Source organism: Streptomyces sp. NPDC040410, assembly GCF_055595715.1.
Genome location: NZ_JBVIVK010000002.1, coordinates 358394 through 473736, shown reverse-complemented (window position 1 = coordinate 473736; position 115343 = coordinate 358394). Strand labels below are relative to the sequence as shown.

Below are 115343 nucleotides of genomic sequence, written 5' to 3'. Positions count from 1 at the left end.
CCGTACGACGGTGACCGCGGCCAGGCCGCGGGCAGCTCGGGCCACCCCGAGGGCCCGCCGCCCGAGCACGGCCAGGTACCGCCGCAGCCTCCCGCGGACATGTACCTCCAGGACGCCTACGACCAGGATCCCTACCAGGCGCAGGACCTCCACGCCCAGGACCCGGTCGCCGAGGCCCTCTACGACCGTGCCGCGCACCCCCCGCCGCCCCCGGGCGCGTACCAGCCGCAGCAGCCGCTCTACGGCCGACCGCCCCAGTCGCCGTACGCCCCCGACCCGAACGTGTGGGCGCAGACCCCGGCACCCGAGCCGGAGGGCCCGACCCAGTACCTGCCGTACGGCGACGACCCCCGTACGACCCGGTTCGTGGGCGTCGACGACCTCATGACCCAGGCCGGCGAGGAACACCACGAGCCGGACGCCTTCGCGCACCTCTTCCGCGACCAGCAGCAGGGCGGCGGGCGCCCGCCGGCGGAGCACCCGTCGGTGCCCGGCCCGGCCCAGGCACCGACCGCAGGGCCGTACCCGGCGGCATCCCCGCCGGCCGCCGCCGAACCTCCCGCTCCGGTCCCCGACCCCGCGCCCTCCCCGGCTGCGAAGAAGGGCGGGCGGGCCTCGGGCCTGCTGAAGTCGAGCGCCGTGATGGCGGCGGGCACGATGGTCTCCCGTCTGACCGGCTTCATCCGCTCCGCGCTGATCGTCTCGGCGCTGGGCGTCGGCCTGCTCGGCGACACCTTCCAGGTCGCCTACCAGCTGCCGACGATGATCTACATCCTGACCGTCGGCGGCGGCCTCAACTCCGTCTTCGTGCCGCAGCTGGTGCGTGCCATGAAGGAGGACGAGGACGGCGGCGAGGCGTACGCCAACCGCCTGCTGACCCTGGTCATGGTGGCGCTGGGCGTACTCACCGCGCTCGCGGTCCTCGCGGCGCCGCTGCTGATCCGCCTGCTGTCCGACTCGGTGGCCGACGATCCCGCGGCCAACGAGGTCGGCATCACCTTCGTCCGCTACTTCCTGCCCTCGATCTTCTTCATGGGCATCCATGTCGTGATGGGACAGATCCTCAACGCGCGCGGGAAGTTCGGCGCGATGATGTGGACGCCGGTTCTGAACAACATCGTCATCATCGTGACGCTCGGCATGTTCATGTGGGTGTACGGCACTTCGGCCGACTCCGGAATGAAGGTCACGAACATTCCCCCCGAGGGCCAGCGGCTCCTCGGTATCGGTGTCCTGCTCGGCCTGGTCGTACAGGCCCTCGCGATGATCCCGTATCTGCGCGAAACCGGATTCCGGGTGCGCCTGCGCTTCGACTGGAAGGGCCACGGCCTCGGCAAGGCCGTGACGCTGGCGAAGTGGACCGTCCTGTTCGTCCTCGCCAACCAGGCCGGCGCGATCGTCGTCTCCCAGCTGTCCACCGCCGCGGGCAAGGATTCGCCCGTCGACGGCACCGGCTTCGCCGCCTACGCCAACGCCCAGCTGATCTGGGGCCTGCCGCAGGCCATCATCACCGTCTCGCTGATGGCGGCCCTGCTGCCGCGCATCTCGCGCTCGGCGGCCGAGGGCGACGGCGGCGCCGTCCGCGACGACATCTCGCAGGGCCTGCGCACCACCGCCGTCGCGATCGTGCCGATCGCCTTCGGCTTCCTCGCCCTCGGCATCCCGATGTGCACGCTGATCTTCGGCTCCTCGGGCACGAGCGAGGCGACCAACATGGGCTTCATGCTGATGGCCTTCGGCCTCGGCCTGATCCCGTACTCCGTGCAGTACGTCGTCCTGCGGGCCTTCTACGCCTACGAGGACACGCGGACCCCGTTCTACAACACGGTCATCGTGGCCGCGGTCAACGCCGGTGCCTCGGTGCTCTGCTACCTCGTCCTCCCGTCCCGCTGGGCCGTGGTCGGCATGTCCGCCGCCTACGGTCTCGCCTATGCGATCGGCGTCGGCGTCGCCTGGAACCGGCTGCGCAAACGGCTCGGCGGGGACCTGGACGGGGCCCGCGTGCTGCGGACGTACGCGCGGCTCGGCATCGCCTCGGTGCCTGCGGCGCTGCTGGCCGGCGCGGCCTGCTACGGGCTCGGCCACACCCTCGGCCAGGGCGTCGCCGGTTCCTTCGCGGCGCTGCTGGTCGGCGGGGCCGTACTGCTCGGAATCTTCTACGTCGCCGCCCGCCGCATGCGCATCGAGGAGTTGAACTCACTGGTTGGCATGGTCCGCGGGCGCCTGGGGCGGTGACGCGGGGGGTAAGCGCACAACCATCGTCCGCCATCGTGTGTCGTGCATAGCGGCGGACTGTGGGCACAATTGGATTCTGCGTCGCACGGCGCGCAACGGATGGGGAGGCAGGAACGACGGTGGCGGAACGGAGCACGGCTGCCGTCGACGTGGCAGACAACAGCGGCGACGAGCCGCTGACCGCCAAGGCGGACCAGTCCACGGCCGACGGGGAGGCCCAGAACCGGGAGCGGGACACGGACAACGTCGAGGCACAGGGGAGTGGCGGGACCGAGAGTCCCGGGAGGGTCTCACCACCCGAGCTGCACAGCGGTCACAAACTCGCCAGACGCTACCGTCTCGAGGAGTGCGTCACTCGTCTGGACGGTTTCAGCAGTTGGCGTGCCGTCGACGAGAAGCTCCGTCGTGCCGTCGGCGTCCACATCCTGCCCGCGGACCACTCACGGGCCCGTTCCGTCCTCGCGGCGGCCCGTTCCTCCGCGTTGTTGGGCGATCCCCGGTTCGTCCAGGTCCTCGACGCCGTCGAGGAGAACGACCTCGTCTACGTCGTGCACGAGTGGCTCCCCGACGCGACCGAGCTGACCACGCTCCTCGCTCCGGGTCCGCTGGAGGTGTACGACGCCTACCAGATGGTCAGTCAGGTCGCCTCGGCCATGGCCGCCGCCCACCGCGAGGGCCTCGCACATCTGCGCCTGAACCCGAACGCGGTCCTGCGCACGTCGAGCGGCCAGTGGCGCATCCGGGGCCTCGCCGTCAACGCCGCGCTGCGCGGCATCAGTTCGGACACCCCGCAGCGCACCGACACGGAAGCGATCGGCGCCCTGCTGTACGCGGCGCTCACCCAGCGCTGGCCGTACGAGAACGACGCCTACGGCCTGTCGGGCCTGCCCAAGGACGTCGGCCTCATCGCCCCCGACCAGGTGCGTGCGGGAGTTCACCGCGGGCTTTCCGAGCTCTCCATGCGGGCACTCGCCAACGACGGCGCCACCGCCTCCCGTCACGAGTCGCCGTGCACCACGCCGGAGGAACTGGTGAAGGCGATCGGCGAGATGCCCCGCATCCGCCCGCCGGAGCCGGCGTTCACCGCCCCGCCCGAGTATCAGCGCACGACGTACCAGCAGGGCACGTACGGCCGCCCGGCGCCGCACCCTGGCGCCACCCAGCCCGTGCCGGCGCCGCCCGCCCCGCTGCAGAGCCGTACCGGCAAGGCCCTGAAGTGGGCCGTATCCGCGCTGCTCATCGCCGCGCTCGGCCTCGGCAGCTGGCAGCTGGCGGACGCGCTCATGGACCAGGGCGACAAGTCCGACGACACGAACCAGACCCAGCCGACGGACGGCAACGACAAGGCCGGTAAAACCCCCAAGCCGACCAAGGCGCTCAAGGTCCAGGGAGCGCAGGAGTACGTCGCCCAGGGCGACTCCCAGCACCCCAACGACGTCGACAAGACGCTCGACGGCGACAGTTCGACGTACTGGCGGACCAGCACCTTCGTGAAGGGTCCGCCGCTCGCGCCGTACAAGCCGGGCGTGGGCATCGTCTACGACCTCGGCTCGGCCCAGACCGTCGCCACGGCGACTCTCGGGCTCCGCTACGCAGGCGATCACACGACCGTCGAGCTGTACGCGGCCGACTCGCTGTCTCCGGGATCGCTCAGCTCGATGCAGAAGATCGGCACCCTCACTACGAGCGGGAACACCGCCACGGTGAAGGTCACCAAAACGGTGAAGACGCGGTACGTGCTCGTGTGGCTCACCGCGCTGCCGCGCGCAGACGCCGACCCGGACGGGTACAGCGGAGCCGGCTACAAACAGGCCATCACCGACGTGAAGTTCACCGGCTGAGAGCTCACCGCAGACAAAGGAGGGGGGTCCGATGGCAGATGGCACCGCATATGGCGACGCGAGCGATCAGGACCTCCTGGCCCGCCATGTGGAGGGCGACCCCGACGCCTTCGGTGAGCTCGTCCGGCGGCACCGTGACCGGCTCTGGGCGGTAGCCCTGCGCACCCTGGGAGACCGCGAGGAGGCCGCTGACGCGGTGCAGGACGCCCTCGTCTCCGCCTACCGGGCCGCCCACACCTTCCGTGGCCAGTCGGCCGTCACGACGTGGCTGCACCGGATCACGGTGAACGCCTGCCTCGACCGTGCCCGCAAGGCGGCTTCCCGCAAGACGTCTCCGATCGACGACACCGAGCGTCTGGAGCAGCTGCTGGAGCCGCACGAGTCGGCCTCGGCACCGGCAGAGCGCAACGACCTGCACCGCCAGCTCCTCGACGCGCTCGGAACCCTTCCCCCCGACCAGCGGGCCGCCCTCGTCCTGGTGGACATGCAGGGTTACCCGGTAGCCGAAGCCGCCCGGATGCTGGACATTCCCACGGGCACGGTGAAGAGCCGCTGTGCCCGTGGCAGAGCCAGACTCCTGCCCCTGCTGACCCATCTGCGGCCGGAAAACCCCGGAGACAGCAAGGAACCGGCCTCGGGACGGAACCGCGCGCAGGGGACATCCGTCCCACCCGCAGCGGGACCGCACGATGCGGGACCGCACGATGCGGGACCGCCGGATACGGGTCCGCCGGATACGGGGCCAAGTGATTCAGCTGCTGTGAAGGGCGGAGGTGGGCGAGCGTGACATCCACGACGGACACGGCCGGACACCCGGACGTCGCGGAGATCTCCGACCTCACCGAAGGCCTGCTCCCGCCCTCCCGGACCTCCGATGTACGGCGGCATCTGGACGAGTGCGAACTGTGCGCGGACGTCCATGCGTCGCTGGAGGAGATCCGGGGGCTGCTCGGGACTCTGCCGGGCCCGCCCCGCATGCCGGCCGATGTCGCGGGGCGGATCGATGCCGCCCTGGCCGCGGAGGCCCTGCTCCACGCCACGGCACCGCCCGATGCAGGGGACAGCGCGGCGCCCGCCGCATCGTCCAGCTCCCTGCCGGACGTGGACGACACCGCTCGCGTTTCACGTGAAACACCGGCCACGACGGACCGTCCGACGGGCCGCGCCCGTACCTCGACCACGGGTCCCGGCCGTAAGGAGCACAAGAGGGGAGGGCGCCGCAGGATCGCCGTCCTGGGCGCTGTCTTCACCGCCGCCGCTCTGGGATTCGGCTCCTTGCTGGTGTCATCGCTCGACGGCGAGCCATCCGGCCCCGACGTAGGCGGGCAGGAGGCCGCCTCGGACACCTTCTCCGAGGGAAGGCTGGAGACGCAGGTCGCTGATCTCCTCGCCAAGAGCAAGAGCGAGGCGGGCGGCTCCCGCACTCCGCACAGCCTGGGTGTGGAGGGCAATGTCGGCACCGACTCCCCCAGGGTCCTGAAGAAGCCCACGGTTCCCGAATGCGTCCAGCAGGGCATCGGCCGCAACGACGCGGCGCTCGCCACCGAGAAGGGCATCTACGAGGGGAAGGACGCACTGCTGGTGGTGCTGCCCGACGCCTCCGGTCCGGCCCGCGTCACGGCGTACATCGTCGATGCGGCCTGCGTGGACCATCCGTCGTCCGGCACAGCCAAGGTGCTGCTGAAGCAGTCCTACACGCGCTCCTGAGCACAAACGCTTCGCCTCCGTCCGGCGTGGTAGTCCCGTACGGTGTCGCGTCTCCGTGTGCCCGGACACAGTGGGAATGCGCGCCCCTTAGGATCCGTTGGGTGGGGTGAGAGTTCTGAAAGGTACTCCCACCGGACCTACGACGCAGTCCAGAGACGAGGAACAAGCCGTGAGCGACGTCCGTAACGTGATCATCATCGGCTCCGGGCCCGCCGGCTACACGGCGGCGCTCTACACCGCGCGCGCGTCGCTGAAGCCGCTGGTGTTCGAGGGCGCCGTCACCGCGGGGGGCGCACTGATGAACACGACCGAGGTGGAGAACTTCCCGGGCTTCCAGGACGGCATCATGGGCCCCGAGCTCATGGACAACATGCGCGCCCAGGCCGAGCGCTTCGGTGCCGAGCTCCTGCCGGACGACGTCGTCAACGTCGACCTGACCGGTGAGATCAAGACCGTCACCGACACCGCGGGCACGGTCCACAAGGCGAAGGCCGTCATCGTCGCGACCGGCTCCCAGCACCGCAAGCTCGGTCTGCCGAACGAGGACGCCCTCTCCGGCCGTGGTGTCTCCTGGTGCGCCACCTGTGACGGCTTCTTCTTCAAGGACCAGGACATCGCCGTGATCGGTGGCGGTGACACCGCGATGGAGGAGGCAACCTTCCTCTCGCGCTTCGCCAGGTCCGTGACGATCGTCCACCGCCGCGACTCGCTGCGCGCCTCCAAGGCAATGCAGGACCGCGCGTTCGCCGACCCGAAGATCAAGTTCGTCTGGGACAGCGAGGTCGCCGAGATCAAGGGTGACCCGAAGCTGGAGGGGCTGTCGCTGCGCAACCTCAAGACCGGCGAGATCTCCGAGCTCCCGGTGACCGGTCTGTTCATCGCGATCGGCCACGACCCGCGCACCGAGCTCTTCAAGGGCCAGCTGGAGCTGGACGACGAGGGCTACCTGAGGGTGAACGCGCCCTCGACGCGAACGAGTCTGACCGGTGTCTTCGGCGCCGGTGACGTCGTCGACCACACCTACCGCCAGGCGATCACCGCTGCCGGCACCGGCTGTTCCGCCGCCCTCGACGCCGAGCGCTTCCTCTCCGCCCTCGCGGACGAGGAGAACGCCGAGCCCGCGAAGACCACCGTCTGACCCCGAACCCCCATCCGCCCCACCGCACGATCAAGTTAAGGAGCCCGCCGTGGCCGGCACCCTGAAGAATGTGACTGACGACTCCTTCGAGCAGGACGTCCTGAAGAGCGACAAGCCCGTACTGGTGGACTTCTGGGCCGCCTGGTGCGGTCCGTGCCGCCAGATCGCGCCGTCCCTCGAGGCGATCGCCGCCGAATACGGCGACAAGATCGAGGTCGTCAAGCTCAACATTGACGAGAACCCGGGTACGGCCGCCAAGTACGGCGTCATGTCCATCCCGACCCTGAACGTCTACCAGGGTGGCGAGGTCGCCAAGACCATCGTCGGCGCGAAGCCGAAGGCCGCGATCGTCCGCGACCTCGAGGACTTCATCGCCGAGTGACGTTTCACGTGAAACACGAATGGGCCAGCCCCGCCGGGCTGGCCCATTCGCGTTGATACGAGCGGATGCGGTGCCGGTCAGAGCGGACGCAGTGCTGGTTCCTTCTGTACGGCACCCAGGAGCCGGTCCAGCGCCATCTCCACGTCTTCCTTCCAGGAAAGCGTCGAACGCAGCTCCAGCCTCAGCCGGGGATACGTCGGATGGTGCCGGACGGTCTTGAAGCCCACCGCCAGGAGATGGTCGGCAGGAAGGACACAGGCCGGCTCCTTCCAGCGTGCGTCTCCGAACGCCTCGATCGCTTTGAAGCCCCGCCGCAGCAGATCCTTGGCGACCGTCTGGACCATCACCCGGCCCAGCCCCTGCCCCTGGTAGCCCGGCATGATGAACGCGGTCATCAACTGCACCGCGTCGGGGGAGACAGGGCTCGTGGGGAACGCCGTCGAGCGGGGGACGTACGCGGGAGGAGCGTAGAGCACGAAGCCCACCGGTACGTCGTCGACGTAGACGACCCTGCCGCAGGACCCCCAGTCCAGCAGGACGGCGGAGATCCAGGCTTCCTTCTCAAGGGCGGGTGTGCCCGCCTTTACCGCGGCCTCGCCACTGACTGGATCCAACTCCCAGAAGACACACGTGCGACAGCGCTTGGGAAGGTCCTGAAGGTTGTCCAGCGTGAGCGGTACGAGCCGACGCCCCATGAAGGCTGTTCCTCGCTTCCTTCGCCCGCCGCGTCGCGGGCGGCAGTCAGAGCGCTCCGTTCCCTGAGCAGGCTGCCGACGAACCCGCCGACCGCGCCCAACCCCAGGCCCGCGCTCACCAGTCCGGTGCGGCTCACCGTTCGCATGGCCCCTGCCCTCTCTCAGAGGTGCTACCGAGTGGATGCCCCATACCCCAAACTCATCGTATCCACGATGCGATTGCATCGATACCGCCTGAAAGCAAAGAGCGGGCCGTGTCCGGTACACACCGGACACGGCCCGCTCCGTCGGTCGGGGGGCGATACCCCTCTCTGACCCGGAGGCTCAGTCCTCCGGCTCCTCGCCCTCGCTCTCCAGAAGACTCTTCTGGAGAGCCAGCCTCTCGCCCGGAGCGAGCGTGCTGAGGATCCGCTCGAGGTCCTCCGGGGAGGCGAACTCGACGGTGATCTTGCCCTTCTTCTGGCCCAGTTCGACCTTCACCCGGGTCTCGAAGCGATCCGAGAGCCGGGTAGCCAGGTCGGTCAGCGCCGGGGAGACACGGGTGCCGGCCCGCGGGCCCTTGGACCGCCGTGCCGTCTGCGACCGCGAGCCCATCAGGGTCACGATCTCCTCGACCGCCCGCACCGAAAGCCCCTCGGCCACGACCCGGAAGGCCAGCCGCTCCTGCTCTTCCGGGTCCTCGACGGAGAGCAGCGCCCGGGCATGCCCGGCGGAGAGCACCCCGGCAGCCACCCGGTTCTGGACCTTCGGTGAGAGCTTCAGCAGACGCAGGGTGTTGGAGACCTGCGGGCGGGAACGCCCGATCCGGTCCGCCAGCTGGTCGTGCGTGCAGTTGAAGTCCTTCAGCAGCTGGTCGTAGGCGGCAGCCTCTTCCAGCGGGTTCAGCTGAGCCCGGTGCAGGTTCTCCAGCAGGGCGTCCAGAAGGAGCTTCTCGTCATCCGTGGCCCGCACGATCGCCGGGATCGCCTCGAGCCCCGCCTCACGGCAGGCCCGCCAGCGCCGCTCGCCCATGATGAGCTCGTAGCGCCCGGGACCGAGCTGCCGTACGACGACTGGCTGGAGGAGACCGACCTCCTGAATGGAGGTGACCAGTTCCTGCAGTGCGTCCTCGTCGAAGACCTCACGTGGCTGACGCGGGTTCGGCGTGATGGAGTCGAGGGGGATCTCCGCGAAGTGGGCGCCGACAGGAGCGGCCGGCATCTCCACCGCGCCGTTCATCGACGGCTCTTCGGTTTCATGTGAAACAGGCGGCAGCGTGGCCACCTTCGCCGCGGCCACCCCACGGTCGGCGGTCAGCACCGGGGCAACCGCCGGGGGCGCGGAAGCAGCGCCCCCCATCGCGGCCGGAGCCACCGTCTTCTCCGTCGGGGCAGCAGGGATCAGTGCGCCGAGACCACGGCCCAACCCCCTCCGTCGCTCGCTCACTGGATCCCCTCCACCATGCTCGGGTCGCTCTGTGCGCCGATGTGGGCGTGTGTCGCGTCGTAGCTGACGCCGACGCCCTTCAGTGCGATTTCTCGTGCCGCCTCAAGATAGGACAGGGCACCGCTCGATCCTGGATCGTAGGTCAGCACCGTCTGGCCGTAGCTCGGCGCCTCGGAAATACGGACCGAGCGGGGAATGCTCGTCCGCAGCACCTCGTCGCCGAAGTGGTTGCGCACCTCGTCCGCGACCTGGGACGCGAGCCGCGTCCGGCCGTCGTACATGGTGAGCAGAATGGTCGACACATGCAGAGTGGGGTTGAGGTGACCCCGTACCAGGTCGACGTTGCGCAGCAGCTGGCCCAGGCCTTCCAGCGCGTAGTACTCGCACTGAATCGGGATGAGGACTTCCTGCCCTGCCACCAGTGCATTGACGGTCAGCAGACCGAGCGAGGGCGGGCAGTCGATGAGGATGTAGTCCAGCGGCTGCTCATAGGCCTGAATGGCCCGCTCCAGCCTGCTCTCCCTGGCCACCAGGGACACCAGCTCGATCTCCGCACCGGCGAGATCGATCGTGGCGGGGGCACAGAACAGACCCTCGACATCCGGGACCGGCTGTACGACGTCGGCGAGCGGCTTGCTCTCGACCAGGACGTCGTAGATGGACGGGACTTCGGCGTGATGGTCGATGCCCAGCGCGGTGGACGCATTGCCCTGTGGGTCGAGGTCGATCACCAGGACACGACCGCCGTGCAGAGCCAGCGAAGCAGCAAGATTGACGGTCGTCGTCGTCTTGCCCACCCCGCCCTTCTGGTTGGCGACGACGATGACGCGGGTCTGCTCGGGCCGTGGCAGACCCTCACCGGCGCGGCCTAGAGCCTCCACCGCCAGTTGGGCAGCACGACCGATCGGAGTGTCGTCCATCGGGGGCGGTGTTTCACGTGAAACATCCTCCCCCATCGACTCGGTACGGGGACCGGGGACCGGATCGGTCATCGGTCCCGCGATGTTGGCGTCGGACCGCAAGGATTCACTCTCCTCGACTTCAGGCTCGCATTGAACAGAGCCTCCCATGCCTTCGGGGTGGTGAACCAGTGAGGCCTGGCGTTCTGTGGAGAAATCCACCTCTGTGGACAACTCCGTGCCCCCCGAGGGGGACGAAGGATCGTCGGAAGCGGGGCCCTCTCCGAGCGAACCGAGAGGCTTACGGTCGCGGGGTTCGGCCGCAGCGCGGCCCCGACTGATGATGCCGTGCAGCAGTGAGCGACGTTTCACGTGAAACACGATGCACAGCGGCCCCGGCCCAACTGCCGCGACACTCCGGCATGCATAGGTTGGCCAGCTTGTGTGGAGTACGTCTCGTCGTCAGGACGGATCAGTGCCGGCGACGCGAACGACCCTCCTGGCTATCCCCGACGCCGACGTGCACGCCCCGTACGCGCGGCCTTGGCACGCTTCGCCGCAAAGCGCACACCACCGGGACTCTCCCCGACCTCCACCCGCACCACCGTGGACAGGGGATCCACCACACCCTCACCGACATGGAGGACTGACGTCGCCACAGCGCCGAGCTTGCTCAACGCGGTGGTCGCGCTCTTCAGTTCCTCCTCGGCGGTATCCCCCTTGAGTGCCAGCATCTCGCCGTACGGGCGCAGCAAGGGAATGCCCCAGGTCGCCAGGCGGTCCAGGGGAGCCACGGCCCGTGCCGTCACCACGTGGACGGGGTTGAGCTTGCCCATGACCTCCTCGGCACGGCCGCGGACCACCGTCACATGGTCCAGGCCCAGCAGCTCCACGACCTCGGTCAGAAAGGTCGTACGCCGCAGCAGGGGCTCCAGCAGCGTGATCTTCAGATCCTCCCGGACAAGCGCCAGAGGAATCCCCGGCAGGCCGGCTCCCGACCCGACATCGCACACCGTCACACCCTCGGGAACAACCTCCGAGAGCACAGCGCAGTTCAGCAGGTGCCGCTCCCACAGTCGGGGCACTTCCCGCGGACCGATCAGACCACGCTGCACGCCCGCCTCAGCGAGCAGCTCCGCGTACCGGACCGCGTCCGCGAAGCGATCACCGAACACCTCACGCGCCTGCTCGGGCGCGGGGGGAAGCTCCGCTGCCTCCGTCACGGGGGACCGTCCTTCCGTACCGCATCGGCGCACCGGGCACCGACGCCAGAACCACCAGAACTATCAGGCTGACAAAGATCGGCCCCGCCTGCGCAACAGACGGGGCCGGAGGAACGTACGGACCGATCAGGCGGGAAGCACAACGACGAAGCGCTGCGGCTCCTCGCCCTCGGACTCGCTGCGCAGGCCCGCGGCCTTGACCGCGTCGTGCACGACCTTGCGCTCGAACGGCGTCATCGGCTTCAGCTTCACGGACTCACCGGTGCTCTTGACCTCGGCCGCGGTCTTGGCACCCAGCTCGGACAGCTCAGCACGCTTCTTGGCGCGGTAGCCCCCGATGTCCAGCATCAGCCGGCTGCGGTCCCCGGTCTCCCGGTGCACGGCCAGGCGCGTGAGCTCCTGGAGGGCCTCCAGCACCTCACCGTCGCGGCCGACCAGCTTCTGCAGGTCTCGGCTGGCCGCGTCACTGATGATCGAGACAGCGGCACGGTCGGCTTCGACGTCCATATCGATGTCGCCGTCGAGGTCGGCGATGTCCAGCAGACCCTCGAGGTAGTCCGCCGCGATCTCACCCTCCTGCTCCAGGCGGGTCAGGGTGTCTGCACCCTCGGCAGCGGCGGAGGTGGTGCCTTCCGTCACGGGATGGACTCCTTCTTACTTCTTGGACGGGGACTTGGGCCGCTGCGGGCCCTTGCGCTGTCCGGACTGGGCCTTGCTGCGGGTACTGGAGCCGGGCGCGGCCTTCTCGGCGGCGGCGGGCTTTGCGTCCTCCGGCTCGTCGGACTTGCTCAGCGACGTCTTCTGCTCGGAGTCCCCGGCCGCCTTCGGACCGCCGGACTGCCGCTGCGCCTTGCTCTGCCGCTTGGGCTGCTGACGCCTGGGCGTACCACCGGTGGTCGGCGTACCGTCCTCGGTCTGCACGGCGACGGCGCCCTCGCTCTTCACCACGCTGCCGTCGGCCTGGGCTGCCAGGCCCGCCTTGCTGAGACCGTTGATGAACTTGCGCTCGAACTCGTTGCGGTCGCGGCCCTTGGCGACAATGGCCTTCACGATGGCCTTCTCACCGCGGCCACGCGTCTTCTCGTGCTGGGTGACGTGCTTGTGGAGACGCTCCAGGTACGCGGCCTGGGCCTTGGAGCCCGGGGTCGGGTTGTTGTGGATCACATACATCTGCTGGCCCATCGTCCACACGTTGGTGGTCAGCCAGTAGACGAGGACACCGACCGGGAAGTTGATACCGAAGACCGCGAACATGACCGGGAAGACGTACATCAGCATCTTCTGCTGCTGCATGAACGGCGTCTTCACCGTGGTGTCGACGTTCTTCGTCATCAGCTGGCGCTGCGTGTAGAACTGCGACGCCGACATCAGGACGATCATGACCGCGGTGACGATGCGGACCGTGGTCAGCGAGGCGTCGAGCGCCGCGACCTCCGCGGAGCTGTCGGTGAACTTCGCCGCCAGCGGAGCACCGAAGATGTGCGCCTTCTGCGCGCTCTGCAGCAGGCTCTGGTTGATCACACCGATGGTGTCGTTGTTCGCGATGCTGTTGAGCACGTGGTACAGGGCGAAGAAGAACGGCGACTGCGCCAGGATGGGAAGGCACGAGGAGAGCGGGTTGGTGCCCGTCTCCTTGTACAGCTTCATCATCTCTTCGGACTGACGCTGTTTGTCGTTCTTGTAGCGCTCCTGGATCTTCTTCATCTCGGGCTGGAGCGTCTGCATGGCCCGGGTCGCCTTGATCTGCTTCACAAAGAGCGGGATCAGGCAGATGCGGATAAGGATCACGAGGGACACGATGGACAGGCCCCAGGCCCACCCGGTGTCAGGGCCGAAAATGGCGCCGTACACCGTGTGGAACTGGACGATGACCCATGAAACGGGTGTCGTGATGAAGCTGAAGAAGCTGGCAATCGTGTCCACTAATCATGCTCCTTGGGCATGGGACGGGGTCTCTGCGGCCGGGCTCGAAGGATTCTGCCCTTCGGTGGCCGGTTCGGCGGAGGTGGGCCCGCCCTTGCGTGCACGCCAGGCGTGACGCAGCGTTTCGTGCCACCGCGGGCGCTTGCGCGGCGGGACATGGTCCACACCGCCCAGCGACCACGGATTGCACCGCAGGATGCGCCAGGCCGTGAGTGCTGTGCCCTTGATCGCACCATGCCGGTCGATGGCCTGGTAGCCGTAGTGAGAACACGACGGGTAGTACTTGCACACCGGTCCGAGCAGCGGACTGATGGTCCACTGGTACAGCTTGATCAGCGCCAGCAGCGGGTACTTCATCGCGCGCCCCCTCCCAGCAGCCGCTCGAGGGCGGCATCCAGGTCTCGGGCCAGCTCTGCGTTCTCGGCGTCACCCGCACCGGGCAGCGCTCGTACGACTACCAGGCTACCGGGGGGCAACAGGGCGACTCGATCGCGCATCAGATGGCGAAGCCTGCGCTTCACCTTGTTCCGCACCACCGCACCGCCCACTGCCTTGCTGACGACGAAACCCGCACGCGTCGGGGGAGCGCTCTCCCCAGGCGCGTGCGGGTCCGTGGAACCGCTACGAAGATGGACGACGAGACACGGGCGTCCAGCCCGACGACCTCGTCGTACCGCGGTCGCGAAGTCCTCGCGCCGCCTCAGCCGGTTCTCGGTGGGCAGCACGACGGCATGACCTGACCGGGATCAGGCGGACAGGCGGGCGCGACCCTTGCTACGGCGGGACGCGAGAATCGCGCGGCCGGCACGGGTGCGCATACGCAGCCGGAAGCCGTGGGTCTTCGCGCGACGACGGTTGTTCGGCTGGAAGGTGCGCTTGCTCACTCGGGGGCTCCAGAAATGAATCGGTGGTTGCGGGGTGCCGTCCTGGCTGTCACCGTGCGCCCACGAGTAGCTCGCGTCACGCCCGAGTGCACCGCTGACCGATCACCCAAATGATCTGTGCCCATCGGAGGCAGGCGGCAGCAGCCATCGACAACTCGACCTGGTCACGGTACGCGGGGCTACGCCATCCGGTCAAACCAGGGTCCCCTGGGAGACACTATCCACAGCCTGGGGACAACAACTTGAACCGCACCCGCCGCCCTGACTACCGTGACTGAACTCCGAATCGTTCCTCTGTCCCCCGACTTACACCCCAACCCGTCCCCGAATCACACGTTCGAGGGACCCGTGAGAGAGCGTGCCCTGTGGCTGACGTACCTGCCGATCTTGCCGCAGTGTGGCCACGAGTACTGGAACAACTCCTCGGTGAAGGGCGCGGACAAGGCGTCGAGGTCAAGGACGAACACTGGATCCGGCGCTGCCAGCCGCTCGCGCTGGTCGCCGACACGGCGCTGCTCGCCGTACCGAACGAGTTCGCCAAGGGAGTGCTCGAAGGCCGGCTCGCCCCGATCGTCAGCGAGACCCTGAGCCGCGAGTGCGGCCGCCCGATCCGCATCGCCATCACCGTCGACGACTCGGCGGGCGACCCCCCGCCGCCACCGCCGGCCCGCCCCAGGTACGAAGAACCGGAGCTCCCCTCCACCCAGAGCCGCGACGCGTACGAGGGATACGGCCGCCACCGCGCCGACGACCACACGCCCAGCCGCGCCGAACAGCACCCCGGCCCGCCCGGCGACCAGCTCCCCACCGCCCGGCCCGCCTACCCTTCCGAGTACCAGCGCCCCGAGCCCGGCTCCTGGCCACGCCCGGCACAGGACGAGTACAGCTGGCAGCAGCAGCGCCTGGGCTTCCCGGAACGCGACCCGTACGCCTCGCCGGCCCAGGACACCTACGGATCCCCCGCCCCGGACGCGTACTCCCCGCCGTCACAGGACTACCGCCCGCAGCCGGTGGAGCGCCCGTCGTACGACGCCCAGCGCCCCGACTACGACCAGCCGCGGTCGGACTACGACCCGGCACGCGCGGACTACGACCAGCGCTCCGACTACGAACAGCGCGCCCCCCGCAGGGACCTCCCCGAGCCGCGCGCCGGCTCCGGGCACGTCCACCGCGGCGGCCCCGTCGGCTCCTCGCTGCCCGCCTCCAGCGGCGCCCCCGGCCCTCTCGCCGCGAAACCCGCCCCGGCGACCGGCCCCGGCGAACCCACCGCCCGCCTGAACCCGAAGTACCTCTTCGACACGTTCGTCATCGGCGCATCCAACCGCTTCGCACACGCGGCCGCGGTCGCCGTCGCCGAAGCACCCGCGAAGGCGTACAACCCCCTCTTCATCTATGGGGAGTCGGGCCTCGGCAAGACGCACCTGCTGCACGCCATCGGGCACTACGCGCGCAGCCTCTACCCGGGCACCCGCGTGCGCTACGTGAGCTCGGAGGAGTTCACCAACGAGTTCATCAACTCCATCCGCGACGGCAAGGGCGACAGCTTCCGCAAGCGCTACCGCGAGATGGACATCCTGCTCGTCGACGACATCCAGTTCCTCGCGGACAAGGAGTCGACGCAGGAGGAGTTCTTCCACACCTTCAACACGCTCCACAACGCCAACAAGCAGATCGTGCTGTCCTCGGACCGGCCTCCCAAGCAGCTGGTCACGCTCGAGGACCGGCTGCGGAACCGTTTCGAGTGGGGCCTGATCACCGACGTCCAGCCGCCCGAGCTGGAGACGCGCATCGCGATCCTGCGCAAGAAGGCGGTCCAGGAGCAGCTCAACGCCCCGCCGGAAGTCCTGGAGTTCATCGCCTCCCGCATCTCGCGCAACATCCGCGAGCTGGAGGGCGCGCTGATCCGGGTGACGGCGTTCGCGTCGCTCAACCGTCAGCCCGTGGACCTCGGCCTGACGGAGATCGTCCTCAAGGACCTCATCCCCGGCGGCGAGGACTCCGCCCCCGAGATCACCTCGACGGCGATCATGGGCGCGACCGCCGACTACTTCGGACTCACCGTCGAGGACCTGTGCGGCACCTCGCGCGGCCGCGCCCTGGTCACGGCCCGCCAGATCGCCATGTACCTGTGCCGCGAGCTGACGGATCTCTCCCTGCCGAAGATCGGCGCACTGTTCGGCGGCCGCGACCACACGACGGTGATGCACGCCGACCGAAAGATCCGCAATCTGATGGCCGAGCGGCGCTCCATCTACAACCAGGTCACCGAACTGACCAACCGCATCAAGAACGGCTGACGACCGCCTCGATCCGTCGCTGAGGGCGCCCCCGGGAGGAGATCCCGGGGGCGCCCTTCGTCGTCCCCCGGGCACCCGGTGTTCGAATGCGTGCCGGGTTACGGCCTCTCTCCACAGATCCGGTGACTTTTTCCCGTCCACATCCTGGGGACTGTGGAGTTGTCCAGACCGTGTCCACAGAGCCGACTGTTGAAAGACCATCAGACCAGGTCAGGTGCTTGTGGATTCGTGGACGAACGATCTCCACAGACTGTGGACGGAGAGATGATCCACAACCTGTGCATCGAGTTGTCCACCGGCAACCCACAGGATCGCGTCGGTTGTCCCCAGCTATCCCCGGCTTCTCCACACCGCTGTCCACTGTTCGGCAACCCTGCGCACCTCCTCACCGTGTCGAGTGAAAGGCGTCACACCAAGGTGCCGGGTTGGGCTGTGGGAAACGTGGGTAAAGCTGGGGACGGCGCTGGGGAGAACTCCCTCGATGCTGTGCACGGAGTGTGCAGAACTTTCCGTTCTCCACAGAGACCCGCAGTTGTCCACCGCTTCCGCCCACAGGGCCCGTGGACAAAATTTCCCTGCTGACCTGCGCAAACGCGGTTATCCACGGTTTCCACAGCCCCTACTACTACTCCCAACTAGAGAGAGCTGGGAATCCGTTTCGAAGGGGGTCCTGTGCACAACTCGCCGTCCGGCTCCCGGCTGCCCCTCGTCACGACTTGACCCCGAGGGGCACCTACTGTCAGTGCGGTGCGTCAGACTGGTCCCGGTGTCCTTCCCTTCACGGGGTCCGGCGACACCGAGACAGACGACGAAGCCAGGCAGGGCGAGAAGCGCCGGCAACAGCAGGAGGCGGCAACAGTGAAGATCCGGGTGGAACGCGACGTACTCGCGGAGGCAGTGGCCTGGGCGGCACGCAGCCTCCCGGCCCGTCCGCCGGCGCCTGTCCTCGCCGGCCTTCTGCTGAAGGCCGAGGACGGCCAGCTGAGCCTGTCCAGCTTCGACTACGAGGTCTCCGCGCGCGTGTCCGTGGAGGCGGAGGTCGAGGAGGAGGGCACCGTCCTCGTCTCCGGCCGCCTCCTCGCGGACATCTCCCGCGCCCTCCCCAACCGTCCGGTGGAGATTTCCACAGACGGTGTACGGGCGACGGTGGTCTGCGGCTCCTCGCGGTTCACACTGCACACCCTGCCTGTGGAGGAGTACCCGGCGCTTCCGCAGATGCCGAACGCCACGGGCACGGTTCCCGGCGAGGTCTTCGCCGCCGCGGCCGCCCAGGTGGCGATCGCCGCGGGCCGTGACGACACGCTGCCGGTCCTCACCGGTGTGCGCATCGAGATCGAGGGCGACACGGTCACGCTGGCCTCCACCGACCGCTACCGCTTCGCGGTCCGCGAGTTCCTGTGGAAGCCGGAGAACCCGGAGGCGTCCGCGGTCGCCCTGGTGCCCGCCAAGACGCTCCTGGACACCGCCAAGGCGCTCACCAGCGGCGACAGCGTCATCCTGGCGCTGTCCGGCTCGGGCGCCGGTGAGGGCCTGATCGGCTTCGAGGGCGCCGGCCGTCGTACGACGACCCGTCTGCTGGAGGGCGACCTCCCGAAGTACCGCACGCTGTTCCCGACGGAGTTCAACTCGGTCGCCGTGATCGAGACCGCCCCCTTCGTGGAGGCCGTCAAGCGAGTGGCGCTGGTCGCCGAGCGGAACACCCCGGTGCGGCTCAGCTTCGAGCAGGGCGTGCTGATCCTGGAGGCCGGTTCCAGCGACGACGCACAGGCTGTGGAAAGGGTTGACGCGCAGCTGGAGGGCGACGACATCTCGATCGCCTTCAACCCGACGTTCCTGCTGGACGGCCTGAGCGCCATCGACTCCCCGGTGGCCCAGCTGTCCTTCACGACGTCCACGAAGCCCGCGCTGCTGAGCGGCAAGCCGGCGGTGGACGCCGAGGCGGACGAGGCCTACAAGTACCTGATCATGCCTGTGCGTCTGAGCGGCTGACGTCTCCTTCAGAGAACCCACAGGTCGGGGCATACGTGTGAGCGCGTATGCCCACAGATGTGCGCGAGCGTCCGGGTTTAGGCTCGGACGCAGGTACGAAAGTGCCGTAACGCCACGTCGCAAAACCTAAGGAACAACTGATGGAGCTCGGTCTCGTCGGCCTCGGCAAGATGGGCGGCAACATGCGCGAGCGGATTCGCCGCGCAGGCCACACCGTCCTCGGATACGACCGCAACCCGGATCTCGCCGATGTCCACAGCCTGGAAGAGCTTGTGGGCAAGCTGAAGGGCCCGCGCGTCGTGTGGGTGATGGTTCCGGCCGGTGCCCCGACCCAGTCGACGATCGACGAGCTGGCGGAGCTGCTGGAGCCCGGCGACGTCGTCGTGGACGGCGGGAACTCGCGCTGGACGGACGACGAGAAGCACGCCGAGGAGCTGGCGGCCAAGGGCATCGGCTTCGTCGACTGCGGTGTCTCCGGCGGTGTCTGGGGCCTGGAGAACGGCTATGCGCTGATGTACGGCGGCGACGCGGAGAACGTGGCCAAGGTGCAGCCGGTCTTCGACGCCCTCAAGCCGGAGGGCGGCTTCGGCTCGGTGCACGCCGGCAAGGTGGGTGCCGGCCACTTCGCGAAGATGGTCCACAACGGCATCGAGTACGCGATGATGCAGGCCTACGCCGAGGGCTGGGAACTCCTGGAGAAGGTCGACTCGGTGACCGATGTCCGTGAGGTCTTCCGTTCCTGGCAGGAGGGCACGGTCATCCGTTCCTGGCTGCTGGACCTCGCGGTGAACGCCCTCGACGAGGACGAGCACCTGGACAGGCTCCGGGGTCATGCACAGGACTCCGGCGAGGGACGCTGGACCGTGGAGGCCGCGATCGACAACGCGGTGCCGCTGCCGGCGATCACCGCGTCGCTGTTCGCGCGGTTCGCGTCCCGCCAGGAGGACTCGCCGCAGATGAAGATGATCGCGGCGCTGCGGAACCAGTTCGGCGGCCACGCGGTCGAGAAGAAGTAGTCCACAGGGCCGCCCGGCGGTCCACAACCCTGGGGGAGGTCGGCGAACGACCATGCACGTCACGCATCTGTCGCTGGCCGACTTCCGCTCGTACGCCCGGGTCGAGGTCCCGCTCGACCCGGGCGTCACGGCCTTCGTGGGCCCGAACGGGCACGGCAAGACGAATCTCGTCGAGGCGGTCGGCTATCTCGCCACGCTCGGCAGTCACCGGGTCTCCTCGGACGCCCCGCTCGTTCGCATGGGCGCCGAGCGGGCGGTGATCCGGGCGCAGGTGAAGCAGGGCGAACGGCAGCAGCTGGTGGAGCTGGAGCTGAACCCCGGCCGGGCCAACCGTGCCCGCATCAACAGGTCCTCGCAGGTCAGACCGCGTGACGTGCTGGGCATCGTACGGACCGTCCTGTTCGCGCCCGAGGATCTTGCCCTGGTCAAGGGTGATCCGGGTGAGCGGCGCCGCTTCCTGGACGAGCTGATCACCGCCCGCTCCCCGCGTATGGCCGGTGTGCGTTCCGACTACGAGCGGGTCCTCAAGCAGCGCAACACGCTCCTGAAGACGGCCGCGCTGGCCCGTCGGCACGGCGGACGTTCCATGGATCTGTCCACGCTCGACGTCTGGGACCAGCATCTCGCGCGCGCGGGCGCCGAGTTGCTCGCCCAGCGCCTGAATCTGATCGCGGCCGTCCAGCCGCTGGCCGACAAGGCGTACGAGCAACTGGCGCCGGGCGGTGGTCCGGTGGCCTTGGAGTACAAGCCGTCGGCGCCTGGTGAGGCGCACACGCGCGAAGATCTCTACGGGCAGCTGATGGCGGCGCTCGCCGATGCCCGTAAGCAGGAGATCGAGCGGGGTGTGACGCTTGTGGGGCCGCATCGGGACGAGCTGCTGCTCAAACTCGGTCAGCTGCCCGCGAAGGGGTACGCGTCGCACGGCGAGTCGTGGTCCTGTGCGCTGGCGTTGCGGCTGGCGTCGTACGACTTGCTGCGGGCCGAGGGGAACGAGCCGGTGCTGGTGCTGGACGACGTCTTCGCCGAGTTGGACAACCGCCGCCGTGAGCGTCTGGCGGAGCTGGTCGCGCCCGGTGAGCAGGTACTGGTGACCGCCGCGGTCGACGACGACGTGCCGCAGGTTCTGGCGGGTGTCCGGTTCGCGGTGTCGGACGGGTCGGTGGAGCGCGTATGAGTACGGACGAGCCGGTTCCCGGGAAGAGCCCTGAGCCCTCCGGTGTCGATCTCGCGCGTGTGGCACTGAGGGCGGCGAAGGAGCAGGCACGCGCGCGTGGGGATGCGGCGCGGCAGAAGAAGCAGGCGCGGCGCGGGGGTCTGCGGTCGGGAGCGCGTGCCGACGGACGTGATCCGATGGCGTTGGGTGCCGCGATCAACCGCCTGATCACGGAGCGCGGCTGGGAGGCCCCGGCCGCGGTGGGCGGTGTCATGGGGCGCTGGCCGCAGATCGTCGGCGAGGACCTGGCCAAGCACTGCGTGCCGGAGACGTACGACGAGGACGAGCGGGTGCTGGTCGTGCGCTGTGACTCGACGGCGTGGGCGACGAATCTGCGGTTGCTGGCTCCGCAGCTGGTCGCGCGCCTGAACGAGGACCTGGGTCATGGCACGGTGACGCTGATCAAGGTGAATGGTCCCGGTGGTCCCGCCCGCCGCTACGGTCCCTTGCGCGCCCCTGGTAGCACGGGCCCCGGTGACACCTACGGGTGACGTACATCACGTCGGCGGCCGCCGTGGAGGGCCGACGGGGGTTCCGTCGTTCGACCGCACACGGTTGTGAATCCCGACCTGACTCCCAAGTAGCCAAGGGTTGACGCTCGGAAGCGCTGAGTGCCGCTGTGAGCCACTTTGAGCCCCGTTCCGTATATGGGGACCCGGCGGAGTCCGGTTGAGGGCGGCACATGCGGACTCAGGTACCGGCAAACCCCCATCACTGTCGGCGCTACCGGTAGACTGGAAGCCAATCCCGCCCCAAACGTGGGGACCGCCCGGGAAAAGCTGAGCAACGCTGATCAAGGCTTACCAACGCAACATGCCGCAGCCGCTCCGGCAACCCGCCGACGAGCCTGGCTCGTGCTGTGCCAGAAAGGGCGCTTCGTGGCCGATTCCGGCAACCCCAACGAGAACATCCCGTCCACAGACGCCGGCGCGAACGGCGAGGTCAACACCTCGTACGACGCCAGCGCCATCACCGTCCTCGAGGGTCTGGACGCGGTCCGCAAGCGACCCGGTATGTACATCGGCTCGACCGGTGAGCGCGGACTCCACCACCTTGTGTACGAGGTGGTGGACAACTCCGTCGACGAGGCGCTGGCCGGTCACGCGGACACCATCGACGTGACGATCCTCGCCGACGGCGGCGTGCGGGTCGTCGACAACGGCCGCGGCATTCCGGTGGGCATCGTCCCCTCCGAGGGCAAGCCGGCCGTCGAGGTCGTGCTGACCGTGCTGCACGCGGGCGGCAAGTTCGGCGGTGGCGGCTACGCGGTCTCCGGTGGTCTGCACGGCGTGGGTGTCTCCGTCGTGAACGCGCTTTCCTCGAAGGTGGCCGTCGAGGTCAGGACGGACGGCCACCGCTGGACGCAGGACTACAAGATGGGCGTGCCGACGGCTCCGCTGGCCAAGCACGAGGCCATCGAGGAGACGGGCACGTCGGTCACCTTCTGGGCCGACGGCGACATCTTCGAGACCACCGAGTACTCCTTCGAGACGCTCTCGCGGCGCTTCCAGGAGATGGCGTTCCTCAACAAGGGTTTGACGATCAAACTCACTGACGAGCGCGAGTCGGCGAAGGCGACGTCCGGGGCGGACGAGGCGGGCGCGGACGAGACGGCCGAGGTCAAGACCGTCACGTACCACTACGACGGCGGCATCGTCGACTTCGTGAAGTACCTCAACTCCCGCAAGGGAGACGCGGTGCACCCGACGGTCATCGACCTCGAGGCCGAGGACAGGGAGAAGAGCCTCTCCCTCGAAGTCGCGATGCAGTGGAACAGCGGCTACAGCGAGGGCGTGTACTCCTTCGCCAACATCATCCACACGCATGAGGGCGGTACGCACGAAGAGGGCTTCCGCGCGGCGCTCACGAACCTGATCAACAAGTACGCGCGCGACAAGAAGCTGCTGCGCGAGAAGGACGACAACCTCACGGGTGACGACATCCGCGAGGGTCTGACCGCGATCATCTCGGTGAAGCTGAGCGAGCCGCAGTTCGAGGGCCAGACGAAGACCAAGCTGGGCAACACGGAGGCGAAGACCTTCGTGCAGAAGGCCGTCTACGAGCACCTCAACGACTGGCTGGACCGCAACCCGAACGAGGCGGCGGACATCGTCCGCAAGGGGATCCAGGCGGCCACGGCGCGCGTGGCGGCCCGCAAGGCCCGTGACCTGACGCGCCGCAAGGGCCTCCTGGAGACCGCCTCGCTGCCGGGCAAGCTCTCCGACTGCCAGTCGAACGACCCCACCAAGTGCGAGATCTTCATCGTCGAGGGTGACTCCGCCGGCGGCTCGGCCAAGTCCGGCCGCAACCCGCAGTACCAGGCGATCCTCCCGATCCGCGGCAAGATCCTCAACGTCGAGAAGGCGCGGATCGACAAGATCCTGCAGAACCAGGAGATCCAGGCTCTGATCTCCGCGTTCGGCACCGGAGTCCACGAGGACTTCGACATCGAGAGGCTGCGGTACCACAAGATCATCCTGATGGCGGACGCCGACGTCGACGGCCAGCACATCAACACCCTGCTGCTCACCTTCCTGTTCCGCTTCATGCGGCCGCTGGTCGAGGCCGGGCACGTGTACCTGTCGCGTCCCCCGCTCTACAAGATCAAGTGGGGCAGGGACGACTTCGAGTACGCGTACTCCGACCGCGAGCGCGACGCGCTGATCGAGCTGGGCAAGCAGGCCGGCAAGCGCATCAGGGACGACTCGGTCCAGCGCTTCAAGGGTCTCGGCGAGATGAACGCCGAGGAGCTGCGCGTGACCACCATGGACCAGGAGCACCGTGTGCTCGGCCAGGTCACGCTCGACGACGCCGCGCAGGCCGACGACCTGTTCTCGGTCCTCATGGGCGAGGACGTCGAGGCGCGCCGCCAGTTCATCCAGCGCAACGCCAAGGACGTCCGCTTCCTCGACATCTGAGTCGGTCTCAGCTGACCGCACCAGGAAGGATCCTCACCAGCAATGGCCGACGAGAACACTCCAGTGACGCCTGAAGAGGGCGGCGAGATCACGCTCCGCGTCGAGCCCGTGGGGCTCGAGACGGAGATGCAGCGCTCCTACCTCGACTACGCGATGTCCGTCATCGTCTCGCGTGCGCTGCCGGACGTCCGGGACGGTCTCAAGCCCGTCCACCGCCGCGTGCTGTACGCCATGTACGACGGCGGCTACCGCCCCGAGCGCGGGTTCTACAAGTGCGCCCGCGTCGTCGGCGACGTCATGGGCAACTACCACCCGCACGGCGACTCCTCGATCTACGACGCGCTGGTCCGCCTCGCGCAGCCGTGGTCGATGCGGATGCCGCTGGTGGACTCCAACGGCAACTTCGGCTCTCCGGGCAACGACCCGGCGGCGGCCATGCGCTACACCGAGTGCAAGATGGCGCCGCTGTCGATGGAGATGGTCCGTGACATCGACGAGGAGACCGTCGACTTCACGGACAACTACGACGGCCGCTCCCAGGAGCCGACCGTCCTGCCGGCCCGCTTCCCGAACCTGCTGATCAACGGCTCGGCCGGTATCGCGGTCGGCATGGCGACCAACATCCCGCCGCACAACCTGCGCGAGGTCGCGGCCGGCGCCCAGTGGTACCTGGAGAACCCGGAGGCCTCGCACGAGGAGCTCCTGGACGCGCTGATCGAGCGGATCAAGGGCCCGGACTTCCCGACCGGCGCCCTGGTGGTCGGCCGCAGGGGCATCGAGGAGGCGTACCGCACGGGCCGCGGCTCGATCACCATGCGTGCGGTCGTCGAGGTCGAGGAGATCCAGAACCGCCAGTGCCTGGTGGTCACCGAGCTGCCCTACCAGGTCAACCCGGACAACCTCGCGCAGAAGATCGCCGACCTGGTGAAGGACGGCAAGATCGGCGGCATCGCCGACGTCCGCGACGAGACGTCCTCCCGTACGGGCCAGCGGCTTGTCATCGTCCTCAAGCGGGACGCGGTCGCCAAGGTCGTACTGAACAACCTCTACAAGCACACCGATCTGCAGACGAACTTCGGCGCCAACATGCTGGCGCTGGTCGACGGCGTGCCGCGCACCCTGTCCCTCGACGCGTTCATCCGCCACTGGGTGACGCACCAGATCGAGGTCGTCGTCCGCCGTACGCGCTTCCGGCTGCGCAAGGCCGAGGAGCGGGCGCACATCCTGCGCGGCCTGCTGAAGGCCCTGGACGCCATCGACGAGGTCATCGCGCTGATCCGGCGCAGCGACACCGTCGAGATCGCGCGCGGGGGCCTGATGAACCTCCTGGAGATCGACGAGATCCAGGCCAACGCCATCCTCGAGATGCAGCTGCGCCGACTCGCCGCCCTGGAACGCCAGAAGATCATCCAGGAACACGACGAACTCCAGGCGAAGATCACCGAGTACAACGAGATCCTCGCCTCCCCGGTCCGCCAGCGCGGCATCGTCAGCCAGGAACTCGCCGCGATCGTCGAGAAGTACGGCGACGACCGCAAGACCATGCTGGTGCCCTACGACGGCGACATGTCCATGGAGGACCTGATCGCCGAGGAGGACATCGTCGTGACGGTCACGCGTGGCGGGTACGTCAAGCGCACCAAGGCCGACGACTACCGCGCCCAGAAGCGCGGCGGCAAGGGCGTGCGCGGCACGAAGCTCAAGGAAGACGACATCGTCGACCACTTCTTCGTGTCGACCACCCATCACTGGCTGCTGTTCTTCACCAACAAGGGCCGGGTGTACCGGGCGAAGGCGTACGAGCTGCCGGACGCCGGCCGTGACGCGCGTGGACAGCACGTCGCGAACCTGCTGGCCTTCCAGCCGGACGAGGCGATCGCCGAGATCCTCGCGATCCGCGACTACGAGGCGGCGCCCTATCTGGTCCTGGCCACCAAGGGCGGCCTGGTCAAGAAGACGCCTCTGAAGGATTACGATTCGCCGCGCTCCGGTGGCGTCATCGCGATCAATCTCCGTGAGACGGAGGACGGTTCCGACGACGAACTGATCGGAGCCGAACTCGTATCGGCCGATGACGATCTGCTTCTGATCAGCAAGAAGGCCCAGTCGATCAGGTTCACCGCCACCGACGAAGCACTGCGTCCCATGGGCCGTGCCACCTCGGGCGTCAAGGGAATGAGCTTCCGCGAGGGCGACCAGCTGCTCTCGATGAATGTTGTTCGACCCGGTACGTTCGTGTTCACTGCCACGGACGGCGGGTACGCGAAGCGCACCGCCGTCGACGAGTACCGCGTTCAGGGTCGCGGCGGCCTCGGCATCAAGGCCGCCAAGATCGTCGAGGACCGCGGGTCGCTCGTCGGCGCGCTGGTGGTCGAGGAGACCGACGAGATCCTCGCCATCACGCTGTCCGGCGGTGTGATTCGCACGCGAGTCAACGAGGTCAGGGAGACGGGCCGTGACACCATGGGCGTCCAACTGATCAACCTGGGCAAGCGCGATGCCGTGGTCGGCATCGCTCGTAACGCCGAGGCGGGACGCGAGGCGGAGGAGGTCGACGGCGGCGTTGCCGTCGACGAGACCGCCGAAGGTGCCGCGATTGCCGGCACGGACGAGGGCGAGGCGCCCTCGACCGAGTAACACGAGGAGTGAGTCATCGTGAGCGGAGCCACGGGCGCCGGATCGACCGGTACGAACACGGACGGCGGCGGCCGTGGCTCCGCTGCGAATACGACGGACTCGCACACGACCAATCTGCAAGCGATCAAGTCACCCGCGACCGACTCCCGCTCGCCCGACACGCATGGATCCCAGGGGGGAACTGTGACGGACACCCGAGGTCCGCAGGCCCAGCGGCCCGCCGCCGGAGCGGGCCAGGCCGCGGCGCCGCAGACGACCTCCCCGCTGCCGGGGGAGCGCCAGCCGCAGCAGTCCGCAGGGCCCTACCACCCGCCGCAGGCCTATCCGGCCCAGGGTGCTCAGGCGAGCGCCGTACGCCGCCCCCGCACCGGTGCGCGCACCACGCCCCGCACCCGCAAGGCACGTCTGCGCGTGGCCAAGGCCGACCCCTGGTCGGTCATGAAGGTCAGCTTCCTGCTCTCCATCGCGCTGGGCATCTGCACGATCGTCGCGGCCGCCGTGCTGTGGATGGTCATGGACGCGATGGGCGTGTTCTCGACGGTCGGCGGCACCATCTCGGAGGCCACCGGCTCCAACGAGTCCAACGGCTTCGACCTGCAGGCCTTCCTGTCGCTCCCGCATGTCCTGATGTTCGCGACGATCATCGCGGTCATCGATGTCGTCCTCGCGACGGCGCTGGCGACCCTCGGCGCGTTCATCTACAACCTCTCGGCGGGCTTCGTCGGCGGCATCGAGCTCACGCTCGCCGAGGACGAGTGACATTAACCGCGACGGCGGTTTCAAACCTTCCCCGTGGTCCCGCGACAACCGATTTTGGGACTGCCCATGTCGTGCGCTAATCTTCAGGAGTCAGCGCGCGGGACACACACCGCAGAGCGCGGCGGGGCTATAGCTCAGTTGGTTAGAGCGCATCCCTGATAAGGATGAGGCCACAGGTTCAAATCCTGTTAGCCCCACCAGCGAAAAGACCCCCGGTCCTCCAGGATCGGGGGTCTTTGACATGTCGAGGTGCAGCATCACCTGCGCCTCACCGCAGGTTCCAATCCCGTTGACCCCACCAGAACGAAGACCCCCGGCCTGGGCCGGGGGTCTTCGTCGTTCTTTCTCGAGGGCGTTGTACGCAAGGTCGCCGTTACGTCGTGGACGTGAGAGAGAAGCCGGGTGGGGCGCCGTGAGGTGCCGCGACTGTCAGCGCTGGAGGGGAGCGGTGGGCTCGTCGGGCGACACGGCGGTGTCGCACAAGGAGTCGGCCGAGGGGGCCGCGTCCGCCGACGGACGGTGGCGGCAGCTGGGGGACTTGCCGTGGGCCTCGGCGCGGATGCGCTGTTTCATCGTGGGGGGCAGGGACCTGGCGTACAACCAGGACCAGAGGGACGTCGTCGGCGCCGTCCTGTGCGCGATGCTGATGCTCTCGCTGTTGCGCGGTGCCTCGGTCTGCGGTACGGCCGCGGCGGCGGCCGGCGTGACGAGTCCGAGCGCCGTGAACAGCGCCAGGAAGGCGGTGACGATGGTGGTCCACAGCTTCATGACCGTGTTCTGGGCCATGGCCCCTCACTTTCGGGTCGGGCGATTTGCGTACTTTCCTCATGATGTGTATGGGGATCGCGAAGTGGTGGACCAACGCCCATGGCGCGTCGATCTTCGGATGAACACCACTCGGATGGGTGCAAGAAGGGAGGAAAACGGAAGAAACGGGAGTAGTGCACTCAAACTCACCGTTCGTGAGGATGTGATCACCCTCTGATCGGAAGGGTGCCGTCCGCTTCTATTGCGGTGTCGCGGAAGGAAGTTGAGGGGCCGACGCAGGTCACCGATCGATATCGGTCGGTGTGTATAGTCGGGCGCCAGAGGTCCCCTACGTCAAGGAAAGACGAGGTCGCGCGGTGAAGAAGCTTCTCCTGGTCGCACTGGCCGCTATCGGCGGGCTCCTCGTGTACCGCCAGATCCAGGCGGATCGCGCCGAGCAGGATCTGTGGACGGAGGCGACTGACTCCGTGCCCACGGGTTCGTGAGTACCGACAACCGAATCTGAACAGACCCCGGCCGTCCTCACGGTCGGGGTTTTGTGTTGGGTGTTTCGGACGCCCGCGCCCATTGCGCGGATGCCGCACGGCTCCGCGGGGCAGGATGGGCCCCGGTCCCACGGTCCGGACAACCACGAGGGGTGGCGCATGATCGGGCGGCGTACGGCGCGGTGGCGCGCGAGGGCATCGTGCGGTCGTCCTTCCGCGCCCGCGCGCGTGGCCGCGGTCGGCGCGGTGCTGTGCGCGGCGGCGGCGCTGCCGGGCCCGGCAGCGTCGGCAGCCGGCACACCGAGCCCCTACGGCTTCGCCGAGGACGCCCGGTCCGTCCGGGGCGCGACGAGCACCACGGACGCCGAAGGCCTGAAGCCCGGCACGACCTACAAAAGCTCCCTCCCGAGCACCGGCAAGCTCTACTACAGCCTCGAACTCGACGACACGTCGACCGCGTACGTCTCCGCCACCGCCGTCCCCCCGGCGGGCACGGCAGTCTCCGCCACCGACGGCATCAGGGTGTCCGTGCAGGACGCCAACGGCAGCTCCTGCTCCTTCGAGAGCGCCACCATCGGCGCGAGCCGCAGCCCGCACCCCATCACCGCCGTGGGCGCGCGCGAGGCCAAACCCACGGGCACCCTCTGCCAGGGCGGCGGCACCTACTACGTAATCGTCGAGCGCGTCGCCAGGACGGGATCCTCGCCGGACGCCTGGGAGCTGGAGCTCACCCCCGTACTGGAGCCGCGCCTCGAGCGCACCGGTCCGACAAGCGCGCCCGAGGCCTGGAACTCGGCCTCACCCGAGCCCCTCACGGGCGGCGCCGCCCGTCGCACGGGCGGCTCGGGCTTCGCCTCGGCGAGACCCCTCGGGCAGGGGATCTGGCGTGACGACATCCGGCCCGGGCAGACCCTCTTCTACAGAGTGCCGGTCGACTGGGGCCAGCAGCTCTACGCCACGGCCGACCTGGGAAGTGCAGCCGGAGACGGTACCGGCTTCGTGCCGGGCGCCCTGGACATGTCGCTGTACAACCCGGTGCGCGACGAGGTCGAGGACGCCGGTGTCAGCTACGACGGCAGCCAGAAGTCGGCCGTCCTGCAACCGCTGCCGCCGGTCGCGTATCCCAACCGCTACGCCGCCGTCGGCCGCGTGAACACGGTGCGGTTCGCCGGCTCGTACTACCTCGTCGTGCACCTCGCGGCGCAGGTCGCCGACACATTCAGCGACGTACCGTTCGGGCTGAAGCTGCGTGTGCGGGTCGAGGGCACGACGAAGGCCGGGCCCGGCTACTCGGGGCGGTCCGCGCCGGAAGGCCTCTTCGGGATCACGGCACAGGACCGGGCGGCGGCATCGGAGGGGCGTGGCGGGGCCGAGGGCGGCGGGGACGCCACGATGAAGCTCGTCGCCGCGGGCGGGATCGGCACCGGCACCGTTCTGCTGGTGGTGCTCGGCGTGTGGACGGCGCTGGGGCGGCGGAGGGCGGGGGCCTGACAGGGCCCAGCCCGTGCCGCCTGGCGGGGCGTGGGCCGGCCGTCCCGGGCCCGGGACGGCCCTGGGACCGGACGCGCCCGGATGCGCGGGCCCGGCCGGGACGGCGACGGGAGGAAGGCCGGACGGGCGGGACGACGGCTGACGCGGGTCACATGCGGACCAGTGCCCAGAACCCGACCGCGTAGCAGAGCAGCGCGAGCAGCAGGAGCGGGACCGCGACCCGGGCCGGAGGGCCGGGACGGCGTGCGGCGCGGCGGCCCGGGCGGCCCGCCCGATGCCGTCGCCGCGGAATCTCCTGCGCCGGGGGTGGAACCCGCGGGACCTGGGCGGTGTACGAAGCGGTAGAGGCATCGGCGCGCCGGTGGGGGGCCGGACTTGGGGCCGGGGCAGGCGACAGGGCCTGGGCGGGGTGGCGCGGAGCGTGAGGTCGGGGGGAGGACAGCACATGCGTGGGGTCGTAGGGGGAGACATGGAGGGAGTGGTCCTGCCCCTGGTCGTGTTCCGGGGCCTGTGGCTGTGGCTGCACCCGCGCCGGCGAGTGCGCCTGTTCCTGTCCCCGGGCGTGAGGCGTCGGTGCGGCGGGCGTCCGAGAGGAGGACACGGTCGCCTGCGGAGGCGGCAGATGGAAGCTTCCGGTGTCCGAAGCGGTGGACGGCTGCGCGGGGACCGAAGGCTCCGGATGGAAGCCCGGCATCGCGGGAGCGTGAGCGGGCGGCGACGGCGTACCCTCCGGCACCGACTGCGGGCCGGTGCCCCACGGACCGGGCGATCCGACGCCTTCGCCCGCGCCCGGCGGCACGGAACCGGTGCCCGGCCCGGCGGCCATGTGGCCGGCGCTCCCGCCGTCAGCCGGCCCAGCGCCCCCCGGCAACGACGGCGACCCACCCGCCGACCTGGAAGCTCCCGCGCCAGGCCCCGCCTGCGCATCCACTCCCCGCCCAGGTTTGAGCGGGCCGTCCGGGCCGAACCCCGGTGGCAGTGGGCCGAGTTGGTCGAAGATCTCGATCAGCTCGTCGTCGGGGCCCGGATCCGGCAGGAGTCCGTGAACCGCGGCGAGCGCCTTGCGCGCCCCCGTGGCCGTGCGGAACCGCGCCTGAGGATCCGGCTCCAACAGCGACGCCACAACCTGCCACAGCGGCTCGGGAACGCCCTTGGGCGCACTCGGAGTTCCGTGCTCCGCGAAGTACTGGATGATCGCCTTGGCGTCCGGCTTCGCGCCCTCCAGCAGATACAACGCCACCAGTCCCACGGCGAACAGGTCCGCGGGGAAGTCCGGTTCCGCACCCATCATCTGCTCGGGCGCCAGATAACCCGGCGTCCCCACCACGAGGTTGGTCTCGGTCAGACGCGGCTCACCCAGCCGCATCGCGATGCCGAAGTCGGACAGCCGCAACCGCGGCCGATTCGTGCCCGTGGCCTCCAGCAGCACATTGGCGGGCTTGATGTCGCGGTGCACGACACCTTCCGCGTGCACCGCGGCCAGCCCCGCCAGAAGCTGGTCGAGCAGCGTGCAGACGAACGCCGGCGGAAGCGGGCCGTAGTCCCCGATCAGATGGACCAGCGAACCGCCGGCGACCAGGTCCATGGTGAACAGGACCTTGTCGTCGTCTGCGGCCCAGCTGGCGGGCGCAAGCACATGGGGGTGATCGATCCGCAGCGCCTGCTCGCGGACGAACCGCAACAGCGAGTGCGCGTCACTCTGCTGCAGGACCTTGGCCGCCACGTAACGGCGGCGGCGGTGGTCCCAGGCACGCCATACGGCGCCGACTCCTCCACGCCCGATCGGGTCGGCCAGTTCGTACCGGCCGGCGAAGACCTCACCCATGGCTGTACGCCACTCCTCCCCCTTCGGCTACCCCCTTGCTTCCCCCGGACGAGCGATACGACCCCCCGCGCCGCCTTCCCGTGCGGGACACACCCCCGCGTGTCCCGCACGGAGAGGGGACGCGCCCCCCTCGCGCCCCTCCCCGGCCGCGGGCCCGGCCGCCGAACCCCCTTCGGCGACCCGCCCGTTGGCTCAGCTCTGGTGGGACTGGTAGTGCGAGACCGCGTCCGAAGTCCGGCCCGCGCCGTACACCCGGAGGAACTCTGCCAGTTCCGGATAGGTCGGGGCGAGGGTGTCCGCCGCGTCGATGATGTCCCCCGCCGCCGCCACCGAACGCAGCAGCGACTGGATCTCGCGGACCACGCGCTTGACGGTGGGCGCCCCCGAACTGCTCGTCGTCTGCGTCGTGTTGCTGAGCACCGAGCCCCCCTGGGACTTCTTGATCTCGTCCATGCGCTCGGTCGCCTCCGCCGCGCTCACGCTGCCGTCCGCGACCTGCCCGGCGAGGTCCTGCAGCAGCTGCACCCGCTGCACCACAGCGGGATTGCCGATCTTCGCCCGCTGGCCGCTCATCAGCTGCGACAGCATCGGTGCCGACAGGCCGAGTACCCCCGCGAGACGAGCCTGGTTGAGCCCAAGATCGTCTATGAGCTTACGGAAGAGCGCCCCCAGCGGCTCCCCGTACCAGTTCCGCTGCAGTTCCCGCGCTCTCGCGGTCGCTTCCTGCTGTGCGGCGTCCATTGCGTCTCCCCATCGCTTCCCCAAGTACTGTGGTTCGCTGTAGCGAACCACGCCGAGCATCTTACGGAGAGTGGTCGTTCATCGGGACCCCCAATCTTTTTGCGAGATACCCGGGGCGACCCGGTACTCTGGTCTGCGGCGCCCGACGGTATGCGGTTCACCGGTCGGACGCTCCTCTTCCGGGGCCTTAGCTCAGTTGGTAGAGCGCTGTCTTTGCATGGCAGATGTCAGGGGTTCGACTCCCCTAGGCTCCACACCTCGGACCGGCCAGGTGCCCTCAACGGGCCCCTGGCCGGTTTTCTGCATCCACCGGACACCCCGACGTGACGTGCGTCACTCGACATGAATCACGGGCGAGGATGGGCGTTGCAGGTATTTGCGCAAATATCTACGGCAAGAGTCTGCGGCGGGGCGACGGCACGGCTGTCCGCCGAATCAGGAGGCCCCCCAACGCCAGGCGGAGACCTTGCGTGAGCTGGCCCTTACCGCGTTGGGTGACTACAAAGACACACTCTGTGACGGAATCCTGCACGGAATCCACACGCTCCATCAGTTGCAAACGTCATCGTGGATGAGTGTGTAAGGGGCCCGTCGGTTCCACGTGAAACGTCGCCGTGGGTCCGGAGACACCAAGTCTCCTGACCCACGGCGACGTTGAACAGATCGGGCGAGGCCCGATGGTGTCACGGGCGCTCGTCGCGGTCCGTGGCCTCCTCCTCGGCCTCCTTGGCCTGTACCTCGGGATCGAGAACGGACTGACCACTGCCGTCCACCGACGTCAGCCCACCCGACTCGGGCACCTCCGTCGCGGCAGGCGGCTCGACCAGCCAGTCCGGGTTGGCCTGCTTGTCCCACCACTTCCAGGCGGCGAAGGCGCCACCCGCAAGAACCCCCAGAAACGCCATCCCCCTCGCAAGACGACCGGCCCGCGCCCGCCGCTCATGCTTGCGGACCAGCTTCTGGATCTCCTTCGCGGAGACCTGGCCACGCAGCGCGGCCAACGCCGCGGCGGATCGCGCGGCGGCCTCCTCCTTCACGGGCCCGGCCGCGGCCACCGCCTGCTCGATCCTCGGCCGGGAGTAGTCGGCGGCCAGCCGGGCAGCCTTCCGGGTACGGGCGGCAGCCTCATGGGCGGCCTGATCGACCTTCGGCGGCACATGCGTACGGGCCAGCTCCAGGCGCGGCACTAGAAGCGTGTCGTACTGGACGCGGGCCTGCTCGGCGGCCAGCGACACCTTCGGCGCGAGCCGTACGCGCGCCTCGTGTGCGTAGTGCGCGGCCCTGTCCTTGGCCGTGTCGGCGTAGGGCGCCACCGCTTCCGCGGCGTGCAGCACGCTGTCCTTCGCCGAGCCGGTCGCGGCGCGCACGCTGTCGATGCGGGTCACGGGCTTCCTCCTCCTCGGTGGCGTACGGTATTTCGACTTTCCACCCTTTTGCGGATCATGCCTGCCAACGAGCCCCGGGGCATGTTAGGGCGGGCATCCGGGTCATGCAGCATGACGCCGGACCATCTCCGATCAAGAACTCCTCAAGAACCGATCAAAGTGCAATAGCGGATGAATACGGGTCAACAAGAGCTTGTCGTCGACAATGCCACGGATCGCCGCCCCGCGCCCCCGGCCCGGGACTACTCGACCGGCTTTTCTGCACCCGAACCCCCCGAACCGCCGCCCCCGCCTGGATGCCGGGCGACGCACAGCCCGAACCGTGCAAGGATCGGAGGGGCACAAGAAGACAACGGAAGGCAGATCGTGGCCGAGCAGCTTTACGCCACCCTGAAGACCAACCACGGCGACATCGAAGTCCGGCTCCTGCCGAACCACGCCCCCAAGACGGTCCGGAACTTCGTCGAACTCGCCCAGGGCGAGCGCGAATGGACCCACCCGGCCACCGGCGAGAAGTCCACCAAGAAGCTTTATGACGGCACCATCTTCCACCGCGTCATCAGCGGCTTCATGATCCAGGGCGGCGACCCCCTGGGGACCGGCATCGGCGGCCCCGGCTACGAGTTCGAGGACGAGTTCCACCCCGACCTCTCCTTCAACAAGCCCTACCTGCTCGCCATGGCCAACGCCGGCCCCGGCACCAACGGCTCGCAGTTCTTCATCACCGTCTCCCCGACGGCCTGGCTGAACCGCAAGCACAGCATCTTCGGCGAAATCACCGACCCCGCCAGCCAGAAGATCGTGGACACCATCGCCACCGTCCCCACCACCCGCCCCAACGACCGTCCGGTCAACGACGTCGTCATCGAGTCGGTGGTCATCGAGACCCGCACGAGCTGAGACACCGCCCTCCCACGGCCGATCCCTCACGGACCGCGCCCGAAGGGAACCATTCGCCCCGCTCGTCCGTAAGGATGAGCGGGGCGGGGCATGTGCGGACGACGACTTAGGGGACCTCATGGACCAGGCGCCAGGCAGCCCGCAGGGCCCGGAAGATCACAGCACCCGGCCCGCTCACAACCTGCCCGGCTGCTACCGCCACCCGGACCGCGAAACCGGCATCCGCTGCACCCGCTGCGACCGCCCGATCTGCCCGGAATGCATGGTCAGCGCCTCCGTCGGCTTCCAGTGCCCCGACTGCGTCCGCGGCACCTCCGGCACCGGACCCGCCCCCACCGCGGCCAGCCCCCGCACCATCGCCGGCGGCACCGTCACCGCCGACCCCCGCCTCCTCACCAAAATCCTCATCGGGATCAACGTCGCGGTCTTCATCGCCGTCCACGTACGCACATCGCTGCTGAACGACCTGGTCCTCCTCGGCGCATGGCCACCGGCACCGTTCACACCCACCGAGGGCGTCGCGGGCGGCGAGTGGTACCGCATGGTGACCTCGATGTTCACCCACCAGGAAATCTGGCACATCGCGTTCAACATGCTGAGCCTGTGGTGGCTCGGCGGACCCCTCGAAGCAGCCCTCGGCCGCGCCCGCTACCTCACCCTCTACCTGGTCTCGGGCCTCGCCGGCAGCGCGCTCGCCTATCTGCTCACCTCCCCCACCACCGCCACCCTCGGAGCCTCCGGCGCCGTCTTCGGCCTGTTCGGCGCCACTGCCGTCCTCATGCGCCGGCTCAACTACGACATGCGGCCGATCATCGCCCTGCTGGTGATCAACCTGATCTTCACCTTCAACCCCGGCTTCAACATCTCCTGGCAGGCCCACATCGGCGGCCTCGTCGCCGGCGTAGTGACCGGTTACGCCATGGTCCACGCCCCGCGCGAACGAAGGGCACTGATCCAGTACGGCACCTGCGCCCTGGTGCTCGCTGTGGTCGTGGGCATGACCGTGCTGAGAACCGCACAGCTCACCTGAGCAGGCGTTTTCCACAGCGTGTGGCGGATCTTGTGCATACCGTGCGGGAACAGGTGTGCCCCCTGACACCGACCCGTGTCTCCGCAGGTCAGGCAGGGGGCGAACAGGCTTTCGGTTGCCGGTCAGTCAGTCACACTGGCGTCAACGCTTGATGGGTTATCCACAGATCGTCTTTCTTTTCCCCATGTGGAAAACCGCTGTGGATAACTCAGTGGATAGCCCTGGGCAGAGGTATGTTCACCGCCCCGTGGCGCCTACTTCCACTGCGTCGAGACGCCGAATCCGGCCGCGATGAAGCCGAAGCCGACCACGATGTTCCAGTTGTCCAGCTTGTCGATCGGCAGCGAACCGTCCGTCACATAGAAGACGACGATCCAGGCCAGGCCGACCAGGAACATGGCCAGCATCACGGGCGCGACCCAGGCGCGGCTGTTCAGCTTGATCGTGGTCGCCTGCTTCGCGGGCGGCGGCGTGTAGTCGGCCTTCTTGCGGATACGTGACTTCGGCACGAGGGTCTCTCCTGTCGATGCGCTGCGTGGCCGCGCAGGGAACTGGCGTGGGCTCCGGGGCAGCGTACAAGGGGACACTGAGTGCTCCCCCGGGCGTCCGTTAGCGTAGTGCTTCCGCGGCGCCGAAGGAGATAAGGGTACGTTGAGCAATTCTGCCGACTCCCCCGGGACGGGTTCCAGTCCTGCCCCGGTGCGCCGCTTCCGCCCGGTGCGGGTGCTCACGGTGGGCGTCTTCGCTCTCGCGGGGCTCATTTTCTTCACCAGCTTCAATACTGCCAAGGGCACCAATATCCGTACGGATGCGTCGCTTCTGAAGCTGTCGGACCTCATCCAGGAGCGCAGCCGCAAGAACGGAGAGCTCGAGGAGTCCAACGGGTCATTGCGCAGTGATGTCGAGTCGCTCGCCGAGCGTGACGACGGCAGTACGAAGGCCGAGGACGACAAGCTGGCGGGCCTGGAGAAGAGTGCGGGTACGCAGAAGCTCAGCGGTGAGGCGGTCACGGTGACGCTCAATGACGCCCCGCCGGACGCCACCGCGAAGCTCCCGGGTTATCCGGAGCCGCAGCCGGACTACCTGGTGATTCACCAGCAGGACCTGCAGGCGGTGGTGAACGCTCTGTGGAAGGGCGGCGCCAAGGGCATCAAGGTCATGGACCAGCGGCTGATCTCCACGAGCGCCGTGCGTTGTGTGGGCAACACGCTGATCCTGCAGGGCCGGGTCTACTCACCGCCGTACAAGATCACGGCGGTCGGTGATCCGGGCAGGTTGCAGAAGGCGCTGGCGGAGAGTCCCGCGATTCAGAACTACATGGTGTACGTCAACGTCTATGGGCTCGGCTGGAAAGTCGAGGAGGACGGGGCGGTGACTCTTCCCGGCTACTCGGGCACTGTAAATCTGCAGTACGCCGAACCCGTCGACTAGGTCGTGTGAGCCCTTGGGGGAGTTGCCGGTGCGCGTGGTGGTCAGGACCGTCAGCGAACTGTGCATCACCGTCGGCACCCTGATCGTGTTGTTCGTGGTGTACGTGCTGTTCTGGACGGGTGTACGGGCCGATGGGGCCATGCAGCACCAGATCGACCTGCTGCAGGACCAGTGGGCGAGGAGCAGCGTGCGGCCGTCGACGTCCGCGGGGAGTGCTGCTGCCGGTCCCGAGGAGCCGGCACCCTACAAGTACGGCAGGCCTTTCGCGATCATGTACATTCCGCGGCTTGGTTTCACGTGGAACAAGCCGGTACTCGAAGGCGCGGGCACGGGGGTCCTGAAGAACGGGCTGGGGCATTACGTGCGCAGCGCGCAGCTGGGGCAGGAGGGCAACTTCGCGGTTGCCGGTCACCGCCGTACATATGGTGATCCGTTCAAGGATTTTCCGAAGCTGCGTCAAGGGGATGCGGTGGTCCTGACGGACGGGTTGACCTGGTTCACGTATCGGATCGACAAAGGGCCTTACAGAACAGTGCCGTCGGATGTCGAGGTGATCGACCCTGTGCCACGTAAGTCGGGGTATACGCGTGCGGGGCGGTATCTGACGCTGACGACGTGCGATCCGGAGTGGGGGCACAGTCACCGGTTGATCGTCTGGGCGCATCTGGACTCGACACAGCCTGTGGAGGCCGGGGAACCTGGGGCTCTGCGCCGTTAGTCTGGTGCGGTACGGCGTGCGTCTGGTGCCGTGGTGCGATGGAAAGGGACGGCATGTACGGCTGGATCTGGCGGCATCTGCCGGGGAACGCGTTGGTGAAGGCGTTCATCTCGCTCGTGTTGATCGTGGCCGTGGTCTACGGCCTGTTCCAGTACGTGTTTCCGTGGGCCGAACCGCTGCTTCCCTTCAACGATGTGACGGTGGACAACCAGTGAGTGCGCGGATTCTCGTCGTCGACAACTACGACAGCTTCGTTTTCAACCTGGTCCAGTACCTGTATCAGCTGGGTGCCGAGTGCGAGGTGCTGCGCAACGACGAGGTGTCGACGGCGCATGCGCAGGACGGTTTCGACGGTGTGCTGCTGTCGCCGGGGCCGGGTACGCCGGAGGAGGCGGGTGTCTGCATCGAGATGGTGCGGCACTGTGCGGCGACCGGGGTGCCGGTGTTCGGCGTGTGTCTGGGGATGCAGTCGATGCAGGTGGCGTACGGGGGTGTGGTGGACCGGGCACCGGAGCTGCTGCACGGCAAGACGTCCCTGGTCGAGCACGAGGGCAGGGGTGTTTTCGCGGGTCTGCCGTCGCCGTTCACGGCGACGCGCTATCACTCGCTCGCGGCGGAGCCGGCCACGGTGCCGGGCGAGCTGGAGGTCACGGCGCGTACGCACGACGGGATCATCATGGGGCTGCGCCACCGTGAACTGCGGGTCGAGGGTGTGCAGTTCCATCCTGAGTCGGTGCTGACCGAGCACGGGCACCGGATGCTGGCCAACTGGCTGGTGGAGTGCGGTGACCAGGGTGCGGTGGCGAGGTCGGCGGGGCTTGCCCCGGTGGTGGGCAGGGCCAGGGCGTGACCGCGCTGCGCCCCGAGCGCGAGGAGTCGTACGGCGGCGCGTCGTATGAGTCCTACGGCTCGGTGCCGTACGAACCGCCGGTCGACGACGAGACGGTGGCGCTGCGGATTCCCGAGCCGCCCACGCGGACGGCCGGCGGCTCCAGATCGGCCTCTGGCGCCTCATCAGTCTCATCTGCCACGGGAGTTGCCCCGGGTGGTCGTGCGGCCCGCAGAAAGGCCGCCAAGCGCCGCCACGGGCGTCATGGCGGTGCGCCTGAGGCGTCGCGTGCGGCCTCGCGGGAGGAGGGCCGGTCCGGCGCGCCGTTGTCGCGTGTGGAGGCACGGCGGCAGGCGCGGGCGCGCAAGCCGGGTGCGGCGGTGGTCGCGAGCCGGGCGATCGGTGAGGTGTTCATCACCACCGGTGTGCTGATGCTGCTGTTCGTGACCTACCAGTTGTGGTGGACGAACGTGCGGGCGCATGCGCAGGCGGACAAGGAGACGAGCAGCCTCCAGGACGACTGGGCGAGCGGCAAGGGTGCCCCGGGTGAGTTCGAGCCGGGGCAGGGCTTCGCCATACTGCACATACCGAAGCTGGACGTGGTGGTGCCGATCGCCGAGGGCGTCAGCAACAAGAAGGTGCTGGACCGCGGCATGGTGGGCCATTACGGCGAGGGTGAGCTGAAGACGGCGATGCCCGATGCGAAGACGGGGAACTTCGCGCTCGCGGGTCATCGCAACACGCACGGTGAGCCGTTCCGGTACATCAACAAGCTTCAGCAGGGTGACGCGATCGTCGTGGAGACGCAGGACGAGTACTACGTCTACAAGATGGCGTCGATGCTGCCGGTGACGGCCCCGAGCAACACGAGCGTCATCGACCCCGTCCCGAAGGGGTCCGGTTTCACCGCGCCTGGCCGCTACATCACCCTTACGACGTGTACACCGGAGTTCACCAGTAAGTACCGGTTGATCGTCTGGGGCAAGATGGTCGAGGAACGGCCGCGCAGCAAGGGAAAGCCGGATGCGCTCGTCGAGTAAGGGCAGATGAACGTGGCAGCGACCACCGACGACACTGAGCACGAAGAGCACATCGACGATCCCGAGTCCCCGCCGCCCGCGTCGCGGCGCCGCGGTATGGGCCGGATCGCGTTCGCGGTGAGCGTCTTCGGTGAGCTCCTCATCACCGCGGGCCTGGTCCTGGGTCTGTTCGTCGTCTACTCGCTGTGGTGGACGAACGTCCTCGCCGACCGCAAGGCGGACCGGGAGGGCGACAAGGTCCGCGACAACTGGGCCCAGGACACGGGACCGGGTGCGCTGGACACGGGGAACGGCATCGGCTTTCTGCACGTGCCCGCGATGAGTAACGGCGAGGTGCTGGTCGAGAAGGGTACGTCGGCGGAGATCCTCAACGACGGCGTCGCCGGCTACTACACGGACCCCGTCAAGGCCACGCTGCCGACCGCCGGCAAGAAGGGCAACTTCACGCTCGCCGCGCACCGGGACGGTCACGGTGCGAAGTTCCACAACATCGACCGGCTGCGGGTGGGCGACCCGATCGTCTTCGAGACGAAGGACAAGTGGTACGTCTACAAGGTCTACGGCGTCCTGTCCGAGACGTCGAAGTACAACGTCAACGTGCTGTCGGCGGTCCCGGAGGAGTCGGGGAAGAAGAAGGCCGGCCACTACATCACGCTGACGACGTGCACGCCGGTGTTCACGTCGGAGTACCGGTATGTGGTGTGGGGGGAGCTGGTGCGGGTGGACGACGTCGACAGCGCGCGGACCGTGCCGCGGGAGCTGCGCTGAGCTGACTGGGTCCTGCTGTTCCCGCAGGCCGGGGCGGGCGGGATTTTCCACAGGCTGTGTGCGGGCCGTGTACGCCACCGCCCTCGCCGTGGTCACCCGCATCCCGTACGGCAGAGCCCCGACCCCCTGTGACCAGGGAGCCGGGGCTCTGCCGTGATGCCGTCGGAGGGGTCAGTTCTCCGTGCGGGCTGCCGTTCCGGTGACACCGCCGAAGATGGTGCCGCCGTCGTTGCCGCCGTTGTTGCCGTTGCCTCCCTGGGCCACGGTGACCACGTCGACGGTGGTGCCCTGGTCGACCTGGGTGCCTTGGCCCGGGTTGGAGTTGAAGACGATGGAGTTGTCGTCCTGGGAGCCGGTGACGTTGCCGAGCTGGAGGCCCGCCTGCTGGAGGAGTTTCCTGGCGTCCTTGAGTGTCTGGCCCTGGAGGTTCGGGACCGCCACCTGGCTCTTGGCCTTGCCGATCTGGATGTTGACCGAGGAGTTCTTGTCGGCCTGGGTACCGGCCGGCGGCGTGGTCTGGATGACCTTGCCGACCTGGTTCTGGTCGTCGGTCTCCACCTCGGTGCAGTTGCCGACCAGCTCGTTGGCCGTCATCTGTGCCTTGGCCTCGTCACAGGTCTTGCCGAGGACGTCCGGGACGGTGGCCTTCTCCTCGGCCTTGGCGATGGTGAGGGTGATCGTCGATCCCTTCTCCACCTCCTCGCCCTTGATCGGGTCCTGGTCCAGAACGGTGTTCGGGTCGTCCGAGGAGGATTCCCGCGTCTCCGTCTTGATGTTGAACTGGTAGTCGTCGCCCTCGAGCTTCGAGGTGGCCTCGTCGAGGGACAGGCCGATCACGCTCGGCACGGTCACCTTCGGCGCCCCGGTCGAGATCGTCAGGTTGACGATCGAGTTCTTCTTGACCTTGGTATTGGGTTTCGGGTCCTGGTCGCAGATCTTGCCCTTGCTCTGGTCCTCGCAGGGCTTCGGCGTGAACTGCAGCTCCAGTTCCGCGTTGGTGGCCAGCCGTTTGGCCTCGATCCTGGTCTGGCCCTGGAAGTCCGGTACGGGGGTCATGTCGTTGGCCGCCCCGCCCCCGCCGAAGATCCACTTGCCGATGAGGATCGCGCCCACGAGCACTAGGACGCCCGCCACGACCAGCAGGATCGTCGAGGTGTTCGACTTCTTCTGGCGGCGCCGGTCGGGGCGGTCGTCGTAGCCGTAGCCGCCGTCGTCCGGGTTCATGGGGGGCAGCATCGACGTGGCGCCGGCGTCCGTGGCGCGCAGGGCCGTGGTCGGCTGGTCGTCCGGGTAGCCGCCGTAGCCGACCGAGCCCATCGCCGCCGTCGCCGCGACCGGCTGGCCGTCGAGGCAGGCCTCGATGTCGGCGCGCATCTCGTCGGCGGACTGGTAGCGGTAGTTCGGGTCCTTGGTGAGGGCCTTCAGGACGATCGCGTCCATCTCGGGCGTGATCTCGGCATCGAAGACGCTCGGCGGCTGTGGCTCCTCGCGCACGTGCTGGTACGCGACCGCGACGGGGGAGTCGCCGACGAACGGCGGGCGGACCGTCAGGAGCTCGTAGAGCAGGCAGCCGGTCGAGTACAGGTCGGAGCGGGCATCGACCTGCTCGCCCTTCGCCTGTTCCGGCGAGAGGTACTGGGCGGTGCCGATGACCGCGGCGGTCTGCGTCATCGTCATGCCGGCGTCGCCCATGGCGCGGGCGATGCCGAAGTCCATCACCTTGACCTGGCCGTTGCGCGTCAGCATGACGTTGGCGGGCTTGATGTCGCGGTGCACGATGCCGCTGCGGTGGGCGTACTCGAGGCCCTGGAGGATGCCGATGGTCATCTCCATGGCGCGCTCCGGCAGCAGCTTGCGGCCGCTGTGCAGGAGCTCACGGAGCGTGGAGCCGTCGACGTACTCCATGACGATGTACGGGATCGAGACCCCGTCGATGTAGTCCTCGCCCGTGTCGTAGACCGCGACGATCGCGGGATGGTTGAGCGAGGCGGCCGACTGGGCCTCCCGGCGGAACCGGGCCTGGAAGGACGGGTCGCGCGCGAGGTCCGCGCGCAGCGTCTTCACCGCCACGGTGCGGCCGAGGCGGGTGTCATGCGCGAGGTAGACCTCCGCCATGCCACCACGGCCGAGCACATGGCCCAGTTCGTACCGGCCGCCGAGGCGACGCGGCTCTTCCATAGCTACCTACCAGCCCTCTCCGTCGGTCCCGGCCGGCGCGTGTGTGCGCGGCCGGAGGCTGCCGTCCGGGCATACCGTACCCGGCTCGTCGTGTGTGACCTGGCCAAGCCCGTCACCCGATACAGGACCGGTATCGCAACGTGCACCGATGTGAAGGGGACGTGAGCGGGGTCACTTCTTGCTGTTGATGACCGCCTCCATCACGCTCTTCGCGATGGGGGCCGCGAGGCCACCGCCGGAGATGTCGTCGCGGACGGCCTTGTCGTCCTCGACGACCACGGCCACGGCGACCGGCGAGCTGCCGTCGCTGAGCTTGGCGTAGGAGATGAACCAGGCGTACGGCTTCTCGCTGTTGTCGACGCCGTGCTGGGCGGTACCGGTCTTGCCGCCCACGGTGACGCCGTCGATCTGCGCCTGGGTGCCGGTGCCCTCCTTGACGACCGTCTCCATCATCGACTGGAGGATCTGCGCGTTCTCCTCGGACAGCGGCCGGCTGAGCTCCTCCGGGTCGGTCTGCTCGAGGGTGTCGAGGCTGGGGGCCTGGAGCTTGTCGATCATGTACGGCTTCATCAGCTTGCCGTCGTTGGCGACGGCCGACGCGACCATGGCCATCTGCAGCGGGGTCGCGGCGGTGTTGTACTGGCCGATCGAGGACAGGGCGGTCTGCGACTTGTTCATGTCGCCGGAGAAGACCGAGGCGTTGGAGCGGACCGGCGTGAACTGCTCGGAGGTGAAGCCGAACTTCTTGGCCTCTTCCAGCATCTTGTCGTTGCCGAGGTCGGAGCCGACCTTGCCGAAGACGGTGTTGCAGGAGTAGCGCAGGGCGATCCGCAGCGAGGCGTTCTTGCAGGGGATGCTGCCCTCGTTCTTCAGCTCGGTCCTGGTGCCCGGCATGATCCAGGGCAGCGGCGAGTCCGTCTTCTCGTCGGCGGACGTGTAGAGCTTGTTCTCCAGGGCGGCGGCCGCGGTGACGACCTTGAAGGTGGAGCCGGGCGGGTAGGTCTCGCGCAGCGCCCGGTTGAGCATCGGGTCGTCGGGGTTGTTCTTCTTCTGGAGCTTGTTCCAGGCGTCCCCGTCGTTGGAGCCGGCGATGCTGGAGGGGTCGTACGACGGGTAGGAGGCCAGGGCCAGGATCGCGCCGGTGGACGGGTCGATGGCGGCGACGGCGCCCTTGCCGCGGTCCTTCAGGCCCTCGTAGGCGGCCTTCTGGGCGGCGGTGTTGAGGGTGGTGACGACGTTGCCGCCCTCCCGCTCCTTGCCCGTGAGCATGTCGAGGGTGTTGCGGAAGAAGAGCCGGTCGTCGGTGCCGGTGAGGATGCCGTCCTCGAGGTTCTCGAGCTGGTTGGTGCCGTAGGCCTGCGAGGCGTACCCGGTGACGGGCGCCCACATGGCGCCGTCCTTGTAGGTGCGTTTGTACTCGAAGTCGCCGCTGGTGGCCTTCTTGGAGCCGGTGATTTCCTTGCCGTCGACGATGATGTTGCCCCGCGGGGTGGCGTACTGCTCGATGGCGACGCGGCGGTTGTTCGTGTCGGTGCGCAGTTCGTCGGCCTTGACGTACTGGAGCCAGTTGTCGCGGATGAGCAGGGTGAGGACGAGAAGGCCGCAGAAGATCGCGATCCGGCGCAGGGGCTTGTTCATGACGGGCGGACCACCTGGGTCATTTCGGCGTCGGGGTTGGGGGCGGGGGCGGGGGCCGGACGGCGCGCGGTGTCGCTGATTCTCAGCAGGATGCCGATGAGTGCCCAGTTGGCGATGACGGAGGAGCCTCCGTAGGCCAGGAAGGGCATGGTCATACCGGTCAGCGGGATCAGGCCCATGACGCCGCCTGCGACCACGAAGACCTGGAGGGCGAAGGCGCCCGACAGGCCGACGGCGAGGAGCTTGCCGAACGGGTCGCGGGCGGCGAGTGCGGTGCGGATGCCGCGCTCCACGATCAGGCCGTAGATCAGCAGGATCGCCATGAGGCCGGCCAGGCCCAGCTCCTCGCCGAAGGTGGCGAGGATGAAGTCGGAGTTGGCGGCGAACCGGATCAGCTCGGAGTGGCCCTGGCCCCAGCCGGTGCCGAGGGTGCCGCCGGAGCCGAACGCCCACAGGGCCTGCATGGCCTGCTCGGAGTGGATGATGCCGTCCTGGGTTCCGGCGCGGCTGAGCTGGTACTCGCGCATCGGGTCGAGCCAGGCCTGCACACGCGTCTGGATGTGCGATTCGAAGCTGGCCACACCGACGGCGCCGGCCGCGGACATCAGCAGACCGAAGACGATCCAGCTGGTCCGCTCGGTGGCGACGTACAGCATGATGACGAACATTCCGAAGAACAGCAGCGACGTACCGAGGTCGGTCTCGAAGACCAGGATGAGGATCGAGATCGCCCAGACGACCAGGATCGGGCCGAGGTCGCGGCCGCGCGGCAGGTACAGGCCCATGAAGCGGCGGCTGGCGAGAGCGAGCGCGTCGCGCTTGACCATGAGGTAGCCGGCGAAGAAGACCGCGAGGACGATCTTCGCGAACTCGCCCGGCTGGATGGTGAAGCTGCCGACCTGGATCCAGATCTTGGCGCCGAAGACGTTCAGGCCGAGGCCCGGGACCAGGGGCAGGAGCAGCAGGATCAGTGCGCCGACCATGGAGATGTAGGTGTAGCGCTGCAGGACCCTGTGGTCCTTGAGGAAGACGAGCACGACGACGAAGAGCGCGATGCCCATGGCCGTGTAGATCAGCTGGTTGGTCGCCTTGCCGCCGGCCACGTTGATCGACTGGAGCAGCTTGGACTGGTCGAGCCGCCAGATGGCGACGAGTCCGAGGCCGTTCAGGAGGGTGGCCAGGGGCAGCAGCAGAGGGTCGGCGTACGGTGCGAACTTGCGGACGACGAGATGGCCGATGCCGGCCAGGAGGCCGAGGCCCAGGCCGTAGCTCAGCAGGCCGGCGGGGACCTTGTCATCGATGGCCAGGCCGACGTTGACGTACGCGAAAACCGGGATGACCACGGCGAACACCAGGAGCGCGAGCTCGGTGTTGCGTCGGCTCGGTGCGCCGATGGCGCCGATGGTGGACGTGTGGTGCGTCGGTGTGTTGGTAGTACTGCTCATCGTGTGACAGGGCCTCTCACGGCTCGGCTACTGCTTGTCGCACAGCGAGACGACCTTCTGCTCCTGGTCGGAGAGGCTGGGGCCGGGGCTGGGGCTGGTCGCGGTCGCTGATGGGGACGGGGACTTCGATCCCGAGGGCTTCGGGGTCGGCGACGCCTTGGACGTGAGGGAGGTGCTGGTGGTTCCCGTGGTGCCTCCGGCCTCGCCCTTGTCGGTCGTGGACTTGTCCTTGCTGCCGGCGGTGCTGCGGTCGGCCTGCTTCTGGCATGCGGAGGCCTGCACGGCGAGTCTGGAGATCGTCGACCGGGCGTCGGACAGTCCGCCCTCGGCGATGGTCGCCTTGACCTGCCTCTGCTGGTAGGGCGGCAGGTACTTGAGTTCGATCTCGGGGTGGTCCTTCTCCACCTTCGACAGCGACACCCAGGCGAGGTCCTGGCTGATGCCCCGGTACAGGGCGACGTGCTCGCCGTTGGCGCCGACGTAGTACTGCGTCTGCGTCCAGCGGTAGCCGCCGTACAGGCCGCCGCCGAGGACGGCGAGTGCGAGCACGGTGTAGCAGGACCTCTTCAGCCATTTGAGGCTTTTGCGGGGTTTGGCGAAGTCGTCGTCGGTGTAGTCGCCGAAGCTGCCCGCCGGGACGAAGCCGGTGGTGTCGCCGGAGCCGGGCGGGCCGAACTCGCCGCCTCCGCCGCCCTGCCCGGGCAGTCGGCGGCGGCCGAGGCCGGAGGCGCGGCCGGCGGGCGTCTGCATGATGCCGTTGTCGTGCAGCTGGTGCTGGTTCTCGGCGACCGCGCCCACCACGACCGGGGTGTCGGAGAGCTGCCCCGCGAGGGTGTCTCCGGTGTCGAGGTCGAGGACGTCGGCGACGATGACCGTGATGTTGTCGGGGCCGCCGCCGCGCAGCGCGAGCTGGATGAGCTCCTGCACGGTCTCCTGGGGGCCCTGGTAGCTGGCGAGAGTGTCCTCGAGCGTCTGGTGGGAGACGACCCCGGACAGTCCGTCGGAGCAGATCAGGTAGCGGTCGCCGGCGCGGACCTCGCGGATGGACAGGTCCGGTTCCACGTGCTCGCCGCTGCCCAGCGCGCGCATCAGCAGGGAGCGCTGCGGGTGGGTGGTGGCTTCCTCTTCGGTGATGCGGCCCTCGTCGACGAGGCGCTGCACCCAGGTGTGGTCCTGTGTGATCTGCGTGAGGACGCCGTCGCGCAGCAGGTAGGCGCGGGAGTCGCCGACGTGGACGAGGCCGAGCCGCTGGCCGGTCCACAGCAGGGCGGTGAGCGTGGTGCCCATGCCCTCCAGCTGCGGGTCCTCCTCGACCATGGAGCGCAGCTGGTCGTTGGCGCGCTGGACGGCGGTGCCGAGGGAGGTGAGGACGTCGGAGCCGGGGACGTCGTCGTCGAGGGCGACGATGGTGGAGATGGCCTCGGAGGAGGCGACCTCGCCGGCCGCGGCGCCGCCCATGCCGTCGGCGATCGCGAGCAGGCGGGGACCGGCGTATCCGGAGTCCTCGTTGCCTTCCCGGATCATGCCTTTGTGCGATCCGGCGGCGAAGCGCAGTGACAGACTCATGCGCACCTCGCCCGTCGGCTCCGGGTACATCCGCACGGTGCCCACCCTCCGGTCGGGAGCGCGCCGGAGCCCGGGGTGCCGGCCACCGTTGCGTGCTCGCTCCGCTCGCTCATTGTCGTACTACTTCCGCAGCTCGATGACGGTCTTGCCGATGCGGATCGGCGCACCCAGCGCGATCGGCGTGGGGGTCGTCAGCCGCGTTCGGTCGAGGTACGTGCCGTTGGTGGAGCCCAGGTCCTCGACGATCCACTGGCCGTCGCGGTCCGGGTAGATCCTGGCATGGCGGCTGGAGGCGTAGTCGTCGTCCAGCACGATGGTGCTGTCGTGTGCCCGGCCCAGGGTGATGGTCTGCCCCTGGAGGGCGACGGTGGTGCCGGTGAGGGTGCCCTCGGTCACGACCAGCTTGGTGGGGGCGTTGCGGCGCTGGCGGCCGCCGCCGGCCTGCTGGCGCTGCGGCGGGGGCGCGGCCTGTTGCCGGGCGGCCTGCTGCGGCCGGCCGGCTTCGCGCCTGGACCCGCGCTGGGTGACGCGCGTACCGAACAGGTCGCTGCGGATGACCTGCACGGCCACGATCACGAACAGCCACAGAACGGCCAGGAAACCCAGCCGCATGACCGTGAGGGTCAGCTCTGACATTGCCCCCGCTTCACCCTTCGGCTTGCCGGTAAATGATGGTGGTGCTGCCCACGACGATCCGCGAGCCGTCGCGGAGCGTAGCGCGGGTGGTGTGCTGCCCGTCCACCACGATGCCGTTGGTGGACCCGAGATCCTGGATCGTCGAGGGCGTTCCGGTCCGGATCTCACAGTGCCGGCGTGAGACGCCCGGGTCGTCGATCCGCACGTCGGCTTCGGTGCTGCGGCCCAGCACGAGCGTCGGGCGGGAGATCTGATGGCGGGTGCCGTTGATCTCGATCCAGTGGCGGGTGCGTCCGCCCGCCTGGGGGGCCGCCACGGGCCGCTGGCCGTAGGGGGCGGCGCCGGGGCGTCCGACGGGCGGCGGCGCGGCCGGCATGGGCGGGGCGCCCGCGGCGGCCGGCGGGTAGCCGTAGCCGCCGGGGCGGCCTGCGGCCGGGCTCGCCGGGGCCGGGCCGGGGGCCTGCTGGCTGCTGGAGGAGGCGAGCGTGCGGCTGCGCACCCGGTACAGGCCGGTGTCGAGGTCGTCCGCCTTCTCCAGGTTGACCTTGATGGGGCCCATGAAGGTGTAGCGCTGCTGCTTGGCGTAGTCGCGCACCATGCCGGCGAGTTCGTCGCCGAGCTGGCCGGAGTAGGGGCTCAGGCGCTCGAAGTCCGGCGTGCTCAGCTCCACGATGAAGTCGTTGGGTACGACGGTGCGGTCGCGGTTCCAGATGGTCGCGTTGTTGTCGCACTCCCGCTGGAGCGCTCCAGCGATCTCGACGGGCTGGACCTCGGACTTGAACACCTTGGCGAAGGTGCCGTTGACCAGACCTTCGAGACGCTGCTCGAACTTCTTCAGGACTCCCATGGGGCACCTCCTCCGTAGCCGCTGCCGTCCTGCATCCCGCTCATTGTGCTGAGCGGGTACTGCCCTGTCTGGTACTGCTCGTACCCGTCGTGCTGCTCGTGCTGGTCGTACTGCTTACTGATCGTATCCACGCGCCGGTAAATCGGCTGGTTCCCCCTGCCGGCCCCGTCGACGGGTGTCGACGCCTGACGAAGTTCCCTCCGGAGCTCCTCTTCGAACTCCTGCGGAACTCAGTCCTGCCAAGGATGGGGACTGAAGTCCTGCCAAGGATCGTAGAGGCGGCCGGATACCAGTGTCCCGCACCTGACTGTGGACCCTGCCCGGCTCTTGGGGAGACGGGCGGGACCGGTACGAGGTTGATACGTGAACAGGCACACGTTGATACGTGGCCGGAGGGTCGGCTCGGCCGGGCGGGCCGGCCGGTCTGGGGCGGGCGGAACCGAAGCCGCTGGTGGGCGGCTGCCCGCGGACAAGTGATGTGAACCCACCCCAGCCCGCGTGCTAATGTTCTGGATGTCGGAAGGCGCCAGCCCCAAGGGGGTCGGAGCCGGAAGACACACCCAATGCGCGGGTGGCGGAATAGGCAGACGCGCTGGATTCAGGTTCCAGTGCCCGCAAGGGCGTGGGGGTTCAACTCCCCCCTCGCGCACAGCGAAGAACCGACAAACGGGTCTCTGCAGATGACGGAAGTCACGGCAGGGGCCCGTTTCTCCGTTTCATGATCGTTGTGAGACATCACACAGCCTGGTCAGGCCACACAACAGGCCCCGACGCGTGAGCTATCTCACGAGTGAGGCCTGTCTTCGTTGTGCTGCTGTGCCGGGCTCGGATTGATCTATGCGCTGCCGTCGGCCCCGGCGCCGGGTCCTGCGCTGCTGCTCGCCAACACGGCTCACTTGGGTGGATGACTCCGGTCGGGGGCTGAACCGCCCGCCGGACCTGAGCGGGGATGTGCCGTGTGCCCGGTCGACACGGTCCCCTCCCGCGTGGGGCAGGCCCGGGCGACCTTGATGGATCTCCTGGATGGGCCGAGGAGCCCGCCGTGCTGGCGGCGGTCTGAGCCCGACACCCTTTCCCATGACACGGACGGTGTCTGTCGAGGTGAGCGCGGTGCTGTCACGCCGTGTGGCTGGGTCGGCGGGTGCGGTGGGCCTGTTGTCGGGTCGCCGCCGCGAACGGCACAACCCCGGTGGGCAGCGCTCGCTCCGCGTGCTCAGGACACGTCACGCCGCATGCTGGTGCCGACCGCCAGGATCGCGAAGACGAGTGTGTAGACCACCAGGACGGTTCCGCCGCCCCAGCGTGGCAGCAGGTCACGCGTCATCATGGGCTCGGCGGCGGCGCCGAGGGCCTGGCCGGCGTTGAAGGGCAGCCAGCGGGCAAGATTGCCGATCAGCTGGCCGACGATGCCTTCGACCAGGGCGACCCACGCCAGCGCGACGGCGATCGCGCCGACGAGGCTGCGGATGACAGCGCCGACTCCCACGCCGATGGCGGCGAACGCCGCGTTCCAGGCGACGCCGCCGCCGATCGTGGTCCACATCGCCGAGTCCGTCCAGGCGAAGGACGCGCCCTTGGCCGACCACCAGGCGGCCGCCGCGCCGAGCCCCACGAGACCGCTGACCACCCCGGCCAGCGCGCCGAAGACCGTGTAGAGCAGGAGCTTCGCGCCGATGACCGGCCCACGCGCGGGAGTGCTCAGATAGGTGTCCGTGATCGTCTGGTGCCGGTACTCCCCGGCGACCGCGAGGATCCCGAACACGAGGGTGAACAGCGAGGCCAGGCCCACGTGCGCGAGTGCCTGGCTCTGCGCGGCGGGGTCGAGTGCCCTGTCGCCGGAGATCACCAGACCACTGGTGCCCGCTACAACCAGCAGAGGGGGTGCGGCCAGCAGCAGCCACGGACTGCGGATGGTGCGCAGTTTCAGCAACTCGGTGCGGATCAGGGTGTGCATGTTCGTTTGCTCCTCGCGTGCTCAGCCACAGGCCGACGCCGCCCGGGCGCCGTCTGCGGGGTTGGTGTCCGGGTTCGAGGTGAGCCTGAGGAAAGCGGCTTCGAGCGTCTCCGTCTTCGCGCTGGTGAGCTCGGTGAGTGTCCCGGCGTAGCGCAGGGTGCCGCGGGCGACGATGACCACACGGTCCACGGTCTGCGCGACCTCGCTGAGCACATGGCTGGACATCAGAACCGTGCGGTTCTCGGCTGCCAGGCCGCGCAGCAGGTCACGCAGCTCCGCCACACCGGCCGGGTCCAGGCCGTTGGCGGGTTCGTCGAGGACGAGCACGCGCGGGTCGCCGAGCAGGGCGGAGGCCAGGCCGAGGCGCTGGCGCATGCCGAGCGAGTAGCCGCCCACCCGCCGGTCCGCGGCGTCGGACAGACCGACCCGCTCCAGCACCTCCTCGACACGCGCCTGCGGGATGTGCGCGGCCCGGGCGAGGATCCGCAGATGGTCGCGCCCGCGTCGGCCGGGATGGAACCCGGTCGCCTCCAGCACCGCCCCGACGGTCCGCCTCGGCTCGCTCAGCTCGGTGTAGCGGCGGCCGTCGATCAGGGCGCGGCCCGCGGTGGGCGTCACCAGGCCCAGCAGCATGCGCAGCGTGGTGGTCTTGCCGGCGCCGTTGGGGCCGAGGAACCCGGTCACCACGCCGGGTTCGACCTCGAAGGTCAGTTGGTCGACCGCGGTCATCGCGCCGTAGCGCTGGGTCAGGCCGTCCACCGTGATACGGCTGCTCATCGGGTCCTCCGGTGCGGCGCCGACCTCATATGCCGAGGTGGCGGAAACGTCGGGTGCATTGGGGGGCTCCCCTTCCAAGGTGTTGCGTGACTTGACCGGGACGTCCGGCACTGGGCGGCGTATTTCGCCCTCACATCACGCTCCCGTTCCCGCCGCCGCGTGTCGTCGGCCGGACACGGTAAGGACGGCTACCGCCATCACGGTGTCGACCCGGCCGTCTACCGCGTCCGCGGTAGCCCCGCCTGCCGCGCACGGCCGACGGCAGTCCGCGCGAGCCCGCCTATCGTGAGGACATGGACGCCATCGCCCGCCTGCGTCGCGAGGTCCGCCGACATGCGCACCTGGCGGACGCGACGATCGCCCTGGCCGTCTGCGCCGCCACCCTGCTGACCGCGTACGGAGGCCGTCCCGCCACCGGGGGCCATCAGACTGCCGCTGTCGTCGCCGCCGTGCTCGGTTGCGGTGCGCTGGTCGGGCGGCGCCGTCACCCGCTGGCGGCCCTCGGCGTGAGCGCGTCGGCCGCCGAGGTCTTCCTCGCGATGAGCGGCAGCACCAGCGGAGAGCTGATCCTGCTCGCCCCTTTGATCGCCCTTTACACCGTCGCCGACCTGGTCGAACGCCGGCCCGCCCTGTTTCTCGGCTGCGGCGCGGTGGCCGCGCTCGCCGTCGTCCACGCCGTGCACGAGCCGACGCTGCTCGGCCCGCAGAACCTGGCGTTCATCGCGCTCGGCGGCCTGGCCATCGCGGCCGGCGACTCCTCCCGCAATCGCCGCGCCTACCTCGCCGAGGTCGAGCGGCGCGCCGAACGCGCCGAATGTGAGCGTGAGAAGGACGCGCGACGCCGGATCGCCGAGGAACGGCTGCGCATCGCACGCGATCTGCATGACGCCGTGGGACACCAACTTGCGCTCATCAGCGTGCAGTCCAACGTCGCCGGGCAGGCACTCGACAGCGACGCCGCGACGGCACGCGAGGCACTCGCCCACGTGAAGTCCGCCAGCCGCAGGGCCCTGGGGGAACTGCGCGACACCGTCACCCTGCTACGGCAGCCGGGAGAGACCGTCGCTCCCACCGCGAGCCCAGCGCCCGGGCTGGACGGGCTCGAGGAACTGGTCGTCTCGTTGGGTGACTCGGGCCTGGAGATCGAGCTCCGCGTCGAAGGCGCGGCACTCCCTCTCGCCCCCGCGGCCGATCTCACCGCGTACCGGGTCGTCCAGGAAGCGCTGACGAACGTCGTCAAGCATTCCGGCGGGCGGCAGGCACGCCTGACCTTCAGCTACGACCGCGACGAACTGCGCATCACCGTCGACGACCTGGGAGGCGGAGACAGAGCCGAGAAGCGTGACCCTGCTGCGGACGCTGCCCCCGCCGGCCGGCACGGCATTGTCGGCATGCGCGAACGCGTCCAGGCCCTCGGCGGGCGCTTCACTGCCGGCCCGCGCTCGAACGGGGCGTTCCAGGTGATCGCGGCCCTGCCCTACCAGCCTCTCGACCTCGTCCCGGAGAACCGCCCGTGACCATCCGCGTAGTCATCGCCGACGACCAGCCCCTGGTGCGCACCGGATTCAAGGCCCTTCTCGAACCGGCACCGGACCTGGAGGTGGTCGGAGAGGCGGGCGACGGGCGCGAGGCGGTGCGGCTGGCCAAGGCCGCCCGGGCGGATCTGGTCCTGATGGACATCCGTATGCCGGTCCTCGACGGCCTCGCGGCGACCCGTCTGATCACCGAGGACGAGGACCTCGCTGGGGTGAAGGTGCTGATCCTCACCACCTTCGAGATCGATCAGTACGTCTTCGAGGCGCTGCGCGCCGGGGCCAGCGGCTTCCTCGGCAAGAGCGCCGACGCCGAGGAGCTGCTGCATGCGGTCCGCACGGTCAGCCGGGGCGACGCGCTGCTGTCTCCCGCGGCGACCAGAACGCTCATCGGTCGGTTCCTCTCCGCACCCGCAGCGCCACAGCCCATGGACGAGCCGGCCCGCCGGGGCCTGGAGGCGCTCACCGGCCGGGAACGGCAGGTCACCACGCTCGTGGCAACCGGCCTGTCCAACGACGAGATCGCCGCGCAGCTCGTGCTCAGCCCCGCCACCATCAAGACGCACGTGAACCGAGCCATGGTCAAGGTCGGCGCCCGCGACCGGGCCCAACTCGTCGTCTTCGCCCACCGCAGCGGCCTCGCCGAGTCGACATAGGCCCCGGACGCCAACCGCTGACGCCGCCGAGCCGACGTTCAGCGACCGGCGTGAAGCTCCTCGGCAATGCTCTCGTGGCTGTATCGCCAGCCGCCTTGTACAGGTGTGGCGTCCGCAGGGTGGGGGCGGCCGTCATGGAGGCCGGTGTGCTCGTGCTCGACAGGTCGCCGACTCCTTCGACGGCCACAGCCGCACCGCCGGCAGTCCGGCGGCCAGGGCGACGAAGCGGACTGGAGGCCCGCGGTCGCGCCGAGCCAGCCGGACAGCGGACAGCGGACAGCGGACAGCGGACAGCGGGCAGGTGAGCATATGACGCACTGGCGGCGCCGTCGGCTGCCTCACGGCCCCTCGACGCACACCGCATCCCCGCCGCCTCGGCGGGCGACGGAATCGTGCTCGATCCGGTCCAGGCTGCCGTCGAAGTCTGCGTGGGCGGGCGCGGGGGCGCGGAGCGACGGAGAGTCGGTTCTCGGTCACGGTGACGGGGCGGTGGCGTGGCGGTGGCGGTGGGCTGACGGCTTGGTGACGGCAGGGCCGGGGCCGATCCGGTGGCGCGGGGGTTGTCCACAGGCCTGGAGTTGTCCACAGGCTCTGACGTGTTTCGGCCACCGGCTGTACGGTCGGCACAAGTTGATGTTCGTGTGCGTGTGGGGGAGGCGGTCGGCGTGAGCGAGATCGGTGCAGAGATGGCTTCACAGCGGGCTTCGCAGGAGGCCGATGCGGTGGCGCGTCGGCTTCCCCGGGTGCGGGGCTTCGCCGAGTGGCCCCCCGAGGGCTCGCCGAAGGAGGAGGGCAAGGCACTGCGGGAGCGCGTCCCGCGCAGCACGCACACCGCGCTCGACCTGGACGCCTCCCGGCCGGACGCGGTGAGCGCGGTCGAGGAGTCCAACCGTGGGCGGCTGCCCGAACTCACGCCGATACGGGTCGGCCGGATGGCGGCCACGCCCTTCGCCTTCATGCGCGGTTCGGCGGGCCTGATGGCGTACGACCTGGCGCGCACCCCCCTGACCCGGATCCGCGCCCAGATCTGCGGCGACGCCCACGCCGCGAACTTCGGCCTGTACGGCGACGCGCGCGGCGGCCTGGTCATCGACCTGAACGACTTCGACGAGACGGTCCACGGCCCCTGGGAGTGGGACCTCAAGCGGCTGGCCGCCTCGCTCGTGCTCGCCGGGCGCGAGGCGGGCGCGGACGAGGACACCTGCCGCAAGGCGGCGCACGACGCTGTGGGCGCCTACCGCCGCACCATGCGGCTGCTCGCCAAGCTCCCGGTCCTCGACGCGTGGAACGCCATCGCGGACGAGGAGCTCGTCTCCCACACGGACGCCCACGACCTGCTCGGCACCCTGGAGCGGGTGTCGGAGAAGGCGCGGGCCAACACCAGCGGGCGCTTCGCGGCGAAGTCCACGGAGCCGACCGGGGACGGCGGGCGCCGCTTCGTCGACGCCCCGCCGGTTCTGCGCCGCGTTCCGGACGCGGAGGCCGCGGCCGTCGCCTCGTCCCTGGACCAGTACGTGACCACGCTCTCCGAGGACCGCCTCCCGCTGCTGGCCCGCCACGCGGTGCACGACGTCGCGTTCCGCGTCGTCGGCACGGGCAGCGTCGGCACCCGCTCGTACGTCGTGCTGCTCCTGGACCACCGCGGCGAACCGCTCGTCCTGCAGGTGAAGGAGGCCCGCCCGTCGGCCCTGGTGCCGCATCTGGTCAGCGCCGGGTTCGAGGCTCCGGAGGTCGCGCACGAGGGCAGCCGTGTCGTGATCGGGCAGAAGCGCATGCAGGTCGTCAGCGACATCCTGCTGGGCTGGACCTCGGTCGGCGAACGCCCCTTCCAGGTAAGGCAGTTCCGCAACCGCAAGGGGAGCGTGGACCCCGCGGCCCTGGCCGCCGACCAGCTGGACGACTACGGCCGCATGACCGGCGCGCTCCTGGCCCGCGCCCACTCCCACAGCGCCGACCCGCGCCGGATCGCGGGCTACTGCGGCAAGAACGAGGAACTGGACGAGGCGATCGCCGCGTTCGCCGTCGCCTACGCCGACCGCACGGAGGCGGACCACGCACAGCTGGTGTCGGCCGTGCGGTCGGGGCGGATCGCGGCGGAGACGGGGGTGTGACGGGCCTGGTCCCACCGTGAAGTACGGCGACGATGACGGTGACGGGGACGGTGACGGGGACGGGATTCTCGATCCGAGGCCGTGCCTCGCGCGGCTGCCCGAGCGGGCGAGGCATCCCCTCCCGGGCAAGGGGCTGCTGTCGCCCGCCGGCGGCCGCACCCACGAGATCGCCTGCCGCCCGGGCACCCCGGTCGTCGCCCGGCCCCTGGCCCGAATCCGGACGGGCCCGGTGACGCGGGCGGGGGTGTGCGAGACGTGGCCTACGCTGGTCGGGTGACGAGCGCGGAAGCTGAGCAGGACGGTGGCGGCGCCGGTGAGACGCCGGTGACGCCCCAGGACGGTGCGCCCCGGCCCGAGGAGCGGCTGGAGCGGGCCGTGCGGGCCGCCGAGCAGGCGCTGATCGAGTACGAGATCGCGGTGGAGACCTTCCGTATCGAGGTCGAGAACTTCTCGCGCCTGCACCACCAGAAACTCGGCCCGATGTACACCCGGCTCGATGAGCTGGACGCGCAGATCGCCGAGGCCCGGGCCGCCCGTACGGGTGACCCGGAGGACGTGCGCAAGGCGGACGAGGCGCGGGCCAGGGTCATGCCGATGCCCGGCGTCGAGGAGCTGTTCCACGGCTGGATGGACGGGGACGGGCTGTTCCCGGAGGCGGCCGCGATGCTCACGGACCAGCCGGTACGGCCCCCGCAGCGGGTGCGCCCCAGCGACGAGGCCCGCAAGCTCTACCGCGAGCTGGCCCGCAAGGCCCATCCCGATCTGGCGCAGGACGACACCGAGCGGGTGCGGCGCGAGGAGTTCATCACCCGGGTAAACGCCGCCTACGCGCGGGGTGACGAGACACTGCTGAAGGAGCTCTCCGAGGAGTGGGCGGCCGGCCCGGCGCCCGAGGAGCCGCGTCCGACCCCCGCCGACGAGCTCTACGCCCGCCTCGAATGGCTCGCCCGGCGCAAGGAGCTGCTTGCCCGGGTCGCCCGGGAACTGGAGGAGAGCGCGATCGGCGCGATGCTCCGGATGGCCCCGGACGACCCGGACCGCCTCCTGGACGAGATCGCCGAACAGCTCCTGGCCCAGGTCGCCGAACGCGAGGCGGAACTCGCGACGATGCTCGGGTAGCGTCATGGCCATGCATTTCGGAGCTGGTGTGCCCACGGTCGGGGTCACGGACCTCAAGGACGGCGACTTCCTGCTGGACGTCCGCGAGGACGACGAGTGGCAGGCGGGTCACGCCGACGGGGCGCTGCACATCCCCATCAGTGAGTTCGTGGCCAGGTACGGCGAGCTGACCGAGGCCGCGCCGCAGGACGGGCGGGTCCATGTGATCTGCCGTTCCGGCGCCCGCTCGGCCCAGGTCGCGATGTACCTCGTCCAGCAGGGCATCGACGCCGTGAACGTCGACGGCGGCATGCAGGTGTGGGCCGCTGCGGGCCGTCCCGTCGTGACCGACGAGGGACAGTCCGGGTTCGTCCTGTAGGCGGCGCCGTTCTCCGGCGGTCAGCCGAGCGGGTGGGCCGCCAGCAGGTCCCCCAGTGCCTCCTCGTGCGCCGCCGCCGGGCCGAGCGACAGCTCCAGGTGCTTGGCCCAGGCGTGGTACCGGCGCAGTGGGCACTCGACGTCGGCGCCGAAACCCCCGTGCAGATGCTGTGCCGTCTGCACGATCCGGCGTACGCCCTCCGAGGCCCAGATCTTGGCGACGGCGACGTCTCCGGACGCGGGCAGGGCGCCCGGCGCCCCCGAACCGATCCGCCAGGCGGCCTGCCACAGCGTGACCTCCATCGCGCGCACGTCGATGTAGCGGTCGGCGGCCTGCATGGCGACGGCCTGGAACGTGGCGACCGGGAAGCCGAACTGTTCCCGCTTGCCCGTGTAGTCGCCGGTCATGCGCAGCACCTGCCGGCCCAGGCCGAGCGCCAGCGCGCACGTCCCGGTGGCCAGCAGGTCGCGCAGCCACTCCCAGGCGCCCTCGGCGTCGATGACGGCACGCGCCGCGATCCGCGCCGACTCCAGACGCACCTCGCCGAGCCGCTCACCGGTCGTGGAGATCTGCTCGGCGACCGCGACTCCCTCGTGGACGGGCGGCACCAGGGCGAGCACGGTCCGGTCGGCAGCCGTGTGGGCGGGTACGACGACGAAGTCGGCGGCCTCTGCCCAGGGCACCGCGGTCTGCACCCCGTCCAGGATCCACCCGGCGCCCTCCTCGCTCTCGTCGCCCAACTGCCGTGCGGTCACGGCGAGTTCGGCCGGATCATGGCCGGTGCGGCCGCTCGCGGCGACGGTCAGCACGACCTCCCCGCGGCCCGCCCGGGCCAGCAGGCCGGACTTCAACCCCTCGCTGCCGAAGGCCGGCCGCCGCGGCCGCGCAGCTCTCCAGCAGCGGCACCCGGGCCAGCACCTTCGCCGACTCGCCCAGCACCAGGCACAGCGCGACGGCGTCCAGGCCCACGCCGCCGTACTCCGGCTCCAGCAGCAGGCTCAGCAGATCCGCGGCGGCGAGCCTCTCCCACAGGGCGCGGTCGAAGTCGTCGGCGACGGCGCCCGTGGTGAGTGCGGGACTGGGTACCGCGTCCGGCGCGACGCCGGCGAACACCCCGCGCGCCGCCTCGGCCGCCGCCTGCTGCTCCTCGCTGAAGCTGAAGTCCACGGTCCTGTCCTTCCGGCGGGTCTGATCTGACGACCCGTCAAGATAGAACAGGTTCTACAAGAAGGGAACGGGCTGCCGGCGCTCACCGGTGGAAGGCCGGCTCTGCCCCTCCGCTGGGGCCCTGAGCTCTGCCCGGGTGTGCTCAAGACCGATCGTTCGGTTGGTGCGATCGCGGGGTGTGACGGCGCCGTAAGGTGTCAAGCGCTGTGGACAACCTGCGGGCGGCCCGTGGGGCCGGCCGAGTGGCGACGAACACGGCAAGGGGTCCCGGAAGGGGCTGTGCCGGGTTGGCGGGCCTGAGTACCGTTCCCGTGCGAGCGCCTGGGAGTGACGGGTGCGGGTGCTGCGGCGCCGGGCGGCCGGAAGACGGACCGGAATCGGGAAACGGGGCGGAATGGACGCGTACGACGGTGGCTCGAACGCCCCGCACGGACCGGGAGGGCCGGGAGGGCCGGGCGCGGCGGCCGGGCCGGAGGGGCCGGTCGCGCCTGCCGGGCCGCAGCGCCCGCCGGCCTCCCCCGCCCCGTACCAGACCGCGGAGCCGACGGCCGCGCCCGCCGAAGGCCGCAGCGGTGTGGCGGCCCTGTCCGTCCGCTACCGGATCGGTGTCGCCCTGGCCCTCGCGGTCGTCGCGATCGGCGTCTGCGTGCACGTCGGCATGGTCTTCCTCCACGTCGCCCCGTCGAACACGGTCACGAAGCAGCACGGCACGGCGGTCTACGACTGGATCAACCCGGAGTTCGAGCAGAACTGGATGCTCTTCGCGCCGAACCCGCTGCAGCAGAACATCGCGGTCCAGGTCCGCGCCGAGGTCGCCGCGGCGGACGGCCGGATACGGACGACCGGCTGGTACGACCTGTCCGCCCAGGACGGCCGCGCCATCGACGGCAATCTGCTGCCGAGCCACACCCAGCAGAACGGGCTGCGCCGGGCCTGGGACTTCTTCGTCTCCACCCATGACAGCCAGAACCGTGCGACGGGCCTGCGCGGCTCCCTGGCCGAGACGTACCTGCGCCGCATCGTGGTGCTGCGCCTGGACCGGCAGGCCGCGGCCGGGCCGCGCGGAGTCGTCGAGCGCGTCCAGGTCCGCGCCCGCACCACAAACGTGCGCCCGCCGAAGTGGAGCCGCGAGCAGGTGCCGGACAACGCGGTATACCGCGAGCTGTCCTGGTGGACCGTCCCGGCCGGCGAGGCCCAGGGAGGCGTCCGGTGAACCGCTTCGCCCTGACGGTCTCGCGCGGCATCGCCCGCGTCACCGAATCCGCCCTCGGCCCGTACCAGACGGCCGTGATCCGCATCGGCTTCAGCGCGACCTGGCTGCTGTTCCTGCTGCGCGAGCTGCCACACCGCCAGGAGCTGTACGGCCCCGACGGTCCCTGGAGCTGGGGCCTGGCCCGGCAGCTGATCGCGGACAACGGCGCGTTCACGGTGCTGATGTGGTCAGACAGCCAGGTCTGGTTCGAGATCGTCTACGCGCTCGCGGTCCTGTCGAGCGTCCTGCTGATGCTGGGCTGGCGCACGCGCGCGATGTCCGTGCTCTTCATGCTCGGCGTGCTCTCGCTGCAGAATCGCAGCGTCTTCATGGGGGACGGCGGCGACAACGTCCTGCACCTGATGTGCATCTACCTCGTGTTCACGCGCTGCGGCCAGGTGTGGTCACTGGACGCGCGGCGGGCACGGCTCGCGCGGGAGGCACGCGCGCGTGGGGAAGGGGCCGGGGACCGCGTCGGCCCGGTGCTGTGGGGCGTGCTGGGGCTCGGACTGGCCGCGGCGACCGCGGCGGGGCGGCTGTTCGACGGCGACCCGTTCGTGCCGTGGCTGCTGTGGGCAGTGTGGCTCGCGCAGCCCGTGTGGTGGGTGGTCTGGCGCCGGGCGCGGACCGCCGAGCCCCGGATCATGCTCGACGTGATCGCCAACATCGTGCACAACGGCGCGCTGCTCGTGATCATGGCCGAGGCCTGTCTGATCTACGCGACGGCCGGCTGGTACAAGATCCAGGGTTCGCGCTGGCAGGACGGCACCGCCGTCTACTATCCGCTGCACCTCGACTCCTTCTCCCCGTGGCCGGCGCTCGCCGACCTGCTGTCGTCCAGCGGCACGACGGTGATGCTCGTCACGTACGGGACCGTCATCGTGCAGGTCGCCTTCCCGTTCACGCTGTTCAACCGGCGGGTCAAGAACGTCCTGCTGGCGGCCATGATCACGGAGCACGCGGTGATCGCTGTGGTGCTCGGGCTGCCCTTCTTCTCCCTGGCGATGATCGCGGCCGACACGGTCTTCCTGCCGACGGCGTTCCTGCGCCGGCTGGGCGACCGGGCGGCACGCGCGCGTGGACGGCTGAGGGCGGGCAGAAGCCGTACGAAGCTGCCGGAGCAGCGTGCCCCCAAGGACACCGAGGACACGCACGTAGGCTTCACGGCATGACCGAGCCCGCCGCCCCCGATCCCGTGAACACCTGGCACCGGCTCGCCGGCACCTGTGTCCTGCTCGACGGCTTCCACGCCCTCAAGCACGCGGTGCGCTTCGGGGCCGAGGTCCCGGTGGCGGTCACCAGCGACCGTGCTGCCGCGCTCGCCCTCGCCGGCGAACTGGCCCCGGACGTACGCGACGCGCTGGACGCGCTGCTGGCCGAGGTGCCGGAGACGGCGTACACGTCTCTCGTGCCGCGCCCGCACCCCACCGCGGTGGCCGCGCTTGCCGTTCGCCCCGAGCGCGCGGAGAACCTGGCGAGGCTGGCGCACGTGCCGCGCAGCGCCCCCGTGGTGGTCCTCGACCACCCGCGCAACCTGGGCAACGCGGGGGCCGTGATCCGGCTGGCCGCGGGTTTCGGAGCGACCGGCGTCGTCACGACCGGGACGCTCGATCCCTGGCACCCCACGGTCGTGCGCGGGGGTGCGGGGCTGCACTTCGCGACCGCCGTGGAGCGGCTGACCGCCGACGAGCTGCCGTCCGGGCCGGTGTTCGCCCTCGACCCGGAGGGCGAGGACATCCGGGGGCTGAAGCTGCCGGACGACGCGGTGCTCGCCTTCGGCTCGGAGCGCAGCGGACTGTCCGGGGAACTCCGCGCGCGAGCCGACCACTTGGTGTCGCTGCCGATGCGCCCCCAGGTCTCCAGCTACAACCTCGCGACCAGTGTGGCCATGACGCTGTACCACTGGAGCGCCACCGGGGGCGCACCGCACGCCTCTTGAGCGCGCCGCTCAGGCCTCCCGGCGGACCTCCACGACACGGAAGCGGTTCGCGACGAACGCGCCGTCGCACAGGGCCGAGTTGGCCGCCGGGTTGCCGCCCGAGCCGTGGAAGTCGGAGAACGCGGCCGTCTGGTTGACATACACCCCGCCGGTGAGGTTCAGCGACAGCTGCGCGGCCTCCTCCAGGCAGACCTCCCGCACGGCCTGCTCGAAGTCCTCGTCGGTGGTGTACGCGCCGACCGTCATCGCGCCCTTCTCGCGGATCGTGCGCCGCAGCAGCTCCACCGCGTCGGCCGCCGAGTCGACGGCGACGGCGAAGGAGACAGGACCGAAGCACTCGCTCATGTAGGCGGCCTCGTCGTCCGGCTTGGCTCCGTCGAGCTTCACGATCACCGGCGTACGGACGGCCGCGTCCGGGAACTCCGGGTTGCTGATCTCCCGTGAGGCGAGGGCGACTTCGCCCAGGCCGGCCGCGGCCTCCAGGCGGGCCTTGACATCAGGGTTGACGATGGCGCCCAGCAGGGCGTTCGCGCGCGCGTCGTCGCCGAGCAGACCGTCCACCGAGCGGGCGAGGTCGGCGACGACCTCGTCGAACGTCCTGGGGCCTTCCTCGGTGCGGATGCCGTCCCGGGGGATGAGCAGGTTCTGCGGGGTCGTGCACATCTGGCCGCTGTACAGCGACAGGGAGAACGCCAGGTTGGCGAGCATCCCCTTGTAGTCGCCGGTCGACTGCACGAGGACCGTGTTGACGCCGGCCTTCTCCGTGTAGACCTGCGCCTGGCGGGCGTTGGCCTCCAGCCAGTCGCCGAACGCCGTCGAGCCCGTGTAGTCGATGATCCGGATCTCGGGGCGGGTGGCCAGCGTCTTGGCGATGCCCTCGCCGGGCCGCTCGGCGGCCAGCGCCACCAGGTTCGGGTCGAAGCCGGCCTCGGCGAGCACCTGGCGCGCGACCCGCACGGTGAGCGCGAGCGGCAGCACCGCGCGCGGGTGGGGCTTGACCAGGACCGCGTTGCCGGTCGCCAGGGAGGCGAACAGGCCCGGATAGCCGTTCCACGTCGGGAAGGTGTTGCAGCCGATGACCAGCGCGACTCCGCGCGGGACCGGGGTGAACTGCTTGGTCAGGGCGATCGGGTCACGCTTGCCCTGGGGCTTGGTCCACTCCGCCGTGTCGGGCGTGCGGACCTGCTCCACGTACGCGTACGCCACCGCCTCCAGGCCGCGGTCCTGCGCGTGCGGGCCGCCCGCCTGGAACGCCATCATGAAGGCCTGGCCGCTGGTGTGCATGACCGCGTGCGCGAACTCGTGCGTCCGGTCGCTGATCCGCTTGAGGATCTCCAGGCACACCACCGCGCGCATCTCGGCGCCCGCGTCGCGCCACGCGCGCTGCCCGGCCCGCATGGCGGGCAGCAGCACGTCGATGTCCGCGTGCGGGTAGGTCACGCCGAGCTCGATGCCGTACGGCGAGACCTCCTCGCCCGTCCAGTCGTCCGTGCCCGGCTGGCCGAGGTCGAGGCGGGTGCCGAGCAGGGCGTCGAAGGCGGCCTTGCCCGCCGCCGCGTCCAGGCTTCCGCTCTCGCCGTAGGCCTTGGGATGTTCGGGATGCGGGGACCAGTACGCGCGTGTGCGGATCGCTTCCAGCGCCTGGTCGAGGGTGGGCCGGTGCTGGGCGATCAGCTGGTGCGCGGTGAGTTCGGCGGCCATCAGGGACCAACTCCTCGTTTCAAGAAACTCTTCTTCGAGCTCATGACCTGGGCAGAAACAGCCGGACAGAGTTAGAGTAACCGAACGATCGGTCGGGACAAGGGGGTCCGCCGCATCTGTGGAAAACCCCGTGCGGGAGGATCGCGCACATGACAGCACTCGACCTCAGCAGCCCCGTGGCCGTCGTCGGCACCGGCACCATGGGCCAGGGCATCGCCCAGGTCGCGCTGGTCGCGGGCCACACCGTGCGGCTGTACGACACCGTTCCCGGCCGTGCCCGGGAAGCGGCAGCCGCGATCGGTGCCCGCCTCGACCGGCTCGTCGAGAAGGACCGCCTCGCCTGCGCCGACCGGGACGCGGCGCGTGCCCGCCTGCTGCCCGCCGGCCACCTCTCCGACCTCGCGGACTGCGCCCTGGTCGTCGAGGCCGTCCTGGAGCGGCTGGACGTCAAGCAGGAGCTGTTCCGGGAGCTGGAGGACATCGTCGGCGAGGACTGTCTGCTCGCCACCAACACCTCGTCCCTGTCCGTGACCGCCATCGGCGGTGCCCTGCGCAACCCGGGCCGCTTCGTGGGCCTGCACTTCTTCAACCCCGCACCGCTCCTGCCGCTCGTCGAGGTCGTCTCCGGCTTCGCCACCGACGTCACGTCGGCCACGCGCGCGTACGAGACGGCCCGCGCCTGGGGCAAGACACCGGTCGCCTGTGCCGACACTCCCGGGTTCATCGTCAACCGCATCGCGCGGCCCTTCTACGCCGAGGCCTTCGCCGTCTACGAGGCCCAGGGCGCCGACCCCGCCACCATCGACGCGGTGCTGCGCGAGTCCGGCGGTTTCCGGATGGGAGCCTTCGAGCTGACCGACCTCATCGGGCAGGACGTCAACGAGTCCGTCACGCACTCCGTGTGGCGGTCCTTCTTCCAGGACGTGCGCTTCACACCGTCGCTCGCCCAGCGGCGCCTCGTCGAGTCGGGCCGGCTCGGCCGCAAGACCGGACAGGGCTGGTACGACCACCGTGACGGCGCCGAGCGCCCAGAGCCGCACACCGCGGAGCCGGCACGGCCGCCCGCCTACGTCGTCGCCGAAGGCGACCTGGGCCCCGCGTCCGAACTGCTCGCGCTGATCCGTGAGGCGGGCATCCAGGTCCGAGAGGAGGAAGAGGACCACGGCACGCGTCTCGTGCTGCCCGGCGGCGGACAGCTGGCGCTCGCCGACGGTCAGACCTCCGTGGAGTTCCGGGACGTCGTCTACTTCGACCTGGCCCTCGACTACCGCGAGGCCACCCGCATCGCCCTGTCCGCCTCCCAGGACACCGCCCCGCAGACCCTCGCCGAGGCCACCGGCCTCTTCCAGGCGCTCGGCAAGCACGTCAGCGTCATCGGTGACGTCCCCGGAATGATCGTCGCCCGCACGGTCGCCCGGATCGTCGACCTGGCCCACGACGCCGTCGCCAAGGGCGTGGCGACCGAGGAGGACACCGACACGGCGATGCGCCTGGGTGTGAACTACCCGCTCGGTCCCTTCGAGTGGAGCCGCAGGCTCGGCCGCAACTGGGCGTACGCCCTGCTCGACGACCTGCACCTGCGTGACCCCTCGGGGCGCTACGCGCCGTCCCTCGCGCTGTACCGCCACGCGTACGCCACCGACAAGCGGGAAGGCAGCGCCTCATGACCACCGCCAAGCGCGACACCTACACCCCGGAGAGTCTGCTGTCCGTCGCGGTGCAGGTCTTCAACGAGCGCGGCTACGACGGCACCTCCATGGAGCACCTCTCCAGGGCGGCCGGTATCTCCAAGTCCTCCATCTACCACCATGTGACGGGCAAGGAGGAGCTGCTGCGCCGCGCCGTGAGCCGGGCACTGGACGGGCTCTTCGGGATCCTCGACGAGGAGCACGCGCGCGTGGGGCGTTCCGTCGAGCGCCTGCAGTATGTCGTACGGCGCATGGTCGAGGTGCTCATCGCGGAGCTGCCGTACGTGACGCTGCTGCTGCGCGTGCGCGGCAACACGGACACCGAGCGGTGGGCCCTGGAGCAGCGCCGCGACTTCGACCACCGCGTCGCCGAGCTGCTGAAGGCGGCCGCCGCCGACGGCGACGTGCGCGGCGACGTGGAGGTGCGGCTCGCGACCCGCCTGGTGTTCGGCATGATCAACTCCATAGTGGAGTGGTACCGGCCCGACGGACGGGGCGCGGGGCAGCGAGAAGTGGCCGACGCTGTGGCCCAGTTGGTCTTCTCGGGGCTGCGCGACGAACACTGAGCCGCTCAGGAGCGATGGGGGAAGGCGCCGAGGGCCGCAGGGTCTCAGCCCTGCGGCTCCAGGTCCTCCTCCTCGAACACCAGCAGCGTGCGCGTGCTCAGTACCTCGGGGATCGCCTGGAGCCGGGTGAGCACCAGCTCGCGCAGCGCCCTGTTGTCCGGCGTGTGCACCAGCAGAAGCACGTCGAAGTCGCCGCCTACCAGGGCGATGTGGGAGGCCCCCGGGAGCTGTCTGAGCTGCTCGCGCACCATGCGCCAGGAGTTCTGGACGATCTTCAGGGTGATGTAGGCCGAGGTGCCGTGGCCGGCGCGTTCGTGGTCGACGCGGGCGCCGAAACCTCGGATGACACCGTCCTCGACGAGGCGGTTGATGCGTGCGTAGGCGTTGGCACGCGAGACATGGACCCGTTCGGCGACCGACCGTATGGACGCGCGGCCGTCCGCTTGGAGCATCTGCAGGATGGCCTGGTCGATCGCGTCCAGCGGCCGCGCGGGCGGCGGGGAGGGCCCGGCGTCCGGGCCCTCGGCCATTTGTTCAGATGCCATGTCCCCCCGCCTCCCTGCCATGGACGTACTGCCTCTATATGAGGCTGTGGAGAACCGTTTGTCCACAGCCCGAAGGTGCCTGTAGCCAAAATGTGCCGGCGACCGAACAATCGGTAGGTGGGGCGCATCACACTCCTGACGCGCCTGAAGCCGCTCCCACAAGGAGGTGCCGTCATGACGGTCATGGAGCAGCGGGGCGCCTACCGGCCATCCCCGCCGCCCGCCTGGCAGCCCCGTACCGACCCCGCGCCGCTGCTGCCCGACGAGACCCCGTACCGCGTCCTCGGCACGAAGGCCGCCGCCAAGACCGACCCGGCCCTGCTCCGCCGGCTGTACGCCGAGCTGGTGCGCGGCCGCAGGTACAACGCGCAGGCCACCGCCCTCACCAAGCAGGGCCGCCTCGCCGTCTACCCGTCCAGCACCGGCCAGGAGGCCTGCGACGTCGCCGCCGCACTCGTCCTCGAGGAGCGCGACTGGCTCTTCCCCAGCTACCGCGACACGCTCGCCGCCGTCGCCCGCGGCCTCGACCCCGTCCAGGCCCTCACCCTCCTGCGCGGCGACTGGCACACCGGCTACGACCCGCACGAGCACCGCGTCGCCCCCTTGTGCACCCCCCTCGCCACCCAGCTCCCGCACGCCGTAGGCCTCGCGCACGCCGCCCGCCTCAAGGGCGACGACGTGGTCGCGCTGGCCATGGTCGGCGACGGCGGCACCAGCGAGGGCGACTTCCACGAGGCGCTGAACTTCGCCGCCGTCTGGCAGGCGCCGGTCGTCTTCCTGGTCCAGAACAACGGCTTCGCGATCTCCGTCCCGCTCGCCAAGCAGACCGCGGCCCCGTCGCTGGCGCACAAGGCCGTCGGCTACGGCATGCCCGGCCGCCTGGTCGACGGCAACGACGCCGCCGCCGTGCACGAGGTCCTCGCCGACGCCGTACGGCACGCGCGCGCGGGAGGCGGTCCGACGCTGGTCGAGGCGATCACGTACCGCGTCGACGCCCACACCAACGCCGACGACGCGACCCGCTACCGGGCGGACGCCGAGGTCGAGACCTGGCGCGGACACGACCCGATCGCGCTCCTGGAGCACGAACTGACCGAGCGCGGCCTCATCGACGAGGACGGCATCCGGGCCGCCCGGGACGCCGCCGAGACCATGGCCGCCGACCTGCGCGAGCGCATGAACCAGGACCCGGCGCTCGACCCCATGGACCTGTTCGCCCAGGTGTACGCCGAGCCGACACCGCAACTGCGCGAGCAGGAGGCCCAGCTGCGGGCGGAGCTCCAGGCCGAGCGGGATGAGGCGCGCTGATGACCACCGTCGCCCTCAAGCCGGCCACCATGGCACAGGCCCTCACGCGCGCGATGCGCGACGCGATGGCCGCCGACCCGACCGTGCACGTGATGGGCGAGGACGTCGGCACCCTCGGCGGCGTCTTCCGGGTCACCGACGGGCTGGCCAAGGAGTTCGGCGAGGACCGCTGCACGGACACCCCGCTGGCCGAGGCGGGCATCCTCGGCACGGCGGTCGGCATGGCGATGTACGGACTGCGCCCGGTCGTCGAGATGCAGTTCGACGCGTTCGCCTACCCCGCCTTCGAGCAGCTGATCTCGCACGTGTCCCGCATGCGCAACCGCACGCGCGGGGCGATGCCCCTGCCGCTGACCATCCGCGTCCCCTACGGCGGCGGCATCGGCGGCGTCGAGCACCACAGCGACTCGTCCGAGGCGTACTACATGGCGACTCCGGGGCTCCATGTCGTCACGCCCGCGACCGTCGCCGACGCCTACGGGCTGCTGCGCGCCGCCATCGCCTCCGACGACCCGGTCGTCTTCCTGGAGCCCAAGCGCCTGTACTGGTCGAAGGACTCCTGGAACCCGGAGCATCCGACGGACGTTGAGCCGATAGGCCGCGCGGTGGTGCGGCGCTCCGGCCGGAGCGCCACGCTCATCACGTACGGGCCGTCCGCACCCGTCTGCCTCGAAGCCGCCGAGGCGGCGCGGGGCGAGGGCTGGGACCTCGAAGTCGTCGACCTGCGCTCCCTGGTGCCGTTCGACGACGAGACGGTCTGCGCCTCGGTGCGGCGGACCGGGCGAGCGGTCGTCGTGCACGAGTCGGGCGGGTTCGGCGGCCCGGGCGGGGAGATCGCGGCCCGCGTCACGGAGCGCTGCTTCCACCACCTGGAGGCGCCGGTGCTGCGCGTGGCAGGGTTCGACATCCCGTACCCGCCGCCGATGCTGGAGCGTCACCACCTGCCCGGCGTGGACCGGATCCTGGACGCCGTGGGGCGTCTGCAGTGGGAGGCCGAGGGCTGATGGCACAGGTGTTGGAGTTCAGGCTCCCCGACCTCGGGGAGGGACTCACCGGGGCGGAGATCGTGCGCTGGCTGGTCGAGGTCGGTGACGTGGTCGCAGTCGACCAGCCCGTGGTCGAGGTGGAGACGGCCAAGGCGATGGTCGACGTGCCCTGCCCCTACGGCGGCGTCGTCACCGCCCGCTTCGGCGAGGAGGGCACGGAAGTGCCCGTCGGGGCCCCGCTGATCACGGTGGCGGTGGGCGCGCCGGCCTCCGGCGAGCGGGCCGGGGGCTCGGGCAACGTACTGGTCGGATACGGCACCTCGGAGGCGCCCGCGCGCCGGCGCAGGGTCCGGCCGGGGCGGCCGGCGCCCGTCGCGCCGCCCGCGTCCCGGGCGGCCGACGGGCATGCCGATGCCCCCGACACGGCGGACGGCCCCGTCCCCGTGATCTCGCCGCTGGTGCGTCGGCTCGCCCGCGAGAACGGCCTGAACCTCAAGGAACTGACCGGCTCCGGACCCGACGGGCTGATCCTTCGGGCGGACGTGGAGTACGCGTTGCGAGCGGCCGCCGCGCGGGGGCGGGCCCCGGAACCCTCCACGGTGACCCAGGCACAGGTGGCCGAGCCCGCGCACCCGGCCCCCGCACCGGCCGCGGCGGCCACCACCGGTACCGGCACCCGCATCCCCCTCAAGGGTGTCCGCGGTGCCGCCGCCGACAAGCTCTCCCGCAGCCGCCGCGAGATACCGGACGCCACCTGCTGGGTGGACGCCGACGCGACGGAGCTCATGCGGGCGCGGACTGCCGTGAACGCGGCCGGAGGGCCGAAGATCTCCCTCCTCGCCCTGCTGGCCCGCGTCTGCACCGCCGCACTCACCCGCTTCCCCGAGCTCAACTCGACGGTCGACACGGAGGCCAGGGAAGTCGTCCGGCTCGCCTCGGTGCACCTCGGCTTCGCCGCGCAGACCGAGCGCGGACTCGTCGTGCCCGTCGTCCGGGACGCGCACGCGCGCGACGCCGAGTCGCTCAGCGCCGAGTTCGCCCGGCTCACTGAGGCGGCCCGCGCGGGGACGCTGACACCCGGGGAACTCACCGGCGGCACCTTCACGCTGAACAACTACGGCGTGTTCGGCGTCGACGGCTCCACGCCGATCATCAACCACCCCGAGGCGGCCATGCTCGGCGTCGGCCGCATCGTCCCCAAGCCCTGGGTCCACGAGGGCGAGCTGGCGGTGCGGCAGGTCGTCCAGCTCTCGCTCACCTTCGACCACCGGGTGTGCGACGGCGGCACCGCGGGCGGTTTCCTGCGCTATGTGGCGGACTGTGTGGAACAGCCGGCGGTGCTGCTGCGCACGCTGTGATCGCACCGCCTCCCCCGCGTTCCCTGTGATCGCGGCGGCACGCATACTCGTGGGGTGACCTCGTACAAGCCCGCCGGTGACCCCGGCGCCGGCACCGGCCGCGCGCCGGGCACCGCCGAAGCGGTGCACGACGTCGCGTACGACGCCGTCGTGCTGGCCGGCGGAGCGGCCCGCCGGCTCGGCGGAGCGGACAAGCCCGGTCTGAGCGTGGGCGGCCGCCCGCTGCTCGACCGAGTCCTGGCCGCCTGCGCCGGGGCACGGACCACCACCGTCGTCGCCGACCCCCGGCCGACCGCCCGGCCCGTGACCTGGGCGCGCGAGGATCCGTCTGGCGGCGGACCGCTGGCCGCGCTCGACGCGGGGCTGAGGCACACCACGGCGGAGCAGGTCGTGGTGCTCTCCGCCGACCTGCCGTTCCTCGGCGAACAAACCGTCCGGAGGCTGCTGGCCACCCTCCGGACGAGCGGCACCGACGGTGTGCTGCTCACCGACGCCGACGGCCGCGACCAGCCGCTCGTGGCCGCGTACCGTACGCGCACGCTGCGCCGTGAGCTGGCCGCACTCTCCGGCCCCGCACCCACCGGCGGCCCCCCGGCGGCCGGCGGCCTCGCCGGGCTTCCCCTGCGCCGGCTGACCGCCCGGCTCGATCTCACTCGCGTCCCCGACCCCGTCGCGTCCTTCGACTGCGACACCTGGGACGACATCGCCACCGCCAGGGCACGTATCAGGGAGCATGGGCACGTGTTGGATGAATGGATTTCCGCAGTCAAGGACGAGCTGGGCATCGACCTCGACGTCGACACCGGCGTCCTGCTCGATCTCGCCCGGGACGCCGCCCATGGTGTGGCCAGGCCCGCGGCGCCCCTGACCACCTTCCTCGTCGGCTACGCGGCCGCGCGGGCCGGCGGAGGCGCGGAAGCCGTGGCCGAGGCATCCCGCAAGGCCGCGGCCCTCGCCCTGCGCTGGGCGGACGAGGACCCCGCCACACCCGGCCCGGCTCCCGACGCCACGCCCGACCCCCGCCCGGACGCCGGATGACCACGCGAGGCACCCGGGCCGGTGAGGGCGCGGAGCGCTGTGACGCCGACGACCTCGACGTCGAGGAGGCGCTCGCCCTCGTGAAGGAGGACAACGGCCGCGCTCATGGCGAGCACGTGCCCACACCCGCCGCACACGGCGGTCTCCACCCCGGGGCCAAGCCGGACGCCCACCACGCAGCCACCCCGTGGCCGCGGGCCCGGTCCGTCGCCGCACGCGCCGCCGCTCGTTCCGAAGCCCCGGAGACCCGCCGCGCTGCCGTCTCCGTGCCCCTCGACGCCGCCCTCGGCCTCACCCTGGCGGCTCCCCTGACCGCCCTCACCGACCTGCCCTCCTTCGACACCTCCGCGATGGACGGCTGGGCGGTCGCCGGCCCGGGCCCCTGGGACGTCCGCGACGCGGGCGTCCTGGCCGGACACGACGAGCCCGCGCCCCTCACCGACGGCGAGGCCGTCGGTATCGCCACCGGCGCCCGCATCCCGCTGGACACCACCGCCGTGCTCCGCAGCGAGCACGGCCGCACCGACGGCAAGGGACGGCTGCACGCGACCCGCGATGTGGTCCACGGGCAGGACATCCGCCCCCGCGCCCAGGAGTGCCGCAGCGGCGACCAGCTGCTGCCGGCCGGCACCCTGGTGACCCCGGCCGTGCTCGGCCTCGCCGCGGCCGCCGGGTACGACACCGTCACCGCAGTGCCCCGCCCCCGCGTCGAGCTCCTGATCCTCGGCGACGAGCTGCTCACCGAGGGTCTGCCGCGAGACGGCCTGATCCGGGACGCCCTCGGCCCGATGCTGCCGCCCTGGCTGCGCGCGCTCGGCGCCGAGGTCAGCGCGGTCCGCGGACTCGGCGACGACGCCAGGGCACTGCACAAGGCGATCAAGAGCTCCGACGCCGACCTGATCGTCACCACCGGCGGCACCGCCTCCGGCCCCGTCGACCACGTCCATCCCACCCTGCGCCGTCTCGGCGCCGAACTCCTCGTGGACGGCGTCAAGGTGCGCCCCGGCCACCCCATGCTGCTGGCCCGCACCAAGGAGAAGCAGTACCTCGTCGGGCTGCCCGGCAACCCCCTCGCAGCAGTCTCCGGCCTGCTCACGCTCGCCGAGCCGCTGCTGCGGACGCTCGCGGCCCGCCGGCCTCCGGAGCCGTACACGATGCCGCTTCAGGACGCCGCGCACGGGCATCCTTACGACACCCGGCTCATCCCCGTCGTCCTGCGCGGTGACCACGCGGTCCCGCTGCACTACGTCGGCCCGGCGATGCTGCGCGGTATCGCGGCGGCCGACGCCCTCGCCGTCGTACCACCGGGGGGTGCCCGCGCCGGTCAGGAGACCGAACTTCTCGATCTGCCGTGGGCCTCCGCGGGAATCGGGGTGTGTTTCACGTGAAACTTCCGGGCCAGGACGCGATCGCCCGGCAGGCGGACGAGCATCTCGTGACCCATCGGGTGAGGCTCCCGAGGAAAGTGGTGGAGCACCCGATCCGGCAGGTCGCCAAACGGCTGTCCCTGGCTCTGTTCCTGCTTGTCGGGACCGCGCTGATCGTCTACGCCGACCACCGGGGTTACAACGACAACTCGGACGGCTCCGTCGACCTGCTCGATTCCTTCTACTACGCCACCGTCACCCTCTCGACCACCGGTTACGGCGACATCACCCCGGTCAGCGACGCCGCCCGGCTCACCAACATCTTCGTCATCACACCCGCGCGGGTGCTGTTCCTGATCGTCCTCGTCGGTACCACCCTCGAGGTCCTCACCGAACGCACCCGCGAGGAATGGCGGCTCAACCGCTGGAGGTCCACGTTGCGTGATCACACCGTCGTCGTCGGCTTCGGCACGAAGGGGCGTTCCGCGATCCAGACCGTCTGTGCGACGGGGCTGAAGAAGGAGCAGGTCGTGGTGGTCGACCCCAGCGGCAAGGTGATCGAGGCCGCGACCGCCGACGGCTACGCGGGGGTCGTCGGGGACGCGACGCGCAGCGATGTCCTCCGGCGGGCCGAGGTGCAGCGGGCGCGGCAGATCATCATCGCGACCCAGCGCGACGACACGGCCGTGCTCGTGACGCTGACGGCCCGGCAGCTCAACCGCGGAGCGAAGATCGTGGCCGCGGTGCGCGAGGAGGAGAACGCGCCGCTGCTCAAGCAGTCCGGCGCCGACGCGGTGATCACCAGCGCCAGCGCGGCGGGCCGCCTGCTCGGCCTGTCCGTGCTCAGCCCCTCGGCCGGCATGGTGATGGAGGACCTCATCCAGCAGGGCAGCGGGCTCGACATCGTCGAACGGCCGGTCATAAAGGCCGAGGTGGGCAGGACGCCGCGGGAGACGGAGGACCTGGTGGTGAGCGTCGTACGCGGGCACCGGGTGCTCGGATACGACGATCCGGCCGTCGGCACGCTGGAGTTGACGGACCGGCTCATCACCATCGTGCGGGCGTCGCCGGGTACGCAGATCGCGCCCGACGTCCGCCCGCTCCCGCGGGACTGACTACTTGCGGTTGTACAGCCGCATCGTGATGGGGCCGAAGACCAGCACGAACAGGCCCGCCCAGCCCAGCGACCAGGCGATCTCGCCGGCGGGCCAGTCACCGGCCATCAACTCCCGCACCGCCGACGACAGATGGGTGATCGGGCTGTTGTTGACGAACGCCTGCAGCCAGCCCGGCATGGTCGTCGGGTCGACGAAGACGTTGGACAGGAAGGTGAGCGGGAAGATCACCATCATGCTGACGCCCATCACCGACTTCTCGGTCCGCAGCAGCAGTCCGAACATCGTCCAGATCCACGAGAACGCGAACGAGAAGACGATCAGCAGCGCGATGCCGGCGAGCACGCCGACGACCCCGCCGTCCGGCCGGTAGCCGAGGATCGTGCCGACGGTGAGCATCACGACCGACGCGATCGCATAGCGCAGGGCGTCGCCGAGCAGATAGCCGACCATCGTCGACGGCCGCCAGATGGGCAGGCTCCGGAACCGGTCGAACACGCCCTTCTCGATGTCCGTGTTGACCGAGACACCGGTGTACATGGTGATCATCACGACCGACATCACCAGGATGCCCGGCAGCAGGAACTGGATGTACTCCTGCGGGGAGCCGGCGAGGGCGCCCCCGAACAGGTACGTGTACATCAGCACCATCATGATCGGGAAAGCGGTGACGTCGAAGAGCTGCTCCGGCACGTGCTTGATCTTGAGGATCGCCCGCCAGCCGAAGGTCAGCGAGGCCGAAAGGGCGCTGGGGCGGGGCGGTCGCTGTCCCGCGACGAGCAGCGCGGCCAGCGACTCGGCGCTGACGGGGGCGAGGTCCTTGGCGTCCGTGGTCGTCGCGGTGCTCATGCCGCCACACCGTCCTTCGAGTCCGTCGGGTTCGCCGAGCTCTTTGACGCCTGCGCGTCCCGTGAGGCCCGGGTGTCGTGTCCGGTGAGGGCGAGGAACACCTCGTCCAGGCTGGGCTGCCCCAGCGAGAAGTTGTCGACGGTGACCCCGGCGCGGGCCAGTTCGCCGAGCGCCCGGGCGGCCTGCTCGGCGGCGGTGTCGCTCGCCGCCGTACCGACACGGGCGGTCAGCGCCACCGGATCCGGCTCCGGCTGCACCTGCGCGTCGAGGGTCCGGCGCAGGACCTCGGCCGCGAGGTGCCGCTGTGCCGCGTCCCGCAGCCGCAGATGGACGGTCCCGGCGCCGACGGACGCCTTCAGCTCGCCCTTGGTGCCCTCGGCGATCACCCGGCCGTGGTCGATGACGGCGATCCGGGACGCCAGCTGGTCGGCCTCGTCCAGGTACTGCGTGGTCAGCAGCACGGTCGTGCCCTGGGCGACGACCGCGCGCACGATGTCCCACACCTGGTTGCGGCTGCGCGGGTCGAGCCCGGTGGTGGGCTCGTCGAGGAAGAGCAGCTCGGGGGTGTTGAGGATGGACGCGGCGATGTCGATACGGCGCCGCATGCCGCCCGAGTAGTGCTTGACCTGCTTTCCTGCCGCGTCCGTGAGCCCGAAGGCCTCCAGGAGCTGCCCGGAGCGTTCCCGTGCGGTCTTCTTGCCGTGGCCGAGGAGGCGGCCCAGCAGCACCAGGTTCTCGGTGCCGGTGAGGTCCTCGTCCACGGAGGCGTACTGGCCGGTGAGGCTGACCCGGCCGCGGACCTCGTCGGCCTCGCGCACGACGTCATGGCCGAAGACGTGGGCCTCGCCGCCGTCGGGCCGCAACAGGGTGGCGAGCATCTTGACGGTGGTGGTCTTGCCGGCGCCGTTCGGGCCGAGGACGCCGTAGACGGTGCCGGTGGGCACGGCCAGGTCGACGCCGTCGACCGCCCTCGTCTCGCCGAACGTCTTCACCAGGCCCGCGGTCTCGATGGCCAGGCCGGACGTGTGCTGGCTCATGATGGGGTGTCCTTCCGCGTACTCGGGTTACGCATGGGGAGACCTTTACCGTCGCGCAAACTCATCGGTCGCGCACAGGGTTTTCTCCGTGGATCGGTCCAATGGCCGACGTGCGTCCGACCGGAGGCCGAGGAGTAGCGTCCCCCCATGCATGCGATCACGATTCCCGAACCCGGTGGGCCCGAGGCGCTGGTGTGGGCCGAGGTCCCGGATCCGGTGCCCGGCGAGGGCGAGGTGCTGGTCGAGGTGGCGGCCGGCGCCGTGAACAGGGCCGACATCCTGCAGCGCCAGGGCTTCTACGATCCGCCGCCCGGTGCGTCCCCGTACCCCGGTCTCGAGTGCTCCGGGCGGATCGCCGCACTCGGTCCCGGTGTCTCCGGCCGGGCCGTCGGCGACGAGGTGTGCGCGCTGCTCTCGGGCGGCGGCTACGCCGAGAAGGTGGTGGTCCCGGCCGGCCAGCTGCTGCCCGTGCCCAAGGGGATCGGCCTCAGGCAGGCCGCCGCACTGCCCGAGGTGACCTGCACGGTCTGGTCGAACGTCTTCATGGTCGCCCACCTGCGCCCCGGCGAGACGCTGCTCGTGCACGGCGGCTCCAGCGGCATCGGCACCATGGCGATCCAGCTCGCGAAGGCCGTGGGCGCCAAGGTCGCCGTCACGGCGGGCACACGGGAGAAGCTGGACCGCTGCGCCGAACTGGGCGCCGACATCCTCGTCAACTACCGGGAGCAGGACTTCGTCGCCGAGGTCAGGAAGGCCACGGACGGCGCGGGCGCCGACGTCATCCTCGACAACATGGGCGCGAAGTACCTGGACCGCAACGTCCAGACCCTGGCCGTCAACGGCCGGCTCGCGATCATCGGTATGCAGGGCGGCGTCAAGGCCGAGCTGAACATCGCCACGATCCTGAAAAAGCGTGCCGCGATCAGCGCGACCTCGCTGCGCGCCCGCCCGCTCGGCGAGAAGGCGGCCATCGTCGCCGCCGTACGCGAGCACGTCTGGCCGTTGCTCGACGCCGGTCATGTGCGCCCGGTCGTCGACCGCGAGCTCCCGATGAGCGAAGCGGCCGCGGCTCACCGGATCGTGGAGGAGAGTGCCCACGTGGGCAAGGTGCTGCTGGTGACGTCCTAGGCCGTCGGGCGCCCGGACATGCCTCAGTCGCGGCGCAGCCGCAGGCCGAGGAAGGCGAGGCCCAGGCCGAGTCCGACGAGGATCAGTCCGCTGCCGAGGGGCAGGATCTGCAGCGCGGACTCGGCGGGGCTCCCGGGGTGCGCGAACTGTGCGGGCGCCGTCGGGGGCCCGGACGGCACCGCGGCGGCCTCCCGCGACGGCTCGGGCACGGCGGTGGCGTCGTCGCCGCCGGACACGTCTCCGTCCGACAGGTCGCCCTCGTGGGTGCCGCCTTCATCGGTCCCCGGCACGTTCTCCGCCGCCTCGTCCTCCTGCGGCACCGGCTCCTCCCGCCGGCCGGGCCGCTGCCGCCCCTCACCCGCCAGGTTCCCGGCCCGCGACGGCTCCGGGGCGGACGCGGAGGCGGACGGCGGGGCCGAGTGGCGGCCGGCAGGCACGGCCTCGGCGCGGTAGGACGACACGACGCCGTCCGGTGCCGGTTCCTCCCACCCCCGGTGCCGCTGCCGTCCCTCGTCGGCCCGGTTCCCGGACCGCGACCGGTCGGCCGTGGACGCGGAGGGGCCGGCGTCGGGCGAGGCCCAGTGGCCGGCGGCAGACGCGGATTCGGCGCCGTACGACGGCACGACACCGTACGGCGATACGACGACGCCCGCCCCCAGCGCGATCAGCAGTACCGTCGCGCGCAGTCCGCGCAGCCATGGAGTCACGGAACAAGCGTCACATTCAACAACCATTCCGGCATTTCAGGCTCCGCCGACGGGCCGACGGGCTCTGTAAACGGTGGATCACCCAAGACAGGGGGCACGACGGTGATGAGGTGTACGGGTGCGAGAGAATGGCGGCATGGAGATGCCGAGGAACGAACGGTCGCCGGAGAACCACCCTCAGATCTTGGTCGTAGGCCAGGACGGAATGGCGCTCGGCGGCACCGGAGACGAGGACTCCCGCGAGGTCCCGGTGACGGAGATGGTGGAACAGCCCGCCAAGGTCATGCGGATCGGAAGCATGATCAAGCAGCTCCTGGAGGAGGTGCGCGCAGCTCCCCTGGACGAGGCGAGCCGGGTCCGGCTCAAGGAGATCCATGCCAGCTCGGTCAAGGAGCTGGAGGACGGGCTGGCGCCGGAGCTCGTCGAGGAACTGGAGCGGCTCTCCCTGCCCTTCACGGACGAGGCGACCCCGAGCGACGGGGAACTGCGCATCGCGCAGGCCCAGTTGGTCGGCTGGCTGGAGGGGCTCTTCCACGGGATCCAGACCACCCTGTTCGCCCAGCAGATGGCGGCGCGCGCCCAGCTGGAACAGATGCGCCGCGCGCTCCCGCCCGGCGTCGGCGGGCACGAGGGGGTGGACGACCCGGGGACGGGCGGCCGCTCGGGCGGGCCGTACCTGTAGGCGAAACCCACCCACCGCATGAAAAGGGCCCGGCAGCCGATGCTGCCGGGCCCCTCACGTCACCGGGTCAGGCCGGGTCCCCCGTGGAGATGTCGAACTGGATCTCCGGCGGATTGTCCGGGTCGAAGTCCGTGCCCGCCTGCGGGGACTGCCGCATGACGGTGTCCTCTCCGTAGGTGTTCTCGTCCACCGCGTTCTTGTCGTAGGGCCATCCGGCGGCCTGGAGGCAGGCGAGGACCGACGTCCAGTTCTTGAAGGTGAAGTCCGGCATCTTCACCTTGTCGGGGTCGTTGTACGACTCCTGCGGCTCGGTGCACTCGGTCTTCTCGATCGTCCGCGACGTGTCCGGCCCGCGGTGGCCCGCGACGGTCGTCGCGGACGCGCTGGGGCTGCTGCCGCCCTTCGTGTCGTCACCGCCGCTGCCGCCGTTGTTCATCAACAGGGCCGCGATCAGCCCGCCGACGGCGACCAGAGAGACCACGATCGAGCCGATGACCACCGGCTTGTTGCCCTTGCCGCCCCTCGGGGAGGCGGTGGTCGCGGGCTGCGGCGTGATGTTGTACGGCGGCGGGGTCGACGCGGCCTGCTGCGGTGCGTACCCGGCCGGGCCGGGCGTCGGGTAGCCGCCCTGCTGCGGATAGCCGTACGCGGGGGAGGGCGCCGGGGCCGGCGGAGTGCTGTAAGGGTTCGGGACCGGCTGGTACGGCGTCTGCACGCCCCCCGTGGGCGCCGGGGGCGCCTGGCCGACCGGCGGGAAGACCGCGGACGCGACGCCGGCGCCGCTCGGTGTGGGCGCACCCGGGACGATGCTCGGCGCGGCCGCCTGGAAGGAGGCCGCCACGCGCAGGCACTCGTCGCGCATGGCCTCGGCGCTCGGGAAGCGCTCGTTCGGGTTCTTCTTCAGCGCACGCGCGACCAGGGCGTCCACGGCCGGCGGAAGGGAGCGGTTGACCGAGGAGGGCGCGACCGGCTCCTCCTGTACGTGCGCGTACGCGATGGCCAGCGGCGAGTCGGCGTCGAACGGCAGCCGCCCGGTGACCAGTTGGAACAGCATGATGCCGACCGAGTACAGGTCGGAGCGGGCGTCCACGCCCCGGCCCAGCGCCTGTTCCGGCGAGAGGTACTGCGGGGTGCCGACGACCATGCCGGTCTGCGTCATCGAGGTGACACCGGACTGCATGGCGCGCGCGATGCCGAAGTCCATCACCTTGACGACCTGGCGCTTGGTCATCATCACGTTGCCCGGCTTGATGTCCCGGTGCACCAGCCCCATCTCGTGGCTGATCTCCAGCGCCGCCAGCACGTCCGCGGTGATCTTCAGGGCCTTGTCGGCGGGCATCGCGCCGTACTGCCGAACGTCCTCGTCGAGCACCGAGCCGAGCGGGCGGCCCTCGATGTACTCCATGACGATGTACGGCGTCGTCATACCGTCAAGATCGTCCTCGCCGGTGTCGAAGACCGAGACGATGTTCGTGTGCGTGAGCTTGGCCACTGCCTGGGCCTCGCGGCGGAAGCGCTCGCGGAAGGCCTGCTCCCGGCCCAGCTCGGTGTGGAGTGTCTTGATGGCGACCTGGCGGTCCAGCACGGCGTCGTACGCGAGGTGCACCGAGGCCATGCCGCCCTCACCGAGCAAGTCGCGCAGCTGATAGCGGCCACCGGCGAGCGCCCGCCCCGCGTAGCGGCCCTGTGCGCCGTCCTGGCTCATGTCTTCGCGTCCCCCGTAGGCCCTCAGGCGCCGTGCTTGCCCTTGATCGAAAGTGCTATTCCCGGCCAAGTCTGCCGGAGGGCACTGACACGTCAAGCGCGGTGCCCGTTCCGTGACCGTACGCGAATGAAGCGTCGTGCAAGCGTTACAGGTGCCGTACGGCCGGTACACAGAATTTGCACGCCGGCACGCAGTACAGGTTTCATGACCGGTCCGTCTCGGGCCGGTCCCCGGGCTCATCCCGGACCGATGGCTTGCGCGGAGGCTGTAGCGTGGCCGACGGAGACCGTAACAACACCGCGCGCACCGCGGGCAGAAACGACGGCGAGGACCGATGGCACAGCAGCAGCGCGCTCAGGGCCCGTCCGACCCCGAGGCGACTGGCGGCGGGATGTCAGATGCGCCCGAGACGTGGGGTAACGGCGGACTCGTGGGGGACGGCCGGTACCGGCTGACCCGCAGACTCGGCCGGGGCGGCATGGCCGAGGTCTTCGCCGCAGAGGACGTGCGCCTCGGACGCACCGTGGCGGTCAAACTGCTGCGCGCCGACCTCGCCGAGGACCCGGTCTCCAAAGCCCGCTTCACACGCGAGGCACAGTCCGTCGCCGGCCTCAACCACCATGCGATCGTCGCCGTGTACGACTCCGGCGAGGACTTCGTGGGCGGCCAGTCGGTGCCGTACATCGTGATGGAGATCGTCGAAGGCCGCACCATCCGCGATCTGCTGCTCAACGCCGAGGCGCCCGGCCCCGAGCAGGCCCTGATCATCGTCTCCGGCGTGCTGGAGGCACTCGCCTACTCGCACCAGCACGGCATCGTGCACCGCGACATCAAGCCGGCGAACGTGATCATCACCAACAACGGCGCGGTCAAGGTGATGGACTTCGGCATCGCCCGCGCCCTGCACGGCGCGTCCACGACGATGACGCAGACCGGCATGGTCATGGGCACCCCGCAGTACCTCTCCCCGGAGCAGGCGCTCGGCAAGGCCGTCGACCACCGCTCCGACCTGTACGCGACCGGCTGCCTGCTGTACGAACTCCTCGCGCTGCGCCCGCCGTTCACCGGCGAGACCCCGCTGTCGGTGGTCTACCAGCACGTCCAGGACATTCCGGTGCCCCCGTCCGAGATCTCGGACGGCGCGTCGCCGCCGGAGCTCGACGGGCTCGTCATGCGCTCCCTCGCCAAGGAGCCCGACGACCGCTTCCAGACTGCCGAGGAGATGCGCGGACTGGTCCAGTACGGACTGCAGATGCTGTACGACCAGGGCGGCCACACCGGCACCTGGAACACCGGCCCGGTGGCCGCGCACGAGGGCCGGCAGACCCCGGCGGCGGGCTTCGCGAGCACGACCGTGCTGCCGCACCCGAGCGACTCCTCCGGCACCACGCAGATCCCGCAGCCGATCCTGCCCGCGGGCTACGGCGGCGGGGACGACGGCGGCTTCGAGGGGCACGGCAACCGCGGCAGCGGCCGCGGCAAGCTGTGGATCCTCGCCGTCCTCGCGGTGATCGCCATCGCCGCGGGTGTCGCGCTGGCGCTGAACAACACGGGCGGCGGCAAGGGCGGCGGCGCGGACACCACCAAGTCGCCGACCGCCACGAAGTCCGCCCCCGACAAGGAGACCAGCGAGGACCCGACGCGCGAGCCGACCGAAGAGCCCTCCGACACGTCCACCGACGACGGTACGGGGACGGGTTCCGGCGGGCAGTGGTCACAGTCCCCCACGCCGTCGTACACGCCGTCCGAGACCTACAGCAGCGAGCCGAGCAACGAGCCGTCGGACGCCCCGACGACCGCGGACCCGACGAACGAGCCGACCACGACGGAGCCGGAGCCGTCGGACGAGCCGACGGACCCGGCGGACGGCGGCACGGACAACGGCGGTACGACGGCCGGCAACGAAGGCCCCTGAGAGGGCATCGGCCGACCGGTCCTGACCGGCCCTCACGCGCGCGTGGGACCCGGAAACGGGCTCCACGCGCGCGTGGCGTCCGCCGGGCCGCGCACCGGACGCTCACCCCGCGAACGCGTCGCACACCGCGTCGTACTCCCGCGTCCACCACACCGCGAGCGCCGAGGCCGCCGGGAACTGGGAGTCCGCCCGGGTGTCGCCGCGCTCGTAGTGCCAGCGCAGCATCCAGAAGTCGTTGAGACGCTCCCACCACACGCGGTGCACGGCCGCCGCGAGCTCCGAGGGGGTGGCCCCCGCCGTGCGCCGGTACGCGCGCGCGTACGCCCGGACCTTCGGCAGGTCGAGCGTGCCGGCCGGGCGGACGAAGAAGATCGCGGCGGCGCGTACGGCCTCCTCCGCGCGGGGCTTCACACCGAGCCGGTCCCAGTCGACGATCGCGGCCGGCGCGTCCCCCTTGTAGAGCAGGTTGAACGGGTGGAAGTCCCCGTGCACCCAGCCCACCGAGCCGCCGTACGGCGGCCGCCGTACGGCGTGCTGTTCGAGGAGCGCGCGCCGTTCCAGGAGGCGGTGGCGGGCCAGCTCGTCGAAGGCGTCGGCGGGGCGGTGGCGGTGCACGAGGGCGAGGAGGTGGTCGATGAGGCAGAAGGTGCCGGCGGGGTCGGGGCTCTCGGCCGGCTCGGCGCGCGCCCGCCCGTGCGCCGGCATCACGCGCTCCAGGCTCGCGTGCACCACTCCCAGCAGCGCCCCCAGCCGTCCGCACTGCGCGGCGGCGAGCTGGCCGCCGTGGCGGTGCCTGCCGTCGATCCACGGGTGCAGGGCGTACGCGTGGCCGCCGACGACCGCCACCGTGCGCCCGTCGCGGGCGCTCAGCGGCGGCGCCACCGGGACGCCCAGGTCGGCCAGGCGCCGGGTGGCCCGGTGCTGGCGGTCGATCGCGGCCGGGGCGGCGGTCTCCGGGTCGAAGTGGTGCTTGAGGAAGTAGCGGCCGCGTGTCGTGCGGAGCCGGTAGCCGCGGTTGAGCAGTCCCTGCTCGACGGGCTCGCAGGTGACGGCGGAACCGGCGGCGTACCGGCGGAGGAGGGCGCCCAGCGGGGGCGTGTGATGCGAGAGGGGTGGTACACATGGGCGCGACACGCGCCAGATGCTAGGGCACAGTCCGACCCCGTGAGCTGGGCGTTGTCACAGACAGTCGCTTTTGATCACGTTATGTGCTCGATGTGGCGTTACAGGTCCAAGTGGACTCTTCCCGTGAACTGGGTCACCGGGATAACGTGCCGTTGTTCCGGCCCCCTGCAAGGCTGTGACCAGGAACTGTTCCCGATTTCGCGATTTACTTGGAAATCCAAGCAAAAACGCAGGTCAGGAAGGGTTTCACAGAAATGTGGAGCTCTGGGTAACGTGCCTTTTGCAGGGCGCTCGCCGGGGCACCTGTCACGCCTGTTCCCGAACGAGCCGCACCCACCCTGTGCGTCCGTGGGGCCAACAGGTGAGCCGCACTGGCACCCGGCGAACCCGGGTAGCCGGACCGACGGAGGAGCACACGTGACCGTGGAGAGCACTGCCGCGCGCACATCGCGACGCAGCGCCAGTACCAAAAGCGCGGCCGGCAAGCGCACGACCGCGAAGAAGTCGCCGGGCACCGAGCCCGAGCTCGTGCAACTGCTGACGCCCGAAGGCAAACGCGTCAAGAACGCGAAGACCGCGAACGGCACCGAGTACGAGGCGTACGTCGCCGACATCACCTCCGATGAGCTCCGCGGCCTGTACCGCGACATGGTGCTCACCCGGCGTTTCGACGCCGAGGCCACCTCATTGCAGCGCCAGGGCGAGCTGGGCCTGTGGGCCTCGCTCCTCGGCCAGGAGGCCGCCCAGATCGGCTCCGGCCGGGCACTGCGCGACGACGACTACGTCTTCCCGACCTACCGCGAACACGGCGTCGCCTGGTGCCGCGGCGTCGACCCGACCAATCTGCTCGGCATGTTCCGCGGCGTGAACAACGGCGGCTGGGACCCGAACGGCAACAACTTCCACCTCTACACGATCGTCATCGGGTCGCAGACGCTGCACGCCACGGGCTACGCGATGGGCGTGGCCAAGGACGGCGCGGACAGCGCGGTGATCGCCTACTTCGGCGACGGCGCCTCCAGCCAGGGCGACGTGGCCGAGTCGTTCACCTTCTCCGCGGTCTACAACGCCCCCGTGGTGTTCTTCTGCCAGAACAACCAGTGGGCGATCTCCGAGCCGACCGAGAAGCAGACCCGTGTCCCGCTCTACCAGCGGGCACAGGGCTACGGCTTCCCCGGCGTGCGCGTGGACGGCAACGACGTGCTGGCCTGCCTCGCGGTCACCAAGTGGGCCCTGGAGCGCGCCCGGCGCGGCGAGGGCCCGACCCTGGTCGAGGCGTACACGTACCGCATGGGCGCCCACACCACCTCCGACGACCCGAGCAAGTACCGGGCCGACGAGGAGCGCGAGGCCTGGGAGGCGAAGGACCCGATCCTGCGCCTTCGCCGGTACCTGGAGGCCTCAAACCACGCGGACGAGGGATTCTTCGCGGAACTCGAGGCCGAGAGCGAGGCGTTGGGCAGGCGAGTGCGCGAAGCGGTCCGCGCCATGCCGGACCCGGACCACTTCGCCATCTTCGAGAACGTGTACGCGGACGGGCACGCGCTCGTCGACGAGGAGCGAGCCCAGTTCGCCGCCTACCAGGCGTCGTTCGCGGACACAGAGGGGGGTAAGTGACATGGCGGAGACCGCGGTATCAAAGAGCATGGCCCTCGCCAAGGCGATCAACGAGTCGCTGCGCCACGCCCTGGAGGCGGACCCCAAGGTCCTCATCATGGGCGAGGACGTCGGCAAGCTCGGCGGCGTCTTCCGTGTGACCGACGGCCTGCAGAAGGACTTCGGCGAGAGCCGGGTCGTCGACACCCCGCTCGCCGAGTCGGGCATCGTGGGCACCGCGATCGGCCTCGCGCTCCGCGGCTACCGCCCGGTGGTGGAGATCCAGTTCGACGGCTTCGTCTTCCCGGCGTACGACCAGATCGTCACGCAGCTGGCGAAGATGCACGCCCGCTCCCTGGGCAAGGTCAAGCTCCCGATCGTCGTCCGCATCCCGTACGGCGGCGGCATCGGCGCGGTGGAGCACCACTCGGAGTCCCCCGAGGCGCTCTTCGCGCACGTGGCGGGCCTGAAGGTGGTCTCCCCGTCGAACGCGGCCGACGCGTACTGGATGATGCAGCAGGCCATCCAGAGCGACGACCCGGTGATCTTCTTCGAGCCCAAGCGGCGCTACTGGGACAAGGCCGAGGTCAACACCGAGGCGATCCCCGGCCCCCTGCACAAGGCCCGCGTGGTCCGCGAGGGCACCGACCTCACCCTCGCCGGCTACGGCCCGATGGTGAAGCTCTGCCAGGAGGTCGCCGCCGCGGCCGCCGAGGAGGGCAAGTCGCTGGAGGTCCTGGACCTGCGCTCGGTCTCCCCGCTCGACTTCGACTCGATCCAGACCTCGGTGGAGAAGACCCGCCGTCTGGTCGTCGTCCACGAGGCGCCGGTGTTCTTCGGCTCGGGCGCGGAGATCGCCGCCCGGATCACGGAGCGCTGCTTCTACCACCTGGAGGCCCCGGTGCTCAGGGTCGGCGGCTACCACGCCCCGTACCCGCCGGCGCGCCTAGAGGAGGAGTACCTGCCGGGTCTGGACCGGGTGCTCGACGCCGTCGACCGTGCCCTGGCGTACTGAGGAGAGGGTCGTGACGACGATGACTGAAGCGTCCGTGCGCGAGTTCAAGATGCCCGACGTGGGCGAGGGACTCACCGAGGCCGAGATCCTCAAGTGGTACGTCCAGCCCGGCGACACGGTCACCGACGGCCAGGTCGTGTGCGAGGTCGAGACCGCCAAGGCGGCCGTGGAACTTCCCATCCCGTACGACGGTGTGGTCCGCGACCTCCACTTCCCCGAGGGCACCACGGTGGACGTCGGCACGCCGATCATCGCGGTGGATGTCGCGGGCGGGGGCGCCGCTCCCGCTGCCGCTCCTGCCCAGGCACCGGCTCCGGCTCCGGCCGCCGGGAAGAGGCCGGAGGAGCCCACGCCGGAGGAGCCCGGGCCCGCGGGCTCGGGCCGCCAGCCGGTGCTGGTCGGCTACGGCGTCGCCGCGTCCTCGACCAAGCGCCGCCCCCGCAAGGGGCCCGAGAGCCCCGTCCAGGAGGCGCCGGCGGCGCTCCAGACCGAGCTGAACGGCCATGGGACGACGGCTGCCATGCCGCGCCCGCTGGCCAAGCCGCCGGTGCGCAAACTGGCCAAGGACCTCGGCGTCGACCTGACGACGGTGGTTCCCACCGGCCCGGACGGCATCATCACGCGCGAGGACGTCCACGCGGCGGTGACGCCGGCCCCGGCCGCCGAGCAGCCCGCCCCGGCGCCGGCCCCGGTCGCGCCGGCGGCGGCGCCTGTCGTCACGTACGACACGGCCCGCGAGACCCGCATCCCCGTCAAGGGCGTCCGCAGGGCGACGGCGGCGGCGATGGTCGGCTCGGCGTTCACCGCGCCGCACGTCACGGAGTTCGTGACGGTCGACGTGACCCGCACGCTGAAGCTGGTCGAGGAGCTCAAGCAGGACAGGGAGATGCAGGGCCTGCGGGTCAACCCGCTCCTGCTGATCGCCAAGGCCCTGCTGGTCGCGATCAAGCGCAACCCGGACATCAACGCGTCCTGGGACGAGGCGAACCAGGAGATCGTGGTCAAGCACTACGTGAACCTGGGCATCGCCGCCGCCACCCCCCGCGGCCTGATCGTCCCGAACATCAAGGACGCGCAGGCCAAGACGCTGCCGCAGCTGGCGGAGTCCCTGGGCGAGCTGGTCTCGACGGCGCGCGAGGGCAAGACGTCCCCCGCCGCCATGCAGGGCGGCACGGTGACGATCACCAACGTCGGCGTGTTCGGCGTGGACACCGGTACGCCGATCCTGAACCCCGGCGAGTCCGCGATCCTCGCGGTCGGCTCGATCAAGCTCCAGCCGTGGGTCCACAAGGGCAAGGTGAAGCCGCGTCAGGTGACGACCCTGGCCCTGTCCTTCGACCACCGTCTGGTCGACGGCGAGCTGGGCTCCAGGGTACTGGCGGACGTGGCCGCGATCCTGGAGCAGCCGAAGAGGCTGATCACCTGGGCGTGAGGTGACGCGCACGACGCAGGGGCCCACCGCGGACGAGCGGTGGGCCCCTGCTGTGTACGGGGTTTCGGGCCGGGTCAGTCCTGCTGTGCGCCCGCCGGCAGGGTGCGCAGCCGCATGGTGCTCGCCGAGCTGGTGCCGAAGGCGTAGTCCATCAGCTTGGCGGCGTCGTCGTAGCGGTACTGGTCGTTGAGGAGCACGCCGACGACCGTCTTGTCGCCCCGTGTCGCGGCGAAGACGAGGCAGGGACCGGCCGGAGTGTTGGTGCCGGTCTTCACGCCGATCGCGCCGCTGTAGGAGCCCAGCAGCTTGTTGGTGTTGTACCAGGTGTAGGTGCGGGTGGCGCCGGTGCTCGTCGTCGCGTACTGCACGGTCTTCGTCTTCTTCACGATGCCGCGGAACGTCGACCACTTCATCGCGCTGCGCGCGAGCTTGGCGAGGTCGCGCGGTGTCGTGTAGTTCGTGTTCTGCGTCGAGATGCCGTCGAACGAGTCGAAGTGCGTGTTCGTCAGGTTGAGGACGCCGGCCTTGGAGTTCATCTTGCTGATGAACGACTTGGTGCGTGCCGAGATGGTGGTACCGGTGCCGAACGAGTCCGCGAGGGCCATCGCGGCGTCGCAGCCGGACGGCAGCATCATCGCGTGCAGCAGCTGACGGACGGTGACCTTGTCACCGGTCTTCAGGTCCGCGGTGCTCGCGCCCTTGGCGGCGACGTAGTCCCGGTAGGCCTGCTTGATGGTGATCTTCCGGTCGAGGTCCAGGTCCGGGGTGCTCAGCACGACACGGGCCGCCATGATCTTGGTGGTGCTCGCCATGGGCAGCTTGGTGTCGGCGTACTTGCTGTAGAGGGTGGAGCCTGTCGCGTTGTCGAGCATGAACGCGCCCTTGGCGCTGACCGAGGGGGCGGTCGCGGCCTGAGCTGGCGCCGAAAGGGCTCCGCCCGCCAGCAGCGCGCCGGTGGTGGCGACGACGGCTGCGGCTCGGCGGAAACGTACGCCCTTGATGCCGGTTATCACTATGAACGCTCCGTATGTGCGAAATGCCGTGAAAGACATCTGCGATGTGGAGGGGGGAGGCTCTCAGGAGACTCACGAGGAGCGTCAATGGATGTACGGCGGACGGAAGTATTTTCGTGCGACGAGAGGGCGGCCACTGTCGAGTGGCCGCCCCTGCCGGTGAACGCGGAGGTCAGCCGATCGTCGCGAAGCCGTAGTTGAGGAGCCTCGTGGCGTCCGTCGCGCGCTGGGACGGGGAGGTGGAGGCGAGGACCGTGCCGATGACCGTCTTGCCGTCACGGGTCGCGGCGAAGACCAGGCAGTACTTCGCCTCGGGGCCGGAGCCCGTCTTCACGCCGATCGCGCCGCTGTAGCTGCTGAGCAGCGTGTTGGTGTTCTCCCATGTGCCCATGGTGCGGATGCTGCCGGTCTTGGTGATGGTCTTCGCCGTGTACTTCTTCGTCTTCACGATGGCGCGGAAGGTGGAGCTCTTCATCGCGCTGCCGGCGAGCTTCGTCAAGTCCTTCGCCGTCGAGTAGTTGGCGCCGTGGCCGATGCCGTCGAACGAGTCGAAGTGAGTGTTCGTCAGGCCGAGCTGCTGGGCCTTGGCGTTCATCTTGCCGATGAACGACTTCACGCGCGCGGCGCGCGTCGAGCCCGAGCCGAACTTGTCGGCCAGCGCGTAGGCGGCGTCGCAGCCGGACGGCAGCATCAGCCCGTACAGCAGCTGGCGGACGGTGACCTTGTCGCCGACGATCAGGTGGGCCTGCGAGGCGTTGTTCGCCACCACGTAGTCGCTGTACGCCTTCTGGATCGTGACCTTGGCGTCCAGATTGAGGTTCGACTGCGCGAGCACGACCTTCGCGGTCATGATCTTGGTGGTGGATCCGGTGGAGAGCTTGGTGTTCGAGCCCTTCCCGTACAGCTTTGCGCCGTTCGCGTTGTTCATCACATAGCCGGTCTTGGCGGCGATCGTGGGCGCGGTGACGGCCTGCGCGGGTGCCGCGGTGAGGGCTCCGGTGGCGAGCATCGCGCCGGTCGTGACGGCGACGGCCGCGGCTCTCCGGAAACGGATGCCCTGGGTGCCGGTTATCAACTGAGATACCCCGATTACGTCGAATGCCCCTGATGTGCGGCCGAGTTGGGAGGGGGGAAGCAGAGGGGCCGCACGCATGTGACACGTGTGTAGCACGTTCGGCTGTACGTCAACTGGGGTGGGGCTGTGTTCTTTTCCGGGGCATTGCCCGCGAGCAGGCCGCGGTCCGCATCCTGGAACGGGCGCCCTCATGCGTACCTCTTGTATCTAAGATGTGTTCATGCCCTCAGCCCCGCCCGCGTCCCTGAAGCAGCCCCCCGCCGCCGACCGCGTCTACACCCACGTCAAGCGGGGCGTCCTGGACCGCCGTTACGAGGGCGGGACCCTCCTCACGGAGGGCGAGCTCGCGGAGGCCGTCGGCGTCTCACGCACCCCGGTGCGGGAGGCGTTGCTGCGGCTGGAGGTGGAAGGGCTGATCAGGCTCTACCCGAAGAAGGGCGCGCTGGTCCTGCCCGTGTCCGCGCAGGAGATCGCGGATGTGGTGGAGACACGGCTGCTGGTCGAGGAACACGCCGCCCGCAAGGCCGTCCCCGCGCCCGCCGGTCTCCTTGAGCGGCTGGAGGAACTGCTCGCGCGGCAGAAGGAGCAGGCCGCCGCCGGGGACCTGGCCGCGGCCGCCGTCACCGACCGCTGCTTCCATGCCGAGATCGTCCGCAGCGGCGGGAACGAGATCCTGTCGCGGCTGTACGACCAGCTCCGCGACCGTCAGCTGCGTATGGGCGTCGCCGTCATGCACTCCCACCCCGACCGGATCGCCAAGACCCTCACCGAGCACGAGGAGATCCTCCAGGCGCTGCGCTCCGGGGACGCGGAGGCGGCCGTCGCGGTCGTACACCGCCACGTCAGCTGGTTCTCCCACCTGGCCAGGGGGGAGGTCCGATGAGCGGCTCCCCGTCCGCCTCCCTGCCCGGAGACCCACCCGGCGGACGGCACGCCGTCGCCGTGTGGGGCATCGGCGTCTCGGTCTACTTCGTCGCCGTCATCTTCCGTACGTCGCTGGGGGTCGCCGGCCTCGACGCGGCCGACCGATTCCACGTGGGCGCGTCCGCGCTGTCGACGTTCTCGATCCTGCAGCTGCTCGTGTACGCGGGCATGCAGATACCCGTCGGCCTGCTGGTGGACCGGCTCGGTACCAAGAAGGTGCTGGGCATCGGCGTCGTCCTCTTCACGGCGGGGCAGCTCGGCTTCGCCCTCTCCCCCTCCTACGGCATGGCCCTCGCGTCGCGCGCGCTGCTGGGCTGCGGCGACGCGATGACGTTCATCAGCGTGCTGCGGCTCGGCACGCGCTGGTTCCCCGCCCGCCGCGGACCGCTGGTCGCGCAGCTCGCGGGGCTTGCCGGCATGGCGGGGAACCTGGTCTCCACGCTGGTGCTGGCCCGGCTGCTGCACGGGATCGGCTGGACGGCGGCGTTCGCGGGCAGCGCGCTCGCGGGGGTCGTGGTGTTCGTCCTGCTCCTGCTGTTCCTGAAGGACCACCCCGACGGGCACGAGCCGGAGCCCTTCCCCCATCAGGGCGCAGCGTACGTACGCCGGCAGATCGCCGCCTCCTGGCGGGAGCCCGGGACGCGGCTCGGCCTGTGGGTGCACTTCACCACCCAGTTCCCGGCGATGGTGTTCCTGCTGCTGTGGGGCCTGCCGTTCCTGGTCGAGGCGCAGGGCCTGTCCCGCGCCGCGGCCGGCGAACTGCTGACGCTCGTCGTGCTGTCGAACATGGTGGTCGGGCTGGTCTACGGCCAGATCATCGCCCGGCACCACGCGGCACGGCTGCCGCTCGCCCTCGCGACCGTGGGGGCGACGGCGGTGACGTGGGCGGTGACGCTCGGGTATCCCGGGGAGCGGGTCCCCATGTGGCTGCTGGTCGTGCTGTGCACGGTGCTCGGCGCGTGCGGGCCGGCTTCGATGATCGGGTTCGACTTCGCGCGGCCCGCCAATCCGCCCGAGCGGCAGGGGACCGCGTCCGGGATCACGAACATGGGTGGCTTTGTGGCCTCCATGACCACCCTGTTCGCGATCGGGGTGCTGCTCGACGCCACCGGCGACAACTACACCGTCGCCTTCTCAGCGATGTTCGTTCTGCAGGTGCTCGGCGTGAGCCAGGTTCTGCGGTTGCGCAAGGAGGCGGCTCGGCGGGAGCGGGAACGGTTGGTGGCCAGCCGGGTGGAGACGGTGCACGTACCCGCGTAGCCGGCGGGACGACTGCCCGCAGGCCGCGCCGCCCGCCAGGGCCTACTGGGTCACCGTGAAGTTCCGCAGGATCGCCTCCGCCAGGTCCCCGTCCCCCTCCGCCTTCACCCGGTCCGCCACCGTCTCCGGGGTCACGCGGCCGCAGGCGAGGCGGACGTACGTCTCCCAGTCGAGGGTGAGCATGGCGGCGGGGCCGAGCGCGGGGGCCGTTTCCAGGGTGCCGCGGCCCTGGATGTCCACGCGGATCGTGCGCAGGAACTCGACGGGGCCGTGGACGTCGAAGACGACCGCCGAGCTGCGGGGCGCGCCCGCGTCCTGCGCCACCACACGCGGGAGTTCGGCGAGCAGCACGTCACGGGCGATGTGCGCGCCGGGGGAGTCGAGGTTGCCGGGGCGGCCGAGGGCTGCGCGCAGATCCTGCTCGTGCACCCAGACGTTGAACGCGTGGCTGCGCATGGACGCTTCGAGGGTGAGCTCAGTGCCGAGCGGGCCCCGGACCTTCGTGCCCGGCTCGCGCGACTCGTTGCGCAGCTGGCGGTTGCGGCGGATGACCGTGTACTCCAGCTCGGCGGTCATCTCCGGCGCCGTGTGGTGACGGCGGACGTCGACCTGCATCTCCGTGTAGCGCTGCTGGTCGTTGGTGACGTGGTACAGGTCGCGCGGCAGTGTGTGGATGGGGCGCGGGTCGCCGAGCATCTCGCAGTCGAGGCCGATGACATGGGAGACGATGTCCCGCACCGACCAGCCGGGGCACGGGGTGCGCCGGTTCCACTCGCCCTCCACAAGGGGCTGCACCAACTCGGCTATCGCTTCGATGGAGTGGGTCCAGGCGTCGGCGTAGGGCTGGAGGGTGGGATGCAGACTCACGGAACGGGACCCCTCGGCGGTCGGTACACGGGCGGGTTGTGGCGGCGTTGCCAGTGGGAGGTGGCTGCTGTCGGCGGGTGTCTGGAACGCTAAGTTACGCTGCTGTGAGGCACCCCGGCAGTGCTTTCGTGTGACGATCGTAGGCCCGTGTGGACGGCTCGAATGCCAGGACGGTGGTAGTGTGCGCGCCTCATTGATCCAGATCGCCGTGGACGAGGACGAATCGGTCGCATCGCGGCGGCGGCGGGTGGCCTCGCTGGTCCGGGATCAGGCCGGGGCCGACCTCGTCGTACTGCCGGAGCTGTGGACCACCGGTGCCTTCGCCTACGAGGAGTTCGCGCGGGAGGCGGAGCCGCTCGAAGGGCCGACGTACGAGGTGATGGCGAAGGCGGCGAGCGACGCGGGCGTGTGGCTGCACGCGGGCTCGATTCCCGAGCGAGACCCTGAGGGCCCGCTCTACAACACGTCTCTCGTCTTCTCCCCGTCCGGCGACCTGGCCGCCGCCTACCGCAAGATTCACCGCTTCGGCTTCGACAAGGGCGAGGCCGTCATGATGAGCGCGGGGCGTGAACTGGTGACGGTGCGTCTGCCCGGGACGACCCTCGGCGTGGCCACCTGCTACGACCTCCGTTTCCCCGAACTCTTCCGGGGCCTCGTCGACGCCGGCGCCGAGACCTTCGTCGTCCCGGCGGGCTGGCCGGAGCGCCGCCGGTCGCACTGGACGCTGCTGGCGCAGGCGCGGGCGGTGGAGAACCAGGCCTTCGTGCTCGCGTGCGGAACGGCCGGGACACACGCGCGAGTTCCGCAGGCGGGTCACTCGATCGTGGTGGATCCCTGGGGCGAGGTGCTGGCCGAGGCCGGGGCCGAGGAGCAGGTGCTCACGGTGGACTTCGACCCCGGAAGAGTCGCGACCACACGGGAGCTCTTCCCGGCCCTGAAGGACAGGGTGCTCTAGGACCGGCTGCTCGGGACCGGCTGCTCTGGAACCAACTGCTGTCCGGGACCGGCTGCTCCAGGACAGGCCCCGGCCGGGTCCGCGTCAGTCGTCCCCTCGCTCCTTCTCCGCCAGATGGATCACGCACACCGCCACCGCGATCAGCAGCGTCGGGTCCGCGTCCTCCCGTACGACGTCGACGCCGTACGTCTCCCGGACGTGCAGCCATCGTCGCGAGACCACCGCGAGCAGCTCGCCGTCGTACTCGACGGCGAACTCCCGGTCGAGGATCTTGCCGCTGACGTCCAGCTCCGTGCTGCCGTCCGCCAGGGCCACCCGGTAGTGGTTGCGCAGCAGCGACAGCCGCTTGCGCCGGATCGTCGCGAGCGGCTCGCCGTCCCGCTCGATCACCATCGTGTCCCGCAGGGCGAACATCTTCTGGCGGATGTCGATGAGGACGCGCCCGCGGGTGTCCTTCAGCTCGAAGGTGTCCCGCAGCCGCAGCGCCTTGCCGTCGACGAGGAACACCTTGTTGCCGCGGTCGTCCTCGATCCAGTAGTCGTCACCGATGCCGAGGATCCGGTCGCGCACGAGGAATCTCATACGGTCACCGCTTCCCCGCCGACGGTTCCGAAACGCCGCCGATAGGCCGACGGGCTGAGCCCGGTCTCACGCCGCAGCCGCGCCCGCAGGTTGGCCGCCGTACCCAGCCCGCTCCTGGCCGCCACCACGTCGAGCCGCTCCTCCCCGCGCTCGATCAGCCGGCAGGCCAGCGCGACCCGCTCGCCGGTCAGCCACGCGAGGGGCGTCGTACCGAGCTGCGCCCGGAAGCGGCGGTGCAGCGTCGCCGGACTGACCGCCGCCCGCGCCGCCAGGTCCGCCACCGTCACTGGCTCCCCCAGCCGCTCCTGCGCCCAGGCCAGCAACGGCCCCAGCGACTCGTCCGGCACCTTGGGCAGTGGCCGTTCCACGAACTGCCGCTGCCCGCCGTCCCGGTGCGCGGCGAACACCAGCCGCCTGGAGACGGCGTTGGCGATCTCGGCGCCGTGGTCCCGTCGTACGACATGAAGCCCCAGGTCGAGCGCCGACGCACTGCCCGAGGCGGTGAGGATGTCGCCGTCGTCGACGAAGAGAACATCCGGCTCCAGCAGCACGCGCGGGAAACGCGCCTGGAAGGACTGTGCCCACATCCAGTGGCAGGCGGCCCGCCGCCCGTCCAGCAGCCCGGCCTCCGCGATGGTGAAGGCGCCCGAGCAGAAACCGACGAGCCGGGCGCCACGCGCGTGTGCCCGGCGTACGACGTCCAGCACCTCCTCGGAGCGAGGGGCGTCGGTGTCGGGCCGATTCGGCACGATCAGCGTGTCCGCCTCCTCGGCGGCCTCCAGTCCGGCGACGCCGGTGAGCGTGAAGAACGCGTCCCGCATACGGGTGTCCGGCCCGGCCGCGCACAGCCTGAAGTCGTACAGCTCACGGCCCAGCTCGGGCCGGCGCAGCCCGAAGACCTCGATGGCGCAGCTCATCTCGAAGGGGTTGGAGTTCTCGTCGACGACGAGGACGATCTTGTGCGGCTGAGAGAATCCTTGCGGCATACGCGATTTCTAGCACTCGTCCGGCGGCACCGCCACACCCGAGGATGAGCCCATGACCAGCGAACCCATCTTTCTGGAAACGGCCCTCGCCTCCTTCACGGACCGGTGGAGCCCCCGCATCGTCACCGCCGTCAACGACTACGACGTCCGCATCGCCAAGGTCGAGGGCGAGCATGTGTGGCACGTCCACGACCACACCGACGAGTTCTTCCTGGTCCTGGAGGGCGAACTCCACATCGCCCTGCGCGAACCGGAAGGCGAGCGCACCGTGACTCTCCCGAAGGGCTCACTCTTCACGGTTCCCCGGGGCACGGAACACAAGCCGTACGCCCCCACCGCCACCGCTCTCCTCCTCTTCGAACCCACGGGCACCCTCACGGTCGGCGACCGCCACGACGACGTTCCGGATCACCTGGACGCGACCACGGGGCACACGCTGGGCTGAGTGTCTGTGCCGGGTGGCACGCTTGATCCATGACCGCCTCCCCGCCCGCCGTGTCCGGGGTCCGTGCCCCGAGCTGATCGGCACGGGCGGCCGGCCGAACTGCGGCCTGCCCGTCCGCCTCACCGTGGAGGGGACGGACCGCCTGCCCCTGGTCCCGGTCGGCCCGGACGCCTGACCGGACCCGGGATCACACCCCGTATCCGTCGCTGTAACCGTCGCGCGTGTGGTGGTGCCGCTCCTCCTCGACGACCGTCGTCGTGGGCGGCACCATGACCCGCCTGCGCCGGGCGATGCTGCTGAACGTCGAGACGCCGATCAGTCCGACGATCATCAGGATGATGCCGACCAGGTCGAGGTTGACCCCCTTCATGTCCCAGTCGGTCGCGAACGTGAGGATGGCTCCCGCGGCGATGAGGATGATGCATCCGCCGAGGCCCATGGCTGTTGCCTCCTGTCCGGTCCGGTCGTTCCGGTCCGTGACGGCGGGTACCCCGGGTGTCAACCCCCATGCCGCGGCACGCCGTTCTCACCCCTCCAGGAACGCCACCAGCGCGTTCGCCAGCAGGTGCGGGTCGTCGGCGCCGCACAACTCGCGCGCGCTGTGCATCGACAGGATCGCCACACCGATGTCGACGGTCTTGATGCCGTGCCGGGCCGCGGTGATCGGGCCGATCGTGGTGCCGCACGGCATGGAGTTGTTGGAGACGAAGGACTGGAAGGGCACGCCGGCCTTCTCGCAGGCGGCGGCGAACACCGCGCGGCCCGAACCGTCCGTCGCGTAGCGGTTGTTGACGTTCACCTTGAGGATGGGGCCGCCGTTGACGCGCGGGTGGTGCGTCGGGTCGTGCCGCTCCGCGTAGTTGGGGTGGACGGCGTGACCGGTGTCGGAGGAGAGGCACACGGTGCCGGCGAAGGCTCTGGCCCGGTCCTCGTACGATCCTCCGCGCGCGAACACCGAACGCTCCAGCACGGTGCCCAGCAGCGGCCCGTCCGCGCCGGTGTCCGACTGCGAGCCGTTCTCCTCGTGGTCGAAGGCGGCGAGGACGGGGATGTACGACAGCCCGGAGTCCGCCGCCGCGACGGCGGTCAGCGCGGCCACGGCGCCGTGCACGGACAGCAGGTTGTCCATGCGCGGACCGGCGACCAGCTCCTCGTCGCGGCCCAGGTAGGCGGGCGGCTCGACGGAGTGGACCATCAGGTCCCAGCCGGCGGCCTCGCCCGTCGCGAGCCCGCTCTCCTCCTCCAGGAAGGCGATCAGGTCGCCGTCGCGCACGTCGTTGCCCAGGCCCCAGACGGGCTGCAGATGCCGCTGCTTGTCCAGCTTGAGCCCCTCCGCCGTCACCGAACGGTCCAGGTGAATGGCGAGCTGGGGCACGCGCAGCAGCGGCCGGTCCACGTTCACCAGCCGCGTCGAACCGTCCCGCAGGGTCAGCCGGCCCGCCAGGCCCAGGTCGCGGTCGAGCCACGAGTTGAGCAGCGGTCCGCCGTAGATCTCCACGGCGACCTGGCGCCAGCCGTGCGCCCCGGTGTCCGGCAGCGGCTTGACCCGCAGGTTCGGCGAGTCGGTGTGCGCGCCGACGATCCGGAACGGCGTGTGCGGTGCGGCGCCCTCGGGGACGTACCAGGCGACGATCGCCCCGCCGCGCAGCACGTACTTTCCGCCGGTCGACCCGTCCCACGCCTCGGTCTCCGCGACCTGCCTGAAGCCGGCCTTCTCCAGCCGCTCGGCGGCGTTCGCCACGGCGTGGTAAGGCGACGGGCTCGCCGCCAGGAACGACATGAGGTCGTCGGTGTGTCCGCGGTCGAAGCGGGAGGGTTCGCTCATGGGGTTCACCTTAACGACGGACGAAGGCCCGCTCCTGGTGATGGAAGCGGGCCCTCGTGAGACCGGTGTGGGGTTTGCGGTGGCTGTGACCGGGTTGACTGACCGCGTTTGCCTAGAAGGCGGCCTCGTCCAGCTCCATGAGGTCCAGGTCGACGCCCTCGGCAACCTTGCGGGCCAGGGTGACGCTTGGCAGGACGTTGGCCGCGAAGAACTTCGCCGCGGCGATCTTGCCGGTGTAGAAGGCCACGTCTTTGGCTGACACAGCCTTGGCGGAGGCGGTCTCGAGCTTCTCGGCGGCGATCGCGGCGCCCTTGAGGAGCAGATAGCCGACGACCACGTCGCCGGAGGCGAGCAGCAGGCGGGTGGTGTTGAGGCCGACCTTGTAGATGTTCTTGACGTCCTGCTCGGTGGCGGCGAGGTCGGTGAGCATCAGGCCGACGATGGCCTCCAGCTCGACGGCCGCCTTGGCCAGGTGCTCGCGGGCACCCGCCAGGTCCTCGCCGCCGGTGCCCAGGGCCAGGAACTTCTTGATGTCCTCGGCGAGGGTGTTGAGGGCCGCGCCCTGGTTGCGGACGATCTTCCGGAAGAAGAAGTCCTGGCCCTGGATAGCCGTGGTGCCCTCGTACAGGGTGTCGATCTTGGCGTCGCGGATGTACTGCTCGATCGGGTACTCCTGCAGGAAGCCGGAGCCGCCGAAGGTCTGCAGCGACTGGGCGAGCTGCTCGTAGCCCTTCTCGGAGCCGTAGCCCTTGACGATCGGGAGGAGCAGGTCGTTGAGGGCGTGCTCGGCCGAGACGTCCTCGCCGTTCGCCTCCTTGACCGCGATCGCGTCCTGCACCGACGCCGTGTACAGCACCAGGGCGCGCATGCCCTCCGCGTACGCCTTCTGCGTCATCAGCGAGCGGCGCACGTCCGGGTGGTGGGTGACGGTGACCTTGGGCGCGGTCTTGTCCATGAAGTTCGCGAGGTCGGGGCCCTGGACGCGCTCCTTGGCGTACTCGAGCGCGTTGAGGTAACCCGTGGACAGCGTCGAGATCGCCTTCGTGCCGACCATCATCCGCGCGAACTCGATGATCCGGAACATCTGGCGGATGCCGTCGTGCTTGTCGCCGATCAGCCAGCCCTTGGCGGGGTGGCGGTCGCCGAAGGTCATCTCGCAGGTGTTGGAGGCCTTGAGGCCCATCTTGTGCTCGACGTTCGTCGCGTACACGCCGTTTCGCTCGCCCAGCTCGCCGGTCTCGAAGTCGAACAGGTACTTCGGGACGAGGAAGAGGGACAGGCCCTTGGTGCCCGGGCCGGCGCCCTCGGGGCGTGCGAGGACGTAGTGGAGGATGTTCTCCTCCATGTCGTGCTCACCGGACGTGATGAAGCGCTTGACGCCCTCGATGTGCCAGGAGCCGTCCTCCTGCCGGACCGCCTTGGTGCGGCCGGCGCCCACGTCGGAGCCGGCGTCGGGCTCGGTGAGCACCATGGTCGAACCCCAGGTCCGCTCCACGGCGATCTGCGCGATCTTCTTCTGGACGTCGTTGCCCTCGTCGTAGAGGATTCCGGCGAACGCGGGACCGGAGGAGTACATCCACACGGCCGGGTTCGAGCCGAGGATCAGCTCCGCGTACGACCAGATCAGGGACGGGGGAGCCGTCGTGCCGCCGATCCCCTCGGGCAGGCCGAGCCGCCAGTACTCGGAGTCCATGAAGGCCTTGTAGCTCTTCTTGAAGGACGCCGGGACCGGAGCGGTGTTCGTCTCCGGGTCGAAGACCGGCGGGTTGCGGTCGGCGTCGGTGAAGGACTCGGCCAGCTCGTTCTCCGCGAGGCGGGTCAGCTCCTCGAGGATGCTCTTCGCGGTGTCCGTGTCCATCTCGGCGAACGGGCCGGTGCCGTACAGCTTGTCGCGCCCGAGTACTTCGAAGAGGTTGAATTCGATGTCGCGGAGATTCGACTTGTAGTGCCCCATGGCGACGGCTCCCGGCTCCGTAGAGAGATCGGCGAGGCACTGGATCCTCGCGCTAGTTCACGTACCAACAAGTAGCTACGATGATGCTACCCGTCGGTAATAAGAAGCAACCCCAATCGGGTATCTGTGACGTGTGACGCCCCCGAGGTCGCTCTTCGTGCTCAGACCAGCACCGTGAGTGTCGCCCTGTAGCCCTTCTCGACGCTGCCCTTCACCGTCGCCAGCTGCCGCTCGTAGCCGTCGCTGAAGACGTTGTCCGTCTCAAGTGAGAGCTGACCGAGGTTCCGCAGAGGAGGCCGCCGAGGGGCCGCCGCCGGCGGAGGACGACGCGTCATCGGCGGAGCAGCCGACCAGCGGCACCAGGCTCGCACCGGCGAGCAGCCGGATCATCCGGCGGCGGGCGAGGACGGGGAGGTCGTAGGAGAGACCTCGGTCGTGCTCGTGGATCTCGTCGTCGTGGTGGTGTCCGCTCATGACCCTGCTCCTTGCCGCCGATTGCCCGTGCTCTGCCGTTCCGTGGCGTGTTCTCCGGTGCCGCGGACGCTACGGGCGCGCGCTGTGTGTAACCAGGGTCGTCCCTGTGAACCCCCCCCGTGGAACGCGTGCGCCCCGGTACCGCCTCACTCGCCCGGGTCCTCTCGGTACCCTTGCGTCCATGTACGGCTACGACCAGAACGTGGGCGCTCAGCAGCAGTACTCCGCGCCGCAGCAGCCCATGGCCGGCGGCGTCGGAGGGTACGGCCAGCAGCCGCCGCTCTACCCCGAGCCGTCACCGCCCTCGCTCGCGGACGCGGTGCGGGCCTTCACCACCGGGCAGATGTCCGCCGAGGACTTCCAGCAGGTCTTCGCGACCTCGAAGGTCTACTGCCCGCGCGGCGACAACCCGGGCTTCCTCGCCCTGCACAACACCCAGCAGCCGGTGATCCCCATGTTCACCTCGCTCAAGGAGCTGCGCCGGTACGCGGGCAAGGAGTCCAAGTACTTCGTGATCACCGGCGCCGAGGTGATCGACCTGCTTCCGACCGGCTACGGCTTCGTCCTCGACATGGAGGGCGAGCACCGCATGGTCTTCGACGCGAAGGCCGTGGAGCAGATGGTCGAGTTCGCGATGCGCCGGATGTACGGCTGAGCGGTCACGGCGGGAGCCGCGAGGCCGGGCCGCGCGGTCACGGCGGCAGCCGCGGCGCCGGGCCGTCGAGGATGATCTCCAGGCCATACGAGGACCTCTCGTCCCGCAGGGCCGCGGGGTCCGTGGTCGCCGTGGCGGCTTCGGCGTAGCTGTCGGCGAGATGGCCGTGGCTGGCCTGCGGCGGCCTGCCGGGCGGAGGGCAGACGGCGGGCGATGAAGTCCGCCCCGCTCTCACCGGAGCGCGATGGCGGTGAGCCAGGCCGCCTCCGTGGTGTTCATCCCGATGACGTACGACAGCACCGCGTCGATCGCGCCGCTCGGGGTGCGGAGCGTTGGCCCCCTCGATGTCGACGGCCTTCACGGTCCTCGCGTTCGGTGTCCTGGCGGCAGCCGCCAGGCCGTGCTCGTGATGCGGGAGCGCACGGCGGAGGCGCGGGAAGGGGCGGATGTGGACGCGTACGCCGAGAAGCGGGCGGAACTCGCCGTCTGATCCCCTCGGGTCCTCTTGGATGAAGGCCGGTGCCCTGTGGAGTGCGCCGGCCTTCCGTCGTTCCCGGAGGGAATTCCCTCCGGGGTTTCCTCGTTGGGGGTAGCAGAAAGTTCAATGCTCAACTAAACTCGGAGTACAAGGAGGTACCGACATGCCTGCAGTGACCGTCGAGAACCCGCTGACGCTGCCGCGCGTAGCCGCGTCCACCGACGCCGTGGCCCGTCCCGTGCTCGCCGTCACGACCGCGCCGAGCGGTTTCGAAGGTGAGGGCTTCCCGGTGCGCCGAGCGTTCGCCGGGATCAACTACCACCACCTGGACCCGTTCATCATGATGGACCAGATGGGTGAGGTGGAGTACGCGCCCGGCGAGCCCAAGGGCACCCCTTGGCACCCGCACCGCGGCTTCGAGACCGTCACCTACATCATCGACGGGATCTTCGACCACCAGGACTCCAACGGCGGTGGCGGCACCATCACCAACGGCGACACCCAGTGGATGACAGCGGGCGCGGGCCTGCTGCACATCGAGGCCCCACCGGAGCACCTGGTCATGTCCGGCGGTCTCTTCCACGGGCTCCAGCTGTGGGTGAACCTGCCGGCGAGGGACAAGATGATGCCTCCGCGCTACCAGGACATCCGCGGTGGCCAGGTCCAGCTGCTCACCTCCCCCGACGGCGGCGCGCTGCTGCGCGTCATCGCCGGCGAGCTGGACGGCCACCAGGGTCCCGGTATCACGCACACGCCGATCACGATGGTCCACGCGACGCTGGCGCCGGGTGCCGAGATCACGCTGCCGTGGCGCGAGGACTTCAACGGTCTGGCGTATGTGCTGGCCGGGCGCGGTTTCGTCGGTGTTGAGAGGCGTCCCGTCCACATGGGCCAGACCGCCGTCTTCGGTGCCGGTTCCTCGCTGACCGTCCGTGCGGACGAGAAGCACGACGCGCACACGCCGGACCTGGAGGTCGTCCTCCTTGGCGGACAGCCGATCCGTGAACCCATGGCCCACTACGGCCCGTTCGTCATGAACACGCGTGAGGAACTCCAGCAGGCGGTCGAGGACTTTCAGAAGGGCCTGCTGGGGACGATCCCGGCGGTGCACGGGATGTCCGAGGGTGGTCTGTAAGGCCGCGGGGATTCGGTAGGTTGGGCGGAGGCCAGAAGCCGCAAATTCGCTTTGCGGCTTCTGGCCTTTGAGCTGTGCCGCCGACCGGTCCGGCGGCGTGCTGTTCTGCTCATACATGAGCACCACCGCCACCCCTGGAAGCCGGCAGTCAGGCATGCAACTGACGTCCGAAGCAAGCATGTTCACCCGATAGTGCACACAAGCATCGATTCTGCCGATGTCGGCAGGTCGGCGGGGCAGGGCTGTGGTCGCCTGGAAACGTGCAACTGCTCCCCGAACCCGTCCGGCGGCTGGCCGCCTGGTGTGCGGTCGCGCTTCTCGTCTCCGGGGTCGTCTACGTCGGGATCCGGCTGTGCGTGGAGTTCAGGACGGCCGTCACCCCGGTGCTGCTCGCCCTGCTCGGGACCGCGCTGCTGCGGCCCTTCTACCTGCGGCTGGTCAAGGCTCGGGTCAACCGGTCCGTGGCCGCCGGGCTCACCTGCGTCGCCGTCGTGGCAGTCGTCGGTGGGGCCGTGTACATCGTCGTCGCCGCGCTGATCGACACCGGGGACGAGATCGTCGCCTCGCTCAGGGACGCGGCGCGGGGAATCGCCGACCACTTCGGGGCGGCGGGGACGTCGCTGGACGACCTGGCGTCCAATGCGAGGGAGTTGCTGAGCAGGTTCGGGGGGACCGCCGCCTCCAATGTCATCAGCGGGGTCAGCGTGGTCGGCGAGTCCATCGCCATGGCCGTTCTCGCTCTGTTGCTCGTCTTCTTCTTCCTGCGCGACTCGCACCGGGCGGCCGGCACCCTGCGGTCCGTCGCGCCGCGCGGGACGGCGGACACCGTCGAGGCGATGGCCCGGCGGGCCTTTCATGCCGTTGAGGGGTTCATGCGCGGGACCACGCTCATCGCGCTCATCGACGCGACGTGCATCACGGTCGGGCTGCTCGTGCTCGATGTCCCGGGGGCCGTCGGGCTGGGCGCGCTCGTCTTCGTGGGGGCCTACATCCCCTATCTCGGCGCGTTCATCTCGGGCGCCGTGGCCGTGCTGGTCGCGCTCGCCGACCGCGGGTTCGTCATCGCGCTGTGGGCGTTCGGGGTGGTGCTCGCGGTGCAGGTGCTGGAGGGGCATGTGCTCCAGCCGATGATCCAGAGCCGCACGGTGCAGATGCACCCGGCGGTGGTCATGCTCACCATCACCGCGGGCGCGTCCGTGGCCGGGATCGTCGGAATGCTGCTGGCGGTACCCCTGACGGCGGCGGCCTTCGGGGTCGCCCACGAACTGCGCGACCGCTATGTCACGTCGGCCTTGCCGTCCGACTCGTAGAACTCGAACCAGATGCTCTTGCCCTCGCCCCGTGGGTCCACGCCCCACCCGTCGGCGAGCATCTCCACCAGGACCAGGCCGCGTCCCGAGGAGGCCAGTTCGCCCGGGCGGCGTTTGTGGGGAAGGTCGTCGCTGGTGTCGGTGACCTCGACGCGCATCCGGCGGTCGCCCGGCTCGCCGCTGACCTCGGCCAGTAAAAGTGCGTCCGCGTCGGTGTGCACGAGGACGTTGGTGAGCGTCTCGGACACCAGCAGGACCGCAGAGTCCACCTGGTCGGGGGAAGACCAGTCGTGCAGCAGCTCCCGCAGCTGGTGCCGGGCCACGGCGACCCGCTCGGGCTCGGCCTGCGCGACCGTCAGCATCGTGCGCCGGACCGTGGGCCGGACCACGAGCGTGTCGCCGCCCCCGAAGCCCCCGCCCTGCCGGCACAGCAGCAGTACCGCTATGTCGTCCTCGCGCCGGTCGACGAGCGGGCCGGTGGTGTGGTGCGAGGAGGGTCCGTGCACGCCCTGCACCAGGGCGTCGGCGAGTCCCTCCAGGTCGCCGTCGTGCTCCTCGAGGATCGTGCGGATGCGCTTCCAGCCGGTGTCCAGGTCGTGGCCGCCGGTCTCGATCAGGCCGTCCGTGCAGATCAGCATGGTCTCGCCGGATTCGAGGACGATCCGGGTGGTGGGGTAGTCGGCGTCCGGGTCGATGCCCAGCGGCAGCCCGCCCGCCGTCGGCCGTGTCAGCACGGTGCCGTCCGTCATGCGGATCGCCGGGTCCGGATGGCCGGCGCGGGCGATGTCCAGCATCCCGGTCGTGGGGTCGACCTCGATGTAGAGGCAGGTCGCGAAGCGCAGGTCGGTGCTGTCCGGATCGTCGTACGTCATGCCGTGCAGGAAGCGGGACGCGCGGGAGAGGACCGCGTCGGGGCGGTGGCCCTCGGCGGCGTACGCCCTGAGCGCGATCCGCAGTTGGCCCATCAGGCCGGCCGCCCGGACGTCGTGGCCCTGGACGTCGCCGATGACCAGGGCGAAGCGGCTGCCCGGCAGCGGGATCATGTCGTACCAGTCGCCGCCGACCTGGAGGCCGCCGCCGGTGGGGACGTAGCGCGCGGCGACGCTCATGCCCGGTATCTGCGGGCCCAGTGTGGGGAGCATGGAGCGCTGGAGGCCGTCCGTGAGCTCCCGCTCGGACTCGGCGACCCCGGCCCGGGACAGGGCCTGCGCGAGCATGCGTGCCACGGTCGTCAGGACCGAGCGCTCGTCGGGCGTGAACGCGACCGGGTAGGAGAAGCCCGCCATCCAGGCGCCCATCGTGCGGCCGGCCACGGTCAGTGGCAGGAACGCCCAGGACTGGCGGCCGAAGCGCTGGGCGAGCGGCCAGGTGGCCGGGTAGCGCTGTTTGTACTGCTCGGGGGAGGAGAGGTAGACGGCCCGGCCACTGCGGACCACCTCGGCGGCCGGGTAGTCCGTCTGCACGGCCATGTGCGAGAAGGGGTCCTCGTCGCCCGGCTGGTGCCCGTGATGGCCGATGATCGTCAGCCGCTCGCCCTCCACCCCGAAGACCGCGAGGCCGTCCGGTGAGAAGCCCGGCATCGACAGTCCGGCCGCCACCCGCAGCACCTCCTCCGTGGACCGTGCCTCGGCCAGCGCCCGGCCCGCGTCCAGCAGGAACGCCTCCCGGGAGCGCCGCCAGTCGCCGGTGACCGCGGTGCGCCCGGCGGGGGTGCCCGGCACCGGCTCGGTGACCTCCTGGAGGGTGCCGACCACCCGGAACCTCTGCTCCTGAGCGTCGTAGGAGGGCTTGGAGCGGCTGCGTACGGTACGGATCACCCGGCCCCGCTCGTCCATGATCCGGACCCGCACCTCGGCGAGGGTGCCTTCGGCGATGGCGAGCTGGACGACCCCGGTGATCTCGTTCCAGTCGACGGGGTGGAGGCGGGCGCGGGTCTGGGCCTCCGTGAGGCTGGTCTGCTCCGCGGGCAGCCCGAGCAGCCGTGCCGCCTCGTCGTCCAATGTGACCATCCCGACGGCCGTGTCCCAGTACCAGACGCCGGTCGCGAGGGCGGTGAGGACGTCCCCCACGGCGGGCAGGGGCTCACCAGTGCGCATTGGCCCACTTTATGAAGAGGTGATCGAGGACTGCCACCGGTTGCGCAAGACGGGCGGGGTGAGGCGATCTTGAGATGGCCCCCGGAAATGGTGGGGAGGCGATCTTTGGGCGGCCGGTACGCTTGGGAGAGTTTCACGTGAAACAACCCCGATCTGCGAAGGCTGGATGAACGACGATGCATCGGTACAGGTCCCACACCTGCGGCGAGCTCCGCGCCTCTGACGTCGGCACCGACGTCCGGCTGAGCGGCTGGCTGCACAATCGGCGCGACCTGGGCGGCATCCTCTTCATCGATCTGCGGGACCACTACGGCATCACGCAGCTCGTCGCCCGCCCCGGCACCGCTGCCTACGAGGCCCTGGACAAGGTCACCAAGGAGTCGACGGTCCGTGTCGACGGCAAGGTCGTCTCCCGCGGCACCGAGAACGTGAACCCGGACCTGCCGACCGGCGAGGTCGAGGTCGAGGTCGGCGAGGTCGAGCTGCTCGGCGCGGCCCAGCCGCTTCCCTTCACGATCAACACCGAGGACGGGGTCAACGAGGAGCGGCGTCTGGAGTACCGCTTCCTGGACCTGCGCCGCGAGCGCATGCACCGCAACATCATGCTGCGTACGGCCGTCATCTCGGCGATCCGCCACAAGATGACGGCGCTGGGCTTCAACGAGATGGCCACGCCGATCCTCAGCGCGACCTCCCCCGAGGGCGCCCGCGACTTCGTGGTCCCCTCCCGTCTGCACCCGGGCAGGTTCTACGCGCTCCCGCAGGCCCCGCAGCAGTTCAAGCAGCTGCTGATGATCTCGGGATTCGACCGCTACTTCCAGATCGCGCCCTGCTTCCGCGACGAGGACGCCCGCGCCGACCGTTCGCCGGGCGAGTTCTACCAGCTTGACGTCGAGATGAGCTTCGTCGAGCAGGAGGACGTCTTCCAGCCCATCGAGAAGCTCATGACCGAGCTCTTCGAGGAGTTCGGGAACGGCCGTCACGTGACGTCCCCCTTCCCCCGTATCCCCTTCCGTGAGGCGATGCTGAAGTACGGCTCCGACAAGCCGGACCTGCGGGCCCAGCTGGAGCTGGTGGACATCACCGACATCTTCGAGGGCTCGGAGTTCAAGGCCTTCGCGGGCAAGCACGTACGCGCGCTGCCGGTGCCGGACGTCTCGGCGCAGCCCCGCAAGTTCTTCGACCAGCTCGGCGACTACGCGGTGACGCTGGGCGCGAAGGGCCTGGCCTGGGTCCGTGTCGCCGAGGACGGCTCGCTGACCGGCCCGATCGCGAAGTTCCTGACCGAGGAGAACGTCGCCGAGCTGACCAAGCGCCTTTCGCTGGCGGCCGGTCACGCGGTGTTCTTCGGCGCGGGCGAGTTCGACGAGGTCTCGAAGATCATGGGTGCGGTGCGGGTCGAGGCCGCCAAGCGTGCCGGGCACTTCGAGGAGAACGTCTTCCGGTTCTGCTGGATCGTCGACTTCCCGATGTACGAGAAGGACGAGGAGACCGGCGCGATCGACTTCTCGCACAACCCGTTCTCCATGCCGCAGGGCGGTCTGGAGGCCCTGGAGACCCAGGACCCGCTGGACATCCTGGGATGGCAGTACGACATCGTCTGCAACGGCGTCGAGCTGTCCTCGGGCGCGATCCGGAACCACGAGCCGGACATCATGCTCAAGGCCTTCGAGATCGCGGGCTACGACCGCGAGACTGTCGAGGAGAAGTTCGCCGGCATGCTGCGCGCCTTCCGCTTCGGCGCCCCGCCGCACGGCGGCATCGCCCCCGGCGTCGACCGTATCGTCATGCTGCTCGCCGACGAGCCCAACATCCGCGAGACCATCGCCTTCCCGCTCAACGGCAACGCCCAGGACCTGATGATGGGCGCGCCGACGGAGCTGGAGGAGGCGCGGCTGAAGGAGCTGCACCTGTCGGTGCGCAAGCCGCAGCCGAAGTAAGGCAGGCCTCCTTCAAGGGGTTTGACCGAAAAGGGTCCTGAAGTCCACGTCGATTTCAGGACCCTTTCGCTGCGCGCGGGAAGCGGCCCTTGTCCGGGCGCACGACATTGCGTCGGGAGCCTCCACAAGCGCGCGGCTTCCTGCGAGGTTCTACTGCGCGGACTCGCCGCCGAAGCGCTCCTTGTACGTCGCCAGATCCTCGTCCGTGAGCTTGGCGAACAGCACCGGCGGGACCGTGAACGGGGTGCCGGCCGGGACCGCGGCCAGGGACTTCGCCTCGTCGGGCGTCACCCACGTCGCCGTGTCCTCCGCCAGGGAGAACGCCGCACGCATCGTCGCCGCCGTCGTCGGGATGAAGGGCTCCGAGACCACCGCGTACAGGTGGATCAGGTTCATCGCCGTCCGCAGGGTGAGGGCCGCGGCGTCCATGTCCGTCTTGATCTCCAGCCACGGGGCCTTCTCCTCCAGGTAGGAGTTGCCCGCCGACCACAGCGCCCGCAGCGCCGCGGCCGCCTTGCGGAACTGGAGCGACTCCATGTGCTCCTCGTACTCGGCGAGCAGCCCCGCGATCTCCACGCCCAGCCTCGCCTCCGGCTCGCCCGGCTCACCGCCCGCCGGGACGTCGTCGCCGAAGCGCTTGCGGGAGAAGGACAGGACGCGGTTGACGAAGTTGCCGAGGGTGTCGGCCAGGTCCTTGTTCACCGTGGCGGTGAAGTGCTCCCAGGTGAAGGACGAGTCGTCCGACTCGGGCGCGTTGGCGATCAGGAAGTAGCGCCAGTAGTCGGCGGGCAGGATGTCCAGGGCCTGGTCGGTGAAGACGCCGCGCTTCTGGGACGTGGAGAACTTGCCGCCGTAGTACGTCAGCCAGTTGAACGCCTTGACGTAGTCGACCTTCTTCCACGGCTCGCGCACACCGAGCTCGGTGGCCGGGAACATCACCGTGTGGAAGGGGACGTTGTCCTTGGCCATGAACTCCGTGTAGCGGACCGGGTTCTCGCCGGCATCCGCCTCGTACCACCAGGACTTCCAGTCGCGGGTCTCACCGGCGGGGGCCGCGTCCGACCACTCCTTCGTCGCGCCGATGTACTCGATCGGGGCGTCGAACCAGACGTAGAAGACCTTGCCCTCAGCCGCCAGCTCCGGCCAGGTGTCCGCCGGAACCGGCACGCCCCAGTCCAGGTCACGGGTGATGGCACGGTCGTGCAGGCCCTCGGTCAGCCACTTGCGGGCGATGGAGGACGCCAGCTGCGGCCAGTACGGCTCGTGGCGGGCCACCCACTCCTCGACCTCGTGCTGGAGCTTCGACTGCAGCAGGAAGAGGTGCTTGGTCTCGCGGACCTCCAGATCGGTGGAGCCGGAGATCGCCGAGCGCGGGTTGATCAGATCCGTCGGGTCCAGGACGCGGGTGCAGTTCTCGCACTGGTCGCCGCGCGCCTTGTCGTAGCCGCAGTGGGGGCACGTGCCCTCGACATAGCGGTCCGGGAGGAAGCGGCCGTCGGTGGGGCTGTACACCTGGCGGATGGCGCGCTCTTCGATGAAGCCGTTCTCGTTGAGACGGCGGGCGAAGTGCTGGGTGATCTCGACGTTCTGCGGGCTGGAGCTCCGGCCGAAGTAGTCGAAGGCGAGCGCGAAGCCGTCGTAGACCGCCTTCTGGGCGTCGTGGGCCTGCGCGCAGAACGCGTCGACCGGCAGGCCCTGCTCCTTCGCCGCCAGCTCGGCCGGGGTGCCGTGCTCGTCCGTCGCGCAGATGTACAGGACGTCGTGGCCGCGCTGGCGGAGGTAGCGGGAGTACACGTCCGCCGGGAGCATGGACCCCACCATGTTGCCCAGGTGCTTGATCCCGTTGATGTACGGAAGGGCGCTGGTGATGAGGTGTCGAGCCATCGCGGGCTGCTCCCAGGTTGATACGTGGGGTGACGATCGGGCGTTTCTCGGGTCGTGTCGGATCGTCTCGGAACCTTGAAATCGTAGCCGACACGGGTGGGCCGCCCGCTTCCCGTTCTGAACGGTGGGAAGGGGCGGCCCTTGGCAGGTGGTGCGCCGGTCGGTGGTGCGCCGGTTTTGGTGGTGCGTCGGTTACGGGTGCGGGTTTCGGGTGCGGGCTGCCGGGTGCGGGCTGCGGGTGCCGGTTACGGGCGCCGGTTACGGGCGCCAGTTCGCCAGAACGCCCTCGTACAGCTCCCCGTCCGTGAGCTCGCGTGGGGTCGGGCCCGCATGGAAGAAGGACGCGTTGCCGGTCTTCAGCCTGCGGAGGTAGTCGAAGGCCTTGTTGTCGTGCTCGCCGAACGCGACGAAGGAGAAGAACACGGAGGGATGGTTCTTCGCGGCGTCGTTGAGGGACTGGGTGGCGGGGGTCTTGGCGTCGGGGGCGCCGTCCGTCTGGAAGACCACCAGGGCCGGGGCCGCGGGGTCGCCCGACTTCTCGTGGTGCGTGATCACTTCCTGTACGGCGGCGTGGTAGCTCGTACGGCCCATGCGGCCGAGGGAGGCGTGCAGCTCGTCGATCTTGTTCTCGTGGTCCGTGAGGGTCAGCTCGCCGGTGCCGTCGAGTTCCGTGGAGAAGAAGGCGACGTGGACCCTGGCCTCGGGGGCCAGGTGGGCGGCCAGAGCGAGGGTCTGCTCGCCGAGGGCCTGGGCGGAGCCGTCCTTGTAGTACGGGCGCATGGAGGCGGAGCGGTCGAGAACGAGGTAGACGCTCGCTCGGGTGCCGGTGAGGTTGGCGTTCTCCAGGGCGGTCGCGGCGGCGTTGTAGGCGGTGACGAGGCCCTGCGGGAGCGGGGCGACGTCTCCGGCCTCGGCTTCGCCATCGGCCGGCTTGTTCCCACCCGCACCACCCGTGCGGCTTTCGTCGTCGGCTGCGGGTGGCCCCTGTGGGGCGTCCTCGCCGTCGGCGGCCAGCGGGTCGGCCGCATCGGAGGCCACCACAGGTTCAGGGGAGACCCGTTCCTCCGCGCCGACCTGCTTCTCGGCTTCGGCCGTCGGCTCGGGCAGCGGCTCCACGACCGGCTCCGGCTCGGGCTCAGGGTCGACGACCGGCTCGGGCCCGGGGTCGACGGCTGCCGCCTCAGGCTCGGGCTCCGTGTCGACGACCGGCTCCGGCTCGGGCTCCGGTTCGGCGGCTGCCTCAGGCTGGGGCTCGGCGGCTGCCTCCGTCTCGGGCTCCGGGTCGACGGCTGCCTCCGTCTCGGGCTCGGTGGCTGCCTCCGTCTCGGGCTCCGTGTCGACGACCGTCTCAGGCTCGGGCTCGACGGCCGCCGCCTCAGGCTCGGGCTGCGGCTCCACGACCGGCTCCGGCTCGGGCTCCGGTTCGGCGGCTACCTCCGGCTGGGGCTCGGCGGCCGCCTCAGGCTGCGGCTCCGGCTCGGCCGCCGCCTCAGGCTCGGCGGCTGCCTCCGTCTCGGGCTCCGGGTCGACGGCTGCCTCCGTCTCGGGCTCCGGGTCGACGGCTGCCTCCGTCTCGGGCTCGGTGGCTGCCTCCGTCTCGGGCTCCGTGTCGACGACCGTCTCAGGCTCCGGGTCGACGGCCGCCTCAGGCTCGGGCTCCGGTTCGGTGGCTGCCTCCGGCTGGGGCTCGGAGGCCGCCTCAGGCTGCTGCTCCGGTTCGGCGGTCGCCTCCGGTTCCGGCGCGGCCTCCGCAATCGGCTCGGGCGTCGGCTTTTCGGCCACGGTCACGGGCTCGTCGACCACCGTTGCCGGGTCCTCGACCACCGCCGTCGGCTCTTCGGCCGGCTTCGGGACCGCCACGTTGTCGAAGGCCGCCGAGACCAGTTCGTGCTCGTCGTCGGACGAGCGGGGTTCGGGGACGCGGGGTTCCGGGGACGGGGAGGGGACCGTCGTCGGCTGGGGCTCCTGCGAAGGAGTCCGTTCCGCACCCTCTGCTTCGGCGGCACGCGCCTTGCGAGACCTGCCGAACGCGTTCCGCAGGAGAGTGAGAATGCCCATGTGCGCAACCCTTCGAGTGAGTTGAAGCCCGTCAATCCCTGGCCAGGACGGACACGTAAGGTTAGCCGCCCCAGTTGGTGATCTTCGGCTGGGGCGAGGGCTTGCGGATGGCCCATGTCAACCCCCCTGCGGGTGCCGGGGGTTCACCTTCGTTGCACCATGCGGGAGCGCTCCCACACAAAATGCCGGCGAGCCTCTGGCCCGACAGGCCCGGGAAGATCGTTCGGCCTGCGGTGGTGGCTGTGTGGCGCAAGGATGGGCGCGACTCGGCGTGTAGCTGACCGGTGCCGTTGTGGGCGCGTGGGTCGCGCGGCCCGGCGCTGTCGGCGTGCCGCCTCCTTGGGACGGGTGCTGCCGCCCCACGGGCACGCATCAGCCGGGGCGGTCCTGCGACGAACCGCAGCTACGCGCCGGCCGGGTGGCCCGCGAACCACCGCGGGGAAGGTGCGTGCGGACCGCGTACGGGACCTCTGCCTCCCGGACGCGCCCACTCCCGCAGCTGCCAGGGTGATGTGGCCGACCTCGGCCCGAGACGGCGGCGGGGGCCGTGTTTCACACGGACCCTCGCCGCCTCGTCCGTGGGCGGCGCGTTCCACGGCGACGACCAGCGGCCACCAGGCCGCGGCTCGGATGGTCAGCGCCACCCGCTACGAGCGTGGCACCGGGGCGCTCGACACGAGCATCTGGGCGAGGCCGATGCAGGGGCCAAGCGCAGCCGTAGCGTCAGAAGGCAGCGTAATGGGCGGCACCACGGGCGGCCGCCTGGGCTGCGTGGATGCCGAGGACGGCGGGGCGCCCGAGGAGGTCGTCGACACCCCGAGACAAGCGACGCCATTCCTTCTCCGCCTTCGGCCGCCGGCATTCTCCGGCCCGCAGCCGGGCCGGCTCCTCGGCTGTGTTCGCCGCATACCCGCGTTTTGCCGCCGGGATCAGCCGCATCATTCCCTGAGACTCTGCAGGCAGACGACGTGTTGGCCGCCTGTGGTGTCGGTTTCGCTGTATGCGGAGTATTTTGCGAGGTCGCACCGCGCTGTATTAAGCGTACCGTTGTATTCGTGGATGATCTTGTACTCCGCCTTGGGTGAATTGCAGTCGACCTTCACCATGTCCGGCTTCGCGCTGGTACCGGTGTTTCTCGTGCAGGCACCCACAAGGGACGGCGATTCACTGGAATCGGTGGACGTTGCCTTGCCCGGCCGATCATCTTGACGGGCAGACGGATTACAGCCGACCATACCCGCGACAGCAACTCCGATGACTACGGTGCTGAATATTATTCTCTGTGCGAACAAATTGCCGCCATGGGTGGGTCTTTGGGCATTCATTGTGTCTCCTTGGTGGAAGAGGTAATGGCGGCGGCAGTTGCGTCGGCGACGGGACACACCCCGCTGGCATCTCTCACTTCCCCGGTCACCCGGTCGGCGAGTCGCATCTGATAGCCGCGTGCGGCCGGCCCAGCGAGTCGTGACGCCACGGTCAAACCCGGACCGCACCCGTCACATCGAGCCATTCAATATCGGAGGGGAGACTCACGAGGATCTGGCGCGGATGAGGCATTCTTTGGTTTCTGCCTCGTGAATGATGTGACGACGCTGGTGAGATTCGGACGGTTTCAGTAATAGGTTCGAGCGGTCTGAGGTGGGAGGCCGGGAAGGCGCAACAGGTCATGCAGCGGAAATCCGCAACCTTGTGTTGCGGTCACCTGTTGTCTGACACAGGCACGCGAAGACTCTGCATCACCAAAGGTCCGGACGGCATGTGTGGAACTACTCAACCTTTCACTCATCACCGGCATCCCGGCGTTGCCTGCAGCGCGGCGGGGTGAGGCGGCGTAGGAGGACGGCGCGTTGCGGCAGAGGGCAGCGGCGATGTCGGTGACGCCCCCGACCGCCGAGATCATCCCGATACGAGCGTGAGGCCGGTGACGGTGGCGACCGCGTTCCGCACCAGCCGGTCGGGGCGTGAGGCCGCTGGGGAACCTCGGGACATGGGGTCATCGAGAGCACCCCTGTCCAAGGGCATCTCAGGTCATCCGCGCCGGTGCAGGGTGAGGTCCACGACCAGCGCGCGGTGGTCGGATCCGGCGATGTCGAGGAAGCGGGCGTCGCGCGCGGAGAAGTCCGGGGAGACGAGGACGTGGTCGATCTGGACGCCGAGCGGCGGCGCGGTCTGGGCCGGCCAGCTGGGTGTGCGGTCGGATCCGGCGAGGCGGGCGGCGTCGCGCAGGCCTGTGTCGAGGATGCGGCGGAAGGCGGCGTGGTCCTGGGAGGCGTTGAAGTCGCCGGCCAGGACGGTGGTGGTGTCCTTGTTCTCGGCGGCGAAGTCGCGCAGCCCGCCGAGTTCGCGGCGCCACAGGCCGAGTTGTCCGGGCAACGGCGGCATGGGGTGGGCGAGTTGCAGCCGTACCGTGTGCCCGTCCACGTCGGCGACGGCCCCGGGCATGCCCATGGTGCCGGGCACGCCGTCGGTGCCCTTGAGCGGGAAGCGGCTGAGGACGACGGATCCCTCGGAGCCGCCGCCCTCGACGGCCTGCCGGTGGGGGTAGTCCTTGGCGAGGGACTTCTTCAGCTCCGCGTCGCAGGCGTAGTCGCACTCCTCGACGAACATGATGTCCGGGTTCTCCCGTCGGGCGACGGCGACGAGCGCGCCGGTGCCCTGCCCGAACTCGACGTTGGAGGTCAGCACCCGCATTTCGGCGACGGCCGGTCCTTCGGGCTCGCCGCTCTTGCCGTACGGCTCGATGAACCACGCCAGCAGCCCGAGCAGCACGACTCCCCACACGAGCCCGGCCCACCAGCGGGCGAGCAGCGAGAAGAGCAGCCCGAACCCGGTGGGCGCGAGCAGCCAGGGAAGGAAGGCGAGCAGCTGGGGGACGGGGGTGCCCCCGTCGATGTCGGCGACGCGGCAGCCGACGATCACGCTCACCCCGGCGAACAGCAGCCCGGCGCACCAAGCCCCGAGCCGCCGTCCGGTCCGTCGCCCCGGCTCGTTCTCGGAAACCGCCCACTCGGCGGTCGCAGTGTCCAAGTCCCGGCCTTCCGCTCACGGATGCGATGCCCGAATTCTCCCTCAAAGACGAGGTCTCCCTCAAAGACGGGGCGGCGGGGCGGAAGGTTGCCGGGAAAGGGCCGACGGGGCCGACGTGACGGAGGGTGACCGCCAGCGTCGTACGAGGTGTCCGTACCGGCCGGTGAGCCAGGCGATGAGGGCAACCGTCAGGCCCAGGGCGACCAGCAGCCAGGACACTGTGCGCAGGGTGACGGTGAGGGCGTCGTAGACGGCGCCCACGGCGGGCTGCCGGGTCTCGTCGGGCAGGTCGGTGAGGGTGAGGCGGCGGCCGACAGCGACGGCGAGGGCGAGCAGGCCGCCGCCGAGGGCCGTGCCGAGCGCGGTCGCCGTGACCGCGCGGCGGCGGCAGGCCGCGACGGCGATGCCTGTGACGGCGAGGACGGCGGCCGCGACCGGGAGCCAGAAACCGGCGACGTCGAGCACGTGGTATCCCTTCCGGAGCCGGACCAGGTCCTGGGCCGGGAGCACGGCGACCTCGGTGTGCTCGACCGGGATGCGGTCGGCCAACGGCACGTGGTCGTGGAGGAGTTGGGCCTTGACCTGGGCCGTCACGGGGGCCAGGTCGACGGTCACCTCGCGGTGGCTGCCGCTGCGCAGCGCGCGCAGTACGGCGCCGTGGACGGCCCGGTTCCCCTCGTCCCAGGCCGTGCGGAAGGCCTCGGTGCGCGTGAACGAGCGCACGGCGTCGCGCACGAAGGGGCGCACCGTGCCCCGCATCGGCCGTACGTCCGTCCTGTCGTCCACCTCGTGCATGATTCCGGCCCCGACGGTCTCCGCGACGGCGTCGCGCACGTCGGGGTCGGCGGACAGCGGCGCCATCGTGGCCACGTACCGGCTCGTGTCGGCCAGCCCGTACGCCGCCCAGGCCGCCAGTGCGCCGAACGGCACGAGGAGGCAGGACAGGGCGATCAGTACGGCCGACAGGGCGCTCCGGAGACGTGGGGGCACCCTTTCAGGCAACGGTCCGGGGGCGGGGCGGGCGAGCCGGGTGACTGCATATGGGCGCAGGTGCCAAGCCGAACGGGCTGTCCAGGAAGCGAAACCATGGCGGAACTGGGGATTCCGCTCTCCGGTGGAGGGTTCACCCGAACGGGTGTTTCCTGGTTCTGGGGAGAAGGAGGCCGATCATGCGCACCACTCCGGCCCTGCGGACCCTGGCCGGGGCCCTGCTCACCGGCGGCACCTTCGTCGCCGCGGCAGCGGGCACCACGGCAGCGGCCGCGACCCCGCCGACATACGCCGACGGACACGGCAGCGGCGGATCCGGCAGTCCGATCTGGGGCACAGTCGTCTCCGGCACCGCGCTCAACGTGAGGGCGGCGCCCACCACCCACTCATCCGTCGTCGACCAACTCGCGCCCGGCACGAAGGACCGCGTCGAGTGCATGGTCCGCGGGCAGAGCATCAACGGCAACCCCGACTGGTACTGGCTCGTCGGTGCTCAGGGCTGGGCGAGCGCCGCGTTCGTGGACACCGGCGGCCGCTGGGTGCCGACCTGCGCGGACCCCTGTCCGCAGTGGAAGAACGGCGACTGGGCCAACCCCGACTGGAACGACCCGGCCTGGAAGGAGTCCTGGGCCGTCTCCGTCTCCGTCTCCTGGAGCATCTCGGGCTCGTGGAGCTGAAGACGTCCGGATCCTCGTCGGGTGACCGGGAGTGGCTCCCGGCCGTCCGGTGAGTGGAGGGATGAGGGAAAGAAAGGTGTGGGCCCCGGCTGCCGTGCCGGGG

At 70.0% G+C, this 115343-nt stretch carries 103 protein-coding genes, 3 tRNA genes and 3 pseudogenes (1 of these 109 cut by a window edge); 61 read left to right on the top strand and 48 right to left on the bottom strand.

Features of this window, described 5'->3' with window-relative positions:
• The 6 genes from murJ to trxA form a co-directional block, all read left to right on the top strand.
• Window positions 1-2235: the 3' portion of a murein biosynthesis integral membrane protein MurJ gene (murJ, locus tag ACZ562_RS06205; RefSeq protein WP_471174450.1), read on the top strand. Its footprint begins 9 nt before the window's first position; the window shows 2235 of its 2244 coding nt (coding positions 10-2244); the start codon falls outside the window, past its left edge; the stop codon is at window positions 2233-2235.
• A gap of 119 nt (window positions 2236-2354) precedes the next feature.
• On the top strand, window positions 2355-4076 hold the full coding sequence (locus ACZ562_RS06200) for a protein kinase family protein (protein ID WP_471174449.1): 1722 nt from the start codon (window positions 2355-2357) through the stop codon (window positions 4074-4076).
• Between the two features lie 31 nt (window positions 4077-4107).
• On the top strand, window positions 4108-4863 hold the full coding sequence (sigM, locus tag ACZ562_RS06195) for an RNA polymerase sigma factor SigM (protein ID WP_471174448.1): 756 nt from the start codon (window positions 4108-4110) through the stop codon (window positions 4861-4863).
• Entirely contained in the window at window positions 4860-5783 is a 924-nt protein-coding gene (locus tag ACZ562_RS06190) for an anti-sigma factor family protein (protein ID WP_471174447.1), read from the top strand. Before sigM ends, ACZ562_RS06190 begins: the two co-directional genes overlap by 4 nt.
• A 169-nt stretch (window positions 5784-5952) precedes the next feature.
• Complete coding sequence (gene trxB, locus ACZ562_RS06185; RefSeq protein ID WP_471174446.1) at window positions 5953-6921, top strand: thioredoxin-disulfide reductase; 969 nt, start codon at window positions 5953-5955, stop codon at window positions 6919-6921.
• Window positions 6922-6970: 49 nt separating this feature from the next.
• A complete protein-coding gene (trxA, locus tag ACZ562_RS06180) occupies window positions 6971-7303 on the top strand; it encodes a thioredoxin (protein ID WP_003991504.1) in 333 nt (110 codons plus the stop codon).
• A gap of 77 nt (window positions 7304-7380) precedes the next feature.
• Here trxA and ACZ562_RS06175 read toward each other — a convergent pair whose 3' ends face one another.
• The 9 genes from ACZ562_RS06175 to rpmH all read right to left on the bottom strand — a co-directional run bounded on the left by ACZ562_RS06175 (window position 7381) and on the right by rpmH (window position 14352).
• Window positions 7381-7998: a GNAT family N-acetyltransferase gene (locus ACZ562_RS06175; RefSeq protein ID WP_150945295.1), complete on the bottom strand. Its 618-nt coding sequence runs from the start codon at window positions 7996-7998 to the stop codon at window positions 7381-7383.
• 324 nt (window positions 7999-8322) lie between these two features.
• The gene (locus ACZ562_RS06170; RefSeq protein ID WP_471174445.1) at window positions 8323-9423 is read right to left on the bottom strand and encodes a ParB/RepB/Spo0J family partition protein; all 1101 of its coding nucleotides are present in this window, start codon (window positions 9421-9423) and stop codon (window positions 8323-8325) included.
• Window positions 9420-10493, bottom strand: coding sequence for a ParA family protein (locus ACZ562_RS06165; RefSeq protein ID WP_471174444.1), 1074 nt, complete (start codon window positions 10491-10493; stop codon window positions 9420-9422). Before ACZ562_RS06165 ends, ACZ562_RS06170 begins: the two co-directional genes overlap by 4 nt.
• 332 nt (window positions 10494-10825) lie before the next feature.
• Entirely contained in the window at window positions 10826-11545 is a 720-nt protein-coding gene (gene rsmG, locus ACZ562_RS06160; protein ID WP_471174443.1) for a 16S rRNA (guanine(527)-N(7))-methyltransferase RsmG, read from the bottom strand.
• Between the two features lie 126 nt (window positions 11546-11671).
• Window positions 11672-12184 (bottom strand): Jag family protein, encoded by a 513-nt coding sequence (locus tag ACZ562_RS06155; protein ID WP_471174442.1) that lies wholly within the window; start codon window positions 12182-12184, stop codon window positions 11672-11674.
• 15 nt (window positions 12185-12199) lie between these two features.
• Window positions 12200-13468 (bottom strand): membrane protein insertase YidC, encoded by a 1269-nt coding sequence (gene yidC, locus ACZ562_RS06150; RefSeq protein ID WP_471174441.1) that lies wholly within the window; start codon window positions 13466-13468, stop codon window positions 12200-12202.
• A gap of 3 nt (window positions 13469-13471) precedes the next feature.
• Complete coding sequence (gene yidD, locus ACZ562_RS06145; RefSeq protein WP_471174440.1) at window positions 13472-13825, bottom strand: membrane protein insertion efficiency factor YidD; 354 nt, start codon at window positions 13823-13825, stop codon at window positions 13472-13474.
• Window positions 13822-14193 (bottom strand): ribonuclease P protein component, encoded by a 372-nt coding sequence (gene rnpA / locus ACZ562_RS06140; RefSeq protein WP_471174439.1) that lies wholly within the window; start codon window positions 14191-14193, stop codon window positions 13822-13824. The genes yidD and rnpA overlap by 4 nt, the downstream gene beginning before the upstream one ends.
• A gap of 21 nt (window positions 14194-14214) precedes the next feature.
• Window positions 14215-14352: a 50S ribosomal protein L34 gene (gene rpmH / locus ACZ562_RS06135; RefSeq protein ID WP_003956500.1), complete on the bottom strand. Its 138-nt coding sequence runs from the start codon at window positions 14350-14352 to the stop codon at window positions 14215-14217.
• Window positions 14353-14717: 365 nt separating this feature from the next.
• Here rpmH and dnaA point away from each other — a divergent pair, with 365 nt between their 5' ends.
• From dnaA to ACZ562_RS06090, 9 genes are all read left to right on the top strand, one after another.
• The gene (gene dnaA / locus ACZ562_RS06130; RefSeq protein WP_471174438.1) at window positions 14718-16649 is read left to right on the top strand and encodes a chromosomal replication initiator protein DnaA; all 1932 of its coding nucleotides are present in this window, start codon (window positions 14718-14720) and stop codon (window positions 16647-16649) included.
• Between the two features lie 858 nt (window positions 16650-17507).
• Window positions 17508-18638, top strand: coding sequence for a DNA polymerase III subunit beta (gene dnaN, locus ACZ562_RS06125; RefSeq protein ID WP_150945604.1), 1131 nt, complete (start codon window positions 17508-17510; stop codon window positions 18636-18638).
• 140 nt (window positions 18639-18778) lie between these two features.
• Window positions 18779-19654, top strand: coding sequence for a phosphogluconate dehydrogenase (NAD(+)-dependent, decarboxylating) (gene gnd / locus ACZ562_RS06120; protein WP_471174437.1), 876 nt, complete (start codon window positions 18779-18781; stop codon window positions 19652-19654).
• A 52-nt stretch (window positions 19655-19706) separates the two neighbouring features.
• Window positions 19707-20828, top strand: coding sequence for a DNA replication/repair protein RecF (gene recF, locus ACZ562_RS06115; protein ID WP_471174436.1), 1122 nt, complete (start codon window positions 19707-19709; stop codon window positions 20826-20828).
• Complete coding sequence (locus tag ACZ562_RS06110; RefSeq protein ID WP_471174435.1) at window positions 20825-21358, top strand: DciA family protein; 534 nt, start codon at window positions 20825-20827, stop codon at window positions 21356-21358. Before recF ends, ACZ562_RS06110 begins: the two co-directional genes overlap by 4 nt.
• A gap of 363 nt (window positions 21359-21721) precedes the next feature.
• Window positions 21722-23785 carry a DNA topoisomerase (ATP-hydrolyzing) subunit B gene (gene gyrB, locus ACZ562_RS06105; protein WP_471174434.1) on the top strand — a complete coding sequence of 688 codons (2064 nt, stop codon included), beginning with the start codon at window positions 21722-21724 and terminating at the stop codon, window positions 23783-23785.
• 42 nt (window positions 23786-23827) lie between these two features.
• A complete protein-coding gene (gene gyrA / locus ACZ562_RS06100) occupies window positions 23828-26422 on the top strand; it encodes a DNA gyrase subunit A (protein ID WP_471174433.1) in 2595 nt (864 codons plus the stop codon).
• An 18-nt stretch (window positions 26423-26440) separates the two neighbouring features.
• A complete protein-coding gene (locus tag ACZ562_RS06095; protein ID WP_471174432.1) occupies window positions 26441-27181 on the top strand; it encodes a DUF3566 domain-containing protein in 741 nt (246 codons plus the stop codon).
• 123 nt (window positions 27182-27304) lie between these two features.
• A tRNA-Ile gene (locus tag ACZ562_RS06090) sits at window positions 27305-27381 on the top strand.
• A gap of 229 nt (window positions 27382-27610) precedes the next feature.
• On the opposite strand, the gene ACZ562_RS06085 is transcribed toward ACZ562_RS06090, so the two are convergent.
• Entirely contained in the window at window positions 27611-27967 is a 357-nt protein-coding gene (locus ACZ562_RS06085) for a DUF6344 domain-containing protein (protein WP_471174431.1), read from the bottom strand.
• Between the two features lie 338 nt (window positions 27968-28305).
• Between ACZ562_RS06085 and ACZ562_RS06080 the strand changes: the two genes are divergently transcribed.
• Together ACZ562_RS06080 and ACZ562_RS06075 are read left to right on the top strand one after the other, a co-directional pair.
• On the top strand, window positions 28306-28434 hold the full coding sequence (locus ACZ562_RS06080; RefSeq protein ID WP_003999697.1) for a DLW-39 family protein: 129 nt from the start codon (window positions 28306-28308) through the stop codon (window positions 28432-28434).
• A 159-nt stretch (window positions 28435-28593) separates the two neighbouring features.
• Window positions 28594-29925 (top strand): hypothetical protein, encoded by a 1332-nt coding sequence (locus ACZ562_RS06075; protein WP_471174430.1) that lies wholly within the window; start codon window positions 28594-28596, stop codon window positions 29923-29925.
• Between the two features lie 148 nt (window positions 29926-30073).
• On the opposite strand, the gene ACZ562_RS06070 is transcribed toward ACZ562_RS06075, so the two are convergent.
• Window positions 30074-31750: a serine/threonine-protein kinase gene (locus ACZ562_RS06070; protein WP_471174429.1), complete on the bottom strand. Its 1677-nt coding sequence runs from the start codon at window positions 31748-31750 to the stop codon at window positions 30074-30076.
• 192 nt (window positions 31751-31942) lie between these two features.
• Window positions 31943-32491 carry a helix-turn-helix domain-containing protein gene (locus ACZ562_RS06065; protein ID WP_471174428.1) on the bottom strand — a complete coding sequence of 183 codons (549 nt, stop codon included), beginning with the start codon at window positions 32489-32491 and terminating at the stop codon, window positions 31943-31945.
• A 181-nt stretch (window positions 32492-32672) separates the two neighbouring features.
• Here ACZ562_RS06065 and ACZ562_RS06060 point away from each other — a divergent pair.
• Window positions 32673-32745, top strand: a tRNA-Ala gene (locus tag ACZ562_RS06060).
• 429 nt (window positions 32746-33174) lie between these two features.
• Here ACZ562_RS06060 and ACZ562_RS06055 read toward each other — a convergent pair.
• A complete protein-coding gene (locus ACZ562_RS06055; protein WP_471174427.1) occupies window positions 33175-33876 on the bottom strand; it encodes a DUF5324 family protein in 702 nt (233 codons plus the stop codon).
• A 366-nt stretch (window positions 33877-34242) separates the two neighbouring features.
• Here ACZ562_RS06055 and ACZ562_RS06050 point away from each other — a divergent pair, with 366 nt between their 5' ends.
• Window positions 34243-34776 (top strand): peptidylprolyl isomerase, encoded by a 534-nt coding sequence (locus ACZ562_RS06050; RefSeq protein ID WP_471174426.1) that lies wholly within the window; start codon window positions 34243-34245, stop codon window positions 34774-34776.
• A gap of 118 nt (window positions 34777-34894) precedes the next feature.
• Window positions 34895-35806 carry a rhomboid family intramembrane serine protease gene (locus ACZ562_RS06045; RefSeq protein WP_471174425.1) on the top strand — a complete coding sequence of 304 codons (912 nt, stop codon included), beginning with the start codon at window positions 34895-34897 and terminating at the stop codon, window positions 35804-35806.
• A gap of 254 nt (window positions 35807-36060) precedes the next feature.
• Here the strand turns inward: ACZ562_RS06045 and crgA are convergent, their stop codons facing one another.
• A complete protein-coding gene (gene crgA / locus ACZ562_RS06040; RefSeq protein ID WP_471174424.1) occupies window positions 36061-36315 on the bottom strand; it encodes a cell division protein CrgA in 255 nt (84 codons plus the stop codon).
• Window positions 36316-36457: 142 nt separating this feature from the next.
• Between crgA and ACZ562_RS06035 the strand changes: the two genes are divergently transcribed.
• From ACZ562_RS06035 to ACZ562_RS06010, 6 genes and pseudogenes are all read left to right on the top strand, one after another.
• Window positions 36458-37237 carry a DUF881 domain-containing protein gene (locus tag ACZ562_RS06035; protein WP_471174423.1) on the top strand — a complete coding sequence of 260 codons (780 nt, stop codon included), beginning with the start codon at window positions 36458-36460 and terminating at the stop codon, window positions 37235-37237.
• 28 nt (window positions 37238-37265) lie between these two features.
• A complete protein-coding gene (locus tag ACZ562_RS06030; protein WP_471174422.1) occupies window positions 37266-37955 on the top strand; it encodes a class E sortase in 690 nt (229 codons plus the stop codon).
• Window positions 37956-37959: 4 nt separating this feature from the next.
• A pseudogene (locus ACZ562_RS06025) lies at window positions 37960-38170 on the top strand (hypothetical protein).
• Window positions 38167-38805 carry an aminodeoxychorismate/anthranilate synthase component II gene (locus ACZ562_RS06020; protein WP_471174421.1) on the top strand — a complete coding sequence of 213 codons (639 nt, stop codon included), beginning with the start codon at window positions 38167-38169 and terminating at the stop codon, window positions 38803-38805. Before ACZ562_RS06025 ends, ACZ562_RS06020 begins: the two are co-directional and overlap by 4 nt.
• On the top strand, window positions 38802-39824 hold the full coding sequence (locus ACZ562_RS06015; RefSeq protein WP_471174420.1) for a class E sortase: 1023 nt from the start codon (window positions 38802-38804) through the stop codon (window positions 39822-39824). Before ACZ562_RS06020 ends, ACZ562_RS06015 begins: the two co-directional genes overlap by 4 nt.
• Before the next feature lie 12 nt (window positions 39825-39836).
• Complete coding sequence (locus tag ACZ562_RS06010; RefSeq protein ID WP_471174419.1) at window positions 39837-40592, top strand: class E sortase; 756 nt, start codon at window positions 39837-39839, stop codon at window positions 40590-40592.
• Between the two features lie 171 nt (window positions 40593-40763).
• On the opposite strand, the gene pknB is transcribed toward ACZ562_RS06010, so the two are convergent.
• The 7 genes from pknB to ACZ562_RS05975 all read right to left on the bottom strand — a co-directional run bounded on the left by pknB (window position 40764) and on the right by ACZ562_RS05975 (window position 49033).
• Window positions 40764-42770, bottom strand: a complete 2007-nt coding sequence (gene pknB / locus ACZ562_RS06005; protein ID WP_471174418.1) for a Stk1 family PASTA domain-containing Ser/Thr kinase — start codon at window positions 42768-42770, stop codon at window positions 40764-40766.
• Between the two features lie 171 nt (window positions 42771-42941).
• The gene (locus tag ACZ562_RS06000) at window positions 42942-44408 is read right to left on the bottom strand and encodes a peptidoglycan D,D-transpeptidase FtsI family protein (protein WP_471174417.1); all 1467 of its coding nucleotides are present in this window, start codon (window positions 44406-44408) and stop codon (window positions 42942-42944) included.
• The gene (locus ACZ562_RS05995) at window positions 44405-45853 is read right to left on the bottom strand and encodes an FtsW/RodA/SpoVE family cell cycle protein (RefSeq protein ID WP_471174416.1); all 1449 of its coding nucleotides are present in this window, start codon (window positions 45851-45853) and stop codon (window positions 44405-44407) included. Before ACZ562_RS05995 ends, ACZ562_RS06000 begins: the two co-directional genes overlap by 4 nt.
• A 27-nt stretch (window positions 45854-45880) precedes the next feature.
• Entirely contained in the window at window positions 45881-47449 is a 1569-nt protein-coding gene (locus ACZ562_RS05990; protein WP_471174796.1) for a Stp1/IreP family PP2C-type Ser/Thr phosphatase, read from the bottom strand.
• A gap of 90 nt (window positions 47450-47539) precedes the next feature.
• A complete protein-coding gene (locus ACZ562_RS05985; protein ID WP_471174415.1) occupies window positions 47540-48055 on the bottom strand; it encodes an FHA domain-containing protein FhaB/FipA in 516 nt (171 codons plus the stop codon).
• A 10-nt stretch (window positions 48056-48065) separates the two neighbouring features.
• Complete coding sequence (locus ACZ562_RS05980; protein WP_471174414.1) at window positions 48066-48902, bottom strand: FhaA domain-containing protein; 837 nt, start codon at window positions 48900-48902, stop codon at window positions 48066-48068.
• Window positions 48890-49033: a hypothetical protein gene (locus ACZ562_RS05975; protein ID WP_471174413.1), complete on the bottom strand. Its 144-nt coding sequence runs from the start codon at window positions 49031-49033 to the stop codon at window positions 48890-48892. The genes ACZ562_RS05980 and ACZ562_RS05975 overlap by 13 nt, the downstream gene beginning before the upstream one ends.
• A gap of 434 nt (window positions 49034-49467) precedes the next feature.
• Between ACZ562_RS05975 and ACZ562_RS05970 the strand changes: the two genes are divergently transcribed.
• Window positions 49468-49551 (top strand) — tRNA-Leu (locus ACZ562_RS05970).
• Between the two features lie 564 nt (window positions 49552-50115).
• Here ACZ562_RS05970 and ACZ562_RS05965 read toward each other — a convergent pair.
• Together ACZ562_RS05965 and ACZ562_RS05960 are read right to left on the bottom strand one after the other, a co-directional pair.
• Window positions 50116-50856, bottom strand: a complete 741-nt coding sequence (locus ACZ562_RS05965) for an ABC-2 transporter permease (protein WP_471174412.1) — start codon at window positions 50854-50856, stop codon at window positions 50116-50118.
• Between the two features lie 21 nt (window positions 50857-50877).
• Complete coding sequence (locus ACZ562_RS05960) at window positions 50878-51633, bottom strand: ABC transporter ATP-binding protein (RefSeq protein WP_471174411.1); 756 nt, start codon at window positions 51631-51633, stop codon at window positions 50878-50880.
• A 293-nt stretch (window positions 51634-51926) separates the two neighbouring features.
• Here ACZ562_RS05960 and ACZ562_RS05955 point away from each other — a divergent pair, with 293 nt between their 5' ends.
• The 6 genes from ACZ562_RS05955 (at window position 51927) to ACZ562_RS05930 (ending at window position 57409) form a co-directional block, all read left to right on the top strand.
• Window positions 51927-53150, top strand: a complete 1224-nt coding sequence (locus ACZ562_RS05955) for a sensor histidine kinase (protein ID WP_471174410.1) — start codon at window positions 51927-51929, stop codon at window positions 53148-53150.
• On the top strand, window positions 53147-53821 hold the full coding sequence (locus tag ACZ562_RS05950) for a response regulator transcription factor (RefSeq protein ID WP_471174409.1): 675 nt from the start codon (window positions 53147-53149) through the stop codon (window positions 53819-53821). The genes ACZ562_RS05955 and ACZ562_RS05950 overlap by 4 nt, the downstream gene beginning before the upstream one ends.
• 686 nt (window positions 53822-54507) lie before the next feature.
• On the top strand, window positions 54508-55932 hold the full coding sequence (locus ACZ562_RS05945; RefSeq protein WP_471174794.1) for a DUF2252 domain-containing protein: 1425 nt from the start codon (window positions 54508-54510) through the stop codon (window positions 55930-55932).
• Window positions 55933-55948: 16 nt separating this feature from the next.
• Window positions 55949-56209, top strand: coding sequence for a hypothetical protein (locus tag ACZ562_RS05940; protein WP_471174408.1), 261 nt, complete (start codon window positions 55949-55951; stop codon window positions 56207-56209).
• On the top strand, window positions 56206-57051 hold the full coding sequence (locus tag ACZ562_RS05935) for a J domain-containing protein (RefSeq protein WP_471174407.1): 846 nt from the start codon (window positions 56206-56208) through the stop codon (window positions 57049-57051). Before ACZ562_RS05940 ends, ACZ562_RS05935 begins: the two co-directional genes overlap by 4 nt.
• A gap of 28 nt (window positions 57052-57079) precedes the next feature.
• Complete coding sequence (locus ACZ562_RS05930; RefSeq protein ID WP_471174792.1) at window positions 57080-57409, top strand: rhodanese-like domain-containing protein; 330 nt, start codon at window positions 57080-57082, stop codon at window positions 57407-57409.
• A gap of 20 nt (window positions 57410-57429) precedes the next feature.
• Here ACZ562_RS05930 and ACZ562_RS05925 read toward each other — a convergent pair.
• Window positions 57430-58576, bottom strand: a pseudogene (locus ACZ562_RS05925) (acyl-CoA dehydrogenase family protein).
• 394 nt (window positions 58577-58970) lie between these two features.
• On the opposite strand from ACZ562_RS05925, the gene ACZ562_RS05920 reads away from it, so the two are divergent.
• The 3 genes from ACZ562_RS05920 to ACZ562_RS05910 are packed head-to-tail and all read left to right on the top strand — an operon-like array spanning window position 58971 to window position 61767.
• Complete coding sequence (locus ACZ562_RS05920) at window positions 58971-59789, top strand: DUF5819 family protein (protein WP_471174406.1); 819 nt, start codon at window positions 58971-58973, stop codon at window positions 59787-59789.
• Complete coding sequence (locus tag ACZ562_RS05915) at window positions 59786-61000, top strand: HTTM domain-containing protein (RefSeq protein WP_471174405.1); 1215 nt, start codon at window positions 59786-59788, stop codon at window positions 60998-61000. The genes ACZ562_RS05920 and ACZ562_RS05915 overlap by 4 nt, the downstream gene beginning before the upstream one ends.
• Complete coding sequence (locus ACZ562_RS05910) at window positions 60997-61767, top strand: TrmH family RNA methyltransferase (protein WP_471174404.1); 771 nt, start codon at window positions 60997-60999, stop codon at window positions 61765-61767. Before ACZ562_RS05915 ends, ACZ562_RS05910 begins: the two co-directional genes overlap by 4 nt.
• Before the next feature lie 9 nt (window positions 61768-61776).
• Here ACZ562_RS05910 and paaN read toward each other — a convergent pair whose 3' ends face one another.
• Entirely contained in the window at window positions 61777-63468 is a 1692-nt protein-coding gene (gene paaN / locus ACZ562_RS05905; RefSeq protein WP_471174403.1) for a phenylacetic acid degradation protein PaaN, read from the bottom strand.
• A gap of 149 nt (window positions 63469-63617) precedes the next feature.
• Here paaN and ACZ562_RS05900 point away from each other — a divergent pair, with 149 nt between their 5' ends.
• Together ACZ562_RS05900 and ACZ562_RS05895 are read left to right on the top strand one after the other, a co-directional pair.
• On the top strand, window positions 63618-65135 hold the full coding sequence (locus tag ACZ562_RS05900; RefSeq protein WP_471174402.1) for a 3-hydroxyacyl-CoA dehydrogenase: 1518 nt from the start codon (window positions 63618-63620) through the stop codon (window positions 65133-65135).
• Window positions 65132-65722 carry a TetR/AcrR family transcriptional regulator gene (locus ACZ562_RS05895; protein ID WP_471174401.1) on the top strand — a complete coding sequence of 197 codons (591 nt, stop codon included), beginning with the start codon at window positions 65132-65134 and terminating at the stop codon, window positions 65720-65722. The genes ACZ562_RS05900 and ACZ562_RS05895 overlap by 4 nt, the downstream gene beginning before the upstream one ends.
• Before the next feature lie 44 nt (window positions 65723-65766).
• Here the strand turns inward: ACZ562_RS05895 and ACZ562_RS05890 are convergent, their stop codons facing one another.
• Window positions 65767-66267, bottom strand: coding sequence for an Lrp/AsnC family transcriptional regulator (locus ACZ562_RS05890; RefSeq protein WP_471174400.1), 501 nt, complete (start codon window positions 66265-66267; stop codon window positions 65767-65769).
• Window positions 66268-66441: 174 nt separating this feature from the next.
• Between ACZ562_RS05890 and pdhA (ACZ562_RS05885) the strand changes: the two genes are divergently transcribed.
• From pdhA (ACZ562_RS05885) to ACZ562_RS05860, 6 genes are read left to right on the top strand one after another with little or no spacing between them, the layout of a single operon-like run.
• Complete coding sequence (gene pdhA, locus ACZ562_RS05885) at window positions 66442-67575, top strand: pyruvate dehydrogenase (acetyl-transferring) E1 component subunit alpha (protein WP_471174399.1); 1134 nt, start codon at window positions 66442-66444, stop codon at window positions 67573-67575.
• Complete coding sequence (locus ACZ562_RS05880) at window positions 67575-68579, top strand: alpha-ketoacid dehydrogenase subunit beta (protein ID WP_471174398.1); 1005 nt, start codon at window positions 67575-67577, stop codon at window positions 68577-68579. Before pdhA (ACZ562_RS05885) ends, ACZ562_RS05880 begins: the two co-directional genes overlap by 1 nt.
• On the top strand, window positions 68579-69919 hold the full coding sequence (locus ACZ562_RS05875) for a dihydrolipoamide acetyltransferase family protein (RefSeq protein WP_471174397.1): 1341 nt from the start codon (window positions 68579-68581) through the stop codon (window positions 69917-69919). Before ACZ562_RS05880 ends, ACZ562_RS05875 begins: the two co-directional genes overlap by 1 nt.
• Window positions 69920-69973: 54 nt before the next feature.
• On the top strand, window positions 69974-70957 hold the full coding sequence (locus ACZ562_RS05870; protein WP_471174396.1) for an NTP transferase domain-containing protein: 984 nt from the start codon (window positions 69974-69976) through the stop codon (window positions 70955-70957).
• Window positions 70954-72345: a molybdopterin molybdotransferase MoeA gene (locus tag ACZ562_RS05865; RefSeq protein WP_471174395.1), complete on the top strand. Its 1392-nt coding sequence runs from the start codon at window positions 70954-70956 to the stop codon at window positions 72343-72345. Before ACZ562_RS05870 ends, ACZ562_RS05865 begins: the two co-directional genes overlap by 4 nt.
• Window positions 72342-73439 carry a potassium channel family protein gene (locus ACZ562_RS05860; protein ID WP_471174394.1) on the top strand — a complete coding sequence of 366 codons (1098 nt, stop codon included), beginning with the start codon at window positions 72342-72344 and terminating at the stop codon, window positions 73437-73439. Before ACZ562_RS05865 ends, ACZ562_RS05860 begins: the two co-directional genes overlap by 4 nt.
• Here ACZ562_RS05860 and ACZ562_RS05855 read toward each other — a convergent pair whose 3' ends face one another.
• Entirely contained in the window at window positions 73440-74288 is an 849-nt protein-coding gene (locus ACZ562_RS05855; RefSeq protein ID WP_471174393.1) for an ABC transporter permease, read from the bottom strand.
• The gene (locus ACZ562_RS05850) at window positions 74285-75325 is read right to left on the bottom strand and encodes an ATP-binding cassette domain-containing protein (protein WP_471174392.1); all 1041 of its coding nucleotides are present in this window, start codon (window positions 75323-75325) and stop codon (window positions 74285-74287) included. The genes ACZ562_RS05855 and ACZ562_RS05850 overlap by 4 nt, the downstream gene beginning before the upstream one ends.
• Window positions 75326-75472: 147 nt before the next feature.
• Here ACZ562_RS05850 and ACZ562_RS05845 point away from each other — a divergent pair, with 147 nt between their 5' ends.
• Window positions 75473-76453 (top strand): NAD(P)H-quinone oxidoreductase, encoded by a 981-nt coding sequence (locus ACZ562_RS05845; protein ID WP_471174391.1) that lies wholly within the window; start codon window positions 75473-75475, stop codon window positions 76451-76453.
• A 23-nt stretch (window positions 76454-76476) separates the two neighbouring features.
• Here ACZ562_RS05845 and ACZ562_RS05840 read toward each other — a convergent pair whose 3' ends face one another.
• The gene (locus tag ACZ562_RS05840) at window positions 76477-77160 is read right to left on the bottom strand and encodes a hypothetical protein (protein ID WP_471174390.1); all 684 of its coding nucleotides are present in this window, start codon (window positions 77158-77160) and stop codon (window positions 76477-76479) included.
• A 136-nt stretch (window positions 77161-77296) separates the two neighbouring features.
• Between ACZ562_RS05840 and ACZ562_RS05835 the strand changes: the two genes are divergently transcribed.
• The gene (locus ACZ562_RS05835; RefSeq protein ID WP_471174389.1) at window positions 77297-77842 is read left to right on the top strand and encodes a bacterial proteasome activator family protein; all 546 of its coding nucleotides are present in this window, start codon (window positions 77297-77299) and stop codon (window positions 77840-77842) included.
• A 67-nt stretch (window positions 77843-77909) separates the two neighbouring features.
• Here ACZ562_RS05835 and ACZ562_RS05830 read toward each other — a convergent pair whose 3' ends face one another.
• The gene (locus tag ACZ562_RS05830) at window positions 77910-79547 is read right to left on the bottom strand and encodes a protein kinase domain-containing protein (protein ID WP_471174388.1); all 1638 of its coding nucleotides are present in this window, start codon (window positions 79545-79547) and stop codon (window positions 77910-77912) included.
• A 334-nt stretch (window positions 79548-79881) separates the two neighbouring features.
• Here ACZ562_RS05830 and ACZ562_RS05825 point away from each other — a divergent pair, with 334 nt between their 5' ends.
• Window positions 79882-81462, top strand: coding sequence for a protein kinase domain-containing protein (locus ACZ562_RS05825; RefSeq protein WP_471174387.1), 1581 nt, complete (start codon window positions 79882-79884; stop codon window positions 81460-81462).
• Between the two features lie 102 nt (window positions 81463-81564).
• Here ACZ562_RS05825 and ACZ562_RS05820 read toward each other — a convergent pair whose 3' ends face one another.
• Window positions 81565-82596 (bottom strand): phosphotransferase, encoded by a 1032-nt coding sequence (locus ACZ562_RS05820; RefSeq protein ID WP_471174386.1) that lies wholly within the window; start codon window positions 82594-82596, stop codon window positions 81565-81567.
• 408 nt (window positions 82597-83004) lie between these two features.
• Between ACZ562_RS05820 and pdhA (ACZ562_RS05815) the strand changes: the two genes are divergently transcribed.
• From pdhA (ACZ562_RS05815) to ACZ562_RS05805, 3 genes are read left to right on the top strand one after another with little or no spacing between them, the layout of a single operon-like run.
• Window positions 83005-84204, top strand: coding sequence for a pyruvate dehydrogenase (acetyl-transferring) E1 component subunit alpha (pdhA, locus tag ACZ562_RS05815; protein WP_471174385.1), 1200 nt, complete (start codon window positions 83005-83007; stop codon window positions 84202-84204).
• 1 nt (window position 84205) lies between these two features.
• A complete protein-coding gene (locus ACZ562_RS05810; RefSeq protein ID WP_471174384.1) occupies window positions 84206-85198 on the top strand; it encodes an alpha-ketoacid dehydrogenase subunit beta in 993 nt (330 codons plus the stop codon).
• 10 nt (window positions 85199-85208) lie between these two features.
• A complete protein-coding gene (locus tag ACZ562_RS05805; RefSeq protein ID WP_471174383.1) occupies window positions 85209-86630 on the top strand; it encodes a dihydrolipoamide acetyltransferase family protein in 1422 nt (473 codons plus the stop codon).
• Between the two features lie 74 nt (window positions 86631-86704).
• Here ACZ562_RS05805 and ACZ562_RS05800 read toward each other — a convergent pair whose 3' ends face one another.
• Both ACZ562_RS05800 and ACZ562_RS05795 read right to left on the bottom strand, forming a co-directional pair.
• Window positions 86705-87682, bottom strand: coding sequence for a D-alanyl-D-alanine carboxypeptidase family protein (locus tag ACZ562_RS05800; protein ID WP_471174382.1), 978 nt, complete (start codon window positions 87680-87682; stop codon window positions 86705-86707).
• A 133-nt stretch (window positions 87683-87815) separates the two neighbouring features.
• Window positions 87816-88718 (bottom strand): D-alanyl-D-alanine carboxypeptidase family protein, encoded by a 903-nt coding sequence (locus tag ACZ562_RS05795; protein WP_471174381.1) that lies wholly within the window; start codon window positions 88716-88718, stop codon window positions 87816-87818.
• A 220-nt stretch (window positions 88719-88938) separates the two neighbouring features.
• Between ACZ562_RS05795 and ACZ562_RS05790 the strand changes: the two genes are divergently transcribed.
• Both ACZ562_RS05790 and ACZ562_RS05785 read left to right on the top strand, forming a co-directional pair.
• Complete coding sequence (locus tag ACZ562_RS05790) at window positions 88939-89601, top strand: GntR family transcriptional regulator (RefSeq protein ID WP_471174380.1); 663 nt, start codon at window positions 88939-88941, stop codon at window positions 89599-89601.
• Window positions 89598-90902, top strand: a complete 1305-nt coding sequence (locus ACZ562_RS05785) for an MFS transporter (protein WP_471174379.1) — start codon at window positions 89598-89600, stop codon at window positions 90900-90902. Before ACZ562_RS05790 ends, ACZ562_RS05785 begins: the two co-directional genes overlap by 4 nt.
• 42 nt (window positions 90903-90944) lie before the next feature.
• On the opposite strand, the gene ACZ562_RS05780 is transcribed toward ACZ562_RS05785, so the two are convergent.
• A complete protein-coding gene (locus tag ACZ562_RS05780) occupies window positions 90945-91769 on the bottom strand; it encodes a maleylpyruvate isomerase family mycothiol-dependent enzyme (RefSeq protein WP_471174378.1) in 825 nt (274 codons plus the stop codon).
• A gap of 181 nt (window positions 91770-91950) precedes the next feature.
• Here ACZ562_RS05780 and ACZ562_RS05775 point away from each other — a divergent pair, with 181 nt between their 5' ends.
• Complete coding sequence (locus ACZ562_RS05775; RefSeq protein WP_471174377.1) at window positions 91951-92724, top strand: carbon-nitrogen family hydrolase; 774 nt, start codon at window positions 91951-91953, stop codon at window positions 92722-92724.
• Window positions 92725-92808: 84 nt separating this feature from the next.
• Here ACZ562_RS05775 and ACZ562_RS05770 read toward each other — a convergent pair whose 3' ends face one another.
• Together ACZ562_RS05770 and ACZ562_RS05765 are read right to left on the bottom strand one after the other, a co-directional pair.
• Complete coding sequence (locus ACZ562_RS05770; protein WP_471174376.1) at window positions 92809-93306, bottom strand: LURP-one-related/scramblase family protein; 498 nt, start codon at window positions 93304-93306, stop codon at window positions 92809-92811.
• On the bottom strand, window positions 93303-94292 hold the full coding sequence (locus ACZ562_RS05765) for a GlxA family transcriptional regulator (RefSeq protein ID WP_471174375.1): 990 nt from the start codon (window positions 94290-94292) through the stop codon (window positions 93303-93305). The genes ACZ562_RS05770 and ACZ562_RS05765 overlap by 4 nt, the downstream gene beginning before the upstream one ends.
• A 52-nt stretch (window positions 94293-94344) precedes the next feature.
• Here ACZ562_RS05765 and ACZ562_RS05760 point away from each other — a divergent pair, with 52 nt between their 5' ends.
• Together ACZ562_RS05760 and ACZ562_RS05755 are read left to right on the top strand one after the other, a co-directional pair.
• Window positions 94345-94737, top strand: a complete 393-nt coding sequence (locus ACZ562_RS05760; RefSeq protein WP_471174374.1) for a cupin domain-containing protein — start codon at window positions 94345-94347, stop codon at window positions 94735-94737.
• Between the two features lie 22 nt (window positions 94738-94759).
• Entirely contained in the window at window positions 94760-94912 is a 153-nt protein-coding gene (locus ACZ562_RS05755) for a hypothetical protein (RefSeq protein ID WP_471174373.1), read from the top strand.
• A 12-nt stretch (window positions 94913-94924) separates the two neighbouring features.
• Here the strand turns inward: ACZ562_RS05755 and ACZ562_RS05750 are convergent, their stop codons facing one another.
• From ACZ562_RS05750 to ACZ562_RS05735, 4 genes and pseudogenes are all read right to left on the bottom strand, one after another.
• Window positions 94925-95176, bottom strand: coding sequence for a DUF6458 family protein (locus ACZ562_RS05750; RefSeq protein ID WP_471174372.1), 252 nt, complete (start codon window positions 95174-95176; stop codon window positions 94925-94927).
• A gap of 87 nt (window positions 95177-95263) precedes the next feature.
• Window positions 95264-96562, bottom strand: a complete 1299-nt coding sequence (locus ACZ562_RS05745; protein ID WP_471174371.1) for a M18 family aminopeptidase — start codon at window positions 96560-96562, stop codon at window positions 95264-95266.
• A 112-nt stretch (window positions 96563-96674) separates the two neighbouring features.
• The gene (locus ACZ562_RS05740; protein ID WP_471174370.1) at window positions 96675-98516 is read right to left on the bottom strand and encodes an acyl-CoA dehydrogenase; all 1842 of its coding nucleotides are present in this window, start codon (window positions 98514-98516) and stop codon (window positions 96675-96677) included.
• 288 nt (window positions 98517-98804) lie between these two features.
• A pseudogene (locus ACZ562_RS05735) lies at window positions 98805-98990 on the bottom strand (intradiol ring-cleavage dioxygenase); the annotation flags it as partial.
• A gap of 181 nt (window positions 98991-99171) precedes the next feature.
• On the opposite strand from ACZ562_RS05735, the gene ACZ562_RS05730 reads away from it, so the two are divergent.
• Window positions 99172-99645, top strand: coding sequence for an SseB family protein (locus ACZ562_RS05730; RefSeq protein WP_471174369.1), 474 nt, complete (start codon window positions 99172-99174; stop codon window positions 99643-99645).
• A gap of 37 nt (window positions 99646-99682) precedes the next feature.
• Here ACZ562_RS05730 and ACZ562_RS05725 read toward each other — a convergent pair whose 3' ends face one another.
• On the bottom strand, window positions 99683-99880 hold the full coding sequence (locus tag ACZ562_RS05725) for a hypothetical protein (protein WP_471174368.1): 198 nt from the start codon (window positions 99878-99880) through the stop codon (window positions 99683-99685).
• 9 nt (window positions 99881-99889) lie between these two features.
• Here ACZ562_RS05725 and ACZ562_RS05720 point away from each other — a divergent pair, with 9 nt between their 5' ends.
• From ACZ562_RS05720 to ACZ562_RS05710, 3 genes are all read left to right on the top strand, one after another.
• Complete coding sequence (locus tag ACZ562_RS05720) at window positions 99890-100135, top strand: hypothetical protein (protein WP_471174367.1); 246 nt, start codon at window positions 99890-99892, stop codon at window positions 100133-100135.
• Window positions 100136-100286: 151 nt separating this feature from the next.
• Window positions 100287-101258, top strand: coding sequence for a pirin family protein (locus ACZ562_RS05715; protein WP_471174366.1), 972 nt, complete (start codon window positions 100287-100289; stop codon window positions 101256-101258).
• Between the two features lie 260 nt (window positions 101259-101518).
• Entirely contained in the window at window positions 101519-102568 is a 1050-nt protein-coding gene (locus ACZ562_RS05710; RefSeq protein WP_471174365.1) for an AI-2E family transporter, read from the top strand.
• Here ACZ562_RS05710 and ACZ562_RS05705 read toward each other — a convergent pair.
• Entirely contained in the window at window positions 102535-104664 is a 2130-nt protein-coding gene (locus tag ACZ562_RS05705; protein ID WP_471174364.1) for a SpoIIE family protein phosphatase, read from the bottom strand. The two genes, ACZ562_RS05710 and ACZ562_RS05705, sit on opposite strands and share 34 nt — an antisense overlap.
• Before the next feature lie 176 nt (window positions 104665-104840).
• Here ACZ562_RS05705 and aspS point away from each other — a divergent pair, with 176 nt between their 5' ends.
• A complete protein-coding gene (gene aspS, locus ACZ562_RS05700; RefSeq protein ID WP_471174363.1) occupies window positions 104841-106604 on the top strand; it encodes an aspartate--tRNA ligase in 1764 nt (587 codons plus the stop codon).
• Between the two features lie 150 nt (window positions 106605-106754).
• Here aspS and metG read toward each other — a convergent pair whose 3' ends face one another.
• The 6 genes from metG to ACZ562_RS05670 form a co-directional block, all read right to left on the bottom strand.
• The gene (metG, locus tag ACZ562_RS05695; protein WP_471174362.1) at window positions 106755-108488 is read right to left on the bottom strand and encodes a methionine--tRNA ligase; all 1734 of its coding nucleotides are present in this window, start codon (window positions 108486-108488) and stop codon (window positions 106755-106757) included.
• A gap of 258 nt (window positions 108489-108746) precedes the next feature.
• A complete protein-coding gene (locus tag ACZ562_RS05690) occupies window positions 108747-110546 on the bottom strand; it encodes a VWA domain-containing protein (RefSeq protein WP_471174361.1) in 1800 nt (599 codons plus the stop codon).
• Between the two features lie 723 nt (window positions 110547-111269).
• On the bottom strand, window positions 111270-111488 hold the full coding sequence (locus ACZ562_RS05685; RefSeq protein WP_471174360.1) for a hypothetical protein: 219 nt from the start codon (window positions 111486-111488) through the stop codon (window positions 111270-111272).
• Window positions 111485-111871 carry an LppU/SCO3897 family protein gene (locus tag ACZ562_RS05680; RefSeq protein WP_471174359.1) on the bottom strand — a complete coding sequence of 129 codons (387 nt, stop codon included), beginning with the start codon at window positions 111869-111871 and terminating at the stop codon, window positions 111485-111487. The genes ACZ562_RS05685 and ACZ562_RS05680 overlap by 4 nt, the downstream gene beginning before the upstream one ends.
• A gap of 703 nt (window positions 111872-112574) precedes the next feature.
• On the bottom strand, window positions 112575-113573 hold the full coding sequence (locus ACZ562_RS05675) for an endonuclease/exonuclease/phosphatase family protein (protein ID WP_471174358.1): 999 nt from the start codon (window positions 113571-113573) through the stop codon (window positions 112575-112577).
• Window positions 113574-113633: 60 nt separating this feature from the next.
• Window positions 113634-114563, bottom strand: coding sequence for a hypothetical protein (locus ACZ562_RS05670; RefSeq protein ID WP_471174357.1), 930 nt, complete (start codon window positions 114561-114563; stop codon window positions 113634-113636).
• Between the two features lie 179 nt (window positions 114564-114742).
• Between ACZ562_RS05670 and ACZ562_RS05665 the strand changes: the two genes are divergently transcribed.
• On the top strand, window positions 114743-115240 hold the full coding sequence (locus ACZ562_RS05665; RefSeq protein WP_471174356.1) for an SH3 domain-containing protein: 498 nt from the start codon (window positions 114743-114745) through the stop codon (window positions 115238-115240).
• Window positions 115241-115343 lie beyond the last annotated feature (103 nt).

Coding starts and splice junctions, on each gene's coding strand:
- sigM (WP_471174448.1), top strand. CDS start 4,108: ATGGCAGATGGCACCGCATATGGCGACGCGAGCGATCAGGACCTCCTG.
- ACZ562_RS06175 (WP_150945295.1), bottom strand. CDS start 7,998: ATGGGGCGTCGGCTCGTACCGCTCACGCTGGACAACCTTCAGGACCTT.
- ACZ562_RS06165 (WP_471174444.1), bottom strand. CDS start 10,493: ATGGGAGGCTCTGTTCAATGCGAGCCTGAAGTCGAGGAGAGTGAATCC.
- yidD (WP_471174440.1), bottom strand. CDS start 13,825: ATGAAGTACCCGCTGCTGGCGCTGATCAAGCTGTACCAGTGGACCATC.
- gnd (WP_471174437.1), top strand. CDS start 18,779: ATGGAGCTCGGTCTCGTCGGCCTCGGCAAGATGGGCGGCAACATGCGC.
- recF (WP_471174436.1), top strand. CDS start 19,707: ATGCACGTCACGCATCTGTCGCTGGCCGACTTCCGCTCGTACGCCCGG.
- ACZ562_RS06110 (WP_471174435.1), top strand. CDS start 20,825: ATGAGTACGGACGAGCCGGTTCCCGGGAAGAGCCCTGAGCCCTCCGGT.
- gyrA (WP_471174433.1), top strand. CDS start 23,828: ATGGCCGACGAGAACACTCCAGTGACGCCTGAAGAGGGCGGCGAGATC.
- ACZ562_RS06085 (WP_471174431.1), bottom strand. CDS start 27,967: ATGGCCCAGAACACGGTCATGAAGCTGTGGACCACCATCGTCACCGCC.
- ACZ562_RS06075 (WP_471174430.1), top strand. CDS start 28,594: ATGATCGGGCGGCGTACGGCGCGGTGGCGCGCGAGGGCATCGTGCGGT.
- ACZ562_RS06070 (WP_471174429.1), bottom strand. CDS start 31,750: ATGGGTGAGGTCTTCGCCGGCCGGTACGAACTGGCCGACCCGATCGGG.
- ACZ562_RS06065 (WP_471174428.1), bottom strand. CDS start 32,491: ATGGACGCCGCACAGCAGGAAGCGACCGCGAGAGCGCGGGAACTGCAG.
- ACZ562_RS06045 (WP_471174425.1), top strand. CDS start 34,895: ATGGACCAGGCGCCAGGCAGCCCGCAGGGCCCGGAAGATCACAGCACC.
- pknB (WP_471174418.1), bottom strand. CDS start 42,770: ATGGAAGAGCCGCGTCGCCTCGGCGGCCGGTACGAACTGGGCCATGTG.
- ACZ562_RS06000 (WP_471174417.1), bottom strand. CDS start 44,408: ATGAACAAGCCCCTGCGCCGGATCGCGATCTTCTGCGGCCTTCTCGTC.
- ACZ562_RS05995 (WP_471174416.1), bottom strand. CDS start 45,853: ATGAGCAGTACTACCAACACACCGACGCACCACACGTCCACCATCGGC.
- ACZ562_RS05990 (WP_471174796.1), bottom strand. CDS start 47,449: ATGTACCCGGAGCCGACGGGCGAGGTGCGCATGAGTCTGTCACTGCGC.
- ACZ562_RS05985 (WP_471174415.1), bottom strand. CDS start 48,055: ATGTCAGAGCTGACCCTCACGGTCATGCGGCTGGGTTTCCTGGCCGTT.
- ACZ562_RS05980 (WP_471174414.1), bottom strand. CDS start 48,902: ATGGGAGTCCTGAAGAAGTTCGAGCAGCGTCTCGAAGGTCTGGTCAAC.
- ACZ562_RS05965 (WP_471174412.1), bottom strand. CDS start 50,856: ATGCACACCCTGATCCGCACCGAGTTGCTGAAACTGCGCACCATCCGC.
- ACZ562_RS05960 (WP_471174411.1), bottom strand. CDS start 51,633: ATGAGCAGCCGTATCACGGTGGACGGCCTGACCCAGCGCTACGGCGCG.
- ACZ562_RS05955 (WP_471174410.1), top strand. CDS start 51,927: ATGGACGCCATCGCCCGCCTGCGTCGCGAGGTCCGCCGACATGCGCAC.
- ACZ562_RS05945 (WP_471174794.1), top strand. CDS start 54,508: ATGGCTTCACAGCGGGCTTCGCAGGAGGCCGATGCGGTGGCGCGTCGG.
- ACZ562_RS05920 (WP_471174406.1), top strand. CDS start 58,971: ATGGACGCGTACGACGGTGGCTCGAACGCCCCGCACGGACCGGGAGGG.
- ACZ562_RS05910 (WP_471174404.1), top strand. CDS start 60,997: ATGACCGAGCCCGCCGCCCCCGATCCCGTGAACACCTGGCACCGGCTC.
- paaN (WP_471174403.1), bottom strand. CDS start 63,468: ATGGCCGCCGAACTCACCGCGCACCAGCTGATCGCCCAGCACCGGCCC.
- ACZ562_RS05900 (WP_471174402.1), top strand. CDS start 63,618: ATGACAGCACTCGACCTCAGCAGCCCCGTGGCCGTCGTCGGCACCGGC.
- ACZ562_RS05895 (WP_471174401.1), top strand. CDS start 65,132: ATGACCACCGCCAAGCGCGACACCTACACCCCGGAGAGTCTGCTGTCC.
- ACZ562_RS05890 (WP_471174400.1), bottom strand. CDS start 66,267: ATGGCATCTGAACAAATGGCCGAGGGCCCGGACGCCGGGCCCTCCCCG.
- pdhA (WP_471174399.1), top strand. CDS start 66,442: ATGACGGTCATGGAGCAGCGGGGCGCCTACCGGCCATCCCCGCCGCCC.
- ACZ562_RS05880 (WP_471174398.1), top strand. CDS start 67,575: ATGACCACCGTCGCCCTCAAGCCGGCCACCATGGCACAGGCCCTCACG.
- ACZ562_RS05875 (WP_471174397.1), top strand. CDS start 68,579: ATGGCACAGGTGTTGGAGTTCAGGCTCCCCGACCTCGGGGAGGGACTC.
- ACZ562_RS05865 (WP_471174395.1), top strand. CDS start 70,954: ATGACCACGCGAGGCACCCGGGCCGGTGAGGGCGCGGAGCGCTGTGAC.
- ACZ562_RS05855 (WP_471174393.1), bottom strand. CDS start 74,288: ATGAGCACCGCGACGACCACGGACGCCAAGGACCTCGCCCCCGTCAGC.
- ACZ562_RS05850 (WP_471174392.1), bottom strand. CDS start 75,325: ATGAGCCAGCACACGTCCGGCCTGGCCATCGAGACCGCGGGCCTGGTG.
- ACZ562_RS05845 (WP_471174391.1), top strand. CDS start 75,473: ATGCATGCGATCACGATTCCCGAACCCGGTGGGCCCGAGGCGCTGGTG.
- ACZ562_RS05835 (WP_471174389.1), top strand. CDS start 77,297: ATGGAGATGCCGAGGAACGAACGGTCGCCGGAGAACCACCCTCAGATC.
- ACZ562_RS05830 (WP_471174388.1), bottom strand. CDS start 79,547: ATGAGCCAGGACGGCGCACAGGGCCGCTACGCGGGGCGGGCGCTCGCC.
- ACZ562_RS05825 (WP_471174387.1), top strand. CDS start 79,882: ATGGCACAGCAGCAGCGCGCTCAGGGCCCGTCCGACCCCGAGGCGACT.
- ACZ562_RS05810 (WP_471174384.1), top strand. CDS start 84,206: ATGGCGGAGACCGCGGTATCAAAGAGCATGGCCCTCGCCAAGGCGATC.
- ACZ562_RS05800 (WP_471174382.1), bottom strand. CDS start 87,682: ATGTCTTTCACGGCATTTCGCACATACGGAGCGTTCATAGTGATAACC.
- ACZ562_RS05790 (WP_471174380.1), top strand. CDS start 88,939: ATGCCCTCAGCCCCGCCCGCGTCCCTGAAGCAGCCCCCCGCCGCCGAC.
- ACZ562_RS05785 (WP_471174379.1), top strand. CDS start 89,598: ATGAGCGGCTCCCCGTCCGCCTCCCTGCCCGGAGACCCACCCGGCGGA.
- ACZ562_RS05770 (WP_471174376.1), bottom strand. CDS start 93,306: ATGAGATTCCTCGTGCGCGACCGGATCCTCGGCATCGGTGACGACTAC.
- ACZ562_RS05765 (WP_471174375.1), bottom strand. CDS start 94,292: ATGCCGCAAGGATTCTCTCAGCCGCACAAGATCGTCCTCGTCGTCGAC.
- ACZ562_RS05760 (WP_471174374.1), top strand. CDS start 94,345: ATGACCAGCGAACCCATCTTTCTGGAAACGGCCCTCGCCTCCTTCACG.
- ACZ562_RS05750 (WP_471174372.1), bottom strand. CDS start 95,176: ATGGGCCTCGGCGGATGCATCATCCTCATCGCCGCGGGAGCCATCCTC.
- ACZ562_RS05745 (WP_471174371.1), bottom strand. CDS start 96,562: ATGAGCGAACCCTCCCGCTTCGACCGCGGACACACCGACGACCTCATG.
- ACZ562_RS05740 (WP_471174370.1), bottom strand. CDS start 98,516: ATGGGGCACTACAAGTCGAATCTCCGCGACATCGAATTCAACCTCTTC.
- ACZ562_RS05730 (WP_471174369.1), top strand. CDS start 99,172: ATGTACGGCTACGACCAGAACGTGGGCGCTCAGCAGCAGTACTCCGCG.
- ACZ562_RS05720 (WP_471174367.1), top strand. CDS start 99,890: ATGGCGGTGAGCCAGGCCGCCTCCGTGGTGTTCATCCCGATGACGTAC.
- ACZ562_RS05715 (WP_471174366.1), top strand. CDS start 100,287: ATGCCTGCAGTGACCGTCGAGAACCCGCTGACGCTGCCGCGCGTAGCC.
- ACZ562_RS05705 (WP_471174364.1), bottom strand. CDS start 104,664: ATGCGCACTGGTGAGCCCCTGCCCGCCGTGGGGGACGTCCTCACCGCC.
- aspS (WP_471174363.1), top strand. CDS start 104,841: ATGCATCGGTACAGGTCCCACACCTGCGGCGAGCTCCGCGCCTCTGAC.
- metG (WP_471174362.1), bottom strand. CDS start 108,488: ATGGCTCGACACCTCATCACCAGCGCCCTTCCGTACATCAACGGGATC.
- ACZ562_RS05690 (WP_471174361.1), bottom strand. CDS start 110,546: ATGGGCATTCTCACTCTCCTGCGGAACGCGTTCGGCAGGTCTCGCAAG.
- ACZ562_RS05685 (WP_471174360.1), bottom strand. CDS start 111,488: ATGATGCGGCTGATCCCGGCGGCAAAACGCGGGTATGCGGCGAACACA.
- ACZ562_RS05680 (WP_471174359.1), bottom strand. CDS start 111,871: ATGAATGCCCAAAGACCCACCCATGGCGGCAATTTGTTCGCACAGAGA.
- ACZ562_RS05665 (WP_471174356.1), top strand. CDS start 114,743: ATGCGCACCACTCCGGCCCTGCGGACCCTGGCCGGGGCCCTGCTCACC.